At 67.4% G+C, this 113198-nt stretch carries 109 protein-coding genes and 1 pseudogene (2 of these 110 running past the window's edge); 58 read left to right on the top strand and 52 right to left on the bottom strand.

Annotation, left to right across the window (positions count from 1 at the left end):
* Window positions 1-765 carry the end of a trehalose-6-phosphate synthase gene (locus ACFWAY_RS01355; RefSeq protein WP_378509608.1) on the top strand. Its footprint begins 774 nt before the window's first position, so the window shows 765 of its 1539 coding nt (coding positions 775-1539); its start codon lies beyond the left edge, outside the window; its stop codon occupies window positions 763-765.
* Here ACFWAY_RS01355 and ACFWAY_RS01350 read toward each other — a convergent pair.
* From ACFWAY_RS01350 to ACFWAY_RS01290, 13 genes are all read right to left on the bottom strand, one after another.
* Window positions 735-1745, bottom strand: coding sequence for an NAD-dependent epimerase/dehydratase family protein (locus ACFWAY_RS01350; RefSeq protein WP_378509607.1), 1011 nt, complete (start codon window positions 1743-1745; stop codon window positions 735-737). The two genes, ACFWAY_RS01355 and ACFWAY_RS01350, sit on opposite strands and share 31 nt — an antisense overlap.
* A 284-nt stretch (window positions 1746-2029) precedes the next feature.
* Complete coding sequence (locus tag ACFWAY_RS01345) at window positions 2030-2548, bottom strand: h domain protein (RefSeq protein ID WP_378509606.1); 519 nt, start codon at window positions 2546-2548, stop codon at window positions 2030-2032.
* On the bottom strand, window positions 2545-3288 hold the full coding sequence (locus ACFWAY_RS01340; RefSeq protein WP_378509605.1) for a hypothetical protein: 744 nt from the start codon (window positions 3286-3288) through the stop codon (window positions 2545-2547). The genes ACFWAY_RS01345 and ACFWAY_RS01340 overlap by 4 nt, the downstream gene beginning before the upstream one ends.
* On the bottom strand, window positions 3285-4700 hold the full coding sequence (locus ACFWAY_RS01335; protein ID WP_378509604.1) for an MCE family protein: 1416 nt from the start codon (window positions 4698-4700) through the stop codon (window positions 3285-3287). Before ACFWAY_RS01335 ends, ACFWAY_RS01340 begins: the two co-directional genes overlap by 4 nt.
* A complete protein-coding gene (locus tag ACFWAY_RS01330; RefSeq protein ID WP_378509603.1) occupies window positions 4697-5923 on the bottom strand; it encodes an MCE family protein in 1227 nt (408 codons plus the stop codon). The genes ACFWAY_RS01335 and ACFWAY_RS01330 overlap by 4 nt, the downstream gene beginning before the upstream one ends.
* Window positions 5920-7212, bottom strand: a complete 1293-nt coding sequence (locus ACFWAY_RS01325; protein ID WP_378509602.1) for an MCE family protein — start codon at window positions 7210-7212, stop codon at window positions 5920-5922. The genes ACFWAY_RS01330 and ACFWAY_RS01325 overlap by 4 nt, the downstream gene beginning before the upstream one ends.
* Window positions 7209-8264, bottom strand: coding sequence for an MCE family protein (locus ACFWAY_RS01320; protein WP_378450997.1), 1056 nt, complete (start codon window positions 8262-8264; stop codon window positions 7209-7211). The genes ACFWAY_RS01325 and ACFWAY_RS01320 overlap by 4 nt, the downstream gene beginning before the upstream one ends.
* A 2-nt stretch (window positions 8265-8266) precedes the next feature.
* Window positions 8267-9289, bottom strand: a complete 1023-nt coding sequence (locus ACFWAY_RS01315; protein WP_378450996.1) for an MCE family protein — start codon at window positions 9287-9289, stop codon at window positions 8267-8269.
* Window positions 9286-10461 carry an MCE family protein gene (locus ACFWAY_RS01310; protein ID WP_378450995.1) on the bottom strand — a complete coding sequence of 392 codons (1176 nt, stop codon included), beginning with the start codon at window positions 10459-10461 and terminating at the stop codon, window positions 9286-9288. Before ACFWAY_RS01310 ends, ACFWAY_RS01315 begins: the two co-directional genes overlap by 4 nt.
* Window positions 10462-10473: 12 nt before the next feature.
* On the bottom strand, window positions 10474-11325 hold the full coding sequence (locus ACFWAY_RS01305) for an MlaE family ABC transporter permease (RefSeq protein ID WP_378450994.1): 852 nt from the start codon (window positions 11323-11325) through the stop codon (window positions 10474-10476).
* A 20-nt stretch (window positions 11326-11345) separates the two neighbouring features.
* On the bottom strand, window positions 11346-12110 hold the full coding sequence (locus tag ACFWAY_RS01300) for an ABC transporter permease (protein ID WP_009477764.1): 765 nt from the start codon (window positions 12108-12110) through the stop codon (window positions 11346-11348).
* 579 nt (window positions 12111-12689) lie between these two features.
* Entirely contained in the window at window positions 12690-13607 is a 918-nt protein-coding gene (locus ACFWAY_RS01295; RefSeq protein ID WP_378509601.1) for a 3-oxoacyl-ACP reductase, read from the bottom strand.
* A gap of 104 nt (window positions 13608-13711) precedes the next feature.
* Window positions 13712-13903, bottom strand: a complete 192-nt coding sequence (locus tag ACFWAY_RS01290; RefSeq protein WP_378509600.1) for a ferredoxin — start codon at window positions 13901-13903, stop codon at window positions 13712-13714.
* A 247-nt stretch (window positions 13904-14150) separates the two neighbouring features.
* Between ACFWAY_RS01290 and ACFWAY_RS01285 the strand changes: the two genes are divergently transcribed.
* From ACFWAY_RS01285 to ACFWAY_RS01275, 3 genes are read left to right on the top strand one after another with little or no spacing between them, the layout of a single operon-like run.
* Window positions 14151-15332, top strand: coding sequence for an acyl-CoA dehydrogenase family protein (locus ACFWAY_RS01285; protein ID WP_378509599.1), 1182 nt, complete (start codon window positions 14151-14153; stop codon window positions 15330-15332).
* A gap of 10 nt (window positions 15333-15342) precedes the next feature.
* A complete protein-coding gene (locus tag ACFWAY_RS01280; RefSeq protein ID WP_378509598.1) occupies window positions 15343-16464 on the top strand; it encodes an acyl-CoA dehydrogenase family protein in 1122 nt (373 codons plus the stop codon).
* Window positions 16461-18032, top strand: coding sequence for a long-chain-fatty-acid--CoA ligase (locus ACFWAY_RS01275; RefSeq protein WP_378509597.1), 1572 nt, complete (start codon window positions 16461-16463; stop codon window positions 18030-18032). The genes ACFWAY_RS01280 and ACFWAY_RS01275 overlap by 4 nt, the downstream gene beginning before the upstream one ends.
* Window positions 18033-18073: 41 nt before the next feature.
* On the opposite strand, the gene ACFWAY_RS01270 is transcribed toward ACFWAY_RS01275, so the two are convergent.
* Both ACFWAY_RS01270 and ACFWAY_RS01265 read right to left on the bottom strand, forming a co-directional pair.
* Window positions 18074-19189, bottom strand: coding sequence for an NAD(P)H-dependent flavin oxidoreductase (locus tag ACFWAY_RS01270; protein WP_378509596.1), 1116 nt, complete (start codon window positions 19187-19189; stop codon window positions 18074-18076).
* Window positions 19190-20842, bottom strand: coding sequence for an acyl-CoA synthetase (locus ACFWAY_RS01265; protein ID WP_378450987.1), 1653 nt, complete (start codon window positions 20840-20842; stop codon window positions 19190-19192).
* A gap of 79 nt (window positions 20843-20921) precedes the next feature.
* Here ACFWAY_RS01265 and ACFWAY_RS01260 point away from each other — a divergent pair, with 79 nt between their 5' ends.
* Complete coding sequence (locus ACFWAY_RS01260; RefSeq protein WP_378509595.1) at window positions 20922-21776, top strand: crotonase/enoyl-CoA hydratase family protein; 855 nt, start codon at window positions 20922-20924, stop codon at window positions 21774-21776.
* A gap of 172 nt (window positions 21777-21948) precedes the next feature.
* The gene (locus ACFWAY_RS01255) at window positions 21949-22908 is read left to right on the top strand and encodes a hypothetical protein (protein WP_378509735.1); all 960 of its coding nucleotides are present in this window, start codon (window positions 21949-21951) and stop codon (window positions 22906-22908) included.
* Window positions 22909-22980: 72 nt separating this feature from the next.
* On the opposite strand, the gene ACFWAY_RS01250 is transcribed toward ACFWAY_RS01255, so the two are convergent.
* Entirely contained in the window at window positions 22981-24018 is a 1038-nt protein-coding gene (locus ACFWAY_RS01250) for an LLM class F420-dependent oxidoreductase (protein WP_378509594.1), read from the bottom strand.
* Window positions 24019-24097: 79 nt separating this feature from the next.
* On the opposite strand from ACFWAY_RS01250, the gene ACFWAY_RS01245 reads away from it, so the two are divergent.
* From ACFWAY_RS01245 to ACFWAY_RS01225, 5 genes are read left to right on the top strand one after another with little or no spacing between them, the layout of a single operon-like run.
* Window positions 24098-25078 carry a Zn-ribbon domain-containing OB-fold protein gene (locus tag ACFWAY_RS01245; protein ID WP_378450984.1) on the top strand — a complete coding sequence of 327 codons (981 nt, stop codon included), beginning with the start codon at window positions 24098-24100 and terminating at the stop codon, window positions 25076-25078.
* Between the two features lie 12 nt (window positions 25079-25090).
* Window positions 25091-26155 carry a thiolase domain-containing protein gene (locus tag ACFWAY_RS01240; protein ID WP_378450983.1) on the top strand — a complete coding sequence of 355 codons (1065 nt, stop codon included), beginning with the start codon at window positions 25091-25093 and terminating at the stop codon, window positions 26153-26155.
* Window positions 26155-27330, top strand: coding sequence for a thiolase domain-containing protein (locus ACFWAY_RS01235; RefSeq protein ID WP_378450982.1), 1176 nt, complete (start codon window positions 26155-26157; stop codon window positions 27328-27330). The genes ACFWAY_RS01240 and ACFWAY_RS01235 overlap by 1 nt, the downstream gene beginning before the upstream one ends.
* 17 nt (window positions 27331-27347) lie before the next feature.
* Window positions 27348-28211, top strand: coding sequence for a TIGR03619 family F420-dependent LLM class oxidoreductase (locus ACFWAY_RS01230; RefSeq protein ID WP_378509593.1), 864 nt, complete (start codon window positions 27348-27350; stop codon window positions 28209-28211).
* Window positions 28212-28221: 10 nt separating this feature from the next.
* Window positions 28222-28635 (top strand): nuclear transport factor 2 family protein, encoded by a 414-nt coding sequence (locus tag ACFWAY_RS01225; protein WP_378509592.1) that lies wholly within the window; start codon window positions 28222-28224, stop codon window positions 28633-28635.
* 10 nt (window positions 28636-28645) lie between these two features.
* Here ACFWAY_RS01225 and ACFWAY_RS01220 read toward each other — a convergent pair whose 3' ends face one another.
* Together ACFWAY_RS01220 and ACFWAY_RS01215 are read right to left on the bottom strand one after the other, a co-directional pair.
* Window positions 28646-29902, bottom strand: a complete 1257-nt coding sequence (locus tag ACFWAY_RS01220) for an erythromycin esterase family protein (protein WP_378509591.1) — start codon at window positions 29900-29902, stop codon at window positions 28646-28648.
* Between the two features lie 86 nt (window positions 29903-29988).
* A complete protein-coding gene (locus tag ACFWAY_RS01215; protein WP_144285151.1) occupies window positions 29989-31245 on the bottom strand; it encodes a cytochrome P450 in 1257 nt (418 codons plus the stop codon).
* A gap of 160 nt (window positions 31246-31405) precedes the next feature.
* Here ACFWAY_RS01215 and ACFWAY_RS01210 point away from each other — a divergent pair, with 160 nt between their 5' ends.
* From ACFWAY_RS01210 to ACFWAY_RS01200, 3 genes are all read left to right on the top strand, one after another.
* Window positions 31406-32569 (top strand): steroid 3-ketoacyl-CoA thiolase, encoded by a 1164-nt coding sequence (locus ACFWAY_RS01210; RefSeq protein ID WP_378509590.1) that lies wholly within the window; start codon window positions 31406-31408, stop codon window positions 32567-32569.
* A gap of 9 nt (window positions 32570-32578) precedes the next feature.
* Window positions 32579-33064 (top strand): nitroreductase family deazaflavin-dependent oxidoreductase, encoded by a 486-nt coding sequence (locus tag ACFWAY_RS01205; RefSeq protein WP_378509589.1) that lies wholly within the window; start codon window positions 32579-32581, stop codon window positions 33062-33064.
* 102 nt (window positions 33065-33166) lie between these two features.
* The gene (locus tag ACFWAY_RS01200; RefSeq protein ID WP_378509588.1) at window positions 33167-33832 is read left to right on the top strand and encodes a GNAT family N-acetyltransferase; all 666 of its coding nucleotides are present in this window, start codon (window positions 33167-33169) and stop codon (window positions 33830-33832) included.
* Between the two features lie 43 nt (window positions 33833-33875).
* Here ACFWAY_RS01200 and ACFWAY_RS01195 read toward each other — a convergent pair whose 3' ends face one another.
* From ACFWAY_RS01195 to ACFWAY_RS01155, 9 genes are all read right to left on the bottom strand, one after another.
* Window positions 33876-35486: an acyl-CoA synthetase gene (locus tag ACFWAY_RS01195; RefSeq protein ID WP_378509587.1), complete on the bottom strand. Its 1611-nt coding sequence runs from the start codon at window positions 35484-35486 to the stop codon at window positions 33876-33878.
* Between the two features lie 14 nt (window positions 35487-35500).
* Window positions 35501-36757, bottom strand: coding sequence for a hypothetical protein (locus ACFWAY_RS01190; protein ID WP_378509586.1), 1257 nt, complete (start codon window positions 36755-36757; stop codon window positions 35501-35503).
* Window positions 36751-37329 (bottom strand): nuclear transport factor 2 family protein, encoded by a 579-nt coding sequence (locus ACFWAY_RS01185; RefSeq protein ID WP_378509585.1) that lies wholly within the window; start codon window positions 37327-37329, stop codon window positions 36751-36753. Before ACFWAY_RS01185 ends, ACFWAY_RS01190 begins: the two co-directional genes overlap by 7 nt.
* Window positions 37326-37544: a ferredoxin gene (locus ACFWAY_RS01180; protein WP_378509734.1), complete on the bottom strand. Its 219-nt coding sequence runs from the start codon at window positions 37542-37544 to the stop codon at window positions 37326-37328. Before ACFWAY_RS01180 ends, ACFWAY_RS01185 begins: the two co-directional genes overlap by 4 nt.
* Window positions 37544-38896 carry a cytochrome P450 gene (locus ACFWAY_RS01175; RefSeq protein ID WP_378509584.1) on the bottom strand — a complete coding sequence of 451 codons (1353 nt, stop codon included), beginning with the start codon at window positions 38894-38896 and terminating at the stop codon, window positions 37544-37546. Before ACFWAY_RS01175 ends, ACFWAY_RS01180 begins: the two co-directional genes overlap by 1 nt.
* On the bottom strand, window positions 38893-39678 hold the full coding sequence (locus ACFWAY_RS01170; RefSeq protein ID WP_378509583.1) for an SDR family oxidoreductase: 786 nt from the start codon (window positions 39676-39678) through the stop codon (window positions 38893-38895). The genes ACFWAY_RS01175 and ACFWAY_RS01170 overlap by 4 nt, the downstream gene beginning before the upstream one ends.
* A complete protein-coding gene (locus tag ACFWAY_RS01165) occupies window positions 39671-40897 on the bottom strand; it encodes a cytochrome P450 (RefSeq protein WP_378509582.1) in 1227 nt (408 codons plus the stop codon). Before ACFWAY_RS01165 ends, ACFWAY_RS01170 begins: the two co-directional genes overlap by 8 nt.
* Before the next feature lie 5 nt (window positions 40898-40902).
* The gene (locus ACFWAY_RS01160; RefSeq protein WP_378451096.1) at window positions 40903-41463 is read right to left on the bottom strand and encodes a TetR/AcrR family transcriptional regulator; all 561 of its coding nucleotides are present in this window, start codon (window positions 41461-41463) and stop codon (window positions 40903-40905) included.
* Window positions 41464-41526: 63 nt separating this feature from the next.
* Window positions 41527-42744 (bottom strand): cytochrome P450, encoded by a 1218-nt coding sequence (locus ACFWAY_RS01155; protein WP_378509581.1) that lies wholly within the window; start codon window positions 42742-42744, stop codon window positions 41527-41529.
* Window positions 42745-42828: 84 nt separating this feature from the next.
* On the opposite strand from ACFWAY_RS01155, the gene ACFWAY_RS01150 reads away from it, so the two are divergent.
* Window positions 42829-43431, top strand: a complete 603-nt coding sequence (locus ACFWAY_RS01150; RefSeq protein ID WP_378509580.1) for a TetR/AcrR family transcriptional regulator — start codon at window positions 42829-42831, stop codon at window positions 43429-43431.
* A gap of 28 nt (window positions 43432-43459) precedes the next feature.
* Here the strand turns inward: ACFWAY_RS01150 and ACFWAY_RS01145 are convergent, their stop codons facing one another.
* The 3 genes from ACFWAY_RS01145 to ACFWAY_RS01135 form a co-directional block, all read right to left on the bottom strand.
* Entirely contained in the window at window positions 43460-43870 is a 411-nt protein-coding gene (locus ACFWAY_RS01145) for a hypothetical protein (protein WP_378509579.1), read from the bottom strand.
* Between the two features lie 438 nt (window positions 43871-44308).
* On the bottom strand, window positions 44309-44773 hold the full coding sequence (locus ACFWAY_RS01140) for a PAS domain-containing protein (RefSeq protein WP_378509733.1): 465 nt from the start codon (window positions 44771-44773) through the stop codon (window positions 44309-44311).
* Between the two features lie 538 nt (window positions 44774-45311).
* Window positions 45312-46208 (bottom strand): SDR family NAD(P)-dependent oxidoreductase, encoded by an 897-nt coding sequence (locus tag ACFWAY_RS01135; protein ID WP_378509578.1) that lies wholly within the window; start codon window positions 46206-46208, stop codon window positions 45312-45314.
* A gap of 114 nt (window positions 46209-46322) precedes the next feature.
* Here ACFWAY_RS01135 and ACFWAY_RS01130 point away from each other — a divergent pair, with 114 nt between their 5' ends.
* The 5 genes and pseudogenes from ACFWAY_RS01130 (at window position 46323) to ACFWAY_RS01110 (ending at window position 50778) form a co-directional block, all read left to right on the top strand.
* Window positions 46323-47795, top strand: a complete 1473-nt coding sequence (locus ACFWAY_RS01130) for an aldehyde dehydrogenase (RefSeq protein ID WP_378509577.1) — start codon at window positions 46323-46325, stop codon at window positions 47793-47795.
* 15 nt (window positions 47796-47810) lie between these two features.
* The gene (locus ACFWAY_RS01125) at window positions 47811-48563 is read left to right on the top strand and encodes an SDR family oxidoreductase (protein ID WP_007300909.1); all 753 of its coding nucleotides are present in this window, start codon (window positions 47811-47813) and stop codon (window positions 48561-48563) included.
* A gap of 264 nt (window positions 48564-48827) precedes the next feature.
* Window positions 48828-49730: pseudogene (locus tag ACFWAY_RS01120) on the top strand (NAD(P)-dependent oxidoreductase); the annotation flags it as partial.
* On the top strand, window positions 49727-50119 hold the full coding sequence (locus ACFWAY_RS01115; protein ID WP_005244588.1) for a carboxymuconolactone decarboxylase family protein: 393 nt from the start codon (window positions 49727-49729) through the stop codon (window positions 50117-50119). The pseudogene ACFWAY_RS01120 and the gene ACFWAY_RS01115, both read left to right, overlap by 4 nt.
* Window positions 50116-50778: a class I SAM-dependent methyltransferase gene (locus ACFWAY_RS01110; protein WP_378509576.1), complete on the top strand. Its 663-nt coding sequence runs from the start codon at window positions 50116-50118 to the stop codon at window positions 50776-50778. The genes ACFWAY_RS01115 and ACFWAY_RS01110 overlap by 4 nt, the downstream gene beginning before the upstream one ends.
* Here the strand turns inward: ACFWAY_RS01110 and ACFWAY_RS01105 are convergent.
* The 6 genes from ACFWAY_RS01105 to ACFWAY_RS01080 form a co-directional block, all read right to left on the bottom strand.
* On the bottom strand, window positions 50754-51842 hold the full coding sequence (locus ACFWAY_RS01105; RefSeq protein WP_378509575.1) for a prenyltransferase: 1089 nt from the start codon (window positions 51840-51842) through the stop codon (window positions 50754-50756). The genes ACFWAY_RS01110 and ACFWAY_RS01105 overlap by 25 nt on opposite strands.
* Entirely contained in the window at window positions 51839-52579 is a 741-nt protein-coding gene (locus ACFWAY_RS01100) for a class I SAM-dependent methyltransferase (protein ID WP_378509574.1), read from the bottom strand. The genes ACFWAY_RS01105 and ACFWAY_RS01100 overlap by 4 nt, the downstream gene beginning before the upstream one ends.
* Window positions 52573-53820 (bottom strand): glycosyltransferase family 4 protein, encoded by a 1248-nt coding sequence (locus ACFWAY_RS01095; RefSeq protein ID WP_378450961.1) that lies wholly within the window; start codon window positions 53818-53820, stop codon window positions 52573-52575. Before ACFWAY_RS01095 ends, ACFWAY_RS01100 begins: the two co-directional genes overlap by 7 nt.
* A gap of 89 nt (window positions 53821-53909) precedes the next feature.
* A complete protein-coding gene (locus ACFWAY_RS01090; protein ID WP_378509573.1) occupies window positions 53910-54773 on the bottom strand; it encodes an LLM class F420-dependent oxidoreductase in 864 nt (287 codons plus the stop codon).
* A 117-nt stretch (window positions 54774-54890) separates the two neighbouring features.
* A complete protein-coding gene (locus tag ACFWAY_RS01085; RefSeq protein WP_378509572.1) occupies window positions 54891-55805 on the bottom strand; it encodes an SDR family oxidoreductase in 915 nt (304 codons plus the stop codon).
* Window positions 55802-56590, bottom strand: coding sequence for an SDR family oxidoreductase (locus tag ACFWAY_RS01080; protein WP_378509571.1), 789 nt, complete (start codon window positions 56588-56590; stop codon window positions 55802-55804). The genes ACFWAY_RS01085 and ACFWAY_RS01080 overlap by 4 nt, the downstream gene beginning before the upstream one ends.
* A gap of 64 nt (window positions 56591-56654) precedes the next feature.
* Here ACFWAY_RS01080 and echA20 point away from each other — a divergent pair, with 64 nt between their 5' ends.
* Genes echA20 through ipdC form a run of 4 tightly spaced genes read left to right on the top strand, consistent with a single transcriptional unit; the run spans window position 56655 to window position 60143 of the window.
* On the top strand, window positions 56655-57431 hold the full coding sequence (gene echA20 / locus ACFWAY_RS01075; protein WP_378509570.1) for a (7aS)-7a-methyl-1,5-dioxo-2,3,5,6,7,7a-hexahydro-1H-indene-carboxyl-CoA hydrolase: 777 nt from the start codon (window positions 56655-56657) through the stop codon (window positions 57429-57431).
* 5 nt (window positions 57432-57436) lie between these two features.
* Window positions 57437-58327: a cholesterol ring-cleaving hydrolase subunit IpdA gene (ipdA, locus tag ACFWAY_RS01070; protein WP_378509569.1), complete on the top strand. Its 891-nt coding sequence runs from the start codon at window positions 57437-57439 to the stop codon at window positions 58325-58327.
* Window positions 58324-59085 carry a cholesterol ring-cleaving hydrolase subunit IpdB gene (ipdB, locus tag ACFWAY_RS01065; RefSeq protein ID WP_378509568.1) on the top strand — a complete coding sequence of 254 codons (762 nt, stop codon included), beginning with the start codon at window positions 58324-58326 and terminating at the stop codon, window positions 59083-59085. The genes ipdA and ipdB overlap by 4 nt, the downstream gene beginning before the upstream one ends.
* The gene (ipdC, locus tag ACFWAY_RS01060) at window positions 59082-60143 is read left to right on the top strand and encodes a (3aS,4S,5R,7aS)-5-hydroxy-7a-methyl-1-oxo-octahydro-1H-indene-4-carboxyl-CoA dehydrogenase (protein ID WP_378509567.1); all 1062 of its coding nucleotides are present in this window, start codon (window positions 59082-59084) and stop codon (window positions 60141-60143) included. The genes ipdB and ipdC overlap by 4 nt, the downstream gene beginning before the upstream one ends.
* A 77-nt stretch (window positions 60144-60220) precedes the next feature.
* On the opposite strand, the gene ACFWAY_RS01055 is transcribed toward ipdC, so the two are convergent.
* Window positions 60221-60502, bottom strand: coding sequence for a DUF2277 domain-containing protein (locus ACFWAY_RS01055; protein WP_378450953.1), 282 nt, complete (start codon window positions 60500-60502; stop codon window positions 60221-60223).
* Between the two features lie 106 nt (window positions 60503-60608).
* Complete coding sequence (locus ACFWAY_RS01050; protein ID WP_378509566.1) at window positions 60609-61835, bottom strand: glycosyltransferase family 87 protein; 1227 nt, start codon at window positions 61833-61835, stop codon at window positions 60609-60611.
* Between the two features lie 137 nt (window positions 61836-61972).
* Here ACFWAY_RS01050 and ACFWAY_RS01045 point away from each other — a divergent pair, with 137 nt between their 5' ends.
* A complete protein-coding gene (locus ACFWAY_RS01045) occupies window positions 61973-62626 on the top strand; it encodes a helix-turn-helix transcriptional regulator (protein WP_378509565.1) in 654 nt (217 codons plus the stop codon).
* Here ACFWAY_RS01045 and hutC read toward each other — a convergent pair.
* Together hutC and ACFWAY_RS01035 are read right to left on the bottom strand one after the other, a co-directional pair.
* On the bottom strand, window positions 62559-63326 hold the full coding sequence (hutC, locus tag ACFWAY_RS01040; protein ID WP_378450950.1) for a histidine utilization repressor: 768 nt from the start codon (window positions 63324-63326) through the stop codon (window positions 62559-62561). The genes ACFWAY_RS01045 and hutC overlap by 68 nt on opposite strands.
* A 99-nt stretch (window positions 63327-63425) precedes the next feature.
* Window positions 63426-68105 carry an NAD-glutamate dehydrogenase gene (locus tag ACFWAY_RS01035; protein WP_378509564.1) on the bottom strand — a complete coding sequence of 1560 codons (4680 nt, stop codon included), beginning with the start codon at window positions 68103-68105 and terminating at the stop codon, window positions 63426-63428.
* A 227-nt stretch (window positions 68106-68332) separates the two neighbouring features.
* Between ACFWAY_RS01035 and ACFWAY_RS01030 the strand changes: the two genes are divergently transcribed.
* Genes ACFWAY_RS01030 through hutG form a run of 4 tightly spaced genes read left to right on the top strand, consistent with a single transcriptional unit; the run spans window position 68333 to window position 73735 of the window.
* Entirely contained in the window at window positions 68333-69769 is a 1437-nt protein-coding gene (locus ACFWAY_RS01030; protein ID WP_378450948.1) for a purine-cytosine permease family protein, read from the top strand.
* A 59-nt stretch (window positions 69770-69828) separates the two neighbouring features.
* Entirely contained in the window at window positions 69829-71505 is a 1677-nt protein-coding gene (hutU, locus tag ACFWAY_RS01025) for a urocanate hydratase (protein WP_378509563.1), read from the top strand.
* 47 nt (window positions 71506-71552) lie between these two features.
* Window positions 71553-72776 (top strand): imidazolonepropionase, encoded by a 1224-nt coding sequence (hutI, locus tag ACFWAY_RS01020; RefSeq protein WP_378509562.1) that lies wholly within the window; start codon window positions 71553-71555, stop codon window positions 72774-72776.
* On the top strand, window positions 72773-73735 hold the full coding sequence (gene hutG / locus ACFWAY_RS01015) for a formimidoylglutamase (protein WP_378509561.1): 963 nt from the start codon (window positions 72773-72775) through the stop codon (window positions 73733-73735). The genes hutI and hutG overlap by 4 nt, the downstream gene beginning before the upstream one ends.
* Before the next feature lie 21 nt (window positions 73736-73756).
* On the opposite strand, the gene ACFWAY_RS01010 is transcribed toward hutG, so the two are convergent.
* A complete protein-coding gene (locus ACFWAY_RS01010; protein ID WP_378509560.1) occupies window positions 73757-74590 on the bottom strand; it encodes an alpha/beta fold hydrolase in 834 nt (277 codons plus the stop codon).
* A gap of 232 nt (window positions 74591-74822) precedes the next feature.
* Here ACFWAY_RS01010 and ACFWAY_RS01005 point away from each other — a divergent pair, with 232 nt between their 5' ends.
* Complete coding sequence (locus ACFWAY_RS01005; RefSeq protein ID WP_005244612.1) at window positions 74823-75026, top strand: cold-shock protein; 204 nt, start codon at window positions 74823-74825, stop codon at window positions 75024-75026.
* Window positions 75027-75105: 79 nt separating this feature from the next.
* Here ACFWAY_RS01005 and ACFWAY_RS01000 read toward each other — a convergent pair whose 3' ends face one another.
* A complete protein-coding gene (locus ACFWAY_RS01000) occupies window positions 75106-75435 on the bottom strand; it encodes a hypothetical protein (protein ID WP_378509559.1) in 330 nt (109 codons plus the stop codon).
* A 105-nt stretch (window positions 75436-75540) separates the two neighbouring features.
* On the opposite strand from ACFWAY_RS01000, the gene ACFWAY_RS00995 reads away from it, so the two are divergent.
* The 3 genes from ACFWAY_RS00995 to ACFWAY_RS00985 are packed head-to-tail and all read left to right on the top strand — an operon-like array spanning window position 75541 to window position 78553.
* On the top strand, window positions 75541-76692 hold the full coding sequence (locus ACFWAY_RS00995; RefSeq protein ID WP_378509558.1) for an acyl-CoA dehydrogenase family protein: 1152 nt from the start codon (window positions 75541-75543) through the stop codon (window positions 76690-76692).
* Window positions 76693-76704: 12 nt separating this feature from the next.
* Window positions 76705-77853, top strand: coding sequence for a CaiB/BaiF CoA transferase family protein (locus ACFWAY_RS00990; RefSeq protein WP_378509557.1), 1149 nt, complete (start codon window positions 76705-76707; stop codon window positions 77851-77853).
* 37 nt (window positions 77854-77890) lie between these two features.
* Window positions 77891-78553, top strand: a complete 663-nt coding sequence (locus ACFWAY_RS00985; RefSeq protein WP_378509556.1) for an IclR family transcriptional regulator — start codon at window positions 77891-77893, stop codon at window positions 78551-78553.
* 7 nt (window positions 78554-78560) lie between these two features.
* Here ACFWAY_RS00985 and ACFWAY_RS00980 read toward each other — a convergent pair whose 3' ends face one another.
* Complete coding sequence (locus ACFWAY_RS00980) at window positions 78561-79451, bottom strand: LysR family transcriptional regulator (RefSeq protein ID WP_005244617.1); 891 nt, start codon at window positions 79449-79451, stop codon at window positions 78561-78563.
* 205 nt (window positions 79452-79656) lie between these two features.
* Between ACFWAY_RS00980 and ACFWAY_RS00975 the strand changes: the two genes are divergently transcribed.
* Genes ACFWAY_RS00975 through ACFWAY_RS00965 form a run of 3 tightly spaced genes read left to right on the top strand, consistent with a single transcriptional unit; the run spans window position 79657 to window position 82814 of the window.
* On the top strand, window positions 79657-81180 hold the full coding sequence (locus ACFWAY_RS00975; RefSeq protein WP_378450939.1) for a sodium:solute symporter: 1524 nt from the start codon (window positions 79657-79659) through the stop codon (window positions 81178-81180).
* Between the two features lie 48 nt (window positions 81181-81228).
* Window positions 81229-81855 carry a TetR/AcrR family transcriptional regulator gene (locus tag ACFWAY_RS00970; protein ID WP_378509555.1) on the top strand — a complete coding sequence of 209 codons (627 nt, stop codon included), beginning with the start codon at window positions 81229-81231 and terminating at the stop codon, window positions 81853-81855.
* Entirely contained in the window at window positions 81855-82814 is a 960-nt protein-coding gene (locus ACFWAY_RS00965; protein ID WP_378509554.1) for a C-terminal binding protein, read from the top strand. Before ACFWAY_RS00970 ends, ACFWAY_RS00965 begins: the two co-directional genes overlap by 1 nt.
* Window positions 82815-82843: 29 nt before the next feature.
* Here ACFWAY_RS00965 and ACFWAY_RS00960 read toward each other — a convergent pair whose 3' ends face one another.
* Both ACFWAY_RS00960 and ACFWAY_RS00955 read right to left on the bottom strand, forming a co-directional pair.
* A complete protein-coding gene (locus tag ACFWAY_RS00960; RefSeq protein WP_378509553.1) occupies window positions 82844-83626 on the bottom strand; it encodes a class II aldolase/adducin family protein in 783 nt (260 codons plus the stop codon).
* Window positions 83627-83702: 76 nt separating this feature from the next.
* The gene (locus ACFWAY_RS00955) at window positions 83703-84287 is read right to left on the bottom strand and encodes a TetR/AcrR family transcriptional regulator (protein WP_378509552.1); all 585 of its coding nucleotides are present in this window, start codon (window positions 84285-84287) and stop codon (window positions 83703-83705) included.
* A 98-nt stretch (window positions 84288-84385) separates the two neighbouring features.
* Here ACFWAY_RS00955 and ACFWAY_RS00950 point away from each other — a divergent pair, with 98 nt between their 5' ends.
* From ACFWAY_RS00950 to ACFWAY_RS00940, 3 genes are all read left to right on the top strand, one after another.
* Window positions 84386-85783, top strand: coding sequence for a cytochrome P450 (locus ACFWAY_RS00950; RefSeq protein ID WP_378509551.1), 1398 nt, complete (start codon window positions 84386-84388; stop codon window positions 85781-85783).
* A gap of 71 nt (window positions 85784-85854) precedes the next feature.
* On the top strand, window positions 85855-87378 hold the full coding sequence (locus ACFWAY_RS00945) for an MFS transporter (protein WP_378509550.1): 1524 nt from the start codon (window positions 85855-85857) through the stop codon (window positions 87376-87378).
* On the top strand, window positions 87368-87964 hold the full coding sequence (locus ACFWAY_RS00940; RefSeq protein ID WP_378450932.1) for a TetR family transcriptional regulator: 597 nt from the start codon (window positions 87368-87370) through the stop codon (window positions 87962-87964). The genes ACFWAY_RS00945 and ACFWAY_RS00940 overlap by 11 nt, the downstream gene beginning before the upstream one ends.
* A gap of 65 nt (window positions 87965-88029) precedes the next feature.
* On the opposite strand, the gene lhgO is transcribed toward ACFWAY_RS00940, so the two are convergent.
* A complete protein-coding gene (lhgO, locus tag ACFWAY_RS00935) occupies window positions 88030-89235 on the bottom strand; it encodes an L-2-hydroxyglutarate oxidase (protein ID WP_378450931.1) in 1206 nt (401 codons plus the stop codon).
* 42 nt (window positions 89236-89277) lie between these two features.
* Between lhgO and ACFWAY_RS00930 the strand changes: the two genes are divergently transcribed.
* The 10 genes from ACFWAY_RS00930 to ACFWAY_RS00885 all read left to right on the top strand — a co-directional run bounded on the left by ACFWAY_RS00930 (window position 89278) and on the right by ACFWAY_RS00885 (window position 97955).
* A complete protein-coding gene (locus ACFWAY_RS00930) occupies window positions 89278-89550 on the top strand; it encodes a helix-turn-helix transcriptional regulator (RefSeq protein ID WP_061042299.1) in 273 nt (90 codons plus the stop codon).
* Entirely contained in the window at window positions 89547-90200 is a 654-nt protein-coding gene (locus ACFWAY_RS00925) for an ATP-dependent Clp protease proteolytic subunit (protein WP_378509549.1), read from the top strand. Before ACFWAY_RS00930 ends, ACFWAY_RS00925 begins: the two co-directional genes overlap by 4 nt.
* Window positions 90201-90263: 63 nt before the next feature.
* Window positions 90264-92570 carry a carbamoyltransferase HypF gene (gene hypF, locus ACFWAY_RS00920; RefSeq protein ID WP_378509548.1) on the top strand — a complete coding sequence of 769 codons (2307 nt, stop codon included), beginning with the start codon at window positions 90264-90266 and terminating at the stop codon, window positions 92568-92570.
* 44 nt (window positions 92571-92614) lie between these two features.
* Complete coding sequence (locus ACFWAY_RS00915; RefSeq protein WP_378509547.1) at window positions 92615-93364, top strand: hydrogenase assembly protein HupF; 750 nt, start codon at window positions 92615-92617, stop codon at window positions 93362-93364.
* The gene (locus tag ACFWAY_RS00910) at window positions 93361-94053 is read left to right on the top strand and encodes an SIS domain-containing protein (RefSeq protein ID WP_378450927.1); all 693 of its coding nucleotides are present in this window, start codon (window positions 93361-93363) and stop codon (window positions 94051-94053) included. The genes ACFWAY_RS00915 and ACFWAY_RS00910 overlap by 4 nt, the downstream gene beginning before the upstream one ends.
* Entirely contained in the window at window positions 94050-95150 is a 1101-nt protein-coding gene (gene hypE / locus ACFWAY_RS00905) for a hydrogenase expression/formation protein HypE (RefSeq protein ID WP_378450926.1), read from the top strand. The genes ACFWAY_RS00910 and hypE overlap by 4 nt, the downstream gene beginning before the upstream one ends.
* A gap of 26 nt (window positions 95151-95176) precedes the next feature.
* On the top strand, window positions 95177-95449 hold the full coding sequence (locus tag ACFWAY_RS00900; RefSeq protein ID WP_378450925.1) for a HypC/HybG/HupF family hydrogenase formation chaperone: 273 nt from the start codon (window positions 95177-95179) through the stop codon (window positions 95447-95449).
* A gap of 25 nt (window positions 95450-95474) precedes the next feature.
* Window positions 95475-96602, top strand: a complete 1128-nt coding sequence (gene hypD / locus ACFWAY_RS00895) for a hydrogenase formation protein HypD (protein WP_378450924.1) — start codon at window positions 95475-95477, stop codon at window positions 96600-96602.
* A gap of 4 nt (window positions 96603-96606) precedes the next feature.
* The gene (locus tag ACFWAY_RS00890) at window positions 96607-97401 is read left to right on the top strand and encodes a DUF6390 family protein (RefSeq protein ID WP_378509546.1); all 795 of its coding nucleotides are present in this window, start codon (window positions 96607-96609) and stop codon (window positions 97399-97401) included.
* Window positions 97402-97454: 53 nt separating this feature from the next.
* Window positions 97455-97955, top strand: a complete 501-nt coding sequence (locus tag ACFWAY_RS00885; protein WP_378509545.1) for a hypothetical protein — start codon at window positions 97455-97457, stop codon at window positions 97953-97955.
* Between the two features lie 16 nt (window positions 97956-97971).
* On the opposite strand, the gene ACFWAY_RS00880 is transcribed toward ACFWAY_RS00885, so the two are convergent.
* The 5 genes from ACFWAY_RS00880 to ACFWAY_RS00860 form a co-directional block, all read right to left on the bottom strand.
* The gene (locus tag ACFWAY_RS00880) at window positions 97972-98739 is read right to left on the bottom strand and encodes a DeoR/GlpR family DNA-binding transcription regulator (protein ID WP_378450921.1); all 768 of its coding nucleotides are present in this window, start codon (window positions 98737-98739) and stop codon (window positions 97972-97974) included.
* A gap of 11 nt (window positions 98740-98750) precedes the next feature.
* The gene (gene pdxA / locus ACFWAY_RS00875; protein ID WP_378509544.1) at window positions 98751-100979 is read right to left on the bottom strand and encodes a 4-hydroxythreonine-4-phosphate dehydrogenase PdxA; all 2229 of its coding nucleotides are present in this window, start codon (window positions 100977-100979) and stop codon (window positions 98751-98753) included.
* A 76-nt stretch (window positions 100980-101055) separates the two neighbouring features.
* On the bottom strand, window positions 101056-101745 hold the full coding sequence (locus ACFWAY_RS00870) for an SDR family NAD(P)-dependent oxidoreductase (RefSeq protein ID WP_378509543.1): 690 nt from the start codon (window positions 101743-101745) through the stop codon (window positions 101056-101058).
* Window positions 101742-102971 (bottom strand): exo-alpha-sialidase, encoded by a 1230-nt coding sequence (locus tag ACFWAY_RS00865; RefSeq protein WP_378509542.1) that lies wholly within the window; start codon window positions 102969-102971, stop codon window positions 101742-101744. The genes ACFWAY_RS00870 and ACFWAY_RS00865 overlap by 4 nt, the downstream gene beginning before the upstream one ends.
* Before the next feature lie 61 nt (window positions 102972-103032).
* Entirely contained in the window at window positions 103033-104607 is a 1575-nt protein-coding gene (locus ACFWAY_RS00860) for an ABC transporter substrate-binding protein (RefSeq protein ID WP_378509541.1), read from the bottom strand.
* Between the two features lie 289 nt (window positions 104608-104896).
* Between ACFWAY_RS00860 and ACFWAY_RS00855 the strand changes: the two genes are divergently transcribed.
* The 8 genes from ACFWAY_RS00855 to ACFWAY_RS00820 all read left to right on the top strand — a co-directional run bounded on the left by ACFWAY_RS00855 (window position 104897) and on the right by ACFWAY_RS00820 (window position 112008).
* On the top strand, window positions 104897-105943 hold the full coding sequence (locus ACFWAY_RS00855) for an ABC transporter permease (protein WP_378509540.1): 1047 nt from the start codon (window positions 104897-104899) through the stop codon (window positions 105941-105943).
* Window positions 105940-106887, top strand: coding sequence for an ABC transporter permease (locus ACFWAY_RS00850; RefSeq protein WP_378509539.1), 948 nt, complete (start codon window positions 105940-105942; stop codon window positions 106885-106887). The genes ACFWAY_RS00855 and ACFWAY_RS00850 overlap by 4 nt, the downstream gene beginning before the upstream one ends.
* A 1-nt stretch (window position 106888) precedes the next feature.
* Complete coding sequence (locus tag ACFWAY_RS00845; protein ID WP_378509538.1) at window positions 106889-107704, top strand: ABC transporter ATP-binding protein; 816 nt, start codon at window positions 106889-106891, stop codon at window positions 107702-107704.
* Window positions 107701-108558, top strand: a complete 858-nt coding sequence (locus ACFWAY_RS00840) for an ATP-binding cassette domain-containing protein (RefSeq protein WP_378509537.1) — start codon at window positions 107701-107703, stop codon at window positions 108556-108558. The genes ACFWAY_RS00845 and ACFWAY_RS00840 overlap by 4 nt, the downstream gene beginning before the upstream one ends.
* Window positions 108558-109514, top strand: a complete 957-nt coding sequence (locus tag ACFWAY_RS00835; RefSeq protein ID WP_378509536.1) for an aldo/keto reductase — start codon at window positions 108558-108560, stop codon at window positions 109512-109514. The genes ACFWAY_RS00840 and ACFWAY_RS00835 overlap by 1 nt, the downstream gene beginning before the upstream one ends.
* A 14-nt stretch (window positions 109515-109528) precedes the next feature.
* Entirely contained in the window at window positions 109529-110293 is a 765-nt protein-coding gene (locus ACFWAY_RS00830; protein ID WP_378450911.1) for an HpcH/HpaI aldolase/citrate lyase family protein, read from the top strand.
* Between the two features lie 98 nt (window positions 110294-110391).
* Entirely contained in the window at window positions 110392-110964 is a 573-nt protein-coding gene (locus tag ACFWAY_RS00825) for a hemerythrin domain-containing protein (protein ID WP_378450910.1), read from the top strand.
* Between the two features lie 96 nt (window positions 110965-111060).
* Complete coding sequence (locus ACFWAY_RS00820; protein ID WP_378450909.1) at window positions 111061-112008, top strand: ScbA/BarX family gamma-butyrolactone biosynthesis protein; 948 nt, start codon at window positions 111061-111063, stop codon at window positions 112006-112008.
* Here ACFWAY_RS00820 and ACFWAY_RS00815 read toward each other — a convergent pair.
* A complete protein-coding gene (locus ACFWAY_RS00815; protein ID WP_378509535.1) occupies window positions 112005-112652 on the bottom strand; it encodes a ScbR family autoregulator-binding transcription factor in 648 nt (215 codons plus the stop codon). The genes ACFWAY_RS00820 and ACFWAY_RS00815 overlap by 4 nt on opposite strands.
* A 35-nt stretch (window positions 112653-112687) precedes the next feature.
* Here ACFWAY_RS00815 and ACFWAY_RS00810 point away from each other — a divergent pair, with 35 nt between their 5' ends.
* On the top strand, window positions 112688-113198 hold the 5' portion of the coding sequence (locus ACFWAY_RS00810) for an NAD-dependent epimerase/dehydratase family protein (RefSeq protein WP_378509534.1). The gene runs 467 nt beyond the window's last position; the window shows 511 of its 978 coding nt (coding positions 1-511); the start codon lies at window positions 112688-112690; its stop codon lies off the right edge, out of view.

Below are 113198 nucleotides of genomic sequence, written 5' to 3'. Positions count from 1 at the left end.
ATCGACTCGGGGCAGCTGGACGAACAGTCCCGGTCCAAGTCGATCCGGGACCGCGCCAAGAAGATCCGCAAGGAACTGGGCAATCCCAAACACATCATGCTCGGCGTCGACCGCCTCGATTACACGAAGGGCATCGACGTCCGCCTCGCCGCGCTGCACGAACTTCTCGACGAGAAGCGCATCGATCCCGCCGACACGGTGATGGTGCAGCTGGCCACGCCGAGCCGCGAGCGGGTCGACAGCTACGTGCAGATGCGCGACGACATCGAACGCAAGGTGTCGCGGATCAACGGCGAGTACAGCGAGGTCGGCCGGCCCGTGGTGCATTACCTGCACCGGCCGATCCCCCGCGAGGAGCTGATCGCCTTCTTCGTCGCCGCCGACGTGATGCTGGTGACTCCGCTGCGTGACGGCATGAACCTCGTCGCCAAGGAGTACGTGGCCTGCCGCAGTGATCTCGGCGGCGCGCTGCTGCTCAGCGAGTTCACCGGCGCGGCCGCCGAACTGCGTCAGGCGTTCCTCTGCAATCCGCACGATCTCGACAGCGTCAAGGACGCGATGGAGCAGGCCCTCAACCAGCCGAAGGAGGACGGGCGACGCCACATGCGGGCCCTGCGCAGGCAGGTCCTCGCACACGACGTCGACCGGTGGGCCAGGTCATTCCTCGACGCCCTTGCTCACGGCGGCGCCGCCGGCCCAGCGCTGATCGCTCCCGCCGAGGCTTCCGAGTCCGACTACAACGAGGACGCGACCGGGGAGAACTGACCTCTCCGGCTCAGTTGACCGGACGTCACCAGGAAGCCGACGAAGTCGCGGATCGTCTCGTCGGCGGGACGCGGAACGTAGCCGAGTTCGGACCGCGCCTTGCTGCCGTCGATGACGGGCGCCGCGAGCAGCGCCGACATCGCCGACCGCGACAAGACGTCGGAGCCGAACCGGGTCCCGATCGGTTCGGCGATCGGCAGCACGCGTTCGATGACACTGAGTGGGAACGAGTACAGCGGCCCCCGACGACCCGCCGCACGCGCAGCCCTCCTCACGGCATCGTGCATGCCCAGCATGTGCCCCGAGATCAGGTAGTTCTCACCGGTCCGGCCCTTCTCCCCGGCGGCGATCAGTCCGGCGGCGACGTCGCGGACGTCGACGAAGTCGAACCCGCCCTGCACCGCAGCGGGAACGCGGCCGCGAGCGGCGTTGCGCAGCAACGCGTTCACCCGCGACAGTCCGTAGTCGACGGGCCCGTACACCCCGGTGGGATTGCAGATCACCGCATCGAGCCCCGCCTCGACCACTTCGCGAAGTTCGATCTCGCCCGCCCATTTGGACCTGTCGTACACCGGGATCGACGCGTCGACGGACCGGGGCGAGTTCTCGTCGAGCGTTCCGCCGCAACTGCTCTGATCGAAGGAATGCACGGAACTGCAGTGCACCATTCGCCGAACACCCACCGCGAGAGCAGCTTCGGCGACGGTACGAACGCCCTTGGTGTTGACGGTCCAGGCCAGGTCGTCCTTCTGGGCGAGGGTGATCATCGCGACCAGGTGGTAGACCACCTCGGCGCCGTCCAGCGCCCGCTTCATGGATTCGACGTCGAGTACGTCGGCGTTCACCCACGTGACCCCGTATTCTGGTGCGTACCGGGAACGCACGCGGTCGATTGCGGTCACCTCGTGCCCCGCCTCGACCAACAGATTCAGCAGATTGTTGCCCACGAATCCCGCGGCGCCGGTTACTGCAACCATCATCGACGACTCCCCGTTCGGTTGTGGCCCCGCGGCGCAGCATCGTGCGTCGGCAATCGGCCAGGAGATCCCGACAGTACTAGAACTTGTTTCATTTTGTGAAGGGGGTGGCTGCCTCGACGAACATTCGCGCTCGTGAGATCTCGTGGGATCGTGCGCGAAGTCCAGAGGGCCACACCCACGACACCCGACATCCGCACACGACGTGTCGTGCACCGCGACAGCGGACGGTGAACGCCCCACGGCAGCAATCAGTTCCGCCACGGTCGGCGTGGGGTCCGGCACCGCTACACCGGGGTCAGCTGATCGACGAGCCAGCGGTCGTCGACCTTCTGCAGCGACACCCGCACGCGGCTGCCCGACGTTCTGGCGTCGGGGGCGTCGGCGCTCGTCGTCGTCTGGTTGAGGTACAGCAGAACCACCGCCTCGTCGGGTGTGGTCGACACGGGCGCGGCGGCCTGTACCGACACCTGCACGGTGAGTTGCTTCTCCTTGGCGCCCGGCGCGATGGTTTCCTGCACGAGCGTGGTGTAGTCGTCGCGGAACGAGCCGGTGAGTCCGTCTGCGGCAGCCGCCAACTGGCTGTCCACGTCGGCGAAGTCGTACGCCAGCATCGCGACGGCCTGCTTGCCCGCGGCGTCGACTGCCTCGGTGCGCGCCTGCTCCGACAGTTGATCCTGCCGGTGGTCGTACCACAGGAAACCCACCCCGACGGCGAGGGCGACCACCACCACCGCGGCCGCGATCTTCAGCGCTGCCTGCTTGGTGACGGCGAACTTTCGCTTGTCTTCGTTGTTGTCGCTCATGGGACGAACTCCACCTTCGATGCGGTCAACTTGCCGTCGACGTCGCTGACGGTCACTCGCATACGGAAGTCGCGCGGTGAGGGTTCCGGCTGTTCCTTGCTGCTCACCATCGTCCGCGCGGCCACCAGAACGTTCGCCGAGATCGGGGTCTCGCTCCCGTTCTCGACACCGGCCTCGATGACCTGGCCCTCGGTGGTCACATTCGCGTCCCGCACGACGCCGACGAACGGATCCTCTCGGCCCTGGAACTCTTCGAGGAATTGACCCGACGCGCCGGCGATGATCCGGTCGACGTCTTCCTTCGCGGTCTCGGGATGGATGGTTGTCAGGTTGAGCACCGTCTGCCGGGCCGTGTCGACGAAGGCCTGACGGCGATCGTCCCGTTCGCGTGCGGACCGTTGGTCGAGCAACAGGACCACCGCCGCGACGACCAGTGCGACGACGACCACCGCGGTAACGCCCCACGCGAGCAACGACTTCAGTGGACGACGCTGCTTCGGCGCGTCGAGCGCCGGAGCTTCCTGGGCCGGGGCCTTCGTCGTCGAGACCTTCGCTTCCTCGGGCTCGGCTTTCGCGTCCCCAGGCTTGGCGAGGACCACCGGCTTCGGTGCCTCGGTCTCCCCCACCGGCGGGCCAGCGTGCCGGACGGCCCTTCGCCTGCTCCGATCCTTCGCCGCGGGTGACTGTTCGGTCGCCTGCTCCGCGGAGTCGGTTGCGCGCTCGTCTGTGCTGGAACTCAAATCTGCTGACCTGTCATCATCGTCTGCCACGTCGAGTCCTTTCCCTGCACCGCCAGATCCGGTTGGGTGTACATCTTTCCATCCGAACCAATGAAGCTACCGGTGGCCGGGTCGTAGGGCACGGCCGCAACCGGTGCACCCGCGGCGCCTTCGTAGGAACTCGGAACGGCTGTGTACGAGGGTACATCCGGCGGCATGATCGGCCCGTACGGCGGGTTGTTGCCCGACGCCTCCCAGCCCTCGCGGCACCCCTCGACCGTCGGTGCGCGACGTCCCGGGAACTCCATACACGGCAGGTTCCGCGCGCCACGCACCACGGACGGGTCGTCCGGAGCGGCCTTGCAGTACAGGTCGTTCGGTGTCGCAATGGGGTCGGTCTGATCTCCAGACCGGCGTTGCTCCGGGGGCAGGAATCCCGTCGTGCACGCCGGCGGGTCGTGCAATTGCAGGGCGAAGTCGACGATCGCGCCGTCCTCCACCGGCCCGCCCGTCGCCGCCGTCACGAGCGCCGCGGTGAGGGGCGGGTAGATGACCAGAACCTGCTCGATGCTCTTGTTGTAGATCACCCCGACCTGGCCGACGCTCACCAGATTCCGCAGCAGGATCGGCAGCGTCGGCTGCAGGTCCTGGAACAGCTGGGTGGCCTCCTGTGCCGTCCCTGGGCCCTTCTCCAGCACCGACCGCAGGCTCGGGTCGCTCGCCCGCAACTGGTCGGTGAACGTCACCAGGTCCTGGGTCCACGACCGGATGGCGTCGCTGCTGACCGTCTGGGTGTCGAGTAGTGGGCCGACCTGGTCGATCAGGGCCTTCGTCGCGTCGCTGTTCGCGTCGGCCTCCTCGACGAACAACCGGGCCGAGTCGATGAGCCGCTGCAGGTCGGGCCCGGATCCGTTGAATGCCGTGAACGCCTCGTCGATCACCGTCTGCAGCCTGGTGTCCGAAATGCTGGCGAGCAGTTCGTCGGCCTGGTCGAGCATCTCGCCGACGTCCTGCGGAATGGTGGCCCGATCCAACGGGATCACGTCGCCGTTCGCGAGGTACGGTCCGTCGGCCTCGGCGGCGCCGTCCCGGGGAATCAGATCGACGTACTGCTCGCCGACCGCCGACACGCTCTTGACTGCCGCGTCGACGTCGGCCGGTATCTTGTAGTCGCTGTCGAGCGACATCTTCGCTTCCACACCGTCGCCGGTGAGCGTCACGTTCTCGACGACACCGATGTTGGTGCCGCGGTAGGCGACATTGGCGTGGGAGTAGAGCCCACCGGTGGACGGCAACCGGACACTGACCTCGTAGCGCCCGACGCCGAACAGCACCGGCACCTTGACGTACTGGATCGACATCACCAGAAGCCCGATGACGGTGAGAATCGAGAAGATGATCAGCTGAATGCGAACGAATCTCGTCATTCTCATGGTGTCGGCGCCCCTCCCAGTTGCGGCGGAAGGCCCGGTATCTGCGGCAGACCGGGTATCTGTGGAAGGCCCGAAATCACCGGCGGTGCGGGTGCCGGCTTCGGAGCCGGTTGCAGGGGTGCCTGCAGCGGATCGCCGGACTGCCCGGCCACCCCGGCGAGCGATCCCACAGCGCCCTCGACGCCGCCGAGCGATCCCCCGAGGCCGGTTCCGGTCAGGAAGTTGTTGTCGACGCGTGCATTGGTCAGGTCGATCGTCATCATGAGGTTCGCGTAGTCACCCTGAATCGCCTTGTCCATCGTCTTCATCGGGAAGGGGTACGTGAGCATCAGGGTCAGCACCTCGGTCAGTGCGCTACCGGAGTTGGCGAGCTCGCGCAGCACCGGGGTGAGGTTGCGGAGATTCGCCTTCAGCTCTTCGCCACTGCTCTCCACGAGACGGCTCGCGGTGTCGCTGAGCTTGCCCACCTCGACCAGTGCGGTGGTGAGGTTCTGACGCTGGGCGACGAGCACGTCCAGCGCGGGCGGGATGCCGTCCAGTGCCGCGTCGAGGGTGGGCTTCTGCTCGTTCACGGTGCCCGACAACCGGTCGAGCCCCTCCATCGCACCGATGATGTCTCCGCGCTGCTGGTCGAGGCTCGTGACGAGCTGATCGAGCTGCGGGAGAAGGTCCCGGATCGAGTCCTCCCGGCCGCCGAGCGCGGCGTTGAGTTCCTGGGTGATGTCGCGGACCTGGGCGATGCCGCCACCGTTGAGTACCACCGACAACGACGACAGCGTCTGCTCGGTGGTCGGGTAGGCGCCCGCCCGCTCGATGGGGATGACGTCGCCGTCCTCGAGCGTGCCTTCGGGCTCGGCGTCGGCCGGCGGAGCCAGTTCGAGGTGCTGCGAGCCGAGAAGGCTGGTCTGGCCGATCTTGGCAGTCGCGTTGGCAGGCAGCTGGACGTCGCCGTTGATCGAGACGGTGACCAGTGCATGCCAGTCCTGCACCTCGATTCCGGTCACCGATCCCACGGTCACGTCGTTCACCCGGACCGGCGAATTCTGGGAGAGCGTCGTCACATTGGGCATTTGGATCTCCACCGTGTAGGCGTCGTCGCCCTGTCCCTCGGTGCCGGGCAGCGGGAGCGAGTTCAACCCTTCCCACTCGCACCCGGTCAGTGTCAGGGACAGCGTGATCGCCACGGCCGCGATGCCGCCGCGACGCACTGTGCGCTTCGTCATCGCCCACCTCCCGGCTGCAGCAGATCGTTCAGGTTTCTGGGCACGTCCACCGTGGGCATCCCGGCGAGGGTCCCGGTCACGGGAGGCGCGGACCGCGGCGGAACGGAACCCTCGAGACTCGGCGGGGTGTACTCGATCTGGTCCGGGAACGCATTCACACCCGTCGTCGGGTTGGTGAGGATGGGCAGGTAGTTCATCGTCAGCGAGTTCAGGACCGGCGACAGGTACTGGGTGCACAGATCCGCACTTCGGTTCGCCTCGTTGGCCTGCAGGCTCTGGATGGCACCGCACATGAAGTTCACGGGATTGCCGAAGTTCGACATGGCGATGGCACCGACGAGTGAGCCCTGCGCCGGTTTGTAGATGTTGCTGAAGTTGGCCAGCGCGGTGGGCGCCACGTGGAGAACCTGCTCGATCTGCGGCCTCTTGTCGGCGAGCACCTGGGTGGCGTCGGCCAGCCGGCCGACCTGTTCGCTGAGACTGGCCCGGTTCTCCACCACGAACCGGTTGACGTCGCCGAGGGCGAGGTCGAGATCGTTCAGCGCCGTCCCGAGTTCGTCCGAGTTGGTGGCGAGCATGTTCGACACCGACGCGAGCCGGCCCTCGAACTGGACGATCTGCTCGTTACTCGACGACAGTGCCGCCACGAACGTCTGCAGGTTGCGGATTGTCGAGAAAAGGTCGGTCCGGCCGTCGGACAGGGTCCGCATGGTCTCCGACAGTTCCCGCAGCGTGTTCCGCAACGACTCTCCGTTGCCGTCGAGATTGTCGGCGGCGGTGTCGATGAACGTGCCGAGTGAGCCCTGCGGGTCGGCGCCCTGCGGTCCGAGCGCCTCCGACAGCTTGTTCAGCTCGGTCTTGATCTCGTCCCACTCCACCGGCACGGCGGTGCGCGTCACCGGGATGCTCTCGCCGTCGCCCATCGTCGGCCCACCCGCGTACACGGGTGTCAGCTGGACGAACCGTCCCGACACCAGGCTTGGTGCGACGATGACGGCCTTCGCGTCGGCCGGAATCTCGACGCTCTTCCGCACGTTCATCGTGACCCGCGCGAAGTCGGCGCCGGGCTCGATCGAATCGATCGTCCCCACCTTCACACCGAGGACGCGGACGTCGTCGCCCGAATACAGCCCCGTGGTCGCCGGGAAGTAGGCGGTGATCGTGTTCTGGAAGAGTTTGGGCACGAACATCACTGCGGCGCCGACGATCAGCACCACCACGACCGCGGCGACGCCGCCGCGGATCACCCACTTCTTCCGCGTGTTGGTGATTTCCGGGTTCGTCGTCATCGCGGCGGTTCCCTCAGCTCGATGGACGGACCTGTCTGCAGGTAGGCCTGGAGGTCGTTGGGCAGATGCTCCGGCCACGTCACCGCGTCGCTGAGCCCCTGGAACAGGTTGCCGATGCCGATGTTGTAGACGTACGCCATGAAGAACGGGCCGCTACCGACCGACTCGCCGAGCTGAGTGGCGTACGGCGCGAGGCCGTCGAGTGCCTGCGAGATGTTGTCCTTGTTCCGCTGCAGGATGTCGACCACCGAGTTCAGCTTGTCGAGCGTCGGTTTCATCTGCTCCTCGTTGTCCTGGACCAGTCCCGTGAGCTGCCGGGACACCGCGGAGATATTCACGATCAGCTGGCTGATCGCCGTGCGGCGGCGGTCGAGCTCGCCGAACAGCTGGTTCCCGTCGACGATCAGCGAGTTGATCTGCCCGCTGCGCTCGGCGAGGATTCCGGTCACGTTCTCGGCACGCGAAAGCAGCTGTCTCAGCGTCTCGTCCCGCGAATTGATGCTCTCCGACAACCGGGTCAGGCCGTCCAGCGCGGTGCGCAACTCGGGCGGTGTGTTCTCGAGAGCGCCGGACATCGCGTTCAACGCGTTGTTGACCTCGTCGGTGTCGAGTTCGGACACGGTGGTCGACAGATCGCCGAGCGCGTCGTTGAGAGAGTACGGAGAGTTGGTGCGCTCCAACGGAATCGTCGACCCCACCTGCATCGTGTCGTGCCCGAGCGGGGTGACGGCCAGCGATTTGCGCCCGAGAACGGTGTTGGTCTTGATGTTCGCTTCGGTGGCATCGCCCAGGGCGATGCCGTCCTGGATCGTGAACGTGACGAGCACGTGCTGCTCGTCGAGTTCGACCTCGGCGACCTTCCCGACGTCGACGCCGGCGAGGGTCACCGTGTCGCCGGTCATCAAACCGCCCGCGTCCTCGAAGTAGGCGGAGTACTGCGTTCCGCCCGAAAGGAATTGCAGCTGATCGTATTGCAGGGTCGCGATCACGATCATGCTCGCGATGGCGACGCCGATGATTCCCACCTGCACGGGATTACGTTCGCGCTTCATGGCTACGGTGCACACCTCCCTGCCGTCTGACCGCCCGGCATGTTGAGGAGCAGATCCGATCCGTCCGGGCCGGAGAACTTGAACTTGACCGTGCAGACGTACATCTGGAAGAAGCTGCCGTACGTGCCGATGCGGATGAGCCTCCGGTAGGCGTCGGGCAGATTCTGGAACACCCAGTCGAGGTCGTCCTCCCCCGCCTGGAGCTGGGTTGCAGTGCGGTTGGCCTCGGCGATCGTACTCTGCAACGGTGGCCGCGCACCTTCGAGCAGATTCGCGAGATCGCCCGTCGCCCCCGCGATGCGGGGAATGGCGTCACCGATCTGATCGCGGTCCTGGGAGAGCCCGCTGACCAGCTGCTGCAACTGGTCGAGCGTCGACCGGAACTGGTCGCCGCGGTCGTTGATGGTCCCGAGAACCTGGTTGAGGTTCGTGATCACCTCGCCGATCAACTGGTCCCGGTCGGCCAGGGTGTTCGTGAACGAACTCGTGCTGCCGAGGAGAGAGACGAGCGTTCCGCCCTGCCCCTGGAACACCTGGACGAGGGCCTGGGACAGGTCGTTGACCTGCTGCGGGTCCAATGCCCGCAGCAGCGGTTTGAACCCACCCAGCAGAAGGTCGAGATCGAGTGCGGGAGAGGTGTTCTCGACGGGAATGGATCCACCGTCCGGCAGGGGCTCCACCGATCCGGCGCCTTCGAGAAGTTCCATGTACCGGTCGCCGACGAGGTTCTCGTACCGCACCGTGGCCTTGGTCCCGTCGAACAGCGAGTGTTTGGTGTCGACGGTGAAGTCGACGTCGGCGAGGTTGTCGTCGTCGATGCTCACCTTCTCGACGGCGCCGACGGGAACGCCGGCGATGCGCACCTTGTCGCCGGGCTTGAGCCCGGACACGTCGGTGAACGTGGCGTGGTAGCCGTCGGAGCTGCTGAACCGGTACTGGCTGAACACCAGGGCGAGTCCGGCGAAGATCACCGACATCACCGTCGCGAAGATCAGCAGTTTGACCGTGGTCGCTCGCACAGTCACTGCCCACCCTGCCCGGGGTACACACCCGCGAACAGCAGCTGGAACACCTTGGGCAGGTGCACCTGGACTTCCGTCGACGGCACGAACGGCACCGTTCCGGTGTCGGCCACGACGAAGTTCGCATGCTTGCTGAGATCGGGGTTGGGAAGGCCGTGGCAGTTCGGCCCACCTGTCGCGTTCACTTTCGGCAGGTCCTTCGGGTAGGTGTACGGCTCCTGCCCGTACATGAAGCTGGCGCTCAGTGCGATACCCGGCTGATTGCCGCCGATGAGCTGTTCGGCGAGGGGGATCACATTGTTCAGGCCGACGATGAAGCAGGAGATCTCGGGCGAGTACTCGGCCAGCAGATCCGTCGTCGGGAGCAACAGGTCGAGAGCGGAGTCCAGGTTCTGCTCGTTCTCGGTCAGTACGGTGTTCGCCGTGTCGGCCAGCCCGGTGACGTTGAGCAGCACGGCATCCAGGTTGTCCTGTTCGTCGACGACGGTGCCGCTGGTGGCCGTCGCGTTGTCGAGCACCCGCAGCAGATCCGGTGCGGTGTCGGCGTACACGTCGGTGACCTGCGCGGCCTTCGCCAGATCCTCCTGCAGCTGCGGCAGACTCGGATTCATCTTCGCCAGATAGCTGTCGCTCTGCTCGAGCAGGGCGCCGAGTTCGTCGCCGCGCCCCCGCAGCGCCGAGGCGATGGCACCGAGCGTGGCATTGAGCTTCTCCGGCTGCACCTGGGTCAGGACGTCGGACAGGTGCTGGAAGACCGTGTTGAACTCGACGGTGACGTTGTCGGACGCGATGACGTCCCCCGCCTGAAGAGGGGTGGACGACGGGTTGTCCGGCATCACGAAGTTGACGTACTTGGCGCCGAACACGGTGGTGGACTTGATCTCCACGGTGGCGTTGGAGGGAATCAGCGACATCATGTCGGGGTACATCGCCAGTTTCAGCTCGGCGCCGTCCGTCACGTGTTCGATGGAGCCGACGCGGCCGACCTCGACGCCGAGGAGCTTGACCTTGGCGTCGGGTTCCATCACCAGCCCGGAGCGATCCGACGTGACGGTAACGGGCGTGGTCTCGCTGAAGGTTCCGTTGAACATGGCCAGTGACACACCGATGATCGCGAGAAGGCTCACGACGAGAACGAGTGCCGCGAGCTTCTTCTTCCCACCCGAATCAGTCATCTACCGGCACTCCTATCCCGAAAGGTTGAAGTTGCCGGACCCGCCGTAGATGGCGAGCGAGATGAGCAGGGTGACGGTGACGACGGCGATCAGCGAGGAGCGCACCGCGTTGCCGACGGCCACACCGACGCCGACCGGACCGCCCGAGGCGTTGAAACCGTAGTAGGTGTGGATGAGCATGATCGCAACCGCCATGACGATGGCCTGGGCGAACGACCACAGGATGTCCGTGGGTATCAGGAACGTCGAGAAGTAGTGGTCGTACACGCCGGACGACTGGTCGTACAGCACGACCGTTGCGAACCGGCTCGCCATGAAGGACGCGATCACCGCCAGGGCATACAGCGGGATGATGGCGATCATGCCCGCCATCACGCGTGTGCTGACCAGGTACGGGATCGAGGGGATCGCCATCGTCTCGAGCGCGTCGATCTCCTCCGAGACGCGCATGGCGCCGAGCTGCGCGGTGGAGCCGGCGCCGATGGTGGCCGCCAGCCCGATGCCCGCGATGACCGGCGCCGCGATACGCACGTTGATGAAGGCCGCGAAGAAGCCGGTGAGGGCCTCGACGCCGATGTTGCCGAGCGAGCTATACCCCTGCACGGCGATGGTGCCACCCGTGAACAGGGTCAGGAAGCCGACGATGACGACCGTTCCGCCGATCACCGCGAGCGCACCCGTGCCCATGCTGATCTCGGCGATGAGCCGCAGCGTCTCCTTCGGGTAGTGCATCAGAGCGCGGGGCGCCCATCCGATGGCACGCGCGAAGAACAGCGCCTGCTCACCGAGCCGGTCGATCGAGCGGGACGCCGACGCGAATCGTTTGCGAGTTCGGGGAAAGCGCCCGGCCGCCGCTAGTGCCATCTACTCCACCACCATGTCGATCACCCTGCCGTCAGCTTGATGCCGACGGCGGTGACGAGAACGTTGACCACGAACAGGGCCATGAACGAGAACACGACGGTCTGGTTGACGGCGTCACCCACGCTCTTCGCGCCACCCCTGACGTTCAGGCCGAGGTAGGCGGCGACGAGGCCGGCGATCATGCCGAACAGACCGGCTTTGACTTCCGAGATCACGAGCTCCCCGAATCCGGTGAGCAGGGTGATGCCGTTGACGAACGCACCCGGGTTGACGTCCTGGATGTAGACCGAGAAGACGAAGCCGCCGAGGATGCCGATGGTGCAGACCAGCCCGTTGAGCAGGAGCGCCACGACGGTCGAGGCCAGCACACGGGGCACGACCAGGCGGTGGATCGGATTGATACCCAGCACCCGCATCGCGTCAATCTCCTCGCGGATGGTGCGGGCGGAGAGGTCCGCGCAGATGGCGGTGGCGCCTGCACCCGCCACGATGAGCACGGTGACGATGGGGCCGACCTGGGTCACGGTGCCGAGAGCGGCGCCGGCGCCACTGAGGTCGGCCGCGCCGATCTCACGGAGGAGGATGTTGATCGTGAAGCTCACCAGCACCGTGAACGGGATGGCCACCAGCACAGTGGGCACCATCGAGACCCGGGCGACGAACCACGCCTGGTCGACGAACTCGCGACGTTGGAAGGGCCTCGAAAAGACTGCCCTCAACGTTTCGCCCGACATCGTGAAGAACCCGCCGACCGCACGCAACGGCACCTCGAGGAGGTCTACCATCCGTCCTCCTCGTCCATGATCTCGCCCAGCACCGACTGTCAGTTCGAGCCCAGCCCCCCAACGGTCTGTGACTCAGGTCATATTAACTAGAACGTGTTCACCTGTCAAAGGTGGTCGCTCATCAGCATGAATCGTCCCACATCCAGCACGACCCGAGGGCTGAATTCGACCGAAATGCCGGGCGTGTCCCCGTCCGATCGGACCCGTCGATTCGCGCCGAGCGGGAATACCGAGTCGTGGACCTAAAATGTTATAGCACAAGAACTTTGAGCGAAATTCACCAACTGTCGACGAACGCCGGGATCGTCGTCGACTCCGGTTCTCGGCGACCGCACACGGAGGCCGGCCTCGGGAGCCCCCAGGCCGGACGGGCAGGCTCGATCGAACTGGTCGACGACGGCAGAACTAGAACACGATCTAGTCATATCCGGCACACCTCTCGAACACCCCACCACGGTCACCCGGCACCCGCTCCGCCGCTCTTCAGTTGCCTTCAGTATCGCCCATCGCGGGGGCATTACCTGCGGAAACGATACGGAAACCACCTTCGTGTCGGTTCTTCGGCCCCGGAGACGCAGATCAGCCCAGTTCGCGTAGCGCCGCGGAGGCCGAGAACATGGCGGCAGGATCCCGATCCGCGAAGTAGTTCCCGAGCTCCGCCGCGAGCGCACCGGGCGTCCACCCACCGTCCGCGGCGTCGAAGCGCCGCTCCACGACTGGTGCCGCCATCAACGCCACCATCGGGCCGTAGACGACGAAGACCTGGCCGTTCACGGAGTCGGCGGCGGGCGATGCGAGGTACGCGACCAGCGCGGCCACGTGCTCGGGCGACAACGGGTCGACCCCCTCGTCCGGTGCCTCGCCGAAGACGTTCTCCGTCATCGACGTGCGGGCCCGAGGGCAGATCGCGTTGGCCCGGACGCCGTACCGGGACAGCCCCCGGGCCGCCGACAGCGTGAGCGCCGTGATGCCCGCCTTGGCGGCGCCGTAGTTCGCCTGCCCCTCGGGGCCGAGCAGTCCCGCCTCCGAGGACGTGTTGACGATGCGCCCGTACACCGGCGCCCCGGCCTCCTTCGACTTCCCCCGCCAATACGACGCGGCGGCGCGGCACAGCAGGAAGTGGCCGCGCAGATGAACCTTCAGCACGAGGTCCCAGTCTTCGTCGGACATGTTGAACAGCATGCGATCCCGTGTGATGCCCGCGTTGTTCACCAGGATGTCGAGGCTGCCGAGCCGGCTCTGCGCAGCCTCCATGATCGCGTCGGCGGTGGCCCGTTCCCCGATGTCGCCCGCCACGAACTCGACCTTCGCGCCAAGGCCCCTGATCTCCTCGAGAGTTGCCTCCACGGCGTCGTTCGCGACCAGGTCGTTGACCACGACGGACGCGCCCGCGCGGGCCAGTGCGATCGCCTCGAACTTTCCGAGACCGGATCCGGCGCCGGTCACGACGGCGACCTTGCCGTCCACGTTCACATCGCGGTCAGCCACAGCATTCATGAACACGCTCTCCTGGTTCTGTGCACTCGCCGGAGGTCGCGAACCACGACACGGCGGTAGGTCGACGTCACTGTAGAACGTGTTCTCATTCCGGGCAACAATCCTCAGGGATGCTCGGTGAGCGCGGCCCTCGGGCACTGGGCGATCGCCGTACGCACGTCGTCCTCCCGGTCAGCGGGAGGAACGGCAATCGAAATGTGCAGCTGATCGTCGTCGTCGAGCTCGAAGATGTCGGGTGCGATCCCCACGCACACACCATTGGCCTCACAACGGTCGAAATCGACTCTGACCTCCATGGCAACCCTCACTTCTCCTCGTCTCGTCACTCGCGGATCCGGGTGCCGCCGGGCTGTGGCGCACTCCGTTCCTGCGATAACACTAGAACCTGTTCCAGTCGTGTGCAATGATTCGTTCCACGACTGCGAGCACGCCTACCGGGCACGCTTCGGGGCCGGCCGGGGCCGACTCCGCGAATGCACCGCAGAGACTGGAACCTGTGCCAGATTTCAGCTGATTCCGCTCTCGGACTGGAGAGGTATTTCGATGCACATCACCTACACACCGCAGCAGCAGCAGCTGCGGGAAGAGCTGCGCGCGTACTTCGCGAAGCTGATGACGCCGGAGCGTCGAGAGGCACTGGCCGCCACCACCGGCGAGTACGGCGAGGGCAACGTCTACCGCGACGTCGTCGCCCAGATGGGCAAGGACGGCTGGCTGACGCTCGGGTGGCCAAAGGAGTACGGCGGCCAGGAACGGTCGGCCATGGAGCAGCTGATCTTCACGGACGAGGCCGCCATCGCCGGCGCCCCGGTCCCCTTCCTCACCATCAACTCGGTGGCGCCCACGATCATGCACTTCGGCACCCCCGAGCAGAAGTCGTTCTTCCTGCCCAAGATCTCGGCAGGCGAACTGCACTTCTCGATCGGCTACTCCGAGCCCGAAGCGGGCACCGACCTCGCCAGCCTCCGCACCACCGCCGTCAAGGACGGCGACGACTACGTCATCAACGGCCAGAAGATGTGGACGAGCCTGATCGCGTACGCCGACTACGTGTGGCTGGCGTGCCGCACCGATCCCGAAGCCAAGAAGCACAAGGGCATCAGCATGCTGATCGTCCCGACCACCGCCGAAGGCTTCTCGTACACGCCGGTCCACACGATGGCGGGTCCGGACACGAGCGCCACCTATTACCAGGGCGTTCGGGTACCGTCGTCCGCGCTGGTCGGCCCGGAACACGGCGGGTGGGCACTGATCACCAATCAGCTCAACCACGAGCGCGTCGCCCTGACCTCCGCCGGGCCGGTCCTCACCGCCCAGCGTGAAGTGCGCGAATGGGCGCAGAACACCAAGTTGCCGGACGGCCGCCGGGTCATCGACCAGGAATGGGTGCAGATCAATCTGGCCCGGGTCCACGCCAAGGCCGAGTACCTCAAGTTGATGAACTGGGAGATCGCCTCCTCTACCGACCACGCGCCGGGCCCGGAGGCGGCGTCGGCCAACAAGGTCTACGGCACGGAGTTCGCCACGGAGGCGTACCGGCTGCTGATGGAGATCCTCGGCCCTTCGGCCACGCTGCGGCAGAACTCCCCCGGTGTCCTGCTGCGCGGGCGACTCGAACGGATGCACCGGTCGTCCCTGATCCTCACGTTCGGCGGCGGAACCAACGAGGTGCAGCGCGACATCATCGCCATGACCGCCCTCGGCCTGCCCCCAGCGAAGCGTTAGGACCACGACAATGGACTTCACCCCCACCGAGGCCCAGCACGACCTGGCCGGCCTCACCCGAGGAATCGTCTCGGACCTCGTCACCAACGACCGGCTGCGCGAACTCGACAACGCGGAGGACCGCCTCGATCGCCGGCTCTGGTCCGCCCTCGCGTCGTCCGGCGTGCTGAGCGCCGCGCTGCCGGAGTCGGTGGGCGGCGACGGTTTCGGCGTCCTCGAGCAGTGCAGCATCCTCGTCGAACTGGGGCGCGCCGTCGCGCCGGTGCCCTATCTGTCGTCGATCGTGATGGCGGCAGGCGCGATCGCGAAATACGGGACCGAACAGCAGCGTTCCGACTGGGGCACTCCGGCCGCGAGTGGAGAGAAGATCCTCACCGTCGCCCTCGACGAGGAACTCAATGACAATCCGGGTGCGCCCGTCACGCGTGCCGAACCCGGCGCGGGCGGGTGGACACTCGACGGCACCAAGATCGTGGTCGACGCGGCACCGTCCGCCGACCTCTTCCTGGTCCCGGCGACCACCCCGGACGGTGTGGCCGTCTTCCTCGTCCGTCCCGACGACGCCGGAGTTACCGTCACCCGCCAGCAGACCGTCGACCTGGCCAGTACCGGTGAGGTGACCCTCCACGGAGTGTCGCTGACCGACGACCGCGTGCTCGGCGCCATCGACCAGGGCGGCGAGATCGTGGACTGGCTCGTCGAGCGCGGCTCGCTCGGAGCCTGCGCATACCAGTACGGCGTCCTCGACGAAGCCCTGAAACTCACGGCGGCTTACGCCCGCGAGCGGGTGCAGTTCGGGCGGCCCATCGGCAGTTTCCAGGCCGTGGCCCAGCGACTCGCCGACGGCTACATCGACGTGAAGGGCGTCCGGCTCACGCTGTGGCAGGCGGCGTGGCGGCTCAGTGAGGGCCTACCCAGTGAAGGCGACATCCAGACCGCCAACTTCTGGGCGTCCGACGCCGGACACCGGGTGGCCCACACCCTCGTCCACGTCCACGGCGGCGTCGGACTCGACGAGGACCACCCCGTGCACCGGTACTTCCTCGCAGCCAAGGCCCTCGAGTTCCGGCTCGGTTCGGCCACCCAGCAGTTGCGGATCCTCGGCGCCGAACTGGCCACCGTCCCGGTATGACCGCCACGCTCGCCCGCACGGTATCGGACCTGCTCCTGGGCGTCTCGAAGTCCGACGCCCAGGGCCTGTACTTCGAGGACCGGTTCCTGTCGTGGTCCGAACACGTGCAGGCGAGCCTGCGGCGCGCCGCGATCCTCGAGGACCTGCTCGATGCACAGCGGCCCCGGCATTTCGGTGTCCTGATGGACAACGTCCCCGAGTTCTCGCTCCTCGCCGGGGCGGCGGCGCTGTCCGGCGCCGTGCTCGTGGGGCTCAACACCACTCGACGCGGAGAAGCGCTTGCCCGCGACATCGCGCTGGCCGACTGCCAGGTGGTCTTTACCGAATCCGGGCGGTCCGCGCTGCTGGACGGTCTCGACCCTTGTGTCCCCGTCGTCGACGTGGATTCGCCGGCATGGTCCGCCCTGCTCGCCGAGGCGCGGCCCGAATTCACGCCGAGGGCCGCCGCGGCCGAAGACCTGTTCATGCTCATCTTCACGTCAGGCACGAGCGGCGATCCGAAGGCGGTGCGCTGCACCCACGCGAAGATCACCGGCCCCGGCATCATGCTCGCCGAACGCTTCGGACTGACCCCGGACGACGTCGTGTACATGTCGATGCCCATGTTCCATTCCAACGCCATGATGGCGGCGTGGTCCGTGGCGCTCGCGGGACACAGCTCGATCGCACTGCGGCGCAAGTTCTCCGCATCGAACTTCCTGTCCGATGTGCGGAAGTTCGGCGTCACGTATGCCAACTACGTCGGAAAGCCGCTGTCGTATGTACTGGTTACCCCCGAGATGCCCGACGACGCCGACAACACGCTGCGGGTGATGTACGGCAACGAGGGGTCCGCGCCCGCGGTCGCGGCGTTCTCCCGGCGCTTCGGCACCGCTGTCGTCGACGGATTCGGCTCCACCGAGGGCGGTGTCGCCATCTCCGCAACACCCGGGGCTCCCCCCGGTTCGCTGGGCAAGCTCCCCGAAGGGATAGCCATCCTCGATCCCGAGACCGGAAACGCCTGTCCGCCCGCCGTGTTCGATTCCGCCGGCCGGGTGGTCAACGCCGAGGCCGCGACCGGTGAACTCGTCAACCTGGCAGGGGCGGGGGCCTTCGCGGGCTACTACAACAACCCCGAGGCCGACGCCGAACGGATCCGCGACGGCAAGTACTGGAGCGGCGACCTCGCCTACCGGGACGCGGCCGGCTTCGTGTACTTCGCGGGACGCAGTTCCGGATGGTTGCGCGTGGACGGCGAGAACATCGGTTCGGCGCCCATCGAACGCATCCTGCTGCGTTACGACGGGTTCGCGCAGGTGTCGGTGTATGCGGTGCCCGACGTCGAGGTCGGGGACCGTGTGATGGCGGCCGTCGTCCCGACTCGCGACTTCGATCCCGTCGCGTTCACCCAATTCCTCGACGCGCAATCCGATCTGGGGCCGAAGCAGCGCCCCAGCCTGATCCGGGTGTGCGCCGACTTCCCGCGGACCGCCACGTTCAAGGTCCTCACCCGGGTACTGAGCGCCGAGGCGGCGAACTGTACCGATCCGGTGTGGGTCCGCGACAGTACCAGCTACTCCCCCATGTGAGTGGCAAAGTGTGCTGGCGCACGCTTTGCCACTCACATGGGCTACCGGAAGCTGTCGAGGCGGGACACCGCCGAGTCGAAGCCCTTGACGAGTTCGTCCATCACCTCGGCCACCGGACGGATCTCGTTCATCCGGCCGACGATCTGGCCCACCGGCATCGCGACGACGTCCGGATTCTCGGAGGCGGCGATCCGCTGATGCGCCTCGCTGACCAGCAGATTCTGCAGCGGCATCGGCAGCGGCGCCGGCGCGTCCGGCTTCGACCAGGCGTCCGTCCACTTGGTCTTGAGCAGTCGCGCGGGCTTACCCGAATAGATCCGGGACCGCACCGTGTCGGCTGACGTCGCACCGAGCAGGGCGCGCTGGATCGCGGACGGACCCTCGGACGAGGCGCCGCCGAGTTTGTACTCGGAGGTGGTGAGCCAGTACGACCCCATCCACACCCCCGCCGCACCCAGCGACAGCGCAGCGGCGACCTGACGTCCACTACCGATCCCACCGGCCGCGAGGACCGCGACGGAATCACCGATGGCATCGACGATCTCGGGAACCAGCACCATCGACGCGATTTCACCGGTGTGCCCACCGGCCTCGTACCCCTGCGCGATGACGATGTCGACACCGTTCGCGACGTGTCTGCGCGCGTGCTCGACGGCGCCGGCCAGCGCGGCCACCGGAACACCTTTCTCGTGTGCCTGGTCGATGACGTCCTTGGGGGGCGAACCGAGGGCGTTGGCGATCAAGGCAATTCGATGGTTCAGGGCAACGTCCACGTGTGAGCGCGCCACCGAGTGCAACCAGCCGAGCACACCGGTCGCGTGTTCGACACCCGAATCCAGTGGCGGCACCCCCAGCTCCGCCAGGGTCCGGTCGACGAACGCGCGATGTTCCGCGGGGATCAGCGACTCGAGGTCCACCGACGTGCCCTCGGTGGGAACCTTGGCGGGCATCACGATGTCGACGCCGTACGGCTTTCCGTCGGTGTTCTCGTCCATCCACGACAGGACGGCCTCGAGCTCCTCGGGGTCGTTGAACCGAACGCAGCCGAGCACACCCAGACCGCCGGCCCGGGAGATCGCCGCGGCCACGTGTTCCGAGGGAGTGAACCCGAAGACCGGGTACTCGATGCCGAACTTCTCGCTCAAACTCGTGTGCATTTACGCGCCTTTGCTTTCGGGCGAACCGTTGCCGTTGTGATCGTCGGCCGGACGGGTCTCGGTCTGTTCCTTGGCCCAGCGGTAGTCGGGCTTACCCGCCGGCGAGCGCTTGATTTCGTCGACGAACCAGAGGCTGCGCGGAACCTTGTATCCCGCAATCTCCTTGCGTGCCGCGTCGGCGATCTCGTGCAGGCCCGGACGCGCCCCACCCCGGGTCTGGATGACGGCGGCGACACGCTGGCCGAAGCGTTCGTCGGGAATGCCGACCACGAGGGCGTCGAAGACGTCGGGATGCGACTTGAGTGCGCCCTCGACCTCCTCGGGGAAGATCTTCTCGCCGCCGCTGTTGATGGACACCGAGCCGCGGCCGAGCATCGTCACCGTGCCGTCCGCCTCCACCTGTGCGAAATCGCCGGGGATGGAGTATCGGATGCCGTTGATCTCCTTGAACGTCGCCTTGGTCTTCTCTTCGTCCTTGTAATAGCCGATCGGGATGTGCCCCCTGCGCGCCAGGATGCCGACCACGCCGGAGCCTGGTTCGACCGGGTTGCCGTCCTCGCCGAGGACGGAGGTGGACGCGTCGATCTTCACCGTCGGGCCGCCGCCGTGCGAGTCGCCCTTCGCGACCACACTGAGGCCACCGAAACCCGTCTCGGACGAACCGATGGAGTCGGTGATCATCCGGTTGGGCAGCAGCTCGAGGTATTTCTCCTTGATGCTGGGCGAGAACAGCGCCGCCGAACTCGCCATCAGGAACAGCGACGACAGGTCGTAGGGTTCGCCGCTCGCCTCGTTGCCCTCCACCAGTGCGTCGAGCATCGGGCGCGCCATCGCGTCGCCGGTGATGAAGATGAGGTTGACCTTGTGCTGATCGACGATCCGCCACACGTCGTGGCCGTCGAATTCGGGGTGCATCACGCACTTTCCGCCGCCGAACAGACTCTGGAACACCGCCCACTGACTGCCGCCGTGGATCATCGGCGGGATAGGGAAGCGGGTCATGCCGGGGCTCTCGGCGCCCAGCTTCGCGAGGTCCCACTCGTCCTCGACGTATTCACCGGTCATGAAGTTGATGCCACCGCCGAGCACCCGCCAGACATCCTCGTGACGCCACATGACGCCCTTGGGTTTTCCGGTGGTGCCACCGGTGTAGAGCATGTACAGGTCGTCGCCAGTGCGCTCGCCGAAGTCGCGGTCGGGTGAACCCTGCGCCAGTGCGGCCTCGTATTCGATGCCCTCGTAGTCGAGATCGCTGCCGTCCTCGACCACGACGGTGGTATTCAGGAGCGGCGTCTCGGGGAGCACGTTCGCCACCTTGTCGGAGTAGCGGCGCTCGTGAACGAGCGCAACCATGTCCGAATTGTCGAAGATGTATTGCAACTCGTTCTCGATGTACCGGTAGTTGACGTTCACCATCACGGCACGGATCTTGAAGACCGCCACCATGGCCTCGATTGCCTCGATGGTGTTCCGGCAGTAGATACCCACCTTGTCGCCGGGCTGAACACCCTGTTCGCGCAGGTAGTGGCCGAGGCGATTGGCCCTCTCCTCCATCTGCGCGTACGTCACTTCCCGGTCGTCGGACACCAACGCGACACGGTCCGGAACGAGGTCGATTGCGTGCTCTACGAGGTCTGCGATATTAAGGGCCACGTCAACAAAGTAGAACGTGTTACCGTTTCTGGCAAGACCCAATTTGAGAGCCAGCTCACACACCCTTCGGGAGACTTCAGTGTCCTCTACAACGACCGAGAAATCCGACATTTCGGCACAGTCGCCGCACTGCCTCGTGGAGAAGCGCGGGCACGTCCTGATCGTCACGATGAACCGTCCCGAGGCGAAGAACACGCTGTCCGGCGAAATGATGGCGATCATGCGGGACGCGTGGGATCAGGTCGACTCCGACCCGGACATCCGGGTCGCCATCCTCACCGGCGCGGGCGGCGCATTCTGCGCGGGCGCCGACCTCAAGGCCATGGTGTCGCAGCACCCCGGCGACTCGTTCTCCGGCGCGGGCGAGCGCAGCGAGGGGAAGAATTCGTCGGGCTGGGACCTGTCGAAGATCGAGGCGCTGCTCAAGGGACGGCGTCTCACGAAGCCCCTCATCGCCGCAGTCGAGGGTCCCGCCATCGCCGGCGGCACCGAGATCCTGCAGGGCACCGACATCCGCGTCGCCGGGGAGAGTGCCAAATTCGGTGTCTCCGAAGCAAAATGGGGCCTCTTCCCCCTCGGCGGCTCCGCCGTGCGCCTCGTCCGGCAGATTCCGTACACCGTCGCGGCCGACATCCTGCTGACCGGACGTCACATCAAGGCCCCCGAGGCCAAGGAGATCGGCCTCATCGGACACGTCGTCCCCGACGGTCAGGCCCTCGACAAGGCCCTCGAACTCGCCGACCTCATCTCCGCCAACGGCCCCCTCGCCGTCCAGGCGATCCTCAAGACCATCCGCGACACCGAAGGCATGCACGAGGAAGAGGCATTCCAGATCGACGCCGCCCTCGGCACCGAGGTCTTCAAGAGCGCCGACGCGAAAGAAGGCCCACGCGCCTTCTCCGAAAAGCGCGCGCCGAAGTTCGAGGGCCGCTGACCCCGCGTGCACTGATCCCGGGCGAATGTACCTTTCGGCGCGTCTGAGGCGCCGAGAGGTACATTCGCCCAGGGTGCGAGGGTTATCCACAGCCCCTACTTATCCACAGGCCTCACCAAATCGCCTCGTGACCAGACCTGCCGCCGACATCGGGTGCGTCATCATCGACTCCATGCGACGGGGAGAGTGGGGGCATCGCCTCGAAGACCTGTACGGAGTGAGCCGGTCCGGAATCATCCGCACCGCCGAGTTGAGGCAGTGGGGTGTGTCGAATTCGGCGATCGACGCCCGCTGCCGTCCGGGCGGGCCGTGGCAACGCATCCTTCCGGGTGTCGTGATGCTCGGCAACGGCCGACCGACCGCGCGTCAGCGTGCGGTGGCCGCGATCGTGCTCAGCGGCGAGAAGGCAGTCCTCACGGGGCGTGCAGCGCTGCACGAATACGGTTACGGCACGTCGTACTCCGGGGATGCCCATGTTCTGATCGCCACGCATCGGCGCGTGCAGTCCACGGGCTTCGTTCTCGTCGAACGTACGACGCGGTTGCCGGTGCCGGTGACGCGCAACGGTCTTCCGTGCGCTCCGCTTCCGCGCGCGTTGCTCGATGCGGCGCGACGGTGCCGCACCCTGGACAGCACTCGATCCCTCATCGCCGAGGTGGTCCAGCGAGGCGAGGTGAGCGTCGCCGAGCTGATCGCGGAGTTGGACTCGGGTAGCGGGCGGGGCGCAGCACTCCCCCGGACGGTGCTGCGCGAAGTGAGCGCCGACGTCCACTCGGTGTCCGAGGCCGAAGCCCGCCGACTGTGGTTGCGCAGCGGACTGCCCCGAATGGTCTTCAACCGCAAGATCGTCGACGCCGCCGGGCAGTTCATCGCCATGCCGGACGGCTGGATCGACGAGGTCGCGTTCGCCTGGGACATCGACTCACTCGACTGGCATCTGGCACCGGCGGCGTACAAATCGACCGTCGAGCGCCGCACCCGGATGCAGAACCACGGCATCATCGTGCTGCCGACGCTACCGAGCGCTATCCGCGACGACCCCGACCGCGTGATCGCCGACCTCCGGTCGCACCACCAACTGGCGTCGTCGCGGCCCCGGCCGGAGGTCCGGATGCTCGGAGCGCCCGGGTGAATGGACCGTTCAACGCCTCAGGTACGCCGAAAGGTACATTCGCCCGCTGCAGGGGTCAGCCTAGATCGGGGGTCAGCCGAGGACCGCCGCGGACAGTTCGCGGACGTGGTCGGCGTCGCGGCAGGAGACGAGGAGCATGGTGACGCCGGCGTCGGCCCAGCGTTTGACGTCGGCGCGGACTTCGTCGACGTTGCCGATGATCATGGTCTCGGTGACCATCTCGTCGGGGACGACGGCGGCGGCCTCGTCCTTGCGGCCTGCGCGGAAGAGGCGCCCGATTTCCTCGACCTGCGAGCCGTAGCCCATGCGGGTGTAGACCTGGGCGTGGAAGTTGAGTTCGGGGGCGCCCATGCCGCCGACGTACAGAGCGGTGATGGGCTTGAGGCCGGCGATGGCGGCGGCGCGGTCGTCGGTGACGATCACCTGACAGGTGGCCGCGACTTCGAAGTCTTCGCGGCTGCGACGGGCGCCGGGGCGGGCGAAGCCCTCGTCGAGCCATTCGTTGTACAGGGGGGCGAGGCGGGGTGAGTAGTAGATGGCGAGCCAGCCGTCGGCGATTTCGGCGGTGAGCGCGACGTTCTTCGGACCTTCGGCGCCGAGCCAGATGGGGATGTCGGCGCGCAGCGGATGGGTGATCGGCTTGAGCGGCTTCCCGAGACCGGTGCTGCCCGGCCCGGTGTAGGGCAGCGGGAAGTGCGGTCCGTCGCTGGTGACGGGTTCCTCCCGCGACAGCACCTTCCGGACGATGGAGACGTACTCGCGGGTGCGGGCGAGCGGTTTCGTGAACGGCTGCCCGTACCACCCCTCGACGACCTGCGGCCCGGAGACGCCGAGCCCGAGGATCGCCCGGCCGCCGCTGAGGTGGTCGAGGGTGAGTGCGTGCATGGCGGTGCTGGTGGGTGTGCGCGCGGAGATCTGTACGACGGACGTGCCCAGACGGACGCGTTCGGTGCTCGAACCCCACCAGGCGAGGGGGGTGAAGGCGTCGGAGCCCCACGATTCGGCGGCGAAGACGGCGTCGAATCCCTCGGCTTCTGCCGCGGCGATCAACTCCGGGACATTCGCCGGCGGCTGTGCGCCCCAGTATCCCAGTTGCAACCCGAGCTTCATCGTGTGCCTCCGCATCGACCGTCGTCAGAAGTGACCCTTGCCACAAACACTAGAACCTGTTCTACTCGAAGTTGTGAGCATGGGAAAGAGCGCGGTGGCCGAAAAATTCTCGAACGAACCGTTGAGCGCCCCGCTGAAACTTCAATTCGACTACACCCGATCGGTGGGTCCGACCATCGGAGCCTTCGTGACCGCGCTGCGCGACCGCAAGGTCATCGGCGCCCGCGGCTCGGACGGACGCGTCTACGTCCCACCGCCCGAATTCGACCCGAACACCGCCGAACCTCTCACCGACTTCGTCGGGGTTTCCGACGCCGGGACCGTGGTGAGCTGGACGTGGATGCCGGAACCGATTGCCGGACAGCCACTCAGCACGCCCTTCGCGTGGGCGCTGATCAAGCTCGACGGCGCCGACACGTCCCTGGTGCACGCCGTGGACGTCGGCTCCCCCGCCGCAATGAGCACGGGTATGCGGGTCCGGGCGAGATGGGCGCAGGAGCGCGTCGGGCGCATCCAGGACATCGTGTGCTTCGAGCCCGGGGAGTCGACGGGCGAACCCGAACCGACCACGGAGTCGGAACCGGTCACGATGGTCACGACGCCGATCGATCTCGACTACATGCACTCCGCCTCCGCAGAGGAGAGCTACTACCTCCGAGGGCTGAAGGCGGGCAAGCTGATCGGTGGCCGCACCGGACCGGACGGCAAGGTGTACATCCCGCCGCGCAGCGCCAACCCCACCGACGGCATCCCGACGAAGGAGCAGGTGGAACTGCCCGACAGGGGCATCGTCACCACGTTCTGCATCGTGAACGTCCCGTTCCTCGGACAGCGGATCAAGCCGCCGTACGTCGCCGCCTACGTGCTGCTCGACGGCGCGGACATCGCGTTCCTGCACCTGATCCTCGACTGCGACGCCGCCGACGTGCGGATGGGCATGCGCGTGGAGGCCAAGTGGAAGCCGCGCGAGGAGTGGGGCTACACCCTCGAGAACATCGAGTACTTCAGGCCGACGGGCGAGCCCGACGCCGAGTACGACACCTACAAACACCACCTGTAAGGGCGCGGCACAATGACAGATATCGCAGTCGTCGGGTTCGCGCACGCACCGCACGTGCGCGAGACCACCGGCACCACCAACGGCGTCGAGATGCTGGTCCCCTGCTTCCAGCAGCTGTACGAGGAGCTCGGAATCACGAAGTCCGACATCGGTTTCTGGTGTTCGGGGTCGTCGGACTACCTGGCCGGACGTTCGTTCTCGTTCATCTCCGCCGTCGACTCGATCGGGGCGGTACCGCCGATCAACGAGTCGCACGTCGAGATGGATGCGGCGTGGGCGTTCTACGAGGCCTGGATCAAGATCATGACCGGCGAGGTCGACACCGCCCTCGTCTACGGCTTCGGGAAGTCGTCGGCGGGCAACCTCCGCAAGATCCTGTCGATGCAACTCGACCCCTACCTCGTCGCACCACTCGCCCTCGACTCCGTGTCGCTCGCCGGACTGCAGGCCCGCCTCGGACTCGATGCCGGGAAGTGGACCTCCGAGGAGATGGCGGCCGTGGCCGCGCGCAGCCGGGCCGCGGCCGAGAGCAACCCGAACACCCAGCTGGCGGGGCACGTCGACATCAACGCGCTGCTCGCCAGCCCGTTCGTCGCGGATCCGTTGCGCGCCCACGACTGCGCACCGATCACGGACGGAGCCGCCGCTGTCGTGCTCGCCGCCGGCGATCGTGCCCGCGAGCTGTGCGAGCGGCCGGCGTGGATCACCGGGATCGAGCATCGGATCGATTCCCCGAACTTCGGCGCCCGCGACCTGACGGTCTCGCCGTCGACGACGGCCTCCGCCCGCGCTGCCACCGGAGGGGACGTCGGCGGAATCGACGTGGCCGAACTGCACGGACCGTTCACCCATCAGGAACTGATCCTCCGCGAGGCGATCGGACTGTCCGACGCGACGGTGATCAACCCGTCGGGTGGCCCGCTGAGCGGGAACCCGATGTTCTCCGCCGGTCTGGAACGCATAGGTTACGCAGCCAAGGCCATCATGGACGGCAACGCCGGGCGCACGCTGGCGCACGCTACGAGTGGTGCTGTGCTGCAACAGAATCTGGTCGCAGTCTTGGAGGGACGCAACTGATGGCGAATCAAGTGGCCGCGGTGCTCGGCACCGGTCAGACGCACTACGTGGCGAAGCGGCACGACGTGTCCATGGCGGGGCTGGTTCGCGAGGCGATCGACCGCGCGATGGAAGACGCGCGGGTGGGCTGGGACGACATCGACGCGGTCGTGATCGGGAAGGCCCCCGACCTGTTTGAGGGCTCGATGATGCCGGAACTCGCGATGTCGGACGCGCTCGGCGCGAACGGCAAACCACTCCTGCGCGTGCACACCGCGGGCTCGGTCGGTGGCTCGACCGCGGTGGTCGCGTCGAGCCTCGTGAAGTCGGGAGTGCACAAGCGGGTGCTGACGGTGGCGTGGGAAAAGCAGTCCGAGTCGAACGCAATGTGGGCGCTGTCCACCCCCATTCCGTTCCACATGCCGGTCGGCGCGGGCGCGGGCGGATACTTCGCCCCGCACGTCCGCTCGTACATCCGGCGGTCGGGCGCACCCGATCACATCGGCGCGATGGTGGCGGTGAAGGACCGGTTGAACGGCAGCCTGAACCCGTACGCCCACCTCAAGCAACCCGACATCACGCTCGAATCCGTGCAGGCCTCGCAGATGCTGTGGGATCCCATCCGTTACGACGAGACCTGTCCGTCCTCGGACGGCGCCTGCGCGATGGTGATCGGCAACGAGGAAGCCGCCGAGCAGGTCACGGCTGACGGGCGTGAGGTGGCCTGGATTCACGCCACCGCGATGCGCACCGAGCCCACCACGTTCGCGGGACGCGACCAGGTGAATCCGCAGGCCGGCCGGGACGCCGCGGCCGCACTGTGGAAGGCCGCGGGCATCAAGGATCCGCTCGACGAGATCGACGTGGCCGAAATCTACGTCCCCTTCTCCTGGTTCGAACCGATGTGGCTCGAGAATCTGGGCTTCGTCTCCGAGGGTGAGGGCTGGAAGCTCACCGAGGCGGGCGAGACCGCGATCGGGGGCAGGCTGCCCCTCAACGCGTCCGGCGGCGTTCTGTCGTCCAACCCCATCGGCGCCTCGGGCATGATCCGGTTCGCCGAGTCGGCGATGCAGGTGATGCACCGCGCCGGCGATCATCAGGTGAAGGACGCACGCAAGGCACTCGGCCACGCCTACGGCGGCGGTTCGCAGTACTTCTCGATGTGGGTGGTCGGTTCCGACCGGCCGAACAACTAGTAGTAGGGACATCACCGATGAAGTTCACCGTCGGCATCGCCATGAATCCCCTCGACCAACTGCCGGCTCTCGCGAAAACAGCCGAGGAGTGCGGATTCTCGTCCATTGCACTTCCCGACTCACTGTTCTTCATGGAGAAGCAGAGCGCCGACTACCCGTACACGCCGGACGGCTCGCGGATGTGGAACGAGGAAACCCCGTGGGTGGATCCGCTGATCGCGGCGGCCGCGATGGGTGCGGTGACGTCGAAGATCGAGTTCTACACCCAGGTCCTCAAACTGGGCTCCCGCAACCCGGTACTCCTCGCCCGCCAGGTGGGTTCGGTCGCCAACCTCATCGGCAACCGGTTCGGATTCGGCGTCGGGATCGGCTGGGCACCCGAGGAATTCGAATGGTGCGGAGCGCCGTACGAGAAGCGCGGTGCACGCGTCGACGAGATGATCGACGTCATCAAGCTGATCCTCGGCGGCGGGATGGTGGAATACCACGGCGAGTTCTTCGACTTCGACCGCCTGCAGATGAGCCCGGCGCCGACGAAGCCGGTGCCGTTCTACGTCGGCGGACACACCGACGTCGCGCTTCGACGCGCCGCCCGGGTGGGCGACGGCTGGACGTCCGCGATGATCAAGTTCGACGATCTCGTCCAGGTCATCGCACGATTGCGGGAACTCCGGCAGGAGTACGGCCGAGCCGATCTGCCCTACGAGATCCAGACCGTGTGCATCGACCGTTTCGGCAAGGACGGCTACGCCGAATTGGCGGATGCCGGAGTGACCGACACGATCGTCGTCCCGTGGGTCTTCGACGGCATCGGCTTCGACGGACCACTCGAGGCCAAGCAGGATTCGCTGCGCAAGTTCGCCGACCAGTACATCGGATAGGGGTGTGGACATGACGATGACCGACCATCCCGCCCGCCTCGCCGGGCAGGCTTCCCGTGAGGCGGCCAGCGGCAGGCGCAAGGACGAGTGGCTGGCCCTGTTCGCCGACGACGCGGTTGTCGAAGACCCGGTCGGCCCTTCGGGTTTCGACCCCGAAGGCAAGGGTCACCGCGGGCTCGACGCGATCTCCCGGTTCTACGACATGACGATCGCGACCACCGAATCGCTCGAGTTCCTCATCACCGATTCACTGGTGTGCGGGAACGAGAACGTGAACATCGGGACCATCCGGTCCACGGTGGCGGGATCTCGGATCGACGCCGAGGGCGTGTTCATCTACCGCGTGAACGAGGACGGCAAGATCACGTCCCTGCGGGCCTTCTGGGAGGTCGAGCGGGCGATGAAGACACTGCGCAAGGCCTGAACGCCCCAAATCACGTGTCGGCGTCGTCGATGTGCCGGAGGAACAGGATCGCGTCGAGTTCGCCGAGGCCGGCGGGATCCAGCGGGAAGTACGTGGAGTTGCCCCACGGGTCGGCACGCTTCTCCACGTCTCCGATCCTGCGGGCCACCGGCGCGGCCGGTACGAGACAGCTCTCCCCCACGGCAAAGAGTCGGCCCTCGACGGTGTCGGGTGGCGGCGTTCCGATGCCGTGGCCGGGCACCTCCCCGACGGCCCCACCGATGACCGTGTAGGCGTCCGCGAGCCGCAGGCGCAGGTGGGCGCCGGCGCACCACCAGTGCAGATGCAGTCCGGCGAGATTCCAATGGGTTTGCCCTTTCGACAGATGGCCGTTGTGAGCGAAGACGAACGTCGGGCCTCGGTCGGCCTCCCTCTGCACCAGCGCGGACAGGTTGTCCGCCATGAGGGTGTCGCGGATTCCCAGGAGCCTCGTGATTCGGCGTGGAGAGTTCTCTGCCATTCCCGCGTGATAGCTGAGCAGGCGGGTGGCGACGCGACCGTGAAGCTCGGCCTCCCACAATTCGTCTCGCGTGCCTTCGTCGACGAGGCGAGGCGCCTGCGACGCGAGCAGCGACATCAGGTCGTCCGCGATGAGACGCAACTCGACGGCCTCGGGAGTGGCACCGACGGCCTGGGCCGGGTCCATGGCGACGGCCGGGTTGCTCCAGCGGTCGTCGTCGCCGATCAGTGCGGAGATCCTGTCCGGAGTGCAGGGCAGATCCTGCTCGTCGAGGTGGGTCCGCAGGTAGGTGTCGAGGAAGGTCAGGGCCTGCCTCGGGCTGTCCGCGGACGTCATCTCGATGGGGGCGTCGAATCCGAAGAATCGGAGCTGCTCGTCCGGTTCGCGTCGACGGTTGTATTCGGCCATCCACTCGATCAGGTCGCGGTTCGCCCGGGACTCACCGAAGCCGTGGCTGAAACCGTGCTCCATGACGTCGTCGAGCGGCCGGCGGTCCGCACCCCGCACGAAGGCGTCGACGAGTATCCCTTTCAGGCAACTGCTTTCGATCGCGATGGATCGATAGCCCTCGTGTTCGACGAGGAACCGGAACATCTGATTGCGGAGCAGCAGGAAGCTCTCTTCCCCGTGCATGGGCTCGCCGAACCCGAGGAGGCGGGGCGCGGGGTCCAGTCGGCGGAGGAATGCGCCGAGGGCAGCGGTGACGGCCGGGTCTCCCGCCGCCGAGAACCTGCCACCCAGGTCGTGGACGATGGACCGCACAGTCACGACCTACTCCCACCTTCCTCGGACAGAAAGAGAACAGCGGCGTCGGAGAGGATGAGGGTGCCCTCCGACGCCGCTGAATCAGGGGGTCAGTGTCTGACCGGGCAACCGCCTGACGCAGTCTTGTAATCGACCTGAAATTCCTTGATACCGTTGAGCCAGCCCGAGCGCAAGCGCCGCGGATCTCCCAGCTTACTGATATCGGGCAGGTGATCCGCAATCGCATTGAAGATCAGGTCGATCTCGAGTCGCGCGAGGTTGGCCCCGAGGCAGAAGTGGGCACCGGTGCCGCCGAAGCCGACGTGCGGGTTGTTCTCCCGCATGATGTCGAACTTCTCCGGGTTCTCGAACGCGTCCTCGTCGAAATTGGCGGAGCCGTACAACATTACGACTCGTTGCCCCTTCTTGATCTGCACTCCGCCGAGTTCGGTGTCTTCCAGTGCGGTGCGCTGGAACGAGTTGACCGGGGTCGCCCACCGGACGATCTCGTCCGCTGCCGTCTTGGGGCGCTCCTTCTTGTAGAGCTCCCACTGATCGGGATGGTCCAGGAACGCCATCATGCCGTGTGTGATGGCATTGCGAGTGGTCTCGTTGCCGGCGACCGCCAGCAGGATCACGAAGAAGCCGAATTCCTCGGGAGAAAGCTCATTTCCATCGATATCCGCTTCGATCAGCGTCGTGACGATGTCGTCGGCGGGGCACTTCTTGCGCTCGTCCGCCATCTGGTACGCGTAGCCGAGGATCTCCATCGACGCGGCCTGCGGGTCGATGTCCAGTTCGGGGTCGTCGTAGCCCGTCATCTGATTCGACCAGTCGAAGACCTTCAGGCGATCCTCCTGCGGCACACCGAGCAGTTCGGCGATCGCCTGCAGCGGAAGCTCACACGCCACCTGGGTGACGAAGTCGCCGGCCCCCGATTCGGCGGCCTCCTTCACGATCTTCTCGGCGCGCTCGGTGAGTTCTTCGCGCAGGCTGTTGATCGCGCGGGGCGTGAAACCGCGGGAGACGAGCTTGCGGAGCTTGGTGTGCTCGGGAGCGTCCTTGTTGATGAGGATGAAACGCTGCATCTCGATGTTCTCGCGCGGAATGTCGTCGGCGAAGCGCACGATCGCGGTGTTCTCGTGTGTGGAGAAGACGTCGCTGCGCCGCGACACCTCCTTGACGTCCTCGAGCTTGCTGACGACCCAGTAGCCGTCGTCGTGGAAGCCACCGATCTCCGGCGGCTGCGGGTTCCACCAGATCGGGGCAGTCTTCCGCAGTTCGGCGAACTCCTGGTAGGGGATGCGCTCTGCGTAGATGTCCGGGTCGGTGAAGTCGAAACCCTCTGGAAGATTGGGCTGCGCCACTGCTGTCTCCTGCCCTAAGCCATACACCACTCCGTGATGTGGAACACGTTCTACTAGCATTGAAGCACAAGCCGGGCGACTAGCAAAGGAAAGCTCATTCAGACCTTGCCCGGACAGCAGAACCTGTTCTATTTTCTGAGGACAAGGAAAGGAGCCCACCGTGGGCACACCAGTAATCGTCGAGGCAGTACGCACCCCGATCGGAAAGCGCGGTGGCTGGCTGTCCGGATTGCACGCCGCCGAGGTCCTTGGCGCCGCTCAGCGGGGCATCCTCGACCGCTCCGGCATCGACCCCGAACTGGTGGAGCAGGTGATCGGCGGTTGCGTCACCCAGGCCGGTGCGCAGTCGAACAACATCACCCGGACCGCGTGGCTGCATGCCGGCTTGCCCTGGCAGGTCGGCGCCACCACGATCGACTGCCAGTGCGGCTCCGCCCAGCAGGCCAACCACCTGATCGCAGGCCTGATCGCCATCGGCGCGATCGACGTCGGAATCGCCTGCGGCATCGAAGCGATGAGCCAGGTGCCGCTCGGTGCGAACGTCGGCGAGAACGCCGGGCCGCGCAGGCCCGCCGACTGGGACATCGACATGCCCAACCAGTTCGAGGCCGCCGAGCGCATCGCCCGTCGCCGCGGAATCACCCGGGCCGACGTCGAGGCCCTCGGAGTCCGTTCACAGGCACGAGCCAAGCAGGCCTGGGACGAAGGGCGTTTCGACCGGGAAGTGTTGCAGGTGACCGCACCCGTCGTGGACAAGGAAGGCAACCTCACCGGCGAAACCCGGGTCGTGACGCGCGATCAGGGTCTGCGCGACACCACCGCGGAGTCGCTCGCCAAGCTGAAGCCCGTTCTCGAGGGCGGCATCCACACGGCGGGCACGTCCTCGCAGATCTCCGACGGCGCCGCCGCCGTCATGCTGATGGACGAGGCCAGGGCACGCGCGCTCGGCCTGAAGCCCCGGGCCCGCATCATCTCCCAGGCGCTCGTCGGCTCCGAACCCGAATTCCACCTCGACGGGCCCGTCCAGGCCACGGCGCGCGTCCTCGAACGCAGCGGCATGAAGATCGGCGACCTCGACCTGTTCGAGGTCAACGAGGCGTTCGCCTCGGTGCTGCTGTCGTGGGCGTCGGTGCACGAGCCCGACATGGACAGGGTCAACGTCAACGGCGGTGCGCTTGCACTCGGACATCCCGTGGGCAGCACCGGGTCTCGACTCATCACCACCGCGCTGCACGAACTCGAGCGCACCGACGGGTCGACGGCACTGATCACGATGTGCGCCGGCGGCGCGCTGGCCACCGGCACCATCATCGAGCGGATCTAGGATCTGCCGATGAACGCACCCGCCCCCGCCCGACCGCCCGGCCTCGACTCGAAGTGGACGGTCTCCTTCATCAAGTGGATGTCGAAGATCAACGTCGTGCTGTACCGGCGGACTGGCGGGCGACTGGGCAGCAAGTGGCGGGTGGGCAGCGCCTTCCCCCGCGGGTTGCCCGTCTGCCTGCTCACCACCACCGGACGGAAGAGCGGCGAGCCGCGGATCAGCCCGCTGCTGTTCCTCGAGGACGGCGACCGCATCATCCTCGTCGCCTCGCAGGGCGGCCTCCCGAAGCACCCGATGTGGTACCTCAACCTGCGCGCGAACCCCGACGTGACCGTCCAGGTGAAGTCGCGGGTTCGGCCGATGACCGCCCACGTGGCGGATCCCGAGGAACGCGCGCGCCTGTGGCCGCGGCTCGTCGACATGTATCCGGATTTCGACAATTACCAGGCCTGGACCGACCGCACGATCCCCGTCGTCGTCTGCGACCGTCGATAGCACTTGTATGTACCGTCGGGTAACGGGTGCCTTGTCGGAGGACATCTTGCAGTATTGACGCGTACGGACTTGTACGACGGCCGAGGGCGAGGAATTGCAGACATGAGTACACAGGTTCAAGATCGGATACACGACCGTCGAGAGCTCACCGCGGTCCTGCTGCGTGCACTCGAGCAGCGCCACGAGGTTCTCGACGCCATCGTCGACAGCGAGGACCACGCCGAGGCCCTCACCACCGTCGCCGGACTCCTCGAGACCTCCGAGGCGTACGCGGAAGCCGTCCTCAACCTGACGTTCCGCCGTCTCACCAAGGTCGAACGGCTCCGCATCCAGACGGAACTGGAGGACCTCGACGCCACGCTGGAGTGGACGTCGACGGACCGGCCAGCGAGCACCGGGCGGAACTTCCGCCTCCGTCCGTTCACCGAAACCGAGGAAGACGCCGACCTGTTCCGGCGCCGCTGCGTCGAGCAGATCGACGATGCGGGCACGCAGTGGTCCGAGGAGCGGGTCGAGAAGGAACGCACGGAAGGCCTGAGCCGTGTCGACGACGAGTCCGCCGCATGGTTCGTGTGTGAGGACACCACGGAGAACACGCCCGTCGGCATGGTGTTCGGTGAACTGTCGGGACGCGAGGTCGACGTGGCCATCTGGATCTCCCCCGACGCCCGGAAGAAGGGCTACGGCACCGCGGCCGTGAAGCACAGCCGTCAGGAACTCGCCGCGGAATTCCCGGGAACGGTCCTGGTCGTCCGCGCTCCCGCCTGACCCGCACGTGAGTGGCGATGCGTGCGGGAGCACGCTTCGCCACTCACGTGCGGTGGTCGGGGTCGCGCTGCTTGGTGACGCCCTGGGCCCAGCGGTAGTCGGGCTTGCCGCTCGGTGTCCGCTGGACGGTGTCTTCCACCCACACGAGGCGTGGAATCTTGTAGCCGGCCAGGCTCTGCCGCACGTGTTCCTCGAGCCCGGCGAAGTCGACGCCCCGACCGTCGCGCGCCTGCACGACCGCGGAGACCCGGTGCCCCCACCGTTCGTCGGGGACGCCGACCACGATGGCGTCGTACACGTCGCGGTACGCCTTCACCGCGCTCTCGACCTCCTCGGCGAACACCTTCTCGCCGCCGGTGTTGATCACCATGTTGCCGCGGCCGAGCAGGGTGATCGATCCGTCGGCCTCGATCCGTGCGCGGTCGCCGGTGACGACGACGGGTCGCCCGTCGACATCCCGGAAGATCTCGCGGGTCTTCTCCGGGTCGTTGTAGTAGCCGAGGGGAACGTACCCGCCCTTCGCGAACCAACCGTCCTTCCCCGACCCCGGCTCGACGGGAACGTCGTCCTCGTCGATCACCAGGGCGTACCGTCCGGCAGGCACCCGGGGCCCACCCACCTGCTTTTCCCCTTTGGTCGCGAAACCGATTCCGCCGAAGCCCGTTTCCGACGCGCCGATCGAATCGGAAACCAGTAGTCCCGGGAACGCCTCGAGGAAGGCGTCCTTGATCACCGGTGAGAACAGCGCGGCCCCGGATGCCACCACACCCAGGCTCGACGTGTCGGTGCGCGACGGCTGATGCGCCTCGATCAGCGGCCGCCCCATCGCGTCGCCGGTGATGATGAGGATCTGCACCCTGTGCCGCTCGACGAGCTCCCACGTCCGGTCGGCATCGAACTTCGATTCGAGCAGCACGGTGTTTCCGCTGAACAGCGCGGTGAACGTCGGCATCATCGCGGCCGCGTGGATCAACGGCGGCAACGCGAACCACAGGGTCGGCTCACCCTGCGACCCGACCCGCGACTGCTGGTACTCGTCGTCGATCGCCTCACCGGTGTAGAAGTCGAGACCGCCCGCGAGGACGCGCCAGATTGCCTCGTGCGTCCACACCACACCCTTGGGACGACCGGTTGTGCCGCCGGTGTACATGATGAACAGGTCTTCGGGGCTGCGTTCGCCGAAGTCCCGGTCGCCACTGCCGGACAGCGCCTCCTCGTACGGCACCGAATCGCTGGGCACACCGGCGCCGCCGAGATCGTCCTCGACGACGACGGTGTGCCGGATCCTCGGCAGCGAGGGCAGGACCTCCGCGATGCGCGGCGAGTAGATCCGATGGTGGACCACGGCGTCGAGTTCCGCGTTGCCGTAGACGTAGGCGAGTTCGTCGCTGGTGTAGCGGTAGTTGATGTTGATCGGGACCGCGCGAATCTTGTACGCCGCCAGCAACGTCTCCATGGTCTCGATGGAGTTGTGCAGGTGCACGCCGATGTGCGAATCGACGGTCAGCCCGGCACCGCGGAAGTGGTGGGCAAGCCTGTTGGCGCTGTCCTCCAGTTCCCGGTAGGTGACGCGACGGGCGCCGCAGATCAGCGCGACCCGTTCCGGCATCGCATCGACGGAATGCTCGAAGAGGTCTGCAAGGTTGTAGGCCACGGAGGCGTCCTCTCTCAGACGACTGTGAGTGGTAGGGGTATTCCTCGATCGGTGAACGCGAAGTCGGCTCCTGTGCTGAACCGGGTGAGCGCGACCTCGGGCGCCTCCTTCGCGGGCGGCTCACCGATCACGACCTCCACGGTGAGCGCCGCATCAGTCTCCTCGACCACCTGCACCGCGAAGCGCGGCGATACCCCGCGCACGAGCGCAGTCAACGGCCCGAGGTGCTCGGCGTCGATCATGGACGGCCACGCCCCGTCCTCCCCGGCTCCGCAGTCCCGGCCGAGGGTCAGCAGCATGCGGTCGCCGAGGGTGACCGTGACGTCCACGTACTGACGGGGATTGAGCGCCGGATGCACGGCGAGGACGACGGCGAGACCCTCGAGATCCGCGGGCAGCCCGAGCGCGTTCCGGATCCGCTCCGACGTGAGGCCGGCGATGCCCGTGAGTTGCTTGCGGGCGATGTCGAGCGCGGCCGCGGCATCGGTGCGGGCCCGCACCGCGAGCAGGAAACCGAGGGTCAGCAGGTGCTGCTGCACGCACACCTCCTCCGCCGTCCGGGTCAGAGCCGAATGGGAGAAGTCCCGGAACCGCAGATCATTCAGGAGCGCGCCCGCGTAGTCGGGCCGTCCCGGCCCGCCGCTGTCGATCGGCGACAACTCGACCGTCGCCGCCCTCGACTTCCCCACCGTCACCAGCCCGTCCGGAATCGGCGGTGGCACGTGGGCGTCGTCGATGGTGACCGTCCAGAGGCAGTGCGGTGTCCGGTCCGCAGGTCTGCGGGGCGGACGGTGCACGGGACGCACCCGCGCGTGCGGGTTGGTGGCCAGGGCGGTGGCGTCGAACGTCGGGTCCTCGATGTCGTGGCACATCGCCGTGACGTACTCGTCGCCCATCGGTTCGACGTCCATCAGCGCCCCGCAGTGATCCAGCCAGAATTCGCCGTGATCGTGATCGGTGACGCGGTACCGGAAGTCCATGAACTGGGGCGGCGCCCCGATGTCGAGTTGCAGGCCCTTGAAGATCGTCACGACGCCGTCCCCCTCGAATCCCAGCGCGCGTTGCATCCGTCGCGTGTAGAGGGGACTCGACGCCATCCACTCCTCGATCGCGACCTGCGTCATGCCCTCGCGACCGAACGCCCCGATCAGATGCGGCATACCGGAGCGGTCGATGAGATGACCGCACAGGAGCAGTTCCGGAACGAGAATCGCGAGATCCTCGCGGGACAGATCGGCGAACGACGCCGGAACCTTCACTGTACTCACCACAGCGGGACCGGGGCCGTGCCGACCGGATACCACCCCGGCAGCCGACCGGACGTCGCGCGCTGGATCCGCACGTTCATGCCGTCGGACATCGCGTTGTTCGTGATCATCTCGAGGAACAGACTCGAGACGTTGCCGAAGTCGAAAAAGTCACGCTGCCAGGACCATTGGAAGTTGCCGCCGTACCGGAACCAGCTGCCGCCGATTCCGGTGACCTGATAGTGCGTGCCGTCGCCGCGGGTGCGTTCGGACACCTGCTTCCAGAATCCGATGACGTCGCCGCTGCGATCATCGACGACGAACTGCTGGTACGGGTACTGCCAGCCCTCGAGCCCGTCCATTTCCTGCCCGAGCGCCAGGTCGCGGATCTCGTCCCGGCCGACGGCCATGAAGTCGTCCTTCGGCCCGTAGTTCCATCCGTACGTGGCGTCGTCGGTGTACATCTCGGCGAGCGGCTTCCAGTCGCCGAGCGATTCGCACCGCTTGTTCTCGTCCACCCAGCGCTGCACCATCTCGTCGAGCTCCGCACGATCGAACTGTGCCACCGGGCCGATCCTTCGATCGAACTGTGTCATCGGGTATCTCCTTCAGAGTCGTCGTCCGCGAGGATCCGCAGGGCCTGGGTCGGGCAGAAACGCACGGCGCTCTCGACTTCGGCACGCAGGTTCTCGGGTGGGTCGGTGTCGAGGATCCCGACCTTGCCGTGCTTCGGGACGGCGAAGACGTCGGGTGCCTCCATCTCGCACACGGCATGACCCTGACACAGGTCGAGATCGGCTTCGACCTTCATCACGTGCTTCGCTTCCGGTACCTCACCGTGCACGGCTGCTGCAGCTGCACCACCATCTTGCTGTGATCGTTGCGGTACGACTCGGAAGGTTGCGCCATCTCGAACTCCCAGTTCTGCAGGAGAATCGAGAAAATCGCCTTCAACTGCATCAGCGCGAACGCCGCCCCGACGCAGCGGTGCCGACCGGCGCCGAACGGAATCCACGTCCAGCGGTTGACGATGTCTTCCTGGTTGGGGTCGATGTAGCGCTCGGGGTCGAACGTGTCCGGGTTCGGGAAGTCCTCCGCGATCCGGTTGGAGATCGCCGGCGTGGCCGCCACCAGATCGTTCTCGGCGATCCGGTAGCCGCCGACCTCGAACTCGCCCCGCGCGACGCGCAGCAGAATGATCAGGGGCGGGTGCAACCGCAGCGTCTCCTTCAGCACCGCTTCGAGTTTCGGGATCTGCCGAAGCGCCCCGAAACTGATGTCGGAGCCGTCCGAATAGAGGTCGTCGAGTTCGGCGACCACCTGCTTCGCGTAGTCCGGGTGCCGCAGCAGCTCGATCAGGGTCCAGGCCGCGGTGCCGGACGTGGTGTGGTGCCCGGCGAACATCATCGAGATGAACATGCCGGTGATCTCGTCCGCCGTGAAGCGCTCGTTGCCGTCCTCGTCCTTGATCGAGACGAGCACGTCGAGCATGTCCCGATCCTCCTTGCCCTGAGGAGGGTTCTCGACGCGCCCGTTCATGATCTCCTGGACGAGAGCCACCAACTGCACTCTCGCCTCGTCCCGTCGGCGGAAGCTCTCGATCGGGGCGCAGGCGTCGACGTACGCGATGGGGTCGGTGCCCTGCTCGAGCTCGTGGTACAGGTGCGCGAACCGGCCGTCGAGCTGCTCCCGGAACTTCGTACCGATCAGGCAGGCCGAGGACGTGTAGATGGTCAGCTCCGCGAAGAATTCGAGGAGATCGATCTCTCCCTCGTCGCCCCACTGCGCCACCATGCGGTCGACCTCGTGGGCGATCGTCGCGGCATGGCCCTTCATCTGCTCGCCGCGTAACGCCTGGTTGTGCAGCATCTCCTTGCGACGCTCGGGGCTCGCGTCGAACACGACTCCCTCACCGAAGATCGGCTTCATGAACGGGTAGGCCGCCTGCTGGTCGAGATCCTCGTCGGTGGAGCGGAAGAAGAATTCGTTGGCCTCGGCGCCCGACAGCAGCACCACTTTCTTGTCGGCGAGCTGGAACACGCCGACGTTGCCGCACTCCTCCCGGACACGGCGCATCAGCGCAATCGGGTCGGTACGCAATTCTTCGAGATGTCCGTGCTCGTGCTCACCGCCGGACACACGTTGCGGGGTAGCCAGGTTCATTCTCCATCCTTTCGCAGGGGCGCCTCGGGCTGCACCTCGATCAGCACCATGTGTGCGCCACGGGGCGCACTGACGGCGGCGACCACGGCGTCCGCGATCGCAGAGGCGCGCAGGAAGTACGAGTGCCGGGCGAATCCCCATTTCGCCCAGTCTTCGAGGACGGGCCCGATGACCTCCTCGGTGGTGTTCATCCCCATGGATGTCTGGGTGGGACCCGGGCGCACGACCGACGCCCGGACGCCAGTGCCTTCCAGTTCCATTCGCATCTGCCGGCCCATCATTTCGACGCCGGCCTTCGCGACGTTGTAGGCGCCCATCCGGGGCCGGGGGGAGTCGGCGCAATCGGATCCGATCAGGACGAAGTCTCCGCGCCTGCGTTCGATCATTCCGGGAACGATGCGGTGCGCGAGACGCTGCGCACCGATCAGGTGAACGTTGACCTGGCCCAGGAACTGGTCGGGGTCCATCTCGTGTGCGACGGAGAACTCCAGGTCGCCGGCCCCCGACAACGCGATCTCGGTGGGGCCCAGCGCTTTCTCCGCCGCGGTGACGAAGTCGTCGACGGATGCGGTGTCGGTGACGTCGAGGTAGTGCGCGACCGCTTCTCCCCCGTTGCTGCGGATCTTTTCCGCGATCTCCTCGCATTCGGCCACCCGGCGGGCACCGAGCGCGACGGGGTGACCGGCCTCGGCCAGCGCATAGGCCGTCGCCGTGCCGATTCCCGAAGAGGCCCCGGCGACGATCGACGGGCGTCGCTGCGGGTTGGGCTCGAACCTAGGCATCGCGAACCTGCACTTTCATGGGAAGTGTGGCGAAACCGCGCACGTTCGTCGAGTGGACGCGCACACTGTTCGCCTCGTCGATGTCGTAGTCGTCGATGCGGGAGACGAGTTCGGTGAGCGCGATCCGCGCTTCGAGCCGCGCCATGTGGGCGCCCAGGCAGAAGTGGGTGCCGCCGCCGAAGCTCGCGAGCTTGTTGGATGTGTCCCTGCCGATCCGATACTCGTCGGCGTCCTCGAACACCGCCGAGTCGCGGTTCGCGGAGCCGATGAGGATCAGCACCTTGTCGCCGGCGGGAATCGTCCGGTCGTGGAAGTCCAGGTCCACGGACGCCGTCCGCGCGACTACCTGGGTGGACGAGTCGAAACGTAGGGTCTCCTCCACCCACTCCGGCACCCGGCTCGCATCGTCGAACACGTGCCGAGCCTGGCCCGGATAGCGGAAACCCCAGTACAGCGCGTTGCCGAGCAGTTTTGTGGTGGTCTCGTTGCCCGCCACCACCATCAGGAACATGAAGGCGATGATCTCGTCGTCGGTGAGCCTGTCGCCGTCGATCTCCGCCTCGAGCAGGGCGGACGTGAGGTCCTCGGTCGGTTTTCTGCGCCGCTCGGCCAGCATGTCGGCGTAGTAGCCGAAGAGATAGAGGGACGCCTCCATCGCGGCGTGGGGCACGTCGAGGACGCCCTCCTCGCGGTGCACCAACAGGTCGGCGAGCCGCCGGAGTTCGACGCGGTCGGCCTCCGGCACCCCCATCAGCTCCGAGATCACGTCCATCGGGAGCTTGCCGGCGAACTCGCCGATCCAGTCGAACTCGCCCGTCGCGAGCGCCGGGTCGAGGTATTGCCGGGTCAGATCCAGGATCCGCCCCTCGAGTTCGTTTACCCGTCTCGGGGTGAAGCCGCGAGAGACCAACTGCCGCATCCGCATGTGCCGCGGATCATCCAGCGCGAGAAAGGACATTGTCTTGTGGGCGTGCGGGCCGTAGGCCGCCGGGTCGAGCGACACCCCGTTCGCGCTCGACAGGCGCTGGTTGTCGCGGAACGCCGCGACGACGTCCTCGTGCCGGGACAACGCCCAGAAGTCGAGTTCCTCGTTGTAGTAGAGGGGCGCTTCTTCCCGCAGTCTTCGATACGTGACGTACGGATCTTCGTGGAAGCCATAGTCGTACGGGTTGAACGTCACCGGATTGTGTGACATCCCGGGCATCGAGGCTGCGGTCATGGCATCTACTCCAGAATCAGCTTGGCGGAAGTTTCGAGTCGATCGGCGAATTGGGCGTAGGACCCGTATCCCATCCCCGCGCGGACCAGGCCGCCGGCGTACAGCAGCTCCAGCGCCTCGAGGACGTCGGGACTATGGCCGTCACCCAGTGCGGCGGCCAGGCGGTCGCGGATCTCCAGCCCGATGCGGGCGCGGAGGTGCTCCACGTCGGGGTCGCGGCCGAGCAGCGCGTTGGTGACGGCTCCGGCGAGTTCGGGTTCGTCCGCCACCAGGAGAGCGATGTGGCGGAGCACGGCGACCACGCGTCCGGTGCGATCGAGTCCCTCGTCCACCGGCTGCGGTGAGGCGGCGAGGCGCCGCCAGAAGACCTCGGCGACGAGGTGCTCCTTGGACGAGAAGTACGTGTAGGCCGTCGCGGGCGCGACCCCGGCGATGCCGGCCACCGAGCGGACGGTGAGTCCCGCGAATCCCTCTTCGCGCAGTACTTCGACTGCCGCTTTGGTGAGGCGGTCGACGGTGTCGGCCTGCTTCTCGGTCAGACGGCGGCGGGTGGACTCGAAATTCATACTACTGGACACGTGTCTGGACGCTACTACAGTTGCCGACGGCTGGCAACGAAAATCGGGCTCTCACACCGGACTGCGCGGGTGGATTCGCACGGGCATCGTCTTGATGCCGCTGATGAAATTCGACCGCAGCCGCGCCACCGGCCCGGTGGGTTCCGCACGGTCGATCCGCGCGGCGAGGGTCTCGAACAGGATCTTCAATTCGAGCCGCGCCAGGTGGGCGCCGAGGCAGAAGTGCACTCCGCTGCCGCCGAACGCGATCTGCGGGTTGGGGCTCCGGCCGATGTCGAAGCGGTACGGCTCGTCGAAGACGTCCTCGTCCCGGTTCGCGCTCGGGTAGTAGATCACCACCTTGTCGCCGGCCCTGACCAACTGATCGCCGATGTAGGCGTCCCGGGTGGCGGTGCGACGGAAGTCCATCACCGGCGTCACCCACCGCAGAATCTCCTCCACCGCACTCGCCGCCAGTTCCGGCTCGGACTGCAGCCGCCGCCACTGGTCGGGATGATCGATGAAGGCCTGCATCCCACCGGCGGTCGCGTTGCGCGTCGTCTCGTTCCCCGCCACCACGAGCAGGACGAAGAACATGTCGAATTCCATCTCGGTGAGCGTGTCGCCGTTCTCGTCCGGCTGCACGAGCTTGGTGACGATGTCGTCGCGAGGCTCGATGCGGCGTTGCGCCGCAAGCTCGTTGGCGTACAGGAAGATCTCCGCCGCAGCCATCTCGCCGTCGGCCTGGGTGGTGCCGTACTCGGGATCGTCGAAGCCGATCATCCGGTTGGACCAGTCGTAGAGCCTGTCGACGTCCCCGGCGGGCGCACCCAGCAGCGCCGCGATGACCTCGAGCGGCAACGGCGCCGCCGCCTCGGGAACGAAGTCGACGTCGCGTGCCTCGAGCAGCCGATCGACGATCCGGGCACAGATGTCGCGGATGTGACCCTCGAGCACTTTGACTGTGCGCGGGGTGAATCCGCGGCTGACGAGTTGCCGCAGCCGCGTGTGACCGGGTGGGTCGAGGTTGACGAGCATGGCAGCCTGCTTCGCGCGGGTCTGCTCGTCGAAATCGTCGATCTGGGTGGTACCCACCGCCGACGAGAACGTCGCGCTGTCGCGGGACACGGCGACGACGTCGGCATGCTTGGTCACCGCCCAGAATCCGGTGCCGTTCTCCTCGGGCTGCCAATAGACGGGTTCGCTCGCCCGCAGGTGGTCGAAGAACGCGTAGGGGACCCCTTCCGCGTAGACGTCGGGGGATTTGAGATCAATCCGAGACGCGGTCATACTCTGCTCCTCGATCGATAAACGAATGGGATGTGTCTTAAACTACACACTTTCATTTCTAATGGAAGCCCTTATGCTGGGCTCATGGCGAAAGGGCAGAGCGGACCGATCCGACGGCGCACACTCACTCGAGACAAGGTCGTGGATGCCGCGATCGAGATCATCGACGAACTCGGCTGGGAGCAACTGTCGATGACGAGCCTCTCCGCCCGGCTGACCGTGGTCACCGCGTCGCTCTACAACCACGTCCGCAACCTCGACGACATTCGCGGCGCCGTCCAGGTGCGCACCATGGCGGAACTCGGTGCCCACCTGCGCGAGATCGCCATGGGCCGAAGCGGTCCCGACGGCCTCTGCGCGCTCGTCGACGCACACCGCGCGTGGGCCACCGACCATCCGCACCGGTACCAGACGCTCACCACCGCACCCGTCGACCGGGATGCCTTCATCTCCGCCGCATTGGACGCCAACACGGCACTGCGCACGATGCTGGCCTCGTGCGGACTGCCGCCCGAGGACACCCTCGACGCGGCCGTGAGCATCTTCGCCGCCATGCACGGCTTCGTGATGCTCGTGAACACCGACTTCCTCGGCGACGAGCTCGACCTGGACTCGATCTACGAGTCGGTGCTGCGCGGAGCACTGTCCAGCGTCGGGTGGCCGGAGCGAACGCACACCCCGTCCTGAAAGGCCATTACCCCTATTGTTGCCGTTCTCAGGCCCAGGCGTCGGAAGGGTTCGGCCGCCACGTCGAGATCGCCCAGATCACCACCACGTCGAGCGCGATGATGAGCACCGACCACCACGGGTAGTGCGGCAGCCATAGGAAATTGGCCACGATCGAGATCGCGGCGATCACGATCGCCGACACCCGGGCCCACGCGGCGCCGGTGAACAACGCGAGGCCGGTCACCGCGACCAACGCACCCAGCACGAGATGGATCCAGCCCCAGACCGTGAAGTCGAACTTGTAGAGGTACTCCACCCCCACCACGAACTCCTCGTTCTCATAGACCGCGGCGAGCCCTTGGAAGAACTGCAGGAGTCCGACGGTGACCATGATGACCGCTGCCCCCATCGCGGTCCCCGCCGCGACGCCCTGTTTGACCGACGAACCTTCGGACATGACGCCCCTTCCTCGCCGCAACCCACTGCCGGGTGCATTCATTGTCCGCCGGTTCGATGTGCGTTTGCGTCGAAACCGCGGGGTTTCCCACCTACCTGGAATTCGGATTGCTCCGGCCGAGGAGTCCACCCGACACAGCCGGCGAGACCGTTCGGTTGCCGCGAATCCCTCGCGCGCCCTGGTGCTCGGCACGTCGGAGGAGATGACCTTGTCCCCTATCCCGCCGTCGCGTGGTCAGGCGACACTGGCGGTGACCGGGAGGGGTGCCCGTGCCCCGGCCGCTCCGCTCGGTCCACAACTGCGCACCGAAAGTAAACGAACCGAATCGAGGCGATGTTCGCCAACCCCGGCTCGGACGGCACCGACTCGGAGTCGTCGCCCACCTGAACTGGCCACGCATGCTCACCCTCGGTACTGCGAGGAAACCGGGCGACGACATCACTCGAATTCGGGGGCCCGCCCACCGCCCCACAACTGCTCTGTGAGGTCCTGGAAGCACACGAACGTGACGGGGTCATCCTTCCGGCGCAACACCGACCTGCTCACCGCTGCACGCACAACGAAACCTTCGCGATGGGCGAGTTCGATTACCTTTCCCGCAAAGTCCCGCAGCAACGCCACCGATGCGGGGCCGCCCGGCGACGACGCCGGAACGACCACGTCCGCGACCGAGCACCCGGCGAACCAGTGCTCGGGGTACCCCAGCATCCGCTCGAGTGCCGGGTTGGCATGCACAATCACCCCCTCTTCATCGACAGCGAGGGCGGGAACCGGAAGCCGCTCGAGCAACCTCAGCGCCGGAAGCTGCTCCACATAGCCCAGCGGGGTGTTCGGGGCCGACCGTCGCCTGTCCCTACCCGGCCCTGCCGACGCCCACCTCCGTCTCCCCCAGCGGACCAACACATCGAACCGTGCCAGACCGAACAGTGGAGGCAACGTCGATGGTCGGCCAGATCGTCGAATTATTGTTGCCCGCGATCGTCCGGCACCAGCACATTCACCGGGAGGACACTGTCGAACAATTTTGGTGCAAAACAACATACATTCTCTCCGTGCGTAATTCCGACACAGAGTGCTCGGTTATCCGCGGGCCTCTGCGTCAGCTTCATTGGGCCGCTTTCGCCCAGGCACAAGTCGATTCCACGAGCCGCTATCCGCCGCCAGAGCGACGTGATTACCGAAAGTCGTTGCGCTCGTGTAATTTTCGACCTTGATTCGTACGCGGCGTCGCCCGCCGCGTACGGCGGGACGATTTCACTCGCCCGTGCGGGACGCGGGTTCTGCCGATGTAGGCGTCGAGTTCCCGCGGCGTGATGCATTCCATAGTAGCGGCACGGAATCCGAAAGACTTATCCCTACGGGACGTAGGGCTGATCTTTCCGGGACACGTCGCCGGCCGCCTACGACGAAGTCGTGGCCCATGTGATGCCGGACAATTCAATCACCGCTCACCGTGAGCGGAACCCACCAACTTCGCCAGCTCGTCGAGCGACCACGGCGGCTCGGTCTCGTGGTCGCGGTAGGCCAGCACAGTCGGAGCCGGCCGGTCGAATCTGCCGACGAAGCACCCTGATCCGGCGAAGATCCCGCCGGTGATTCCGGCGGCGAGGTCGGTGGCCAGGAAAACGTACAGCCGGGCGACGTAGTCGGCGGGTGCTGGATGCAGCGAGCCGTAGCGCGTTGCGTCGTCGAGCATCCCTCGTCTGTGCAGTTCCTCGATGTGCTGCTCGTACTCCGCGCCCACGGACAGGCGGGTCCTCGCACCAGGGCACACCACGTTGGCGCGGACGCCGGACTCGGCCAGTTCGGCCGCGATGGCGAGTGTCAGGCTGTTGACCGCCCCCTTGCCGGCGGGATATCCGGTTCCGCCGTAGCCGCCGAGGAACGCGAACGAACTCGTGTTCACGATCGCTCCGCGCCGCCGTTCCGCCATCAGGGGCGCCGCGGCCCGGCACGTGCGGAACGTCGCCGTCAGGTGCGCATCGACGAGTTCACGCCACTGCTCGTCGGTGACGGTGAGGATGGACGACCCGGCAGGCTCCGCGACACCGGCGCAGTTGATCAGCACGTCCACCTGGCCGAACGCACATTCCGCGGCGTCGACCAGCGCTTCGGCGACGCCGTCGGCAGCCGCCGAACCTGCCACCGCGATCGCCCGGCCACCGCCGAGCACGATCTCGTCGGCCACCTTCTCCGCCGCGCCCGGATCACGGCCGTTGACCACCACGCCGGCCCCCTCTGCCGCGAGCGCGTGCGCGACGGACCGGCCGATCCCCCGGCTCGAGCCGGTCACGACGGCGCCTCGCCCGTCCAGCCGTCTGTCGTCGCGTGAATTCATCACACCTCCGCCGAACTCGTCATTGCGGCATCCAGTTGTTCAAACTATAGTCCAGACACATGTCCAGTTTTCGGAGATCGCTGTGACACTCACCCGATTCGGAAGCGAAAACCCATGACTCTGCGCCCCACCGACAGCTCTGCTCTCCTGATCGACGGCAAACTGATTCCCGGTTCCGGCGGCACGTTCGAGGTGATCAACCCGGCCACCGAGGAGGTACTCGGGAGAGCCGCCGACGCCACCGCGTCCGACATGGACGCCGCGATCGCCGCGGCCCGGCGGGCCTTCGACGACACCACGTGGTCCCGCGACCACGCCTTCCGCGCCCGCTGCCTGCGGCAGCTGCGCGACGTGCTGCAGTCCCACGTCGAGGAACTGCGCGACATCACCATCGCCGAGGTGGGCGCCCCCGCCTTCCTCACCAGCGGACCGCAACTCGAAGGCCCGGTCGCCGACCTCGGGTATTTCGCGGACCTCGCCGAAAGCTATTCCTGGGAACAGGATCTGGGCATCGCCGAGCCGATGGGCATCAAGACCCGCCGACGCGTCCTCAAGGAGGCCGTCGGCGTCGTCGGGGCCATCACACCGTGGAACTTCCCGCACCAGATCAACTTCGCCAAGATCGGCCCCGCACTGGCGGCCGGCAACACGGTGGTCCTCAAACCCGCGCCCGACACTCCGTGGTGCGCCGCCCTCGTCGGGCACCTGATCGCCGAGGAGACCGACCTCCCGGCCGGTGTCGTCAACGTCGTCACGTCGAGCGACCACTCCCTCGGCGCTCAGCTCTCCACCGACCCCCGCGTGGACCTCGTGTCGTTCACCGGTTCGACCGCCACAGGCAAGGCCGTGATGGCGGCGGCGTCCGAGTCGCTGAAGAAGGTGTTCCTCGAACTCGGCGGCAAATCGGCGTTCATCGTGCTCGACGACGCCGATCTCGCCGGTGCGTGTGGGGTCGCCGCGTTCACGGTGTCCACCCACGCGGGGCAGGGCTGCGCCATCACCACCCGGCTGCTCGTTCCCCGCGAGAAGTACGACGAGGCGGTCGAGGCCACGGCCCGGACTCTCGGCGGCTTGCACGCGGGCGATCCTGCGAAACCCGGCACCATCTGCGGTCCCCTCATCTCCGCGGGGCAACGCGCCCGCGTCGAGGACTACCTGCGGCTCGCGCGGGAGGAAGGCGGCACGATCGTGGTCGGTGGCGGCCGCCCGGCCGATCGGGACCGTGGATTCTTCGTCGAACCCGCCCTGATCACCGGCCTCGACAACACCGCCCGGGTGGCTCGGGAAGAGATCTTCGGACCCGTGCTGGTGATCATTCCCCACGACGGCGACGACGACGCGATCAGCATCGCCAACGACTCGCCGTACGGGCTGTCCGGGTCGGTGTGGGGCACGGACCCCGCACGCCTGAAGCGAGTGGTCGACGGCGTGCGCACCGGAACGCTCAGCGTCAACGGCGGCGTCTGGTATTCCGCCGACGCCCCGTTCGGCGGTTACAAGCAGTCCGGAATCGGCCGCGAGATGGGTGTGGCCGGGTTCGAGGAATACCTGGAAACCAAGCTGGTCGCGGAACCGGCCCAATACTAGAGGGAGTCAATCGATATGGGACGTTTCGACGGAAAGACCGCCATCGTCACCGGCGCCGCGCAGGGCATCGGCGAGGGCTACGCGCGCGCCCTCGCCCGCGAGGGCGCCAACGTGGTGGTGGCCGATCTCAATGCAGAGCTCGGTGAGACCGTGGCCAAGCAGATCAGCGCGGACGGCGGAACTGCGGTGTTCAAGGACGTCGACGTCGCCGACGAGGATTCGGCGAAGCAACTCGCCGAGTTCACGGTCGAGAAGTTCGGCGGCATCGACCATCTCGTGAACAACGCCGCGATCTACGGCGGTATGAAGCTCGATCTCCTCATCACCGTGCCGTGGGACTACTACAAGAAGTTCATGGCCGTGAACTTCGACGGCGCCCTCAACGTGACCCGGGCCGTGTGGCCGCACATGAACAGCGGCGGTGGCGGCTCCATCGTCAACCAGTCGTCCACGGCCGCCTGGCTGTACTCCGGCTTCTACGGCCTCGCGAAGGTCGGGATCAACGGCCTCACCCAGCAACTCGCCCACGAGGTGGGCGGCATGAACATCCGGGTCAACGCCATCGCGCCCGGACCGATCGACACCGAAGCCACCCGTACCGTCACGCCGGGAAATATGGTGGCAGACATGGTCAAGACGTTGCCGCTGAAGCGGATGGGCACCCCCGACGACCTCGTCGGCGCCTGCCTGTTCCTGTTGTCCGACGAGGCGAGCTGGATTACCGGGCAGATCTTCAACGTCGACGGCGGACAGATCTTCCGCTCTTAGCGGCTCCCGTGTGTGGCGGCTGGGATTCCTAGCTCAGACTGCACCAGCGACCACCCCGAAGGAGGGGTTGTGCAAGTGACCGACGTCGTCAACGCTAGTGTGGCCCCGTTCTGCCACAGCCAGTATCACTCCGCCTGCGCACCGGGGCGCAGACGATAGTTGTAGCGCACGGTCTCGACCATCGCTCAAATCTAGCGAAAGGCACCGACAAGTGAGTCCCACAATTTTCCACCCACACCTCCGCGCGAACGAAGCCGGTGGACTTTCAGCAGGTCGACGATGACCACGACCGAGCAGGTATCCGTCGGCTACATCGGCCTCGGCAACATGGGTGCGCCGATGGCCAAGCGGCTGCTGAACCGGCCCGGCGGACTCATCGTGTGCGACACCCGTCCGGAGGCGCTGGAACCGTTCGGCAAGGCGGGCGCGAGGGTGACGTCGAGTCCACGGGAGGTGGCGGAGAACGCGGACGTCATCTCCGTGACCGTGCTGAACGACGAGCAGGTGCGCGCGGTCGTCACACAGATCCTCGACACCGCGCGGCCGGGCACCGTCGTGGCAGTGCACTCCACCATCAGCGACCTCACCGCCGTCGAACTCGCCGACCGCTGCCGCGCACAGGGCGTCGACCTGATCGACGCACCCGTCAGCGGCGGCGCACCCGGCGCGCACAAGGGGAAGCTGGCGGTGATGGTCGGGGCGAGCGACGACGCGTTCGAGAAAGTGCGGGAGCCGTTCGGGCACTGGGCCGAACTCGTCGTCCACGCCGGAGACGTGGGCGCGGGTACGCGGATGAAGCTGGCCCGCAACCTGCTGCACTTCGTCTCGTTCACGGCTGCCGCCGAGGCGCAGCGGCTCGCCGAGGCCGCCGGTCTCGACATCACCGAACTCGGAAAGGTGGTGCGGCACACCGACGCGATCACCGGTGGCGCCGGCGCGATCATGCTCCGCGACACCACCGACGCTCTCGACGAGAACGACAACTGGTACCCGATCATGACTCACGTCCGGGACCTCGGGGAGAAGGACCTGTCGCTGGCGATCGGGCTCGGCGAACGACTCGACGTCGCGCTGCCGCTCGCCCGACTCGCGCTCACGGGTCTGGGTCCGGGGCTCGGCGTCGACAGCACCGTGGACAAGATCGTGGACAAGGAGGAGCAACCATGACCGACGACACCCGCACCCGTGGCCTGGCCATGATGGAGAAGGTCTACGGGTTCGAGATGCAGGACGGACCCGGCGCACATTTCGCCGTCACCGCCGACCATCTGTTCGCCGACATCTGGTCGCGGCCCGGGCTGAGCATCCGCGACCGCCGGCTTCTCCTCCTCGGTGCGCTCACCGCGCAGGGACTCGTCGACGTCGCCGAGATCCAGGTGGGGGCGGCCCTGCACAACGAGGAACTGGACGAGGACCAACTCCGGGAGATCGCCCTGTTCCTGTGCCATTACGTGGGCTGGCCGTTGGGGACGAAACTCGACTCGATGATCGGTGGGGTGCTACACAAGCGGAAGAAAGCGGCCAGAGCGGCCGCCCCGGATGCAGAGGCCACATGAGCACCGAACACCTGACACCTGAGCTTCTCCGACTCGCCGACTCCACCCCCGGCTTCATGCCGGAGGACGAGGGGACGGCCCTGCACGAGGCCGCGTTGCAGTACCTGATCCCCGGCGGGGTGGGCGTCGAGATCGGCACGTACTGCGGTCGCTCGACGATCTACCTCGGAGCGGCGGCGAAGGCGCGGGGCGCCCGCATCGTCACGATCGATCACCATCACGGTTCCGAGGAACATCAGCCCGGCTGGGAGTATCACGAACCGGCGTTCGTCGACCCGCACACCGGTCTGCTCGACACGGTCGGCCGGTTCCGGCACACGATGGCCGACTCGGGACTCGAGGAGTACGTCGTGGGTGTGCTGGGCCGGTCGTCGACGGTGGCAACGTTCTGGCGCACTCCCGTGAACTTCGTGTTCATCGACGGCGGCCACACGTCGGAAGCGGCGTCGGCGGATCTCGAGGGGTGGGCGCCGTGGGTGAACGTCGGCGGCGCCCTGGTGATCCACGACGTGTTCCCGGACCCGGCGGACGGTGGTCGACCGCCGTTCGAGATCTACGAACGGGCGCTGGCGACAGGACAATTCAAGGAGACGTCCGTCACCGGGTCACTGCGTGTTCTCGAGCGGGTGGGCGGTCAGACGGGCGAACCGCTGGCCTGACAGTAGTCGCCGCACCGGTCGAGGCCGATCGGTAGTCCCACGGGCAGCGCCGCGTCCCGGAAGATTCCGTGTCCGGGCGTGGTGCGGGACAGCGCGTCCGCGGCGAGGATCATCGCCCCGCCCGTCCACGTGGTCTGCTCGACCGGCCACCGTTTGCCGTCGCTGTACACGAGGCCCGTCCAGTACGAGCCGTCCGGATCCCGCAGGTGCTGCATGGCGGCGAACTGCGCCAGCGCGCGGCTGTGCTCCCCCATCGCATCGAGGGCCAGTACCAATTCACACGTTTCGGCGCCCGTCACCCACGGCCGATGGTCCACGCAGCGGATGCCGAGTCCCTCGACCACGAAGTCGTCCCACCGCGACGCGATGCGGTCCGACGCGACCTCACCGCGGACGGCGCCCCCGAGGATCGGGTAGTACCAGTCCATGGAGTATTCGTCCTTGATGGCGAACGCCTCCGGGTGCTGCCTGATCGCGTGGCCCAGCGTGTATTTCGCGAACTCCCATTCCGGCTGCGGATCGTCGACCAGCCGGGCGAGGAGCAGCCCGCAGTGCAGGCTGTGATGAATGCTGGAGTTCCCCGTCAGCAGCGCCTCGGGGCAGTCCTGCCCGTTCTCACCGCGGGCCCACCAGATTTCGCCGCTCGACGACTGCATGTCGACGACGAAGTCGAGACCGCCCTGCACGGACGGCCACAGAGCGTCGACGAAATTCCGGTCACCGGTGATCAGGTAGTGGTGCCACACCCCCACCGCGAGGTAGGCGCAGAAATTGCTGTCGGAATCGTGATTCTCCACGGCCCCGTCGCGGAACTTCGTCGGCCACGAACCGTCCGGTCGTTGCGTGCGCCGCGACCACGCGTACGCGCCCTCCGCCTCCCCGATCAGTCCGGCGGCGGTGAGGGCCATGGCGGATTCGACGTGATCCCACGGGTCGGCGTGCCCGCCGGGAAACCACGGCAGCGCCCCCGACGACTCCTGCGCTGCCGCGATCGACCGTGCTGTCTGCCTGACCTGGCTCTCCGACAGCACGTTCGGCACCGACGGGACGCCGGCGGCTCTCACCGCGGCGCCTTCACCACGCTCGGTTCCCTCGGCTTCTCGAGGTAGAACACGACGCTCTTGCCGACCACGGGGTTGAGGACCTTCTCGGCGGTCCGCGTGAGCCAGGGGGCTTTCATCATGTCCCACACCAGAACCTGGTGGTAGGCCTTCGCGAGCGGGTTGTCGTTGTTCTCCACCCCGACCGCGCACTTGAGCCACCAGTACGGCGAATGCAGGGCGTGGGCGTGATCCCGGCCCCGGACCTCCAGCCCGGCGGCCGTCAGCTTCTCCGCCAGTTCGTCGGCGCGGTAGATGCGGACGTGGCCACCCTCCACCTCGTGGTACGCGTCGGACAGCGCCCAGCAGATCTTCTCCGGCAGCCACCGCGGAACCGTCACCGCCGCAACACCACCCGGCTTGAGGATGCGGGTCAGCTCGGCGATGGCCCGGCCGTCGCGGGGCACGTGTTCGAGGACCTCGGAGATGAGGACGACGTCGAACGTCGCATCCTCGTACGGCAGATTCAGGGCGTTGCCGACCTCGACCCGAGCCGACGCGCCCGCCGGGACCTCACCGACCTCGGCCATCGCCACGAACATCTTTTCGACGTCCGCGAGTTCGTCGACGTTCTGGTCGAAGGCGATGACGTCGGCGCCGCGTCGATACAGCTCGAACGAGTGCCGTCCGGCGCCCGCCCCGATGTCGATCACCTTGTCGCCGGGCTTCACACCCAGCCGGTCGAAGTCCACGGTCAGCACGGTCGGCCTCCTTCACGGGTCTGCGCTATCGCTTCGGCATAGGTCTGCGCGGTTCTCGCGGCCACGGCGGCCCAGCTGTAGCGCTCGAGCACGCGTCGACGGCCACCGTCGCCGAGCCTGGCCCGGCGCTGCGGATCGTCGAGCAACGCGCCCAGCACGTCCGCGAGTTCCTGTGGGTCACCGGGCGTCACCAGCACACATGCCTCCTCGTCCGTTCCCACGACCTCGGGAATGGCGCCGGCTCGGCTCGCCACCAGCGGGGTGCCGCACGCCATCGCCTCGACGGCGGGCAGCGAGAAACCCTCGTACAGCGACGGGACGCACGCGACGTCGGCCGACGCCAGCAGCGACGCCAGCTCGGCGTCGTCGATACCCGACACCGTCCGGACGACGTCGCCGATGGCCAGCTCCTCGATGAGCTTCTCCGTCACTCCCCCCCGTGCGAGCTTGGTGACCAGCACCAGTTCGACGACTCGCTCGGTGTGCACCTTCGCGACCGCCTCGAGAAGCGTCGACACCCCCTTGAGGGGCATGTCGGCGCTGGCGACGCACACGACGCGACCCGGGATCCGCGCGGCGGCCGGGGGCCGGAACACCTCGGTATCCACGCCCAGCGGGATGGTCTGCAGGTTCCCGGCGGGAACGTCGAAGGCCGCGCTGATGTCGTCGGCAGAGGACTGCGACACCGTCAACAGCGTGGGGATGGCACGCGCCACGCGCTTCTGCATGCGCAGGAATCCGTACCAGCGTCGGACCGTCACCTTGCGCCACCACTTCGCCGACGCCAGGTCCAGCTCGCGGTCGCGGGTGATCGGATGATGAATGGTGGCGACGACGGGGAGTCCGGCCTTCTGGAGTTGCAGCAGCCCGTAGCCGAGGCACTGGTTGTCGTGCACCACGTCGAACTCGTCGGCGCGCTCCTTCAGCAGTCGCGCGGCGCGGAGGCTGAACGTGAGCGGTTCCGGGAAACCGGCCGTCCACATGGTCGCGACCTCGAGCACGTCGACGCCGTCGCGGAACTCGCGTGGGTGCGGCGTTCTGAACGGATCCGGCTCGCGATACAGGTCGAGGCTGGGGACCTTCGTCAGCGTCACCCGCGGGTCGACGTCCGGGTACGGCTGCCCCGAGAACACCTCGACCTGATGGCCCAGTTCGACCAGCTCACGGCTGAGATGGCGTACGTACACACCCTGCCCACCACAGTGGGGCTTGCTTCGATACGACAAGAGTGCGATGCGCACGGACTTCGGCCTCTCCTCGAGCAGTTGGCAAGCAATACTAGAACACGTTCTTACTCGAGTGTGCCCTCATCCCATCCAACCGCACTCACTCACCCCACCGCGGTCGACTCGCGCAATCCCTCGAGTTTTCCGGACAGACGCCCGAGGTACGCCAGGACGTCCTCCTCGCTGCGGTCGGGCAGTCCGTACACGACTTCGGTGACGCCGAGATCCTTCCACCGCCGCAACTTGTCCACGTCCGGCTTGCCGTCGAGCACGACGATCCGCGGTTCGCCATCCCTGCCCGCCTCACGCCACATCCGTCGTAGCGTGGCGACGCGGTCGTCGATGTCCTGCTCGATCGGAGTGGTCATCCACCCGTCGGACGATTTCACGATCCACCGGAAGTTCTTGTCGTTGCCGGCGGCGCCGACGATCACGGGAGGTACCCGGGCCGGCTTGGGCCACGCCCAGCTCGGACCGAAGCTCACGAACTCGCCGTCGTAGGACGCCTCGTCCTGCGTCCACAGCGCACGCATCGCCTCGAGGTATTCGCGCAGCATCGTCCGGCGCCGTCCGGGCGGGACGTTGTGATCGGTGAGCTCGTCCAGGTTCCATCCGTACCCCACGCCGAGGATCACCCGCCCGCCGCTGAGATGGTCGAGCGAGGCGATCGTCTTGGCCAGCGTGATCGGGTCGTGCTCGACCGGCAGCGCCACCGACGTCCCCAGTTCGATCCGCTCCGTGACCGCCGACGCCGAGGCCAGCGCCACCCACGGGTCGAGGGTGCGCATGTAGCGATCGTCGGGCAGCGACGCGTCGCCCGTCTGAGGATGCGCCGCATCGCGTTTCACCGGAATGTGCGTGTGCTCGGGCACGTAGAACGAGTCGAATCCGTTGGCCTCTGCACCCCTCGCAGCCGAGGCCGGCCCGATCCCGCGGTCACTCGTAAACAACGTAATGCCGAATTTCACGAATTCTCCTTGGCCGAGAGCCTTTTCCTTCTTGCACACTAACTACTGGACACCTGTTTAGCCACCTCTCCATGTGAGTGGCGAAGCGTGCCCCGGCACACTTCGCCACTCACATGCTCAGGCGCCGTAGACCGGGACCGGGGTTTCGGCCTTGGCGAGCAGGTCGGAAACGACGGGTCCGATCTCCTTCGGTTCCCAGCGCGCGCCCTTGTCCTGGGTGGGGCCGTGCCGCCAACCCTCGGCGACGGTGATCTTGCCGCCCTCGACCTCGAACACGCGTCCGGTGACGTCCTTCGAGTCCGTGCTGCCCAGCCACACGACGAGCGGGGAGATGTTCTCCGGCGCCATCGCGTCGAACCCCTCCTCGGGCGCGGCCATCGCCTCCGCCATCGCGCCGCCCGCGCCGACCGTCATCCGGGTGCGGGCGGCCGGAGCGATCGCGTTGACGGTGACGCCGTAGTTCCTCAATTCCGCGGCCGCCTGAATGGTCATCTCCGCGATACCCGCCTTCGCGGCGGCGTAATTGCCCTGCCCGATCGAACCCTGCAGTCCGGCACCGGAACTGGTGTTGACGATCCGAGCGTCGACGACATTGCCCGCCTTCGCCTCGGCCCGCCAGTACGCGGCGGCGTGCCGCAGCGTCGCGAAATGCCCCTTCAGATGCACCCGCACGACGGCGTCCCACTCCTGCTCGCTCATCCCGACGAGCATGCGGTCGCGCAGGAACCCGGCATTGTTGACCAGCACGTCCAGGCGTCCGAACGTGTCGATGGCGGTGTTGATCAGATGCTCGGCGCCGGCCCAGTCCGCGACGTCGTCGCCGTTGACGACGGCCTCACCACCCGCGGCGACGATCTCCGCGACCACCTGCTCGGCTGGACTCTCCCCGGTGGCGGAACCGTCGATGCCGGCTCCGATGTCGTTGACCACGACCTTCGCGCCCTCGGCGGCGAACGCCAGTGCATGCGCGCGTCCGATTCCGCGTCCGGCGCCCGTCACGATGACGACGCGACCGTCGACCACTCCACTCATGCCTTCTCCTCTGTAGATGCTGTAGCTGCCGCCAGGAAGGCGGGACGTTCTCCGCCGCCGTGGACGGTCAGTGTCGAACCGCTGACGTACGCCGCCAGCGGTGAAGCCAAAAACACGGCGCAGTTGCCGATGTCCTCCGGGCACGCCATCCGGCCCAGCGGGACCGTCGCCCCGACCGCCGCGATCCCCGCCTCGTCTCCGTAGTGCAGATGCGCCAGTTCGGTGCGGACCAGGCCGACGACCACCGAGTTGACCCGCACCTTGGGCGCCCACTCGACCGCGAGACTGCCGGTGAGACTGTCGACGCCCGCCTTCGCCGCACCGTACGCCGCGGTGCCGGGCGACGGCCGCGATCCGCTGACGCTGGAGATGTTCACGATCGCGCCGCCCGAATCCTGCTTCTGCATCACCGCATTCGCGATCTGCGACACCACGAGCGGCGCGAGCAGGTTCAGCTCGACGATCTTGGAGTGGAACTTCGGGCTCGCCTCCGCGGCGAGCGCGAAGGGCGCCCCGCCGGCATTGTTGACCAGCACATCGAGCCGGCCGTGCCGCTCGACGATCCGATCGACGAGACCCTGTACCTGCTCCGGATCGCGGATGTCGCAGGGCAGGAATTCGATGCCCCGGCCGTCCACCTCCACCGGTTCCTCCCCCGGCCGGCGGGCGCAGGCCACCACCGTCGCGCCCGCCCGCAGGAAGGTGCGGCTGATGCCCGCACCCACCCCGCGCACACCACCGGTCACCAGCACGACCGCTCCGTCCAGATTGAAACGCGTTTCCATCGTGCTACCCTACCAAGCAATTGCTTGGTGAGTGAAGTTGTGCGGATGACGAGGGAGAAGAACAGTGGGAATTCGGAGTGCTAGCGAACCGGGGGGCATCACCACAGTCACCGTCGACTACCCGCCCGTGAACGCCATCCCGTCCCGGGGCTGGTTCGAGTTGGCCGACGCCATCCTCGACGCAGGGCGGAACCCGGACACCCACGTGGTGATCCTGCGAGCGGAGGGACGCGGGTTCAACGCCGGCGTCGACATCAAGGAAATGCAGGCCACCGACGGTTACGGCGCGCTGGTCGACGCCAACCGCGGCTGCGCGGCCGCGTTCGCCGCGGTCTACGACTGCGCCGTGCCCGTAGTGGTTGCGGTCAACGGATTCTGCGTCGGCGGCGGCATCGGCCTGGTCGGGAACGCCGACGTGATCGTCGCGTCCGACGACGCCGTCTTCGGACTGCCCGAGGTCGACCGCGGCGCACTCGGCGCCGCTACCCACCTCGCCCGGCTCGTCCCCCAGCACATGATGCGCACTCTGTACTACACGGCGCAGAACGTCACCGCCCAGCAACTCCAGCACTTCGGATCCGTGTACGAGGTGGTGCCGCGGGAGAAACTCGACGACACCGCCCGCGACATCGCCGCCAAGATCGCGGCCAAGGACACCCGGGTCATCCGGTGCGCCAAGGAAGCCATCAACGGCATCGATCCCGTCGACGTGAAGACCAGCTACCGCCTCGAGCAGGGCTACACGTTCGAACTCAACCTGGCCGGCGTCTCGGACGAGCACCGCGACGAGTTCGTCGAAACCGGAAAGCCCCGCTCCAACTCGAACAACAGGAAAGGCTGACATCGATGGCGAGCAAGCGCGACAAGAGGATGTCGCTCGACGACGCGGTCGGGGAACTGCGCAGCGGAATGACCATCGGCATCGGCGGCTGGGGTTCGCGCCGCAAGCCGATGGCGCTGGTCCGGGCGCTGCTCCGCTCGGATGTCACCGACCTCACCGTCGTCACCTACGGCGGCCCCGACCTGGGGTTGCTGTGCTCGGCGGGCAAGGTCAAGAAGGCGTACTACGGTTTCGTGTCCCTGGATTCGGCCCCGTTCTACGACCCGTGGTTCGCGAAGGTGCGCACCGCGGGTGAGATCGAGGTCCGCGAAATGGACGAGGGCATGGTCAAGTGCGGCCTCGAGGCCGCCGCCGCCCGGCTGCCGTTCCTACCGATCCGTGCCGGGCTCGGCTCCGACGTCCGGGGTTTCTGGGGCGACGAACTGCGCACCGTCACCTCCCCCTACCCGGACGCGTCCGGCAAATCGGAGACGCTGATCGCGATGCCCGCCCTGAATCTCGATGCCGCACTGGTCCATCTGAACCTCGGCGACAAGCACGGCAACGCCGCCTACACCGGAGTCGACCCCTACTTCGACGACCTGTACTGCGCGGCCGCCGAGAAGCGGTTCGTCTCCGTCGAGCGGGTGGTGGAGACCGAGGAACTGGTGAAAACCGTTCCACTGCAGAATCTCATCCTCAACCGCATGATGGTGGACGGCGTGGTGGAGGCCCCGAACGGCGCCCACTTCACCCTCGCCGGAGACAGCTACGGCCGCGACGAGAAGTTCCAGCGTCACTACGCGGAATCGGCGAAGACCCCCGAGGCGTGGCAGCAGTTCGTCGCCACCTACCTGTCCGGCAGCGAGGACGACTACCAGGCCGCCGTGAAGAAGTTTGCAGAGGAGCAGGCATGAGTGAGACGATCACCGAAGTCACCCGCGCGGAGTACTGCGCGATCGCGTGCGCCGAAATCTTCTCCGGGGCAGGCGAGATCATGGCCAGCCCGATGGCGACCCTGCCCCTGATCGGCGCCCGGCTCGCGCGACTGACCACCGAACCCGACCTGCTGATCACCGACGGCGAGGCCCTGATCTTCGCGGACACCCCCGCCGTCGGCGCGAAGGCCCCGATCGAGGGCTGGATGCCGTTCCGGAAGGTGTTCGACGTCGTCGCCTCGGGCCGGCGCCACGTGGTGATGGGCGCCAACCAGATCGACCGGCACGGCAACCAGAACCTCTCGGCGTTCGGTGCGCTGCAGCAGCCGACGCGTCAGATGTTCGGCGTCCGCGGTGCGCCCGGCAACACGATCAACCACCCCACCAGCTACTGGGTGGGCAAGCACTCGGCGCGGGTGTTCTGCGACAAGGTCGACATCGTCTCGGGCGTCGGCTACGACCAGATCGACCCGGAGAACCCCGCATACCGCTTCCACCACCTGCACCGGGTGGTGAGCAACCTCGGGGTGTTCGACTTCGGCGGTCGCGACCACACGTTCCGAGCGCTGTCGCTGCACCCCGGCGTCACCGCCGAACAGGTCGCCGGGAACACCTCGTTCGAGGTGGCAGGGCTGGCCGACGCCGGCGTGACCCGCGAACCCACCGACGAAGAACTGCGGCTGATCCGCGAGGTCCTCGACCCCCGCAGCCTGCGCGACCGGGAGGTGTCGGTATGAGCAGCCTCAGAACAGCGCTGACCGAGCTGGTCGGTGTCCAGCACCCGGTGGTCCAGACCGGGATGGGCTGGGTGGCCGGACCGCGGCTCGTCGCCGGCACCGCCAACGCCGGCGGTCTCGGCATCCTGGCGTCGGCGACGATGACGTACGCAGAACTCGAAGCGGCGATCGCGAAGACGAAGACCCTCACCGACAAACCGTTCGGGGTGAACATCCGCGCCGACGCCTCCGACGCCCCGCAACGCATCGACCTGCTCATCCGGGAGAACGTGCGCGTCGCGTCGTTCGCGCTGGCACCGAAGCAGGACCTGATCGCGAAGCTGAAAGCCGCCGGGGTGGTGGTCATTCCGTCGATCGGCGCCGCCAAACACGCCAAGAAGGTGGCGTCGTGGGGCGCCGACGCGGTGATCGTGCAGGGCGGCGAGGGCGGCGGGCACACCGGCCCGGTGGCCACCACACTGCTGCTGCCGTCGGTGCTCGACGCCGTCGACATTCCCGTCGTCGCGGCGGGCGGCTTCTACGACGGACGCGGACTCGCCGCCGCCCTCGCCTACGGCGCCGCCGGCGTCGCGATGGGCACCCGCTTCCTGCTCACCCAGGAATCGACGGTCCCCGACTCCGTCAAACAGGAATACCTCGCCCGGGGACTGCAGGACACCACCGTCTCCCGCAAGGTCGACGGCATGCCCCACCGGGTCCTCAACACCGACCTCGTCAACAGCCTCGAACACTCCGGCAACGTCCGCGGCCTGGTCGCGGCCGCCCGCAACGCGTCGAAGTTCAAATCCATGACCGGCATGAAATGGTCGACGCTCGTCAAGGACGGCCTCGCCATGAAGAAGTCCAGCGACCGCACCTGGCAGCAGATCATCATGGCAGCCAACACCCCGATGCTGCTCAAGGCCGGGCTCGTCGAAGGCAACACCCACGCCGGCGTCCTCGCCTCCGGGCAGGTCGTGGGACTGCTCGACGACCTGCCGACGTGCAAGAACCTCATCGACGGCATCGTCGCCGACGCGATCAAACGCATCGACGCACTCGGCGCCCTGCGCGTCTGAACCAACGGGACGCTCGTTCGATCTGACGCAACGAGCGTCCCGTTCGTCCGGCTAGGAGCTGGCGGCCTTCGCCGCGCTCAGCTGGATGACGCGGCCTTCGCCGCGATGCGCGCCCGGACCTCCGGCCGCCGCAGCGGGGGCACCGTCTGCGGCGGCTGCTTCCGCGGCGGCAGTGCCGCGAGCAGCTTCGTGGTGGCCTCGGTGACGACGGCTACCGCCTCCTCGAAGGGCTCACGGTTGGCGTCCGTCAGCTTCTGGATTCCGCTGACCTTCCGGACGTACTGACGCGCCGCCGCCTCGATCTCCTCCGCGGTGGCCGCCGGTTCGAGTCCGCGCAGCTCGGTGATGTTTCGGCACATGACTCGACGATAGCGCCGCCCGGTCCTCCGCGCGGCTCCTCGGCGCCGAACGAATGTACCCTTCGGCGCACCTGAGGCGATCGAAGGTACATTCGCCCGGCGCGTATCAGCTGCGGGCGGGCTCCAGCGCGTCGTCGTCCGCGGGCACGGCGTCCGCCTCGACGTCCGGGAGCGGGGTGCGGGATCGCGCGGCCACGACTGCCGCGCCGAGCAGGACCAGCGCGATGAGGCACTGCGAGCTTCCGATCACCTCACGCACGGCCGCCTCCACCCAGCCGGACGACGAGGACTGCAGGACGAAGTTCGGGCCGATCAGGAAGATCAGGGTGGCGGCGCCGATCAGGGGTCGCCAGCTGCGGTACTGCGGTGCGATCAGGATCGGAATCAACAGGATGCTGTATGCCCAGTGATGGGTGACGGCGAACGGCGCGGCGAGCAGGGATGCCAGGGCCACGATCGACAGCGCGATCAGGTGCTCACCGGACCGGGTGAAGCGATACGCCGACCACGCCGCCGCGGATACGATGACGGCCGCGCTGAGCACCCACAGGACGCTGGCCAGCCGGCCCTCCGCCCCGAGCCGCGCGATGACGCCGGTCACGGCCTGGTTCCGGAAGAAGTCGGGCGCGCCCGCACGGCCGGTGGCGAAGAACTCGCTGGTCCAGAACCACACCGACGACTGCGGCAGGAGCCAGAAGCCGAGGCCGACGGTGACCAGGATCGTGGCGAGGGATCGTCCGAACGAGCGGAAGTCGCGGCGGACGAGCAGGACCAGGAGAAAGGCTGCCGGGGTGATCTTGACCGCCGCGGCGAGGCCGATCGCGACTCCGCGGAACCGCTTCGGGATCACACCGGTGCAGTCGGCGACCACGAGCGCCATCAGAATGATGTTGATCTGACCGAAGTCGAAGTTCGAGCGCATCGGCTCGAGGAAAAGCACCGGCCCCATCGACAGCAGAGCGAGAAGTTCGGGGCGTGCGACGTCGAGCTTCGACAGCGCCACCTTGACCATCCACCACACGAGCCCGAGGTTGAGGGCGCACCACAGCGCCTGCAGGACCGCGGGGTCGATCTCCGCCATCGGCGCGAAGAGGATCGCCGCGAAGGGTGCGTAGATGAACCTGAACCCGGAACTGCTCGGGAAGTCCGCGGAGTAGAGCGGCAGCCCATTGACGACGGCGTAGCCGGCGTCGCGGAACACGGAGAGGTCCATCAGGTAGCCCATCGCCGCATCGAACTCTCGGTAGGCCACCGCCCCCAGGGAAAGGACGCCCACGAGGAGCGCGACGGCGTGGAGACGATAAGCCCTGAACTTCGATTCACTCTGTAACAAGAATTTGTTCTTTCATGATCGGCGTCGTGGTCAACCATCCACCGTAGCGGGCCGTGACCCAATCGTGACAAAGGCGAGGTCGCGGTGTCCGAACCGCGCATTTCGTCATAGTTCATTTAGACCGATATATTTCGACTATGCCCGCACGCGCCCTCGACAATCCCCTCGTCCTGCCGGTGCTCGGCCTACTCCTCGAATCGCCGATGCACCCCTACCAGCTGGAGGCCACGCTGAGCGAGCGCAGCGAGGAGGGCCAGTGGCCGCTCAACCGCGGCTCGCTGAACAATGTGGTCGCGGCTCTCGCTGCGGAGGGCTGGATCGAGGAACACGAACGTGCGCAACGGGAAGGGCGGCCCGCCCGCACCGTCTATGCCCTCACCGACACCGGGCACGCGGAACTCGTGAACCGACTCGACCTCCAGATCCGCAGCGCCGCACGAGAGTTCTCACCGTTTTTCGCGGCGATCAGCTACCTCGGCGCACTGGGACGCGAGGGCGCCGTCGACGCACTCACCGATCGCGCCGAACGACTCACCGCGAGAATCGAATCCGACCAGGCACGGCTCACCCGAGCGCTCGACGACGGAGTGCCTGCGCTGTTCGTCGTCGAAGCGGACTACGCACTCCACGCGGCGCGGGGCGAACTCTCCTGGATCGCGTCGACGATCTCCGACATCCACGCAGGCCGCCTCACCTGGCCCGCCCCGCAGACAGCTACCCCGGTCAGCCCGTCCCGAACGTCCCTTCGAGCCGATTCCGCGACCCGGGATGGACGAGACGTGCGGCACTGACGAGCCCCCGCGAGGACCACGTGCGACGCCGGATCATCAGGCACGGTTCGGCGCGCTCGATGTGGAGGAGCCTGCATTCCTCGGGTGACGCGAGGACCGCTTCGACGACGTGCTCGCCCCTCGTCAGAGGAGCCTCCACGCTCAGATAGTGATTGGGAGTCTGCTGGGTGAAGTCCTGATCGAGGTACCCGGGCGCCTCGGCGGGATTGACGAACCGGTCTTCGAGCTGGATCGGTGTGTCGTCCTCGTAGTGGATCATCAGCGAGTGGAACACCTTGCCGCGGATCGAATCCCGGATGAAGGCGTTCGCCGGATCGGCGTCTTCCTCCCGCACGTACACCACTTCGGTGCGGTGGCGGTGTCCGCGTTGCTGGATCTCGTCCGCGATGTTCTTGACCTCGAACAGGGGCGACGCCGTTTTCGTGGCCGCCACGAACGTCCCCACACCCATCAGGCGCACCACGAGACCCTCGGCGCTGAGTTCGCGCAGCGCGCGGTTGATGGTCATGCGGGACAGGCCCAGAGCGCCCACGAGCTGATTCTCCGAGGGCAACTGATCGCCCTCCTGCCAGCGGCCGGCATTGATCTGCGACACGATCAGCTGCTTGACGCGTTCGTACGCCGGGGCCGACTCCGTCCCCGGTCCGTTGTACAACGCGGCAAGCTCCGCGTCGACTACTGCGATCTCCACCACTGACACCCATCCCTCTGCAACACCGATGAACTTCCCGTGCAGTCGGCCGTTGCAGTCTATCGGCCGACTGCACGGGTAAGCCCTCATCGCGCGGTGCGCCCCGTGTCACCTCACCATGCTGCGCAGTTGCCTGGTCGCGACGGAGAGTGCGGCCAGGTCGTGTTCCCCCGATTCGGTGACGGCGTCGAGTGTGTGCCGGGCGCGCGCCAGCCGGGCGGCGTTGCGGTCCTCCCACTCGCCGATCTTCTGTTCCGCCGTGTCGACCGCTTCACTGCCCGAGATCACGTCGAGGCACAGTGCCCGGACCGTGTCGTACAACTCGTCGCGCAACGACAACCGGGCCAGCGCGTTCCACCTGGTTCCCCGTCCCAGCTGCGAGACACCCACCAGGAGGTGCACCAACCCGAGGCACTCGCCGAGCCGGTAGTACACCTCGGCCACCTCGCGGGGATCGCGCTGGGTGATGTCGGCGATCTCGACGATGTCCAGCAGCGCGAACCGATCCAGGAGCAGTTGCACCCGCCCGGCCAGGTCCGCGGGGACACCGCGGGCCACCAGCGCAGCCGTGCGGCTCCGCAGATTCTCCGCGTCCTCACCACAGAGCCAGCCCGCGACGTGTGGTGTCAGGTCCGCGACGCGGTCACGGAATCGGCTGATCTCCGCCCCGACCGCGAGCGGCTGGGGCCTGCGGGTCAGCATCCATCGCGACGCCCGGTCGAGCAGCCGCCGGGTGAACAGCGTGAGGTCGTCCGAGAGCGCGGCGTCGAGGTCGGCGTCCCGGATGTCGCGCCGAAGCGACGGCAGGCCGAACACGGCCGACACGACCGCGAAGGCCCGCACGGCGTCGGCGCTGCTCGCCCCGGCCTCCTCCCCCAGCCGGAAGGCGTAGGTGATGCCGCCGTTGTCGACGACGTCGTTGGTGAGGACCGTCGCGACGATCTCCCGCCGCAGCGGATGGTCGCCGATGGCGTCGCCGAAGCACTCACGGAGCCGGTGCGGGAAGTACCCGGCGAGGGCGTCCGAGAATGCCGGGCTGTCGGGCAGGTCGCCGGCCAGCAGGTCCGACTTCAGCGCCAGCTTGACGTGCGCCATGAGGGTCGCGAGTTCCGGCGAGGTGAGTCCGGTCTCCGCGCGCTCCCGGACGGAGACCTCCTTCCGGGACGGCAGCACCTCGATGGCACGGTCCAGACCGTAGCGGCCCTCCAGATGGCCGATGAGCCGTCCGTGCACCGTGAGGGACGCGGCGGCGTCGGCCCGGCTCGTGCCCAGCACGTCGTTCTGGGCGACGTTGTCGGAGAGCACGAGACGCGACACCTCCCCGGACATCTCGGCGAGCAGACCCGCACGGTCGTCCGCGGCGAGACGGCCACCGCTGACCAGGGCGTCGAGCAGGACCTTGATGTTGACCTCGTGGTCGGAGCAGTCCACGCCCGCCGAGTTGTCGAGAGCGTCCGTGTTGATTCGCCCGCCGGAGCGGGAGAATTCGATGCGTCCCAGCTGGGTCAAGCCGAGGTTGCCGCCCTCACCGACCACCCGGGCCCGGACGTCGGCACCGTCGACGCGGACGCCGTCGTTGCCTTTGTCCCCCACGTCGAGATGGGTTTCGGTGCCCGACTTCACGTATGTCCCGATGCCGCCGTTCCACAGCAGGTCCACCGGCGCCCGCAGGATGGCGCGGACCAGGTCGGGCGGGGACAGTTCGGTGGTCCCGGGACTCAGTCCGAGCGCGCGCCGCGCCTCCTCGCTGATCGGAACACTCTTCCTCGACCGTTCCCACACTCCGCCGCCGGCGCTGATCAGGCCGGGCGCGTAGTCCGCCCACGACGACCTCGGCAGCGCGAACAGCCGTTCCCGCTCCGCGAAGGACGCGGCCGCGTCGGGATTCGGGTCGAGGAACACATGCCGGTGATCGAACGCGGCGACGAGCCGGATGTGCGGGCTCGCGAGCATTCCGTTGCCGAACACGTCGCCGCTCATGTCGCCGATCCCGACGGCCGTGAACTCCTGCGACTGGGTGTCGACACCCATCTCCCGGAAGTGCCGCTTCACGCTCTCCCACGCGCCCCGGGCGGTGATGCCGAGCGCCTTGTGGTCGTACCCGACGGATCCGCCCGACGCGAATGCGTCACCCAGCCAGAACCCGTACTGCGTCGCAACGTCATTGGCGATGTCGGAGAACGTCGCGGTGCCCTTGTCCGCGGCGACGACGAGGTACGTGTCGTCGCCGTCGTGCCGCACCACCCGCGGCGCCGGGATCACGGCACCGGTCGCTAGGTCCACGTTGTCGGTGACGTCCAGCAGTCCGCTGATGAAGCTGCAGTAGCAGCGAACACCCTCGGCGCGTTGGGCGTCCCGATCGCGCAGCGGGTCGCCGGTGGGAGCGGGCGGGCGCGCGACGACGAACCCGCCCTTCGCGCCGACGGGCACGATCACCGAGTTCTTGACCGCCTGCGCCTTCACCAGGCCGAGCACCTCGGTGCGGAAGTCCTCCTTGCGGTCGGACCACCGCAGCCCTCCGCGCGCCACGGCGCCGAACCGCATGTGCACGCCCTCGACCCACGGCGAGTAGACGTAGATCTCGAAGCGGGGCCGCGGCTGCGGCAGTTCCGGGATCCGCTGCGGATCGAATTTGAACGCCAGGACCTGACGTTCCCGGCCCGGGCGGGCGTAGCGGTTGGTGCGCAGCGTCGCCAGGACCACGTTCAGGTAGGCGCGCAGGATGCGGTCCGCGTCGAGGCCGAGGACGTCGCCGATCGCCGTTTCCAGCGACGCGATCAGTTCGCCGCACTCCGCCGTGCCGTCCGGATCGAACCTCGCGGCGAACAGCCGGATCAGTGCCTGCGAGATCTCCGGATGATCACCGAGGACCGTCGCGATGTGGTTCTGGCTGTACGGGAATCCGCCCTGCCGGAGGTACCGCGCGTATGCCCGCAGCACCTCCACCTCACGCCAGTCCAGGCCCGCGCGGAGTACGAGTTCGTTGAAGCTGTCCGTCTCGGCCCGGGACTCCCAGGCCGCGGCGAACGTCTCCGTGAAGCGACGCGGCAGCAGATCGCCCACCGGCCCCGGCGACGCGTAGCGGATCCCGAACTCGTACATCCAGCACACCGTTCCGCGACTGTTCGCGACCGTGTACGGGCGCTCGTCGAGGACCGCGACCCCCATGCTCTGCAGGATCGGGAGAACATCGCTGAGGGAGGCGGGTGCACCGCCGACGAAGAAGGTGAAGCGCCACTCCGCCGCGTTCGCGTCGAGCCGCGTTTCGATCGCACCGTCCGTCAGCCTCTCGAACACCGCCAGATCGGCATGGGCCCGCCGGCCGTCGAAATCGTGCTTGTACACCTCCGGGAAGTGCTCCGAATAGTGTGCGAGGAGATCACGTTCGGCTGTGTCGAGCTCGTCGTGGAACCGGTCGTCCCAGGTCCGGCAGGCCCGGGAGATCCGGCGCTGAATCTCCAGTCGCCGCGTGTCCGTCACCTCCGTGTCCGCCGGGACCCGCATTGTGAAATGCACCATCGCCAGCGGGTACTCGGACACGTTCGTGGTGTATTCGACTGCGGTGCCGCCCAGTTCGTCCAGCAGGACGCGCTGCGTCGCCAGGCGCGTGCGCGTGTTGTACCGATCGCGGGGAATGAACACCAGCGCCGACATGCTGTCGCCCGGGACGTCCGTGCGCAGGAAGAGGTGAATCTGCTCGCGCGCGGTGATGCCGGCGACCTCGGTGAGGGCCGAATGCAGCGAGTCCGGGCTCGCCGCGAACAACTCGGTCAGCGGCAGCGCCTGCACGACCTGCAGCACGGCCTGCCCGGAGAAGGACTCGATGTCGAAACCGGCACGGTCGAGCAGGGCCCGCACCCGGCGTCCCGCACCCGGAATGTCCAGGACGTTCTCGTGCCTGCCCGCCGGGGTGAACGCGCCGACGAAGCGGTGCTCCACTCCTCCCGCCCGGACTCCGACCACCGACGGGTACGACGAACGGTGCACGGACACCGGAAGCGCCGCCTGCCCGATCGCCAGGACGGGTCCGGATTCCGTGGCCGGCGCACGATCGCCCTCCCGGTCGTGGAGCACGCCGAGACTCTCCTCGGGTGCGCCGTCGTCGCCGTAGCGCGCGTACCCGAGGACGGTGAAGTTGCCTGCTTCGCACCAGCGCAGGAAATCGGCGGCCTCCCGGAGCTCTTCGGACAGCGAGTCCTGCCCGGTCTGCGAGTCGAGTTGTTCGGAGACCTGAATCTGCAGTTCGCGCATGCGCGACAGATCCCGGTCCACCCGGCGCACGTCGGCGAGGACGGTGTTCAACGCCTCGACCAATGCGGCGACGACGGTGCCCGGCGTGTCGGAGCGCAGACCCACGTGAATCCACGACTCCGCCGTCCCCGAGTCGGTGGCAGGCAGAAGGTCGGTGAGGGTGCCCGACTCCGAGCGACGGGCGACGAGGACCGGATGCAGCGCCTCCTCGATCGGGGCGCCGACCCTGGCCGCGGTCAGGAGTACCGATTCGACGAGCAGGGCCATGTCGTCGGTGATGATCTGCACCGCCGGCCCGATCCCGCTGGGGTCTGCGGCGTCGATTCCGCGCACCACCGCGGTCCCGGGGTTTCGGTTCGACCCGGTCTCGAGATGCGCGTTCGCGATGCGATCACGCGCCTGCGGATCTGCGCCGTCGGCGGAGGGATGGCCGGCGGTGCGGAGGTAGAGGTCGCGGAAGCGCTCGGGCGCTTCCGGAGCGGAAAACTGCTGTTCATCGTCCTCGAGCGAATGTGGGGACGTCGAAATTACTCTCATGTCAGTACCTTCCGTCGGAAGCATCGACACTTCCGACTGGTGCAGTGGCGGGCCGGCACGCCTCTCGGCTGGGTCCTTGGAGAACGCTTGACAGGGGGTTGTCTATACAGGACTATACATCTAAGGCGATAAAAAACGTGAGTCAGAGCACACTGGATTCAGGACATGGGACAGAGCACCCGGGACCGACCCAGCTGCCGGACTCGTCACAGAGAGACATCAGGCCAATGACACACGAGGGACCTCCCGAGATCAGCCTCGCGCCGGAGCGTCGCACCATCGACGTCGTCCCGGACGACGAGCGCCACGGCTCTCCACGCAGCCAGTTCACGCTCTGGTTCGGCGCCAACATGCAGATCACCGCGATCGTCGACGGCGCCCTCGCGGTCGTCTTCGGCGCCGACGCCCTGTGGGCCATCGTGGGTCTGCTGATCGGCAATGTCTTCGGCGGTGCCGTGATGGCGCTGCACTCCGCCCAGGGACCGCGCCTCGGCCTGCCCCAGATGATCTCGAGCCGGGCCCAGTTCGGTGTTCTGGGCGCCGTGCTCCCGCTGGTCCTCGTCGTCCTGATGTACCTCGGTTTCGCCGCGACCGGCAGCGTCCTCGCAGGTCAGGCCGTGAACGAGATCCTCCACATCGACAGCCCGACGGTCGGCATCCTCATCTTCGGCGCGATGACCGCGTTCGTGGCGGTGACCGGCTACAAACTCATCCACGTGGTCGGCAAGATCGCGACGGTCGTGGGCATCGTCGGATTCAGCTACCTCGCGATCCGCTTGTTCGCCGAGTACGACGTGGCCGCGTTCGTCGGGAACAAGGGTTTCGACATCGTCACGTTCCTCCTCGCGATCTCGCTCGGTGCCGGCTGGCAGCTGACGTTCGGACCGTACGTCGCGGACTACTCCCGCTACCTCCCGCGCTCGACCAGCGAGCGGACGACGTTCTGGTCGACGTTCGCGGGCAGCGTGATCGGCTCGCAGTGGTCGATGACGCTGGGCGCACTCGTCGCCGCCGTGGCCGGGGATGCCTTCCTCAGCGACCAGGTCGGCTTCATCGGCGAACTCGCCGGACCCGCCGCGATCGCCCTGATGATCTACCTGGTGATCCTGGTCGGCAAGCTCACCGTCAACTGCCTCAACGCCTACGGCGGATTCATGTCGATCCTCACCACGGTGACCGCCTTCAACGGACAGTCGCGTATCTCGTCCCGGGCCCGCAGCCTGTACATCATCGGTTTCGTCGCCGTGTCGATGCTGATCGCGATCGGTGCCAGCGCAGACTTCCTCAACAATTTCAAGAACTTCGTCCTCGTGCTGCTGATGGTCTTCACCCCCTGGAGCGCCATCAACCTGATCGACTACTACCTCATCTCCAAGGAGCGCGTGGACATCCCGGCGCTGTACGACCCGGCGGGCCGCTACGGCCGCTGGAACAAGACGGCGATGACCTGTTACGCCGTCGGCGTTCTCGCGCAGATCCCGTTCCTCGCCCAGAAGCTCTACACCGGACCCGTCACGGAAATGCTGGGCGGCGCGGACATCTCGTGGATCGTCGGCATCGTCTTCACGGCCGCCATCTACTACCCGCTCGCGCGGCGCAGCAGCAACCCACCCCCGTCGATGATCTATCCGGCCAATACCGCGATGGCGGATTCGCGACTGTGAATCACGCTGACACCCAGACTCTTCCCACTCTCTCGTTCGACCATCAAGGAGTACACGACATGACCACCACGACGCCTCCGGTTTCCGGACCCCGCCACGTGTCGGCGCCCCGCGGCACCGAACTGACGACACTCGGCTGGCAGCAAGAAGGCGCCCTGCGCATGCTGATGAACAACCTCGACCCCGAGGTCGCCGAGCATCCCGACTCCCTCGTCGTCTACGGCGGCACCGGCAAGGCCGCGCGCAGCTGGGAGGCGTTCGACGCGATGGTCCGGACGTTGAAGACCCTGAAGTCCGACGAGACGATGCTGGTGCAGTCCGGAAAGCCGGTCGGCGTGTTCCGCACCAGCGAATGGGCTCCCCGCGTCCTCCTCGCGAACTCGAACCTGGTGGGCGACTGGGCCAACTGGGAGGAGTTCCGCAAGCTCGACGCCCTCGGCCTGATCATGTACGGGCAGATGACGGCCGGGTCGTGGATCTACATCGGCACCCAGGGCATCCTGCAGGGCACGTACGAGACGTTCGGCGCGGTCGGCCGGAAGCGCTTCGGCGGCTCGCTCGCCGGCACCATCACGTTGACCGCGGGACTCGGCGGCATGGGCGGCGCCCAGCCCCTCGCCGTGACGATGAACGACGGCGTCGCGATCTGCGTCGACTGCGACGTCACCCGCATCGACCGCCGGATCGCGCACAAGTACCTCGACACCAAGGCCACCGACATCCACGACGCCCTGCGTCTCGCGATCGAGGCCCGCGACGCGAAGCGCCCACTGTCTATCGGCCTCGAAGGCAACGCCGCGGAGATCTTCCCCGAACTGCTCGCCATGAACGCCCCCATCGACATCGTCACCGACCAGACGTCGGCGCACGACCCGCTGTCGTACCTGCCGCTCGGGATCGATTTCGCCGACATGAAGGCGATGGCCGACAAGGACCCGGCGAAGTTCACCGAGGACTCCCGGGCGTCGATGGCACGGCACGTCGCGGCGATGGTCGGCTTCCTCGACAAGGGCGCCGAGGTGTTCGACTACGGCAACTCCATCCGTGACGAGGCCCGCAAGGCCGGCTACTACCGCGCGTTCGACTTTCCCGGATTCGTGCCCGCCTACATCCGTCCGCTGTTCGAGGAGGGCCTCGGCCCGTTCCGCTGGGCCGCGCTGTCGGGCGATCCGAAGGACATCGCCGCCACCGACAAGGCGATCCTCGAACTGTTCCCCGAGAACGAGCACCTGAAGCGCTGGATCACGATGGCGGGCGAGAAGGTGGCGTTCGAGGGTCTGCCCGCACGCATCTGCTGGCTCGGCTACGGCGAACGGCACAAGGCCGGCCTGAAGTTCAACGAAATGGTGGCGTCCGGCGAGCTGTCCGCGCCCGTCGCCATCGGCCGCGACCACCTCGATTCCGGATCCGTGGCCTCCCCGTACCGCGAGACCGAGTCGATGCTCGACGGCTCCGACGCGATCGCCGACTGGCCGCTGCTCAACGCACTCGTCAACACCGCGTCGGGAGCGTCGTGGGTGTCCATCCACCAGGGCGGCGGCGTCGGCATGGGACGGTCCATCCACGCCGGTCAGGTGTGCATCGCAGACGGCACCGACCTGGCCGCCGAGAAGCTGGAGCGGGTCCTGACCAACGATCCCGGCATGGGCGTCATCCGGCACGTCGACGCCGGATACGACCACGCGATCGATGTCGCCAAGGAGCGCGGCGTGCGCGTGCCGATGTCCGAAGGATGACCGCAGGCCCGAGCGACCGTATTTTCGAACCACTGGAAGGAACAGCAGTGACAGCGAACACCTCCCGCTCCACAGTGCTGACCGGCATCGGCACCCTGGTGACCAACGACCCGACAGTGGGGGAAGGTCCGCTCGGGCTGATCCGCGACGCCGCCGTCGTCTTCGACGGCGGCGTGGTGGCCTGGGTCGGCAGCGCCGACTCGGCGCCGGCCGGGGATATCGGGCACGATCTCGACGGCCGGGCGGTGCTGCCTGGCTTCGTGGAGAGCCACTCGCACCTCGTGTTCGGCGGGGAGCGCGCGGAGGAATTCGCGGCGCGCATGGCGGGCCAGCCGTACGCGGCGGGTGGCATCCGCAACACGATCGAGGCGACACGGAACGCGACCGACGAGGAACTCGAGGCGAACACGCGGCGACTGCTGGACGAGTCCCTGCGGTCGGGCAGCACTACCGTGGAGTGCAAGACCGGGTACGGGCAGACGGTCGCGCACGAACTGCGCAGCACGAAGATCGCGGCGTCCCTCACCGACGAGGTGACGCTGCTCGCCGCTCACGTTCCGCCGCCGGAATACGCGGGGCGGGCCGACGACTACGTCGCCATGGTGTGCTCGGAGATGATCGATGCCTGTGCACCGCAGGCGAAATGGATCGACGTGTTCTGTGAGACCGGCGCGTTCGACCGCGATCAGGCACACGCCGTTCTCACCGCCGGGATGGCGAAGGGGCTCATCCCCCGCGTCCACGGCAACCAGCTCCGTGAGGGCCCCGGAGTCCAGCTCGCCGTCGAACTGGGGGCCGCGTCCGTCGACCACGTCTGCTACACCACGCAGGCCGACATCGACGCGCTCGCGCAGAGTTCGACGGTGGCCACTCTCCTGCCCGGCGCGGATTTCTCGACCCGGAACAAGTACCCGGACGCCCGGGCCCTGCTCGACGCGGGTGTCACGGTGGCGCTCGGTGCCGATTGCAACCCCGGCACCAGCTACACCACCAGCCTGCCGTTCTGCATCTCGATCGCGGTGCGGGACATGCACATGACCCCGGACGAAGCCATCTGGGCGGCGACCGCGGGCGGTGCCCGCGCGCTGCAACGTGCCGACGTCGGGGTCCTGCGTCCCGGAGCGCGGGCCGACGCCCTCGCCCTGGACGCGCCGTCGTACCTACACTTGGCCTACCGGCCCGGCGTCCCCCTGGTCAGCGATGTGTGGCGGGGCGGTGAACTCGCCTGGTCCGCGCACACCGGTCACGAGAAAGCGAGGGCCCTGCGATGATGGAGAACCTGCTGATTCCCCCACCCCCCTGGATCGGCAGAGTGGACGGCACGTCGAGTCACCACCTCCGCTGGCACCAGGCGGTGACGCCTCTTCACGACGGCTCCGAGCCCGGCGCCTGCGTGCTCGTCGGCTTCTCGAGCGACGAGGGCGTCGAGCGGAACAAGGGACGTCGCGGGGCGGCCCGCGGCCCGGACGCGCTGCGGGGCGCGCTGTCGTCGATGGCGCTCGCCGAGCCGCTCCGCGTGTACGACGCCGGCACCGTCGCGGTCACCGACAATCGTCTCGAAGCCGGGCAGGAGGCGCTCGGCGCCGTGGTCGCAGCGACCCTCGACGCCGGCCAGTTCCCGTTGGTCCTCGGCGGCGGCCACGAGGTGGCCTTCGGGACGTACCTCGGTCTGGCGCAGGCATCGGTCCGGACCCCGGCCAGACGGATCGGGATCCTGAACCTGGACGCCCACTTCGACCTGCGGTCCGATCCGGTCCCGAGTTCGGGCACCCCGTTCCGGCAGATCCTCGAGCGGGAGCATGCAGCGGGCACCACCCTGCAGTACTCCGTGCTCGGCATCAGCCAGCCGAGCAACACCACCGCACTGTTCGACACCGCACGCGGGTACGGGGTCCGGTACCTCCTGGACGACGACTGCTCGGTCTCCGACCGGCACCGGGTGGCCGTCTTCGTCAGCGAGTTCCTGTCGGACGTCGATCTCGTCTACCTCACCATCGACCTCGACGTCCTTCCCGCCGCGGTCGCACCGGGAGTGAGCGCTCCCGCCGCGTACGGTGTTCCGGCGGAGACGATCCAATTCGTGTGCGATGCGGTCGCCGCCAGCGGAAAACTCGCGGTGTGCGATGTGGCCGAGCTCAATCCGTCGTTCGACGTCGACAACCGCACTGCCCGTACCGCCGCCCGGTTGATCCATCGGATCGTCACGAAACGCATTCCGATCGCGGGCTGAGGTCACCCGGGGAGCGTCCGCTCAGCCCTCCGGCAGCACTGCGCGCAGACGGGTGACGAACGCGGCGGGGTCGTGGGCGAAGCCGATGTGGTCGCCGGGGAACAGGGTGGGCTCGACGCCCAGTTCGGTGGCGAGCGCCCGCGATGTTCGGTCGCAGAGTTGGCCACCCGACTCCTCGCCGATACCAACCACGACGCGGGTGGGCGCCGAGCGCAGGGCGGTGATGTCGGGGCACCAGCGGGTGGTCGGTCGCAGCATGTGCGCGTGCTGGAAGTAGTCGTCCGCTTCGGTCCGCGCATCCCGTTCGCCCGCGAACATCTGCTGGAACGCCTCCTCGGGCAGGTGGATGTTCGCCAGAGCCAGGAACTTCCTCCACGCCCCCACGACGTCCCCGGCGAGGTGGGTGTCGATGATCTCGTCGGTTTTCACACGCAGCTGCTCACGGTCGTCGAGCAATTCGTCCAGCGGCGGCTCGTGGGCGATCACGGTGTGGACCAGCTCGGGATGCGCCTGCACGAGCGCGAGCGCGCTGACGGCGCCGCCGCTGGAGCCGAACACCACGGCAGGGCCTGCATCGAGGTGCATCAGGAGCCGGGCGAGGTCGTCGGCGCGCATCTCGGGGGTCGAATCCCGGTCGCGATCGTCGACCGGGCTGCGGTGGATGCCCCGCGGATCCGTCGTAAGCACGGTGTATTCGGATGAGAGCAGATCGGCCGCGGGCGCGAAGGAGTCGGCGTCCATCGGGGCGCCGACGAGCACCACAACGGGGCCCGTGCCCCGTACCTCGTAGTACAGCCTGGCACCGGGGACGTCGAGGGTCCGGGCATGGGCGGTGGCGGTCGATGTGGGTTTCATCGAGTTCTCCTCGTTCGGGGCGGTGATTCTCGGTCACAGGTAGGACCGCCGCCGACGGGCAGAATCATCGGTCGTCGAGGAAAATTTCTTCCCCAGACCTGGTACGGCGTCCAGGATCCGCAGGAATCGTGGGCGTACCACTGGAAGCACGCGCGCCTTGATGACAGGATATATCCACGCGAACGGGATCTCGATGTGAGGTCCCGGGCGGCAACTGCAGGGAGTGAACGGTATGGCGCAGGGTGTTGTGAAGTGGTTCAACAGCGAGAAGGGCTTCGGATTCATAGCGCCGGACGACGGCAGCGCGGATGTGTTCGTTCACTACTCCGAGATCTCGGGCAGCGGCTACAAGTCGCTCGAGGAGAACCAGCGGGTGGAATTCGAGGTCGGACAGGGCCAGAAGGGCCCGCAGGCCCAGAATGTCCGGGCCGTCTGACCGACGCCCCGATGACACTGTGACGACGAGGTCGCACCCGAGCGGTGCGGCCTCGTTGTCGTAGTCGGCCCCGGGACAGTTATCTCGAGAGGCCGAAGCTTCCCACCTGGTTGCCGTTGACATACACGGCCCCGGTGTAGGTCCCGTCTGCGTTGGGGGAAATCCTGTCGGTCAGGAACCCCAGACCTGATGGGCTGTGATCGATGACGGTGTCTCCGTTCCCGTCCTGCGAGGTTGTGCCCGCGAGTCCGGTCAGGCCGAACGCGAAGTTGTTGACGACCGTGCCGCCCTGGAACGTCTTGCCCTTCCAGATCAACCCACCCACCGGCGCGGTGGTCGTTCCCTGATAGTGCCGGACGGTGTGCGCTGCCCGTCCGTGGTCGAGTACCCGGTCCCGTGCCGTGAACACCGGCACCCCTGGACAAATTCGGCGTTCTCCTTCATAGTCGATATGCCACCAAGTGGCATTGCTATTTCACTAGATGGCAATCTCGATCTTCCGACAGGAGTTCCCGTGACCGATCAGCTGCTCGATGCCGCCGAGTTTCGCTCCACCGTGCGCGCGTTCGCCAACCGTGAGATCCACCCCGGCGCGGCTTTCCGTGACGAGACGCGGGAGTTTCCGGCGGAGTTGGTGAAGCGACTGGGCGAACAGGACCTGATGGGCATCTCGGTGCCCGAGGAGTTCGGCGGACTGGGCCTGTCCACCAAGACACAGCTGATCGCCATCGAGGAGGTGGCCCGCACCGATGCCGCCCTCGCCTCGATCTACACCGCGCACTACCTGGGGCTCGAGCCGATCCTCGTCGGTGGAACCGAGGAACAGAAGCGCCGGTGGCTGCCCCGGCTCGCGTCCGGCGAACTGCTCGCCGGGTTCGCCCTCACCGAACCGGACGCCGGCTCCGACATCGCCTCGATGCGCACGACGGCGCGGCGCGAGGACGACGGGTGGCACCTGTCCGGTTCGAAGACGTACATCTCCAATGCCAAGGAGGCCGACCTGGTCGTCCTCTTCGCCAAGACCGATCCGTCCGCGGGCTTCCGCGGCATCACCGCGTTCGTCCTCCCCCAGGGCACTCCCGGCGTGAGTTACTCCGAGCCCCAGGACAAGCTGGGCATCCGGTCTGCTCCCACGTACACCGTCTACCTCGACGACGTGGCGCTCCCCCACGACGCCATGGTGGGAACGGAGGGCCGCGGCGGCAACATCGCGCTCACCGCCCTCAACCGGGCCCGCATCGACGTGGCCGCGATGGCCAACGGAATTGCCCTGCGTGCTTGGGAACTGGGCCGCTCCTATGCGGCGGAGCGCAAGCAGTTCGGACACCCCATCGCCGAGTTCCAGGCGATTCAGCTGCTGCTGGGTGCGTGCGACGCGCAGCTCGTCGCGTCCCGCGTCACCGCGGACTGGGCGGCGGACGTGAAGGATGCCGGGGCCGATCTGCGCCGCGCCGCGTCCGTGTCGAAGTACGTGGCCACGGAGGCCTGCTTCTCGATCGTCGACCAGACCGTGCAGATTCACGGCGGCGCCGGTTTCATGCGCGAATCCGAGATCGAACGCCTCTACCGCGACTGCCGGATCCTCCGGATCTTCGAGGGCACCTCGCAGATCCAGCTGCTCACCATCGCCTCCAACGCGCCCTCCCCGCGCTCGACCGAATTCTGAGAAGGGTCCCTCATGCCTACCCTGCCTCCCCTCGACGGCATCCGCGTCGTCGATCTCTCCCGCGTCCTGGCCGGACCGTACTGCACGGCGCTGCTCGCGGACGCCGGCGCCGACGTCGTCAAGATCGAGCCCGCCACCGGCGAGGACTCGCGGCACCTGGGCCCGTTCCGCGATGGCGAGAGCATCTATTTCAACGTGCTGAACCGCGGAAAACGTTCGCTGGCACTCAATCTCAAGGACGAAGCGGAACGGAAGGTGCTGTTCGACCTCCTCGACACGGCGGACGTTCTCGTCGAGAATTTCCGGCCCGGCGTGACCGCCCGGCTCGGCATCGACTACGACACCGTCCACGCCCGCAACCCCCGGCTCGTCTACGCGTCCATCTCCGGTTTCGGGCAGGACGGGCCGCTCGCGGGTTCGGCCGCGTACGACCTCGTCGTGCAGGCGATGTCGGGGATCATGAGCATCACCGGTTCCCCAGAATCCGGTCCGACCCGGCTCGGCGAATCGTTCGGCGACCTCGTCGCGGGACTGTTCGCGGCGTGGGGCATCAGCTCCGCCCTGGTCGGCACCCGGGCATCGGGTGTGGGGCAGCACCTCGACGTCGCCATGTTCGACAGCATGCTGGCCATGCTCCCCACCGCGCACAGCCAGTTGCAGGCGTCGGGGGTTGCGCCGGCAGGCGTGGGCAATCGCCATCCCGTCTCCACCCCGTTCGACACGTACCGGGCGTCGGACGGCCTGTTCGTCCTCGCCGTCGCCAGCCAGTCCGGATTCGAGAAGCTCGCACACACCATGGACCGTGCAGATCTTCTCGGCGACGACCGTTTCGCGGACGACACCTCGCGCACCGATCACGAACCCGCCCTGCGCGCAGAGATCGAGATCTGGGCGAAGGACAAGACGGTCGCCGAGGTGGTCGCAGTCCTCGGCGCGGCCGGACTGGCGAGCTCGGAGATCTGGAACGTGGAACAGGCGTTGTCGTCCGAGCAGAGCCGGCACCGGGGACTCGTGGAGTCGTTCGATCATCCGGTCGCGGGAACCATCGACTACGTCCGGCAGCCGGTCGTGTTCGGCGACAGCGCGCGCCCCGGGGTCTGCCGCAGCCCGCTGCTCGACGAACACCGGCAGCCCCTGCTGTCCGAGATCGCGTCGCGGTAGATTCACGCCGACACCCGCGACCGTCAGGAGACGACCCATGGCCCCCGGAGATGTGACCCGCAGCGCGAGCCGCACCTTCGAACTGCTCGGCGCGATCACCGAGCAGGGCGGGTTGACGCTCGGCGACGCCGCCAAAGCCGCCGGTCTCGCCACGAGTACCGCGCTGCGCCTGATCCGCAGTATGGAGCAGAGCGAGTTCCTGGTCCGCGGCGACGACAACGTCTACCGGGCCGGACCGCGACTTCTCCAGATCGGCGCCCGGGCGATCAGCGACAACCAGCTGCTGTCCCGGGCCCGGCCCGCGATGGTCGCGATCGCGGAGGGAACCCGCGAATCCACCTACCTGTCGACCCACGGCCCGAAGGGCACCGCCCTATATCTCGCGCAAATCGAGGGCACCCACGCGATCCGGCACATGGGATGGGTGGGACAGACGGTGCCGCTCGAGGGCACGGCCGTCGGCGCCGCGCTGCGGGGCGACCTGCAGAGCGAGGGATACGCGATCGCCCACGAGACCATCGAGAACCAGTCGACGGGTGTCGCGGCCCCCATCTACGACGCGGTGGGGCGGATCGTGGGCGCGCTCAGCGTCATCGGGCCGACGTTCCGCCTCGACGACGCACTCTGCGCGCAGCACGGCCTCGTTCTCGTCGAGCGTTGCCGTGCGCTGTCGGCCGAACTGGGCTCCCCGGCCCCCTGAGCAGCGGTCAGCTACCCATGCTGGTCCGCACGAACTCACGGAACGTGAGGACCATCGGTTCGCGGGCCCGGCCCCGCCGGTAGATCAGCGAGAACGGCGCCTGATAACCGAACGACGCCGGCAGGATCGGGCGCAGCCGGTTCCGGTCGACCCAGTACTCCGCGTAGTGCTCGGGCAGGTAGCCGATGTAGGCGCCGGACAGCACGAGGATGAGCTGCGCCTCCATGTTCTCCACCGTCGCCGACGGCTGGGGAAACCCCTGGCGTGCGAGTTCCTGCTCGGACCAGTAGCCGCGGGTCACCATCCTCTGTTGCGTGATGACCTCCGGCGGCACTCGCTTCCTGCCGAACAGCGGATGCTTGTCGCTGCAGTACAGCCAGTGCTGCTCCCGGTGCAGCGCCTGGGAGACGAGGCCGTTCATCGGCGAGGCGAACGCGCCGACCGCGACGTCGATCCGATCGTCGAGCACGCCGACCTGCAGCTCGTGCGGGGTCTGGATCTTCAGGTCGAGGTAGACGGCGGGGTGGTCCTTGCTGAACACGCCGATCACGTCGGCGAGCGGCAGGGTGGCGTCGGTGACGGTGGAATCGAGAACGCCGATGGTGAGGGTGCCCCGGAGCTCCCCCTGCAGCGCGGCGCCGTAGCGTTCGAAGCCCTCGAGTTCGCCGAGGATGCGCAGGCATTCCTTGTGGTAGAGCTCGCCCTTGCTGGTGAGGCCGAATCCGCCCCGGCCGCGATGGCACAGCACGATGCCGAGGTGGCGTTCGAGCTGGCTCATGTAGGTGCTGATCGCGGAGGCGGACAGTCCGAGTTCCTGCTGCGCGGGCGCGAACCCCTGGTGGCGGACGACGGCCGCGAAGATCTGAAGGAGCTTCAGATCGGGCAGCGAGCTGCGCATCGCACTCCTCCGGCGGGGTCGAAAACAGGGTGTGAGCTGGCTCGCACCATTACTTCACGATTTTCTGAAGTGATTATTTGTATCAAGTGATTTATTTCACGTCAATGTTCTCCTACCGTCTAGGGCAACGGTCTGACGAGACCGGCACCGACGGGACCACCGCGCCCGTCATCACCGATCCGCTAGGACACGTGAAGGACGCATCATGGACATCACCATCATCCTGATCTACCTGGGCGCAATGCTCGCGTTCGGCTGGTGGGGCAAACGCCGGGCGAGCAACTCCAGCGAATACCTCGTCGCCGGCCGCCGCCTCGGCGGATTCCTCTACACCAGCACGATGGCGGCGGTCGTCATCGGCGGCGCCTCCACCGTCGGTGGCGTCGGCCTCGGCTACAAGTACGGCATCTCCGGAATGTGGCTGGTCGTGTCGATCGCCGCCGGCGTACTCCTGCTCAGCCTGCTCTTCGCCGCACGGATCCAGCGCCTCAAGGTCTATACCGTCTCCGGGATGCTCAAACTCCGGTACGGCATCGACGCCACCGGTGCGTCCGGCCTCGTCATGATGGCGTACACCCTCATGCTCACCGTCACCTCCACGATCGCCTACGCCACCATCTTCAACGTGCTGTTCGGCTTCGACCGGACCCTGTCGGTGGTCCTCGGCGGCCTCATCGTCGTGGCCTACTCCGCGATGGGCGGCATGTGGTCGATCACGCTCACCGACGTCGTCCAGTTCGTCATCAAGACCATCGGCGTCTTCGTCCTGCTTCTCCCGTTCACGTGGAGCAAGGCGGGCGGCTACGCCGGTATCAAGGAGCGCGTGGGCGAACAGGCACTCGGGCTCGGCACCATCGGCACCGGCACCATCGTCACGTTCTTCGTCGTCTACACCCTCGGCATCCTCATCGGACAGGACATCTGGCAGCGCGTGTTCACCGCGAAGTCGCCCGAGGTCGCACGGTGGGGCGGCGTCACCGCCGGCGTCTACTGCCTGCTGTACGGCGTCGCGGGCGCTCTGATCGGGCTGGCCGCGTCGGCCCTCATGCCCGACATCGGATCGTCCGACGACGTGTACGCCGACGTCGCCGTCCACGTCCTGCCCGTCGGCCTCAGCGGCATCGTCCTCGCCGCCGCGGTGGCCGCGATGATGTCGACCGCGTCCGGCGCGCTGATCGCCACCGCCACGGTCGCCCGGCAGGACGTCCTTCCGCTGGTCGCCCAGATCTTCGGCCGCACACGGCCCGAACTCGACACGTCCGACCCGGAAGCCGACGTGCGCGGCAACCGCCTCTACGTGATCGTGATCGGCCTCGTCAGCATCGTGGTCGCCGCACTCATCAACGACATCGTCTCCGCGCTGACGATCGCCTACGACATCCTGGTCGGCGGACTCCTCGTCCCCATCCTCGGTGGACTGGTCTGGAAGCGCGCCACGGGAACCGCGGCCATGGCAGCCATGGCGGTGGGCACCGTGGCGACCATCGCGACAATGTTCGTCGTCGGCGACGTCATGGCGAACGAGCCGGTGTACGTCGGGCTCGTCAGCGCTCTCGTGGTGTTCGTGGCCACCAGCCTGTTCACCGAACCCACCCCGGCGAACGTGATGTCCGTATGGAACGCACGAGTGTCGGGAAAGGACGAGGAAGATCCGGTTCCGGTCCCGGCACCGAGCGTCGCGAGCACATCGACACCGAGCGTTGCGAGCACCTCGACACCGATAGCCTGAGTGACACCGGCGCACGAGGGTGAGTGCGCATGAGCGGGAGGAAAGATCGTGCCGAAGATCGTCGACCACGACGAGCGGAGACTGGCGCTCGCCGACGCCGTTCTCGCGTTGATCGCCCGGGAGGGGATCTCCGCCGTCACCACACGAGCGGTGGCGGAGGAGAGCGGGTGGTCGACCGGAGTGTTGAACCACTACTTCGGGTCCCGGCACGAACTGCTCCTCGCGGCGCTTCGCCGGGCCGGCGACATCCAGGGCGACCTGTACCGCACGATTCTCGACGAGGAGGGCGCCGGCCCGATCGAGAAGCTGCGGAACATCACCGCCAGCATCCTGCCGCTCGACGAACGCCGACTGGCGATGACCCGGGTGTTCCTGTTCTTCTACGCGGAGGGTGCGGCCGAGGAAACGGCGCGCGGTGAGATCGCGGCCTTCCTCGCCCGCTGGCGGGGCGTCGTGCGCGAGTCGGTCGTCGCCGCGCAGCGGGAGGGCACCGTCTCCGCCGACCTCGACGCGGACGCCGTCACCGTCGCGCTGGTGGCACTGACCGACGGTCTTGCATTGCAGGCCATCCTGGATCCCGTCGTCATGGAGGCGATCAGCGCGGAGGACGCGGCCGCCCGCTGCGTCGACGCCGCCGTACGACGGACCACCGAAGAAGCGGGGGCAGTAGGCTGATGACCGACCGCGTCGTCGTCGTCGACGACTTCATTCCGGCCGAAGCACTGTCCGATTCGCTTGCCGCCGCAGGTATTTCCGCGGACGTCGTGCACCAGTCCGAGTTCCCGTCCGGCCCGGGCGTCATCGCCCTGCTCGTGGGCCCGGAGAACACCGGACTCGAGCCCCGTCACCTGTCGGACCTCCCGGACCTGCGACTGCTCTCGGCCACGTCCGCCGGGTACGACCACCTGCCGGTGTCGGCGGCCCACGAACGCGGCCTGTGGGTCACGCGGGCAGTGGACTACTGCACCGAGGAGGTCGCGGACCACGCGCTCGCGCTCACCCTCGGACTGCTCCGATCCACCCACGCACTCGACCGCTCCGTGCATGCGGGCGGGTGGGACGTCAGCGCCGCGCCGCCGCGGCGCATCGCGGGAACCGTGCTGGGCCTCTACGGTTTCGGCCGGATCGCCGGCGCTTTCGCGCTGCGCGCCCGAGCCGTGGGGATGACCGTGCTCGTCAGCGGCCGCGGGTTGGGCGACCGCGCCGGGGAACTCGCTGCCGAGGGCATCGAGGTGGTCGGGTTCGAGGAACTGCTGCGCCGCTCCGACGTGCTGAGCCTGCACGTTCCCCTGACTCCCGAGACGCGGGGTCTGATCGACGAGCGCGCGCTGTCGACGATGAAGCGCGGCGGGTATCTGGTGAACGTCTCCCGCGGCGGACTCGTCGACCACGACGCGCTCGGAGCCGCACTGCGCAGGGGACACCTCGCCGGCGCGGCCGTCGATGTTCTTCCGAACGAACCTCCCGCACAGGATGATCCGATCCTGCAGATACCGAACCTCGTGATCACCCCGCACGCCGCGTGGTACTCACCGCAGGTCGCGCAGACGCTGGCGCAGCAGTCGGCGCGCAATGTCGCGGCGGTCCTGACGGGCACATCCCCGGTGGGAGTCGTTGCCGCACCGAGGATGTGATCGCCTCTGCCAGTTCTTGTAAGCCTCTGTCAGTCCTTGTAATCGGGGGCGGTGCGGTCCAGCATCCGCAGCAGCGCCGCCCACGCCATCTCGTAGGCCTGATCGTCGGTGTAGTCGTCCGTGGCCTCGCCGGCGAACTGCCGCGCGGTGTGCTCGGCGATCTCGGGCGACGGAACGCGCAGTTCACCCGATGCCTGGGCGGCGATCTGGATGTCACACGCCTTCTCCAGATAGAACATTCGCAGAAAAGCCTCGGCGGCGGATTCGCCCACGGTGAGCAGTCCGTGATTGCGCAGGATCATCGCCGGGTGGTCGCGGAGATCCTCGACCAACCGCACGCGTTCGGCGGTGTTGAGGGCGATGCCCTCGTAGTCGTGGTAGCCGACCCGGTTGTAGAACTCCATCGAGATCTGGTTCAGCGGCAGCAGTCCGTGCTCCTGCGCGGCCACCGCGCACCCGGCCTTCGTGTGGGTGTGCAGCACGCACTGCGCGTCCGTCCGGGCCTCGTGAATCGCGCCGTGGATCACGAATCCCGCAGGGTTGACGTGATATTCGGATGGTTCGACGAGTTCGCCGTCGAGTCCGATCTTCACCAGGTTGGACGCGGTGATCTCTTCGAAGAGCAGACCGTACGGGTTGATGAGGAAGTGATGTTCGGGTCCGGGAAGCCGGACCGAGACGTGCGTGAAGATGAGGTCGGTCATCTTGAAATGCGCGAGCAGGCGGTACACCGCCGCGAGTTCACGACGCAGTTCCGCCTCGGTCTTCGCCGGGCTCGTTCGGCCCTGCGACGTAACGGTGGGTGCACTCATGCGGGATCTCCTTGATCACCGAAGGGATTTCGGCTTAAATATATCAACTGATTTATTTAAGTGCCAGCCCTTTGGCTCAGTCGAGCCGCCCACCCAGCATGCCCCGCAGCGAGCGCAGGCAGAGTTCACGTAGCTCACCCTCGGCGATCGACGGGTGGTCGAGCCAGTCCATGCAGACGGCGCGGACGAAAGCGATCCATCCGCGCACCGCGACACCGACGAGTTCCCGCTCGCTGCCGGGGGGATCGAGCGCGTCGACGATGCGGCGCTGCTGGGCGTCGAGTTCCCGGTCGACGATGGCCCGGATGTCGGCGTCGGCCGACAGCGCGCCGCGGTTGATGGCCCGGACTCCGTGCCGGTGGCTCGCGACGTGCTCGAAGTACGCGTCGAGGCCGGCCGCGACCTGTTCCTCGACGGGGAGTGTGGAGTCGGGGGCCGTCACGTCGAGCAGTCGTTCGGATTCGCGTTCGACGATCGCGGCGAAGAAATCCCGCTTCGTCGGGAAGTAGTGGTACATCAATCCGCGCGACACCTCGGCGAGTTCCGCGACCTCCTCGATCCACACGTCCTCGTACGGGCGGTCCGCGAACAGCCGCGCGCCGATGTCGAGCAACTGCGCGCGCCGCTGCTCCGGGGCGAGTCGTCGGCGGGCGCTGGTCATGCCAGTCACCGTACTGCTTGACACCGGTTCAGTAAGGCGTACCTTGCGTACTAGACATCAATTCAGTAACGCGGGCCACATCGACACGGGGGTCGACAATGAGCGTCGAATCACTGCACACCACGGCGGAGGCGACCATCCCGCATCCTCGATGGCGGCTTCCCGTCGTCGGCGACGTCTTCGGGATCAGCATCCGCACCCCCGTGCAGAATTCGATGGAGATCGGCAGAAGACTCGGGCCGATCTTCGAGCGCAACGTTCTCGGCAATCGGTTCGTGTTCGCGTCCGGTGCAGACATGGTCGCGGAGCTCTCCGACGAATCCCGGTTCGCGAAGCACCTGGCGCCCGGCGTCGCGTCCCTGCGCGAGGTCGGCGGCGACGGGTTGTTCACCGCCTACAACCACGAGCCGAACTGGAGCAAGGCGCACAACCTCCTCGCCCCGGCATTCGCGAAATCGGCGATGCGGTCGTATCACCGCACGATGCTGGATGTCGCCGGCGAACTGACGGAGCACTGGGACGAACGCGTGGACGGCACCCCCGTCGACGTCTCCTCCGACATGACGAAGCTGACGCTCGAGACCATCGGCCGCACCGGTTTCAGCTATTCCTTCGACTCGTTCAGACGCGAGCGGCCGCACCCGTTCGTGCAGGCAATGGTCGGCGCGCTGAGCCATTCGCAGCGCACCACGTTCGTGAAGTCCAGCGCGCTCGGACGCCTGCTGACGCGACGGTCGGATCGACGCAACGTCGCCAACCTGGAACACATGGCCGAGGTCGTCGACGAGGTGATCCGTGCCCGCCGCGACAGCGCCGAGGCCGGCCCCGAGGACCTGCTCGAACTCATGCTGCGGGCAGCGCGCGAGGACGACCCCGATCGGATCGACGAATTGAATATTCGCCATCAGGTGGTGACGTTCCTGGTCGCGGGGCACGAAACCACGTCCGGTGCGCTGTCGTTCGCCCTGTACTACCTGTCGCGGCACCCCGACGTCCTCGCGAAGGCGCAGGCGGAGGTCGATGCGATCTGGGGCGACGAGGAGCCTGCGTTCGAGCAGATCGCGAAGCTCCGCTACGTGCGCCGCGTGCTCGACGAATCGTTGCGACTGTGGCCGACGGCCCCCGCGTACGGCAGGGAGGCGACCGTCGACACGACCCTCGTCGGCAAGTACCCGATGAAGGTCGGCGACTGGGTTCTCGTCCTCATCCCCGCCCTGCACCGCGACCCCGTATGGGGCGACGATCCCGAGGCGTTCGATCCCGACCATTTCCTGCCCGAGCGCATCAGGTCCCGCCCCGCCCACGTGTACAAGCCGTTCGGGACCGGCGAGCGCGCCTGCATCGGACGACAGTTCGCACTCCACGAGGCGGTCCTGGTTCTCGGCACGATCCTGCGTCGATACGACATCGTGGGCGACCCCGGCTACCGGCTGAAGGTCGCCGAGCGGCTCACCCTCATGCCCGAGGGCTTCACGCTGCAGCTCCGCCGACGCTGACCGGCCCCTTGACAGGCACAAAGTGAGAGTTACTATCAAAATATAGTAACTTCCTTTCGAGTGGAGCTGTCATGAGTGAAACGACGGTCATCGAAGTCGCCCCCCGCCGCTGGTGGGCGCTCGGAGCCCTGTCCGTGGCCATGCTGACCATCGGTCTCGACATCACGGTCCTGACGGTGGCGCTGCCGACGCTGGCGGTCGATCTCGGAGCGGACAACTCGCAACTGCAGTGGTTCAGTTCCGCATACACCCTGGTCCTCGCCGCCGCGTTGCTTCCAGCGGGCGCGCTCGGTGATCGGTACGGCCGCAAGAAGCTCCTGCTCGGCGCCCTCGTCCTGTTCGGCGTCGCGTCGCTGCTCTGCAGTTATGCGAGCACGTCGGGTCAGCTGATCGCCGGACGCACCCTGCTGGGGCTGGGGGCCGCGGTGATGATGCCGCTGTCGATGGCGGTGCTGCCCGTGCTGTTCCCTTACGCCGACGAACGGTCGCGGGCATTGACGATCTGGGTGACGTCCACCGCGATCGGCCTGCCCCTCGGCCCGATTCTCGGCGGGTGGTTGCTCGAGAACTTCTGGTGGGGGTCGGTGTTCCTGATCAACGTGCCACTGGTCGTCGTCGGCGCGATCGCCGTCGCGACCCTGGTTCCGGAATCGCGCAGCGAAGAGCAGTCGCCAACCGACTATCTCGGCGCCGCACTATCGTCATTCGGATTACTCTGCCTCACCTACGGTTTCATCAAGTCCGGCCAGGACGGCTGGGGCGACACACTGGCGTTGGCGTCGATCGCGGCGGCCGTGGTCGTGCTCGGACTGTTCGCGATGTGGGAGCGCCGGTCGCGTCATCCCCTGATCGACACGTCGTTGTTCGCCAGCCCCGGATTCCGCTGGGGCACGATCTTCACGACGCTCGTCAACTTCGGGATGTTCGGACTGTTCTTCACGGTGCCGCAGTACTTCCAGGCCGTGCTCGGCGTGGACGCGCTGGGCAGCGGCCTCCGACTGCTGCCGTTGATCGGCGGACTACTGGTCGGCACCCGGCTCTGCGACCAACTGCTCCGGCGGGCCGGCGCCCGGCCGGTCATCGTCATCGGGTTCGCCCTCCTCACGGCGGGACTCGCGACCGGCGCCCTGACCTCCGTCGATTCCGCGTACTGGTTCACCGCGACGTGGATCGCACTCGTCGGCGCGGGAATGGGTTTCGTGATGCCGGCGGCGATGGGTGCGGCCCTCGGCGCGTTGTCGGCCGAACGTGCCGGTTCCGGCTCCGCACTGATCCAAGCGCTGCGCCAAGCCGGCGGAACGATCGGGGTCGCAGTGCTGGGCACCGTGCTCGCCACCCGCTACCGGACCGAACTGGGCGCGCTCGACGCGGATCCGGTCCGCGACGGTGTCAACGCCGGCGTCGCGGTGGCCAAGGCGACCGGCGACCCGTCGATGCTCGCGCACGTCCAGGCGTCGTTCCTGTCGGGGATGAGCATCATGCTGTGGGTGTGCGCGGGCATCTGCGCCGTCGCGATGGTGCTCGCAGCGCGCTTCACGCCCCGCGATACCCCGGCCCGGGAGCAGGATGAGTCAGAATCGATACATGTCCATTGACGCTCGACCAGGCCTGCGGGAGCGGAAGAAGGCGCGCACCCGGCTGACCATCCGCTCCGAGGCGTTTCGGTTGTTCCGTGAACAGGGCTACGCCGAGACGACGATCGAGCAGATCGCGGAGGCCGCGGACGTGTCGCCGAGCACGTTCTTCCGGTACTTCCCCACCAAGGAACAACTGGTCCTCGCCGACGACCTCGATCCGCTCATGATCGAGGCCATCGAGGCGCAACCGGCGGACGTCCCACTGATCACCGCGTTCCGGAAGGCCGCCGAATCCGTGTTCGCCGGTCTGTCCGAGGCAGACGTGGACTTCGAGCGGAGGCGTCAGGAACTGCTGTATTCGGTCCCGGAACTGCGCGGGGCCGTCATGCAGGAAATGGTGCGCAGCATCGACATGATCGCGGGCGTCATGGCCCGCAGGATCGGGCGCACCGCCGACGACTTCGAGGTCCGCGCGCTCGCCGGGGCGATCGTCGGCGTCGTCCTCGGTGTCGTCGGTCAGCTTCCGGGGGATCTGCCCCTCGCCCTGCGCGCGCTCGAATTCCTCGAGGACGGACTCACACTCGGGCGGAGCGCGACGCCGTAGACCCGGCGCCCGATGTCACCGTGGTTCACTTCGACTGCACCGGTGCGACATTGGGCGACGCAGTGTCAGGCTGAGGCGCGGGCGAGAACCTCCGTCACGACATGTTCGGCGATGGCGAGGGACGACGTCGCACCCGGTGAGGGCGCGTTCCGGACGTGAATGACGCGTCCCGACCCGGTGATGACGAAGTCGTCCTCGAGGCTGCCGTCGGCGTTCATCGCCTGAGCGCGGATGCCCCGGGGTCCACGGGTGACGTCGGAGCGGCGCACGTCGGGGACGTACTTCTGCGCCTCCTTCACGAACTGGCCCGTGCTGAGGACGGTGCGGGCCTCGCGGACCGCCGCCGCGGTGTTGTGGGCGGCGAACCGCCAGAATCCGGGAAACCCGACCGCCGACATCATGTCCGACGCCGACCACCCCCGACGGTCGTACGCCTCCCGCCCGAAGGACAGAAAGGCGTTCGGTCCGAGCATGATTCGCCCGTCGATCCTCTTGGTGAGATGGACGCCGAGGAACGGGTACCGCGGGTCCGGAACGGGGTAGATCAGTCCCTTCACGAGCGAGGACCGCCCGGGCTCGAGCAGGAAGTAGTCGCCGAAGAAGGGCACCACCCGAGGCGATCGCGGTTCACCCGACATCAGGGCCACCCGGTCGGACTGCAGTCCCGCGCACGTGACCACCAGGTCGAAGGCCTCACTGCCGTTCCGGGTGGTGACCACTGTTTCCGCGGGCCGGCTGTCCAGGCCCACGACTTCCCGGCCGAGGAGCACGCGCCCACCCGCGGCGGCGATGTCCGCGGCGAGAGCCTCCGAGATCGCCACGTAGTCGATGATCGCGGTGTGCGGCGAGTGCACGGCGGCGACTCCGCGTGCGTGCGGTTCGATCTCGGGGATCTCCTCCCCGGGGACCTTGCGGACGCCGGGGACCCCATTGGCCACCGCCCTGTCGAAGATGGCGTCCATCCGAGCCACTTCGGACGAGTCGTGGGCGACCACCACCTTGCCGCATTCCTCGTAGGCCACGCCCTTGTCCTCCGCGTACTGCTGCAGGAGGGTGACACCACGGCGGCACAGGCGCGCTTTCAGGCTGCCCGGCGGGTAGTACAGGCCGGCGTGGACGACGCCGCTGTTATGGCCGGTCTGGTGGGCCGCGACCCGGGTTTCCTTCTCGAACAGCGTCACCTCGACGGCGTCCATCCGGTGCAGAAGTTCCCGGGCGACCGCCAGACCGATGATGCCGCCGCCGATGACGGCCGCACGAATCTTCGCCATGAGCACCCCTCCGTATACCGTTTTCGAGATATCATCGATGGTATGTCGACCACCCCTCGACGCACGTCTTTTCCCGGACTGGAGCACCTGTCCGATCGGCGTCGAGCGCTGCTGGACGAGCTTGTCACCACTCGCCGCGAGCGCGGTCTGACGCAGACGGAGATCGCCGCCCACATGGGCACGTCGCAGTCGGCCGTGGCACGGCTCGAACGCGGCGACGTCGACCCCCGCCTGTCGACACTCGAACGGTACGCGGAGGCCGTGGGCCGGACGGTCGACTGGACGATCTCAGCGCACCGGGAGTCATCACCATGATCTGGCCACCACCCACCCCACCACCGGTCCCGCCGTTTCACACGCCCTGGCAGCCGGACCCCCGGCAGCCGCCCGCGCCGACGCACGTCACGTCGGTCTCCGCTCCCGGTCCCGACTGGCTGGCCGAGCGCCTGTTCGACAAACGGATCGTGTCGCTGACCGGCCGACTCGACGCCGAGGCCACCAACCGCGCGGCGGCGTCACTCGCGTTGCTCGACGCCTCGGACGACGACGAGGTCCAGTTGTGGCTACACGGCGTCGACGCCGACGTCGACGCGGCCGCCACGCTCCTCGACACCCTCGACCTGATGGGGGTGCCGCTTCACGTCCACTGCCGCGGGGACGTCCACGGAATGGCGATCGCCCTCCTCGCGCCCGCCGACCGCCGGACGGCGGCGGCGCATGCCACGTTCCACCTTCGCGAACCGCAGACGTCCTGCGCCGGTCCGGCGTCGGACATCGCGACGGCCGCCGAACACCACGAGCAGCAGTTGCGGAGGCTCCAGCAGCGCATCGCCGACTCTTGCGGGCAGCCCGTAAACACGGTGATCGGCGACATGCGGGACCACCGGATCCTCACCGCCGACGAGGCGCGCGACTACGGGTTGATCGACGCCGTCACCGGCGCACGCTCCGTCGAAGGGGAGTAATCCGGCAGGACCTCCACCGGACGACTCTTGCGCCCCGCACCTCGACGGGGGAATCATCCGAGGATGACGGTCGAACGATCGCGCATCACGGTCCACGGGGTCGTGCAGGGGGTCGGCTTCCGCCCGTTCATCGCGCGGCTGGCCGACGACCTGGGGTTGCACGGCCACTGCGGCAACGACGACGTCAGCGTGTTCATCGAGATCGAGGGCAAGTCCGCGTCGGTGTCCGAGTTCGTGCGCCGGCTCAGCACGGATGCGCCGCCGATGGCCGTGATCGTCGACACGACGGTCCAGCCCGTTCCGGTGCGCGGGGACGAGTCGTTCCGGATCATCGACAGCCGGCACGTCCCCGGCGCGCGGACGCTGGTGTCGCCGGACGTGGCGACGTGCGCGGATTGTCTTCGTGAACTGGCCGATCCGCACGATCGGCGGTATCGCCACCCGTTCGTCAACTGCACCAATTGCGGGCCGCGGTTCACGGTGATCACCGACCTGCCCTATGACCGGCCCAACACCACGATGGCCGAGTTCCCGCTGTGCGCGGCGTGCCTCGCCGAGTACCGCGACCCCACGGATCGGCGGTTCCACGCCCAGCCGGTGTGCTGCCCCGACTGCGGTCCGCACGTGTTCGCCGAGATCGACGGTCGGCGGATCGACGGGGACGACGCCGTCCTCACCGCGGTGCAGGGGGCGTTGCGGGACGGCCGGATCGTGGCGGTCAAGGGCCTCGGCGGATTCCACCTCGTCTGCGATGCCGCCGACCGCACCGCCGTCGGGACTCTGCGGGCGCGCAAACACCGCCCCGACAAACCGTTCGCGGTGATGACCGCGAACCTGTCCGTCGCCGCCGAGCTGTGCGAGATCTCCGAGCCCGAGAGCGCACTGCTGCGACACGCGGCGCGGCCGATCCTGTTGCTGCGCAAGCAGAATACCGCGGAGGTCGCCGACGGAATCGCGCCCGGGATCGACGACCTCGGCGTGATGCTCCCCTACACCCCGCTGCACCATCTCCTGTTCACCCCGACACCCGGCAGCGACGCCGAACCACCGCGGGTGCTGGTGATGACGTCCGGAAACCTGAGCGGCGAACCCCTCTGCTTCGACAACGACGACGCCCGCACCCGGTTGCGGGACATCGCCGACGTGTTCCTGATGCACGACCGCCGCATCGCGGTGCCCTGTGAGGATTCGGTGCTCGCGGTGGAGGGCGGGGCGGTGCTGCCGATCCGCCGCTCCCGTGGGTTCGCGCCCCTGCCGGTCGTGCTCCCCGCGCACGGCCCCGAGATCCTCGCGGTGGGCGCGGAGATCAAGAACACCTTCTGCCTGACCCGGCAGGACTACGCGTTCTGCTCGGCGCACCTCGGCGACATGGGCAGCCTGGAGAGCCAGCGCGCCTTCGAGACGTCGGTGCGGCAGTTGACGCATCTGCACGGGATCACCCCGGAGGCCGTGGTCGCCGACCGGCATCCCGGGTATTCGACGCACCACTGGGCCCACAGGTACAGCGAGAGGACCGGCGTCCCCCTGCTCACCGTGCAGCACCACCACGCGCACGTCGCGTCTCTGATGGCCGAACACGGACTGGTCGGGACGACGGTGCTCGGGGTCGCGTTCGACGGGACCGGGTACGGCTGCGACACCACCGTGTGGGGCGGCGAACTCCTCCTGGTCGGCCCGAACATTCTCGACACGCGGCGGGTGGGACACATCCAGCCTTTCTCGCTGCCGGGCGGTGACGCCGCCGTCCGCAATCCGGTGCGGGTGGCGCTGGCTCTGCTGCACGAGTGCGGGATCACCGACGTCGACGGACTGCCGTGCGTGGAGGCGATCCCCACCGCGGAACGCGCGGCCGTGGAATCGCAACTTCTGTCGGGTCTCGGCTGCGTCAGGACGACGAGCGCGGGCCGCCTGTTCGACGGCGTCGCGTCGCTGCTCGGGGTCCGGCACCGGGTCACCTACGAGGCGCAGGCGGCCATCGAACTCGAGGCCCTCGCCCGGACCGCCCCGGATCCGGCTCCCCTGGCCATGGACGTGGAGAACGACCAGCTCACACTGGCCGTCCTGATGTCCGGACTGGTTGCCGGACTCCGCGACGGGACCCCGCCCGCGGCGCTCGCACTGGGCTTCCACCATGCCCTCGCCGCCGCCACCGCCGACCTCGTCGACCGGGCCGCCACCGCGACTGGCGCGTCGACGATCGGACTCACCGGAGGAGTCTTTCAAAACCGTTTATTCCTCGCACTGGTGAGAGCACACTGGGAGAGCAGCGGTTATCGAGTCCTCACCCACCACCGGGTGCCTCCCAACGACGGAGGACTCTCCCTCGGCCAGGCGGTGATCGGTGCCGCGGCGACCATGCGCGGACCGTGACGTCGGCAGCCCCCGACCGGCCGGTCCGGGACGGGAGCTAGTGAATGACCACCACCGCAGAGGCGGGCGGGCACCTTGTCGACACCGACCTGTCTGCGGATCTCGCCGCCGCAGCATTGTCACTCGCCCGCAGATTCCATGACGGCGCGACGCTCTGGGTGATCTCACCCCAGTGGGAACCGCACGCCCATCACGTCGCCGTCGAATTCGTCCATCCCGTGATCATGGGCAAACGGGCGCTGCCGTCGGTGGCACTCGTCGAGCCCGATCCGGTCGCGCAGGCCCGGGTGGCGAGCAGGCCCGGCGACATCCTGCTCGCCGTGGCGTCGGCGAACGAGCCCGCCGTGATCGACGCGATGCGCCGCGCACCGGCATGGGGCGCGATGACATTGTGGATCGGGGCGGGCCCCCGACCACCGGCCGGTGCGGCGAACCACATCCTCTGGGTCGATTCGGACGACCCGATGGTGCCGGCCACCGGGCGATTCGTCCTCATGTATCACCTGCTGTGGGAACTCACCCACGTCTGCTTCGAGCACTCGGGACTGCTGAAGCCCGACGCCGAGGAGTGCGACGAGACGGTCTGCGTCACGTGCAGCGACGAGGGTCGTCTGGGCGAGGTCGTGATCGAGCCGGCCGAACCGCTCGGGCCCGCCCTGGTCCGCACCGCCGCGGGCGAGGAGTGGGTGGACGTCAGCGTTCTCGGCGACGTCCGGCCCGACGACCTCGTGCTGGTGCATGCGGGTGCCGCGATCACGCGCCTCGACGACACGGGTCCGGAGGCGAACCGATGACCACACACGACTCGGAAAGCACCAGCTTCCTGTACCCGTTCATCGATGCGGAGGAGACCGACGCGCAGAGCCTCCTGGACGACCTCGCCGCGTCCGCCCGCGGGAAGGCCACCGAGAGCGCGCGCCTGCAGAAGGAGTCCCTCGACGAATACGGGGACGGCCTGACCGCGGCCGGGATCGACATGGCCGACAGGTTCCGTCGCGGCGGCCGGCTCTACACGTTCGGCAACGGCGGCAGCTCCACCGACGCCGCCACCCTGGCTTCGCTGTTCAGCCGTCCCGCCCGCGGGCGTCCGGTGGCGGCGTGGTCACTCGCCGCCGATCAGGCCGTGGTGACGGCACTGGGCAACGACGTCGGCTTCGATCTGATCTTCAAGCGGCAGATCATCGCCCACGCCCGCGACCGCGACGTCGCGATCGCCCTGTCGACGTCCGGCAACTCGGACGATCTGATGACCGCGCTCACCGAGGCGAAGCAGAGAGGCCTGTTGACCATCGGTTTCGCCGGGCACGAGGGCGGCCGGATGGCGGCGATGGCGTCCGCCGGCGAACTCGATTTCTGCTACACCGTCCACTCGCAGAGCATCCACCGGATCCAGGAGAGCCACGCGATGCTCGGGTACCGACTGTGGTCGGTGGCCCAGGAACACATGACGCGGCCCGCTCCCCACTCCGTGGAGGCTTCATGAGCACAACCGAACCGGCGACCTCGGCGGAACGCGAAGACCGGGTCCTCGAGCGGATCGACAAGTTCCGGCAACGCCGGCCCCGGCTACTCGACGAGGTGGTGACACTCGCTCACGGTGCGGGCGGAAAGTCGTCGGCGGCCCTCGTCGATGCGGTGTTCGTCGAGGCGTTCCGCAACGAGGAACTCGAGCAACTCGGTGACGCGGCCGCGCTCACCATGCCCTCGGGTGAGCGGCTCGCGTTCTCCACCGACTCGTACGTGGTTCAGCCGCTGCGGTTTCCCGGCGGTTCCATCGGGCATCTCGCGGTGCACGGGACCGTGAACGATCTCGCCGTGTCCGGTGCGCGTCCGCGGTGGTTGTCGGCGGCATTCGTCATCGAGGAGGGATTCCCGATCGCCGAACTGCGGGAGATCGTCGCCGACATGAGCGAGGCGGCTGTCCTGTCGGGAGTGCAGATCGTCACCGGCGACACCAAGGTCGTCGGCAAGGGTGCCGCCGATGGTGTCTACATCTCCACCGCCGGTGTCGGTGTCATCCCGGAGGGCAGACGGCTGTCGCCCGACCTCGTCCGCGCCGGCGACAAGGTTCTGTTGTCGGGCACCATCGGCGAGCACGGCATGGCCGTCATGCTCGCCCGCGGTGACCTCGCGATCGAGGCTGACATCGCCTCCGACACGGCCCCGGTGAACTCGCTCGTGGAGACCCTGCTGGACGCGGCCCCGTCGACGCGGTGGATGCGGGACGCCACCCGCGGCGGCGTCGGCACCGTGTGCAATGAACTGGCCCACGCCTGCCAGCTCGCCGTGATCATCGACGAGCAGTTCCTGCCCATCGAGCCGCAGGTGCTGGGTGCCTGCGACATGCTCGGCATCGACCCGCTGTACGTCGCGAACGAGGGGAAGTTCGTCGCCGTCGTCGCGGCGGACGAGGCGGATGCGGCCGTCGCGGCGATGCGAGCCCACCCGCGGGGAGCCAATGCCACCGTGGTGGGCGAGATCCTGGCCGAACCGCCGGGCATCGTCGCACTGCGAACCTCGTTCGGCGGCAGCCGGATCGTCGACATGCTCGTCGGTGACCCGCTCCCCCGAATCTGCTGAAGAACAGCCCGAGAAGGAGAACCACGATGTGTCTGGGGATACCCGGTCAGGTGGTCGACATCGTCGACGCCGAACAACATCTGGCCAAGGTGGACGTGAACGGCGTCCAGAGAACGATCAGTGTGCGACTGCTCGCCGAAGATGGTCTCGTCGTCGGTGACTGGGTGCTCGTGCACGTCGGTTTCGCGATGGCGAAGATCGACGAGATCGAGGCGCAGCTGACGTTGGATCAGGTGCAGAAGATGGGCGCCGACTACGTGAACGAGATCGACGCGTTCAACTCGTCCGAAATCGCGTGACTACAGCAAGAACGAGGTAACAGGGATGAAGTTCGTCGACGAATTCCGCGACCCGGCGGCGGCCCGCGCCCTGGTCAAATCCATCACCGAACTGGCCCGCGGCGACGAGTTCAAATTCATGGAGGTGTGCGGCGGGCACACCCACACCATCTACCGTCACGGCATCGAGCATCTCCTGCCGGAATCGGTCGAACTGGTGCACGGCCCGGGATGTCCGGTGTGCGTCATCCCCATGGGTCGCGTCGACGATGCCATGTGGCTGGCCGAACAACCCGGCGTCATCTTCACGACGTTCGGCGACATGATGCGGGTGCCCGGATCCAAGGGCAATCTCATCGAGGCCAAGGCCCGCGGCGCGGACGTCCGCTTCGTGTACTCGCCGCTGGACGCGCTCAAGGTCGCCCTCGACAACCCCGACCGCCAGGTGGTGTTCTTCGCCGTCGGCTTCGAGACCACCGCGCCGTCGACCGCGGTGACGCTGGTGCGCGCGCGGGCGCTGGGCGTGACGAACTTCAGTGTGTTCTGCAACCACGTCACGATCGTTCCGCCGATCAAGGCGATCCTCGAATCCCCCGACCTGCGGTTGTCGGGTTTCCTCGGCCCGGGCCACGTGTCCACCGTGGTGGGGCTTCGGCCGTACCGGTTCGTGTCCGAGGTGTACGGGAAACCGATGGTGGTCGCGGGCTTCGAGCCACTCGACATCCTCGCGTCGGTGCACATGCTGCTCCAGCAGATTCGTGAGGGACGCTGCGAGATCGAGAACCAGTACAAGCGGGTGGTGCGCGCGGAGGGCAACGTGCAGGCGCTGAAGCTGATGGCCGAGACGTTCGAACTGCGGCCACACTTCGAGTGGCGCGGACTCGGTTTCATCTCGCAGAGCGCGCTCAAGGTTCACCGGAACTACGCCGAGTTCGACGCCGAGGAGAAGTTCTCGATGCCGGGTGTGCGCGTCGCTGATCCGAAGGCCTGCCAGTGCGGCGAGGTTCTCAAGGGCGTCATCAAACCGTGGGAATGCAAGGTCTTCGGAACGGCCTGCACACCGGAGACCCCGATCGGCACGTGCATGGTGTCCCCCGAGGGTGCGTGCGCCGCGTACTACAACTTCGGCCGGCTCCACCGCGAGACGGCCCAATTGCTGGGTCAGCGAGGCTGACCAGGTGACCCCTCCCGGGCACCGCGTGTTCGCGCAGTATGCGCACGCCCCGAATGCCCTGGGCTACTGCGGTCCTCCCGGTTCGGAGCGACTGCAGGCGGTCGCGTGCGGTGGGGCGCCGGACACCGATGTGGTGGCGCTGGCGAAGCAGTTCAGCGGCGCCTGGCCGTACCAGGAGGTGATCGCCCGGCTCGCCGGAATCCCGGACCCCTTGGACGAGAGGGTTGTTCGAGCCTACTGGACGTCGGACGAACTCTCCGACCACATCGACCTCGCCGAGTTCGGGGCCGCCTTGCTGGCCCGCCTGGCGCCGCAGGCCGGCCACTACTGGAAGCACCTCACCGAGGACCTGCTCGAGGAGGCGGCGCCGACCCACAACTTTCACGTGTTCGGCGTGTATCCGTGGTCGCGACTGCTGGGTACCGGAATGCCACAGCCGCTGCAGGTTCTCGACTCGTGCCGCATCCGCTGGGGTCAGGTGGTCGGCATCGACGCCGATCGTGCCGTCGTCCGATCCCACCGCTTGTCGTGGGACGGCACCCGGCTGTCCCTCGGGCGCGAGCAGGACGACCCGGCCGACTACCGCGTGCCCGAGGGGGCTTTCGTGAACGACCTCACCGTGGGCGACCAGGTGGCGGTGCACTGGGACTTCGTGTGCGACCGCCTCGACGCGGAGCAGGTCGGCAGGTTACGCGGGCAGACGGAATGGCAACTTGCACAGACCAATCAGCGGCTCGCCCGGGAGGTGTCCCCGACCTCACCGAAACGGACCGATGCACACGTTTCCCAGCTACCATGACTACAACTCACGGCCTGTGGCCGGATCGGAGCCGACATGAAGAAGATGCCGATATGAAGAAGATTATGAACTCCCTGTCCGAGGACGAGTTCGTGCTGATCCGCGAGACCAAGAAGGCACAGATGGCCGGCTTGGACGAGGACAAGCTGATCAAACTGCACACCCGTGTTCGCCGCGCCCGCAACAAGCACGTCAAGCTGTACCGCCAGGAAGGCGCAGCGAAGGTCGAGGACAAGGGTGCGCGTGGGGCCGGTAAGGCGGCCAACGTACGCAACGCCGACAAGGCAGAAGTCTTCGAAGCAGCACTCAGCCGGGTGAGCCGCCAGTTGGCGACGGCGGCACGCGCCAGCGCTCAGGACTTGAAGGACGAACGACTCGCCCGCGCCCGCAGCGACTCCCCCTCCTTCAGCGAACTCGGCGACAGTGACGGCAAGGTCGCCTCGTCCGGCAAGGCGCGCGTCGACGCCACCCGGAAATCCTCCGGCCGCAAGAAGTTCGAAGCATCCACCATCGCCGCAGGCGCACGACAGCAAGCGAAGAAGGACAAGCGGTAAGCCACGTCGTCCTGCGTCAGACGCGCACGACGCGCATCCCCGCGGCTTCGAAAGACGCCGTCTCCCCGGGGTCGGCCGAGTCGTCGGTGACGATCGTGGTTCCCGGGGGGATCGGCGCCCAGGCATGGAAGGGGCGTTGCCCGAGCTTCGCCGCGTGCGCGAGCACGTACACCTCGTCGGCGCGGGCGATCATGATCTCCTTGAGGCGCGTCTGCTCCAGTTCTGCCTCACAGATCCCCAGGTCCGCGGTGACGGCGTCCGCGCCGAGAAACGCGCGATCGAACGTGACGCGTTGGAGCGTGGCCTCGGCCAACGGTCCGACGAACCCCTGACTGAGGTGGCGGAGTGTTCCGCCGATGCACTCGACCCGCACGGAGTCCGCGTCGGCGAGCGATTCGAGGGCGGTCAGGCCGGCCGCGATGACGGTGATGTCGTCGATCTCGCGCAGAAACTCCCCCATCGCACCCACGGTCGTGCCCGCGTCGAGGAGGATGGTCTCGCCCGGCCGGACCTGGTTCGCGGCCCACTCCGCGATCGCACGCTTCGCGTCGAACCCCTCGAGAGCGCGCTGACGGAGTGACGATTCCTGCTGGGGGTCGAGCGCGATCGCGCCACCGTAGGTCCGGGCGATCAGACCCTGGGACGTGAGCTGGCTCAGGTCCCGCCGGATGGTGGAGGCGGTGACACCGAACTGCGCCGACAGGTCGTCGACACTGGCCAACCCGCTCGATCGGGCCAGTCGCACGATCTCGGATCGGCGTGCTTCCGACTCGCGAACCGCCATGTTTCGTCCCCCTACTTCACAACCGCTGTGCTGGTTGCCAATTCGGCAGCCTGACGAAGAGCTTCGACCATACTACCGGCCTCCGCAATACCCTTACCTGCAATGTCGAAGGCGGTGCCGTGGTCGACGGAGGTCCGGATGACGGGCAGTCCCACCGTGATGTTGACCCCCGCCTCGATGCCGAGGACCTTCACCGGCCCGTGCCCCTGGTCGTGATACATCGCCACGATGAGGTCGTAGTCGCCGCGTCCCGCGAGGAAGAATGCGGTATCCGCAGGCAAGGGACCGTGCACGTCGATACCGTCCGCCTTCAGCACCTCGACCGCGGGGATGATCTTCTGCTCTTCTTCTCCGTAGCCGAACAGCCCGTGTTCGCCGGCGTGCGGGTTGATGCCACACACCCCGATCTTCGGTTCCGGGATTCCGGAGCGCACCAGCGCCTCGTGCCCACGCCGGATCGTCCGCTCGACGAGTCCGGGTTCGATTTTCGCGACGGCGTCGAGCAGGCCGATGTGGGTGGTCACGTGGATCACCTTCAGCTTCGGCGTCGACAGCATCATGGACACTTCCTCGGTGCCGGTGAGGTGCGCGAGAAGTTCCGTGTGCCCCGGGAAGATGTGGCCGGCGGCGTGCAGGGCCTCCTTGTTGAGCGGGGCCGTGCAGATGGCCTGCACCTCCCCGCGCACGGCGAGCTCGCTAGCGACGCGGATGTACTCGTACGCGGCGTGACCGGCGACCGGGGACAGTTCGCCCCACGCCAGGTCGTCGGGCAGGAGGTCGAGATCGATGACGTTGACGCGCCCGGGCACCGACTGCGCGTCCGCGATCGATTCGACGGTCACGATGTCGACGTCGATGCCGAGCACACTCGCCGCGAGACGCAGCCGCTTCGCGTCGCCGATGACGACGGGCTTGCACCAGGACCGGGTGGCCTCGTCCAGCAGGGCGGGGACGATCACCTCGGGGCCGATTCCGGCGCCGTCGCCCATGGTGACGGCGACGATGGGCAGGTTCGCGGTATCAGTTGACGCACTCATGTGAGGTCCTCGCTGTGTGGGAGTATGGGTGGGCGGCTGGTCGCCGCGCAGGTAGGCCGCGATCGCGGAGAGACTGCTCGTGTCGCCGAAGCTGCCGGGCCTCGTGACGACTCTCCGTCCGTCGGACGCCAGGGAGACGACGGCGCCGTGGTGCACTTCGTGGACCGGCCGGAGCGACGTGATTCCCAGTGCGTCGACGACGGCCCGCGCCGTCTCCCCGCCGGTGAGCACGAGGTCGGGTCTGCGGTCGTTCTGCGGGGCGGCGACCAGTCGGCCGAGTGCCGCCGACAACGTCCGCGCGTTCGACGGATCCACGTCCCCGGTGACAGTCACGACAGCGTGGCCGTCGTCGAGAGCGAGCCGGAGTCGTGTCGTGTCCACCTGGCCTCGGAGAAGGTCCGTCGCGTCGACCGGAACGTGCCGGACACCGTCTGCGACCAGCGACGCGACCTGTTGTACGGCAACGGGTTCTGCGGTCCCGACGACGATCAGGACGGATTCCGCCTGCCCGGCCTCAGTGGTGGGGGCGTGCCGGAGTGGCAGCGTCCGCGCAACCGCCGCCGCGAGAGCGGACGTCCCGATCAGTCGCACTCCGGGGATTGCCCGGCAGGCGTGGACGATCGAGTCGAGATCCTCGTCGGTCTCGACGTCGCAGATCGCGATGGCGCCGGCTGACGCCGCGCCGGCGAGCGCCTGCTCGATACCGGGACCGCGGTGCACGCATCGAGTGGGGATGCCCGGAAAGAGTTCGGCGATCGACGCCGGCGGCGCCGCGTATTCCGCCGACCACACCCCGGCCTCGTGCAGCGGCGTCGCTCCGATGTGCACCACGCCGCCCCGCACCGTCCGGTCGAGTGCGGGCAGGCCTGCTGCGACGACCACCGGACCGCCGTCGGCGAGGATTCCCACCTCGGCGCCGATGTTGCCGCGCAGGAGTGAGTCGATCTTCTTCACCACGAGTGCGTCGGACGGAACGCGCGCGATCGCGTGTCGCACCGTGCGGGCTGCGTCGCCTGGAGTCATCGATCGGGTGTCGAGATCCGCGATGACGACTGCGCCCGGTTCGTGCGTTTCGGCGGCACCGAGAAGGAGCGACACGGGTGCGCTCCGACCGAGGAACGCGCTCGCCACTTCGGCCGCTCCGGACAGGTCGTCGGCGAAGACCGCGACGGTCGGATGGGATCCGATCGGTTTCGGTCTCATGATGCCGCCTTTGCCCGAATGTCTGCGTGTTTCGTGCACTTTATGCTAGCAGTAATGCGCATTTCGCGCAGAGTGTTCACAGCGAGGCCCCCGCGCACTGCACGATCGCCTGACCCGTGATGCTCCCGCCGTACGGGCCAAGCAGGAATCCGATCAGCCCCGCCACCTCGTCCGGGGTGATGAAGCGCCCGAGCGGCGGAACTAGCGGAGGCGTCGACGTGCGTGCCGGATCGTTCAGCATCGGAGTGTCCGTCGGACCCGGGGCGACCACGTTGACCGTGATCGCCCGGTCCACCAACTCCGCGGCCCAGGACCGCGACATCCCCACGAGCGCCGACTTGGTGGCGACGTACTGACTCTTGCCCGCCGCTCCCGACATCGTGCGGCTGCCGACCAGGACCACCCGGCCGCCGTCGCGCATCGACGGAGCGAGTGCATTGACGAGAACCTCCGCGGCCGCGACGTGAATCCGCCACATCGTCAGGCCGTCGTCGACCTGTAGCTTCCCGAGGGGCGCGGAGGATTGCAGGCCGGCGGCGTGCACGACGGCGTCCACCGAACCGGCCGCGGCCGCGTGCTCCGACAGTGCGTCGAGGTCGCCAAGGTCGACGGCCGTCCAGGAGAATCGGTCGTCGTCGATGCCGGGGTCGCGTCGGCTGAATCCTGTGACCGACCACCCGTCGCTCAGAAGCTGCCGGGCGGTGGCAGCGCCGATGCCGGAGCTGACCCCGGTCACGACGGCCCGCTTCGAGTCGCCGTGCGTCACGACCGGCTCCCGTCGGCAACCCAGCCCTGATCGAGCTCGACGTACTCGATCGCCTGCCGGAACCGGGTGAACGCGACGTGCAGGACGCCGTCGCTCCCGGCGGCGATGCTCGGGTACGAGTATTCGCGGTTCAGTCCGTCGCGAGAATTGTTGGACAGGCAGTACCCGTCGCCGATCTCGATGTCGCGGCGAACCGGCCACGTCCGGCCACCGTCCTCGGACATCGCCAGCGTCATCGGTGCGCGGGGCGCACCCCAGAACGCGCTGCGGCTGTCGCCGTCGTCGAGCGGCTCCGGCCCAGCAACTGCCGGTTCGGGCACTCCGTCGGCCAGGCCGTCGTCGTCGATCTCGTCGTACAGGGACGTCCGCCGCGCGGTGGCATTCGCTGCGCTGGACTCGTTGAACACCAGGGCGAGACGGTCGTCCGGAAGCACGACGAACTGGATGGACGAGTTGTTGTTGGGAAGCTCGGTGGCCTCCGGCTCGGTCCAGGTATCGCCGTCGTCGCCCGAGGTGCTGCGGTAGATCGAGTCCGCCCAGCGGCTGCGGTAGAGGGCCACGAGGGTGCCGTCGGCGAGGCGGCCGATGTTCATGTGCACGCAGCCGACGCTGCCCGGTACGACCACCTCACGCCAGGAATCGCCGTGATCGTCGGAGATCATCACGCTGCTGTAGTCGCGATCGCCGACCCACTTGCGGCCCTCGATACGGACACAGTGGAACACGGGGAGCAGGAGCCGCCCGGTCGGGAGTGCGACCACCGGCTGTCGGACGAACACACCTCCGGCGTCGGTCTCCGGCAGGAGGGTGTGCGCCTCGCCCCACGTTCGGCCGCCATCGGCGGAGATGCGTCGCATGACACGCGCGGTGTCCTGGTTGCCGGCGTGCTGGGACGTCCACAACAACCACACGCTTCCCGTGTTCGTCACGTAGAGAACAGGATTCTGCTCCGACCGCGTCGGATCGTCGGACAACTGCACCGGCTCGGACCACGCGTCCGCCGCCGGGGCGAGCCGGGAGAACCAGACGCTGATGTCCGGCACGCCCTCCTGGGTGCCCGCGAACCACACGCAACCGAGGGATCCGTCCGGCAGGACGGTGAGATTCGCTGCGTGGTTCTGCACCTGCGGTGCGGGAAGCAGAGCGTCGCGTCGACCCGCCTCGGCGACGTCACGTACGACGCCGTCGGTGGGTCGGGTATCGGTTGCGGAACTCGGTGTTGTCATCTGCGTCTCCAGTGCGTGGATAGTGGCGGGCGAGTTGTCGATGGCGGCGGTCGCATCCCGTCTAGGCACGCAGCGCCGCGACACCGAGGTCGTAGGAGTTCGTGGGGCGCAGCGCGACACCGTCGATCCGCGAGCGGCGCGCGAGGACCGCCTTCGGAACGAACGCCCACAGGCACGGGCACGTGTCCCAGATCCGGCGTTGCGCGTCCGCGAGGAGTTCGGCGCGCCGGACGGCGTCGGCCTCCTCGGAAGCCTGGGTGATGGTCCGGGTGATGTCGGGAAAGATGTACCCGTGGTAGGTGTCCCGGGTCGCTTCCTTCTCCGCGGTGCCGGCGTACATGCCCTGCATGATGGTGAGGGCCAGACCGGTCGGGCTCGGGAAGCCGTTGCCCAGCACGTCCCAGTCACCGACCTTGCCCTGCCGCCACTGTGAGATGTCGCCGCCGGGTTCGAACTGCTGGAGCGTGGTTCGCACGCCGACCGCGGACAGCATCTGCAGCACCGACTCCATGATGTCGGTGTCGGCCGCGAACTCGCCTGTCTCCCAAATGATCTTCAACTCCAGATCGCGAACACCGAGAGCGTCGAGTTCGCCGCGGGCGCGGGCCGGGTCGTAGGTGTACTCGCCGGTCTCGACGGCACCGTCGAGGGTGAGGGGTATGACGCCGCGCGATTGGGTGGCGGAGCCCTGCAGGACCTGGTCGACAAGGGCCCGTCCGTCGATCGCGTACGTCAGCGCCCGGCGTACCCGCGCGTCGGCCAGCGGGTGACCCTGCGGTTTCCGGAAATTGAAGAAGAGCTGATTGAGCCGGACGCCGTCGATCCGGTCGATCGAGACGCCCGACAGTCCGGCGAGCTGGTCGGCCGCATCCGGGGTGATGGAGTCGATCACGTCGACCTCGCCGCTCCGCAACGTCACGACGCGGTTCGACTCGTCCGGGACGAAGCGGACACGCACCGATTCGATCAGTGCCGATGTTCCCCAGTAGTTCTCGTTGCGGACCAGGGTGTAGTTTCCGGTGCCACGGTCGCTTTCCGTCACGACGTACGGTCCGGTCCCCACGCCGGACTGCAGTTCCTCCGGCACGTTTGCGGCCGCCGGGGTGATGAGGATGTTCGACATGAGGTAGTCGAGGACCGGGACGGGTCGCTCGGTGTTCAGGGTGAAGCTGGTGTCGTCGATCTGCTCGACCGTGGGCCACTCGGGGAAGAAGCCGCCGACGAAGGAGCCGTCGACCTGGCTGTACATCTGCAGGGCCGTCGCGACGTCCTGCACCTGCACCGGGGTGCCGTCCGAATAGCGGATGCCGGGCCGCAGGTGCACGTACCACTGGGTGGGTGCGACGAGTTCGAACCGGTCGGCCAGAACCAGCTGGGGTCGCAGGTCCCGGTCGATCTCGGTGAGCGCCTGACGCACTCCCCGCTGCACCGTCAGCGCGGCATCGAACTGGTTCAGCTTGTTGTCGAGGCTCACGAGCGAACGGTTGAGGGCCAGGCTCACGGTCTTCGGTCCGGGCGTTCCGGTCGGTGTCGCGCATCCTGCCGCGGATCCGAGCGTGAGGCCGGCGCCGAGCAGAAGACCCGACCTGAGCAGCGTTCTCCTCGAAAAACGCTGTTCGAAAAGAGAATTGGTCATCGTCGACCTCTCGGGACTATGGGTGTGGGGCGCAGCGATCAGGCACGGCGCGAGGTGGTTGCCCACCAGGCGGTGTGATCGCCAGCACATCCGAACTCTACTCAGAGTTGCTTGAGATGCGCAAGATGGCAACAAAGACTTGCGCACAACGCGCATTAGTGCGATTGTGAGCTGAGTTACAAACGAAGCTGCTGTACCCGACACGCCGCGGTGTCGACACCTCCATCGCCGGCGTTATCGAAAGGTCGACGATGACCCCTCACGCAGACCCCGAACGGCCGGTGACCCCATGACGCAGCACGCCGCCGACACGGCATTTGCGGCCCAGCCCACCGGCTCGGCATCACCGGCTCCCCGCCGGACCCCGACCTCCCGTGTCCCGAGGGTGCTGACGGCGGCCATGCCCCGCTACGTCGCAAAACGCCTCGGACAGAGCGCGCTGGCCGTCTTCCTGACCCTGACCACCGTGTTCGTCCTCATCCGGATGGCGCCCGGCGACCCCGCCTACTCGATGGCCGGGCCGCTGGCCAGCACCGAGGACCTCGCCCGGATCAGAGCGGACATGGGCCTCGACCAGTCCGTGTTCACCCAGTACCTGCTGTACCTCCGGGGCCTGATCCACCTCGACCTCGGCACCTCGTACTCGTTCCAGGCACCCGCCTTCGACGTCGTCCTCGCCCGGCTGCCCTACACGATCACCCTGTCCGTCGCGGCGATCGTGCTCACCACGCTGGTAGCCATCCCGCTGGGCGTGTGGATGGCGCGCCGCGCCGACACGAGGCGCGAACTCGGGGCCAACGTCGTCACGATCGCCGGCCAGTCCATGCCCGACTTCTGGACCGGACTGATGCTCATCACCGTGTTCGCGGTCCTGATCCCGATTTTCCCCGCGGCCGGATTCACGACCTGGTCCAGCCTGGTGCTGCCCACCGTGACCGTGGCCGTCCTGCAGATCGCCCTGATCTCCCGCATGGTCCGCCGCGAGATGGTCGGCGCGTTCTCCTCGCCGTACATGACCGTGGCCCGCTCGCGGGGCGTCCCGGAGCGTGAACTCATCTGGCGGTACGCCCTGCGGAATTCCGCGATCCCGGTGCTGACCGCTCTCGGTACCCGGTTCGCGTCCATGCTCAACGGCGTCGTCGTGGTCGAGGTCGTCTTCGCGTGGCCCGGCGTGGGATCGCTGGTCGTGCGGGCACTCGAGACGAGGGACTACCCCCTCATCCAGGCCACCGTCCTGGTGACCGCGGTGCTCGCCGTCCTCGTCCAGCTTCTCGTCGACCTCTGTTATCCGCTCCTCGACCCGCGCGTCCGACTCGGAAAGGGAACGAGTAAATGACCACCGTCATCGATCCCCCGGCACAGGAGCGGCCGAGCGCCGTCACCACCCGGGACATCACCCGGGCCGGTGCCACCCGACGCGCCCGCGACAGCCGCGTGAAGATCTGGGTGGGCACCATCTGCGCCCTCGCCGTCATCGCGCCCGTCGCACTGGCGCAACTGCTTCCCCTGCCCTCTCCGGACGCCACCGACCTCGCCCAGCGACGCCTGCCACCGCTGACCGACGGTCACCTCTTCGGGACCGACCAACTCGGCCGCGACCTCCTCTCCCGCGTCCTCTACGGCGGACAGGTGTCGCTGACGATCGGAATACTCGCGGTCGTCGTGTCCGGGCTGATCGGCCTGTGTCTCGGCGCACTCGCCGGATACCTCGGCGGCTGGACGGACACGGTCGTGAGCCGGCTGATCGAGGCGCAGCTGTCGCTGCCACTCCTCATGATGCTGCTGCTCGTCGTCGCCCTGTTCGGCCCGTCGATCCCGGTCATCACGTTCGTCATCGCCATCGCCCAATGGCCGGAAATCGCCCGGCTGACCCGCTCACTCGTCCTCGTCGAACGCGAGAAGCCGTATGTGGCGGCTTCCCGAGTACTCGGACTCGGACGCACCGCCATCCTGTTGCGCCACGTCGTCCCCAACATCATCAAGCAGGCTTCCCTCGTCGTCCTGCTGCTGCTCGCGCAGGCCGTGCTCCTCGAGAGCGCACTGAGCTACCTCGGCGCCGGACCGCAACGCCCCTTCGCCACCTGGGGCCGGATCATCTCAGACGGCCAGGACTACATCACCACCTCATGGTGGCTCGTGACCCTCCCCGGCCTCGTCATCGTGCTGCTCGTGATCGGCGTGAACCTGCTCGGCGACGGGCTCCGCGACCGCCCGGCGAGGTCGCCGGAGAAGCGCCGCGGGCTCCTGCACCGGATCTCGTTGCGAAAGGAAGAGGCCTGACATGGGGAATCTCCTCAGAGTCGACGAACTGCAGATCGAACTCATCACCGCCCGGGGCGTCATCCGCGCCGTGGACGGAGTGTCGTTCTGCATCGACCCCGGCGAAACCGTGACCATCATCGGCGAGTCGGGGTCCGGTAAATCGACCACCGCGATGGGCATCCTCGGCCTGCTGCCCGACGACCTCGCCGTCCTCTCGGGTGCGGTGCGGTTCAAGGACTGCGACATCCTCGGACAGAAGAAGGCGCTCGCAAAGGTCCGGGGACGGCACATCGCCCTGATCCCGCAGGATCCGATGACCGCACTGAGCCCGGTGCACACCATCGGATCCCAGCTTCGGGAGGCGGTGCGCCACAGCGGCATCACCGGAAAATCGAAGGAAACCGCGCGGGCCGTGGAACTGCTCGAGCAGGTACGGATCCAAAATCCGGCGGGACAACTCGGGAAGTATCCGCACCAGCTGTCCGGCGGAATGCTGCAGCGTGTGCTGATCGCCTGCTCGCTCGCGTCGGGTCCCGAACTGATCGTCGCCGACGAACCCACCAGCGCCCTCGACGTGACCGTGCAGGCGAGCATCCTCGACCTGCTGCTCGAACTGCAGGAGCGCACCGGCGTCGGAATGCTCGTCATCACCCACGATCTCGGCGTCGCCCGCTTGATGTCGGACCGGATCTACGTCATGAAGGACGGCCGGTTCGTCGAGAACGGCGGAGCCGAAGATCTCGTTCTCCATCCTCGCAGCGCCTACACCCAGAAGCTGCTCGACGCCGTGCCGCGGCTCGGCGACTACACCACGACCGTAGGAGCGTCGACATGAGTGCACCGCTGCTGTCCGTCGAAGATCTCGTCGTCGAATACCCGGTCCCCGACGGTGTGTTCCGCGCGGTCGACACCGTCAGCTTCTCGGTGGACAAGGGTGCGACGCTCGCCGTCGTCGGTGAGTCGGGGTGCGGAAAATCGACCATCGCGAAGGCGATCGTCCGACTGCTCACCCCGACGTCCGGCCGCATCCTGGTGGACGATGTCGACATCGCACAGCTGTCGGAGAAGGCGCTGCGCCCCTTCCGGTCTCGCGTGCAGATGGTCTTCCAGGACCCGTACGGATCGCTGGATCCGCACCTGACCGCCGTCGACATCGTCGGCGAACCGCTCCGCCTGCAGGGCGTCCGGAGCAAGTCCGAGCGGGCGCGCAGGGCCGCGGCGCTGATCGATCAGGTCGGCCTGCCCACCACGGCGCTCCACCGTCGGCCCGCCGAGTTCTCCGGCGGTCAGCGGCAACGCATCGGCATCGCCCGGGCCCTGGCGAGCGAGCCGGAACTCCTCGTGTGCGACGAGGCCACCAGCGCACTGGACGTGTCGGTGCAGGCTCAGGTGCTGGATCTCCTCCGCGAGATCCAGCACGACACGGGTCTGACGTATGTCTTCATCTCCCACAACCTGGGCGTCGTCCGCGAGATCAGCGACACCGTGATCGTCATGTCGCGCGGACGGGTGGTCGAAAGCGGTTCCACCACCGACGTTCTCGAACATCCCGCCGAGCCGTACACGCAGGCCCTCCGCGCCGCCGCGCTCGATCCCACCACCATGGTCGGGATCAAACCCCGTCACATCGTCTCGCGCCCGCCCGGCGCAACCGAGGTTCCCCGAACCGCATCCCGAGGAGTAGCTTGATGCCCGAACTCGACCTGACCTCACTCGTTCTCGGCACGATGACGTTCGGTGACACCGTCGACATCGATGGTGCCGCCGCAATGGTCGACGCCGCACTCGACGCCGGCATCACCCACATCGACACCGCCAACGGCTACGCCGGCGGAGAGTCCGAACGCATCCTCGCCCGACTGCTCGGCACGCGCCGCGACCGCATCACCCTCGCCACCAAGGCGGGGATGCCGCACCCTGACGCGGGCGACAACTCTCCGCTGTCCCCCGCCGGCCTCCGGGCGAGCGTCGAGGCGAGCCTGAAGAGACTGGACACCGACTACGTCGATCTGTTCTATCTCCATCAGCCCGACCGGGCCACACCCCTCACCGACACCCTCTCCGCCGTCGCCGAACTCGTGTCGGAGGGAAAGATCCGCGCCCTCGGTGTCTCCAACTTCGCAGCCTGGCAGATCGCCGAACTGAACCACACCGCCGACGCCGTCGGCGCACCCCGCCCGATCGTGGCCCAGCAGCTCTACAACCTGCTGGCCCGGCGGATCGAGGAGGAGTACGTCGAATTCGCCGCGGTCACCGGACTGATCACGATGGTCTACAACCCGCTCGGTGGCGGTCTCCTCACCGGACGGCACTCGTACGACGCCCAGCCGGCCGACGGCCGCTTCGGTGATTCGCGGTTGGCGCAGATGTACAAGGAGCGGTACTGGAACACCGCGATCTTCGATGCGATCACCCAGTTGTCCGTGATCGCCGACAAGGCCGGGATCCCGCTCACCGAACTCGCTCTGCGCTGGCTCGTGTCCAAGCCGGCGGCGGGGCCGATCCTCCTCGGGGGATCCAAGGTCGCGCACCTGCAGTCGAACATCGCCGCTGTCGCGAAGGGCACACTCGACGACGAACTGATCGACGCGTGCGACGAAGTGGGCAGCGCCCTGCGCGGACCCATGCCCAACTACAACCGCTAGGAGAAATCGCCCTCATGAGCGCCCAGGAATTCGCCGCCCGACTCCGCGGCCGGGAACGGATCGTCGGCTATTGGTCCGTGATCGACAGCCCGGTGTCGACGGAGTGGCTCGCCCACGTCGGCTGGGACTACATCGCCCTCGACCTCCAGCACGGCCTGATCGGATACTCCGGCATGGTCGCGGGGCTCACCGCCATCGATGCCTCCGGTTCCACGGTCGGCATGATCCGGGTCGAGTCGAACGATCCGACGCCGATCGGCCGGGCACTCGACGCCGGCGCGGCGGGAGTGATCGTTCCGCTGGTGAACACGGCAGAGGAAGCTGCCCGCGCCGTGGCTGCCGCGACGTACCCGCCTGCCGGCGTTCGCTCGTACGGGCCGATGCGCTCACAACTGCGGATCGGTCCGACCCCGGCGGATGCCAACCGCGACACGGTCGTCGTCGTGATGATCGAGACGCCGCAGGGGCTGGCGAACGTGGAAGAGATCTGCGCCGTCCCCGGACTCGACGGGGTCTACGTCGGGCCGTCGGACCTGCGCCTCGCCGTGGGTGGTGCGCACCCGAGCGATCCGAGCGTCGACGACGAGTTCGAGGCAGCCCTGGTCCGCGTCCGTGAAGCTGCCGCAGCGGCAGGCATCGCGGCGGGCATCCACACCCCCGACGGTGCAGTAGCGGCTCGCCGACTCGAGGAGGGATACACGTTCGCGACCGTCGCGTCCGACCTCACCCATCTCAAGGCGGCCTCTGCCGCACATCTCGAGGCCGCGACCGGGGAATGATAGGCCCTCCGGGCTCGTGCGTCTTTTTGGTTGTTCGCGCTACCAAAAAGGCGCACGGGCGGCGAAGCCGCCTGATTGATGCAACGAAGGATCGAATCATGCCTGACATCATCGAGTTGATCTTCGCCGACCACGAGTGGTTCCGACGACAGTTCGCCGCACTGGACGAATTGAAGGCTCACCGCCGGGTGGATATCACTGCCGTCGAGGCGGTGTGGACACCGTTGGCGAAACGCCTGGATCTGCACGCTGCAGCCGAAGAGGAAATCTTCTATCCCCAGCTTCTCCGCGTCGGCGAGGAGGACGCCGAGGAGGAAACCCTCGACGCGATCGGGGACCACAACGACATCCGCTACGGCGTGCGAGCCGCGGCGGGATACCCCATCCTCTCCGAGGAGTGGTGGGCGGAAGTCGACCGAACGCGCCGGGCCAACGACGAGCACATGGCCGAAGAGGAACGCGAGGGCCTCGCTGACTTCCGGAGCGCATCGGGGGATCTTCGCGAGTCGCTCGGGCGGCGCTTCGCCGAATACTTCCTCGTTCACCGTTCCACGAGGGATGTGGACACGTCGGACAAAGATCCGGAGGAGTACGTCCGGGAGGTCGAGGAGGAACTCGACGAGGGCAGCAGCGCGGGGTCGCTTCGGATCGGAAGTTTGAAGGGCCGGTAACGACGCACTCCCCACATCACAGACCGCGCGGTCTGTGTTCTATAGTTCGGCGGGTCCGCGGCATCGGGCCGACCGGTTCTGTGGGGAGATGGGGTTGTGGCGCGAGTTTCCCGTGCGATGCCCGATGCGCTTCCCCCGATGTCGTTCGAGCGGACCGTGCCGCGCAGGTACGTCCATCGCCAATCCGTGGCCGAGGTCTTCCTCACCGACTGTGTGTCGCTACCGGGGCCGGATCGGTTCGTGGTCGCCGCGCAGTGGCCCCGCCTGCACGGCTTCTACCGCTCCCGGGATGGGCGCTACGACAGCATGCTGCTGGCGGAAACGCTCCGGCAGACGGCGATCTACCTGGGACACACCCGCTTCTCGGTCCCGCTGCCGAACCGGTTCGTCATGCAGCATCTCCGGGTGCAGGCGGTGCCCGGCGCGCTCGTGGTGGGTGCGGCGGCCGCCGACGTGATCGTCGAGGTCACCGTGTCCGATTACGTGTACCGCGGCGGGGCGCTGTCCGCCTTCCGCGTGGACCTGCGGTTCCGGCTCGGCGGACAGGACGTGGGCACCGCGACGGGTCACGCGGCAGTGTTTCCTCCGGCCGCGTACTCACGGGCCCGGTGGGGTGAGCGCGGACCGCGAATGGTCGGGACGCCCCGGTGCTCCGACCCTGTCCTCTCCGGGCTGGTCGGTCATCTCGACGACGCGCACGTGGTCCTGGGCCCGCAGGTCGCGCGCAACGAGTGGGAATTGCGGGTCGACACCGCGCACCCCGTCCTGTTCGACCATCCGTGCGATCACGTTCCGGGGATGCTGCTCCTCGAGGCGCTGCGGCAGGGTGCCTGCGCCCGGCTCGGTCTGCCCGACGCGCACCTCGAATCGCTCGGCGCCACCTTCCACCGGTTCGCCGAACTCGACGAGCGAGCGACGATCCGGCTGGACCTGGTCGACGACGACGCGTTGTCGGTCCGGGGGTCGATACGACAGGACGGCGTGGCGGTCGTCCGGGGAACCGCGGCGCTGGCCCCTACCGCGGTGAGCGCATGCGCGCGCTAGTCGGCGTCCTCGGGTGTCCAGCGGGCCCGGCGGATCCGGGCGATGTCCTGATGCCGGGTCGCGGGCATGATCCCGGGGAGCAGGAAGCCCCACATGTCGTCGACGCGCTGCTCGAGGTCTGTGCGCTGCGTCAAGACCTGAGAAACGGTCTGGACACCGGTGAAGGCGCCGATGACGAACCGCGCCAGCCTCGGCGGGTCGATGTCGCCGAGGAGATCCCCCTGCTCGACTGCCCGCGTGGCGAGCATCTCGCAACTGTTGATCCAGTCGAGATAAGGATCGGCAGGGCCCTGGTCGTCGGCACTGAGTTCGAGGGTGATCCGGATACCGGCTCGCACGATCGGGTCGTTCACGATCTGCCGGGCCATCTCGTGACAGAGCATCACGATCTGCTCGATCGCCGAAACCTGCTCGCGGCCGATCGCTTCGACCGACGCGATGGAGATCCGGTGTTGCTCACCGATGATGAATCGTGCCAGATCCTCTTTCGAACGGAAATGGAAGTACAAGGCCCCCTTCGTGATTCCGGCGTTCTCGACGATGTTGCCGAGTCTGGCTCCTTCGAACCCCGACTTCTCGAACATCTCCGCCGCCCCGCGGACGATCTGCTGTCGGGTCGCCGCAGCACGCGCCTGCTGAACCACGTTCACACCTTTCCCTGCCGCACGAGAGAAGAACGATGACGATGAAAGCACGGACCACGCGCCCATTGCCCGGAGAGACGGTACCAGCGTCGACCTCACCGGACCGCGGTCGAACACCGTCCGCGCCGGTCCGTGTCGCGGTGGTGGGAGCCACGGGCTTCGTCGGATCGGCCACCGTGACGGCACTGGCGGCGACCGGAATCCACTGCACCGCGGTCGCACGCACACCTTCACACGTGGACGTTCCCGGCGTCGTGCTCGCCCGGGCGGATCTGACCGATCCGGCGAGCCTCGAAATGGCACTCACCGGCGTCGATGTCGTGATCCACGCCGCCTCCTACACCGGGAACGACCCGGCGCACTGCGTCACCATGAACGTCGCGGGCACCGAGAATCTGCTTGCCGCCGCGGCCCGGAACGGCATCAGCCGGGTGATCTACGTCAGCACCATCGGCGTGTATGGGTCCGGGCCGCACAGCGGAATCGGTGAGTTCGAGGCCACGCCCGCACCCGTCTCGGCGCTGAGCGCGAGCAGGCTGGCCGCCG

This window comes from Rhodococcus sp. NPDC059968 (assembly GCF_042738615.1).
Taxonomy (GTDB): Bacteria; Actinomycetota; Actinomycetes; order Mycobacteriales; family Mycobacteriaceae; genus Rhodococcus_F.
The sequence above is the reverse complement of the archived record's forward strand: the minus strand, read 5'-3'. Positions and strand labels throughout refer to the sequence as shown.

Bases quoted from the DNA above. Each gene is read 5' to 3' on its own strand.
- ACFWAY_RS01280 (WP_378509598.1), top strand. From the start codon at position 15,343: ATGGACTTCACCCCCACCGAGGCCCAGCACGACCTGGCCGGCCTCACC.
- ACFWAY_RS01285 (WP_378509599.1), top strand. From the start codon at position 14,151: ATGCACATCACCTACACACCGCAGCAGCAGCAGCTGCGGGAAGAGCTG.
- ACFWAY_RS00945 (WP_378509550.1), top strand. From the start codon at position 85,855: ATGAGTGAAACGACGGTCATCGAAGTCGCCCCCCGCCGCTGGTGGGCG.
- ACFWAY_RS00955 (WP_378509552.1), bottom strand. From the start codon at position 84,287: ATGACCAGCGCCCGCCGACGACTCGCCCCGGAGCAGCGGCGCGCGCAG.
- ACFWAY_RS01165 (WP_378509582.1), bottom strand. From the start codon at position 40,897: ATGACCGCAGCCTCGATGCCCGGGATGTCACACAATCCGGTGACGTTC.
- hutU (WP_378509563.1), top strand. From the start codon at position 69,829: ATGACCACCACGACGCCTCCGGTTTCCGGACCCCGCCACGTGTCGGCG.
- ACFWAY_RS01350 (WP_378509607.1), bottom strand. From the start codon at position 1,745: ATGATGGTTGCAGTAACCGGCGCCGCGGGATTCGTGGGCAACAATCTG.
- ACFWAY_RS00915 (WP_378509547.1), top strand. From the start codon at position 92,615: ATGACCACCACCGCAGAGGCGGGCGGGCACCTTGTCGACACCGACCTG.
- ACFWAY_RS01045 (WP_378509565.1), top strand. From the start codon at position 61,973: ATGCCCGCACGCGCCCTCGACAATCCCCTCGTCCTGCCGGTGCTCGGC.
- ACFWAY_RS01145 (WP_378509579.1), bottom strand. From the start codon at position 43,870: ATGTCCGAAGGTTCGTCGGTCAAACAGGGCGTCGCGGCGGGGACCGCG.
- lhgO (WP_378450931.1), bottom strand. From the start codon at position 89,235: ATGGCGAAGATTCGTGCGGCCGTCATCGGCGGCGGCATCATCGGTCTG.
- ACFWAY_RS00975 (WP_378450939.1), top strand. From the start codon at position 79,657: ATGGACATCACCATCATCCTGATCTACCTGGGCGCAATGCTCGCGTTC.
- ACFWAY_RS01200 (WP_378509588.1), top strand. From the start codon at position 33,167: ATGAGTACACAGGTTCAAGATCGGATACACGACCGTCGAGAGCTCACC.
- ACFWAY_RS00985 (WP_378509556.1), top strand. From the start codon at position 77,891: ATGGCCCCCGGAGATGTGACCCGCAGCGCGAGCCGCACCTTCGAACTG.
- ACFWAY_RS01275 (WP_378509597.1), top strand. From the start codon at position 16,461: ATGACCGCCACGCTCGCCCGCACGGTATCGGACCTGCTCCTGGGCGTC.
- ACFWAY_RS01130 (WP_378509577.1), top strand. From the start codon at position 46,323: ATGACTCTGCGCCCCACCGACAGCTCTGCTCTCCTGATCGACGGCAAA.
- ACFWAY_RS01335 (WP_378509604.1), bottom strand. From the start codon at position 4,700: ATGAGAATGACGAGATTCGTTCGCATTCAGCTGATCATCTTCTCGATT.
- hypD (WP_378450924.1), top strand. From the start codon at position 95,475: ATGAAGTTCGTCGACGAATTCCGCGACCCGGCGGCGGCCCGCGCCCTG.
- ACFWAY_RS00840 (WP_378509537.1), top strand. From the start codon at position 107,701: ATGAGTGCACCGCTGCTGTCCGTCGAAGATCTCGTCGTCGAATACCCG.
- ACFWAY_RS01240 (WP_378450983.1), top strand. From the start codon at position 25,091: ATGACAGATATCGCAGTCGTCGGGTTCGCGCACGCACCGCACGTGCGC.
- ACFWAY_RS00825 (WP_378450910.1), top strand. From the start codon at position 110,392: ATGCCTGACATCATCGAGTTGATCTTCGCCGACCACGAGTGGTTCCGA.
- ACFWAY_RS01160 (WP_378451096.1), bottom strand. From the start codon at position 41,463: ATGAATTTCGAGTCCACCCGCCGCCGTCTGACCGAGAAGCAGGCCGAC.
- ACFWAY_RS01135 (WP_378509578.1), bottom strand. From the start codon at position 46,208: ATGAATTCACGCGACGACAGACGGCTGGACGGGCGAGGCGCCGTCGTG.
- pdxA (WP_378509544.1), bottom strand. From the start codon at position 100,979: ATGAGACCGAAACCGATCGGATCCCATCCGACCGTCGCGGTCTTCGCC.
- ACFWAY_RS00965 (WP_378509554.1), top strand. From the start codon at position 81,855: ATGACCGACCGCGTCGTCGTCGTCGACGACTTCATTCCGGCCGAAGCA.
- ACFWAY_RS00900 (WP_378450925.1), top strand. From the start codon at position 95,177: ATGTGTCTGGGGATACCCGGTCAGGTGGTCGACATCGTCGACGCCGAA.
- ACFWAY_RS00940 (WP_378450932.1), top strand. From the start codon at position 87,368: ATGTCCATTGACGCTCGACCAGGCCTGCGGGAGCGGAAGAAGGCGCGC.
- ACFWAY_RS00850 (WP_378509539.1), top strand. From the start codon at position 105,940: ATGACCACCGTCATCGATCCCCCGGCACAGGAGCGGCCGAGCGCCGTC.
- ACFWAY_RS01330 (WP_378509603.1), bottom strand. From the start codon at position 5,923: ATGACGAAGCGCACAGTGCGTCGCGGCGGCATCGCGGCCGTGGCGATC.
- ACFWAY_RS00835 (WP_378509536.1), top strand. From the start codon at position 108,558: ATGCCCGAACTCGACCTGACCTCACTCGTTCTCGGCACGATGACGTTC.
- ACFWAY_RS01170 (WP_378509583.1), bottom strand. From the start codon at position 39,678: ATGCCTAGGTTCGAGCCCAACCCGCAGCGACGCCCGTCGATCGTCGCC.
- ACFWAY_RS01055 (WP_378450953.1), bottom strand. From the start codon at position 60,502: ATGTGCCGAAACATCACCGAGCTGCGCGGACTCGAACCGGCGGCCACC.
- ACFWAY_RS00930 (WP_061042299.1), top strand. From the start codon at position 89,278: ATGTCGACCACCCCTCGACGCACGTCTTTTCCCGGACTGGAGCACCTG.
- ACFWAY_RS01300 (WP_009477764.1), bottom strand. From the start codon at position 12,110: ATGGTAGACCTCCTCGAGGTGCCGTTGCGTGCGGTCGGCGGGTTCTTC.
- ACFWAY_RS01305 (WP_378450994.1), bottom strand. From the start codon at position 11,325: ATGGCACTAGCGGCGGCCGGGCGCTTTCCCCGAACTCGCAAACGATTC.
- ACFWAY_RS00880 (WP_378450921.1), bottom strand. From the start codon at position 98,739: ATGGCGGTTCGCGAGTCGGAAGCACGCCGATCCGAGATCGTGCGACTG.
- ACFWAY_RS01035 (WP_378509564.1), bottom strand. From the start codon at position 68,105: ATGAGAGTAATTTCGACGTCCCCACATTCGCTCGAGGACGATGAACAG.
- ACFWAY_RS01010 (WP_378509560.1), bottom strand. From the start codon at position 74,590: ATGAAACCCACATCGACCGCCACCGCCCATGCCCGGACCCTCGACGTC.
- ACFWAY_RS01175 (WP_378509584.1), bottom strand. From the start codon at position 38,896: ATGAACCTGGCTACCCCGCAACGTGTGTCCGGCGGTGAGCACGAGCAC.
- ACFWAY_RS01085 (WP_378509572.1), bottom strand. From the start codon at position 55,805: ATGAGTGGAGTGGTCGACGGTCGCGTCGTCATCGTGACGGGCGCCGGA.
- ACFWAY_RS00910 (WP_378450927.1), top strand. From the start codon at position 93,361: ATGACCACACACGACTCGGAAAGCACCAGCTTCCTGTACCCGTTCATC.
- ACFWAY_RS01250 (WP_378509594.1), bottom strand. From the start codon at position 24,018: ATGAAGCTCGGGTTGCAACTGGGATACTGGGGCGCACAGCCGCCGGCG.
- ACFWAY_RS01270 (WP_378509596.1), bottom strand. From the start codon at position 19,189: ATGCACACGAGTTTGAGCGAGAAGTTCGGCATCGAGTACCCGGTCTTC.
- ACFWAY_RS01235 (WP_378450982.1), top strand. From the start codon at position 26,155: ATGGCGAATCAAGTGGCCGCGGTGCTCGGCACCGGTCAGACGCACTAC.
- ACFWAY_RS01310 (WP_378450995.1), bottom strand. From the start codon at position 10,461: ATGACTGATTCGGGTGGGAAGAAGAAGCTCGCGGCACTCGTTCTCGTC.
- hypE (WP_378450926.1), top strand. From the start codon at position 94,050: ATGAGCACAACCGAACCGGCGACCTCGGCGGAACGCGAAGACCGGGTC.
- ACFWAY_RS00980 (WP_005244617.1), bottom strand. From the start codon at position 79,451: ATGCGCAGCTCGCTGCCCGATCTGAAGCTCCTTCAGATCTTCGCGGCC.
- ACFWAY_RS01030 (WP_378450948.1), top strand. From the start codon at position 68,333: ATGACACACGAGGGACCTCCCGAGATCAGCCTCGCGCCGGAGCGTCGC.
- ACFWAY_RS01345 (WP_378509606.1), bottom strand. From the start codon at position 2,548: ATGAGCGACAACAACGAAGACAAGCGAAAGTTCGCCGTCACCAAGCAG.
- ACFWAY_RS01115 (WP_005244588.1), top strand. From the start codon at position 49,727: ATGACCGACGACACCCGCACCCGTGGCCTGGCCATGATGGAGAAGGTC.
- ACFWAY_RS01005 (WP_005244612.1), top strand. From the start codon at position 74,823: ATGGCGCAGGGTGTTGTGAAGTGGTTCAACAGCGAGAAGGGCTTCGGA.
- ACFWAY_RS01255 (WP_378509735.1), top strand. From the start codon at position 21,949: ATGCGACGGGGAGAGTGGGGGCATCGCCTCGAAGACCTGTACGGAGTG.
- ACFWAY_RS00860 (WP_378509541.1), bottom strand. From the start codon at position 104,607: ATGACCAATTCTCTTTTCGAACAGCGTTTTTCGAGGAGAACGCTGCTC.
- ACFWAY_RS00960 (WP_378509553.1), bottom strand. From the start codon at position 83,626: ATGAGTGCACCCACCGTTACGTCGCAGGGCCGAACGAGCCCGGCGAAG.
- hutG (WP_378509561.1), top strand. From the start codon at position 72,773: ATGATGGAGAACCTGCTGATTCCCCCACCCCCCTGGATCGGCAGAGTG.
- ACFWAY_RS00950 (WP_378509551.1), top strand. From the start codon at position 84,386: ATGAGCGTCGAATCACTGCACACCACGGCGGAGGCGACCATCCCGCAT.
- ACFWAY_RS00990 (WP_378509557.1), top strand. From the start codon at position 76,705: ATGCCTACCCTGCCTCCCCTCGACGGCATCCGCGTCGTCGATCTCTCC.
- ACFWAY_RS00925 (WP_378509549.1), top strand. From the start codon at position 89,547: ATGATCTGGCCACCACCCACCCCACCACCGGTCCCGCCGTTTCACACG.
- ACFWAY_RS00865 (WP_378509542.1), bottom strand. From the start codon at position 102,971: ATGACAACACCGAGTTCCGCAACCGATACCCGACCCACCGACGGCGTC.
- ACFWAY_RS01110 (WP_378509576.1), top strand. From the start codon at position 50,116: ATGAGCACCGAACACCTGACACCTGAGCTTCTCCGACTCGCCGACTCC.
- ACFWAY_RS01295 (WP_378509601.1), bottom strand. From the start codon at position 13,607: ATGAATGCTGTGGCTGACCGCGATGTGAACGTGGACGGCAAGGTCGCC.
- ACFWAY_RS00885 (WP_378509545.1), top strand. From the start codon at position 97,455: ATGAAGAAGATTATGAACTCCCTGTCCGAGGACGAGTTCGTGCTGATC.
- ACFWAY_RS00845 (WP_378509538.1), top strand. From the start codon at position 106,889: ATGGGGAATCTCCTCAGAGTCGACGAACTGCAGATCGAACTCATCACC.
- ipdA (WP_378509569.1), top strand. From the start codon at position 57,437: ATGGCGAGCAAGCGCGACAAGAGGATGTCGCTCGACGACGCGGTCGGG.
- ipdB (WP_378509568.1), top strand. From the start codon at position 58,324: ATGAGTGAGACGATCACCGAAGTCACCCGCGCGGAGTACTGCGCGATC.
- hypF (WP_378509548.1), top strand. From the start codon at position 90,264: ATGACGGTCGAACGATCGCGCATCACGGTCCACGGGGTCGTGCAGGGG.
- ACFWAY_RS01245 (WP_378450984.1), top strand. From the start codon at position 24,098: ATGGGAAAGAGCGCGGTGGCCGAAAAATTCTCGAACGAACCGTTGAGC.
- ACFWAY_RS01185 (WP_378509585.1), bottom strand. From the start codon at position 37,329: ATGACACAGTTCGATCGAAGGATCGGCCCGGTGGCACAGTTCGATCGT.
- ACFWAY_RS00855 (WP_378509540.1), top strand. From the start codon at position 104,897: ATGACGCAGCACGCCGCCGACACGGCATTTGCGGCCCAGCCCACCGGC.
- ACFWAY_RS01325 (WP_378509602.1), bottom strand. From the start codon at position 7,212: ATGACGACGAACCCGGAAATCACCAACACGCGGAAGAAGTGGGTGATC.
- ACFWAY_RS01320 (WP_378450997.1), bottom strand. From the start codon at position 8,264: ATGAAGCGCGAACGTAATCCCGTGCAGGTGGGAATCATCGGCGTCGCC.
- ACFWAY_RS01230 (WP_378509593.1), top strand. From the start codon at position 27,348: ATGAAGTTCACCGTCGGCATCGCCATGAATCCCCTCGACCAACTGCCG.
- ACFWAY_RS01080 (WP_378509571.1), bottom strand. From the start codon at position 56,590: ATGGAAACGCGTTTCAATCTGGACGGAGCGGTCGTGCTGGTGACCGGT.
- ACFWAY_RS01205 (WP_378509589.1), top strand. From the start codon at position 32,579: ATGAACGCACCCGCCCCCGCCCGACCGCCCGGCCTCGACTCGAAGTGG.
- ACFWAY_RS01180 (WP_378509734.1), bottom strand. From the start codon at position 37,544: ATGAAGGTCGAAGCCGATCTCGACCTGTGTCAGGGTCATGCCGTGTGC.
- ACFWAY_RS01150 (WP_378509580.1), top strand. From the start codon at position 42,829: ATGGCGAAAGGGCAGAGCGGACCGATCCGACGGCGCACACTCACTCGA.
- ipdC (WP_378509567.1), top strand. From the start codon at position 59,082: ATGAGCAGCCTCAGAACAGCGCTGACCGAGCTGGTCGGTGTCCAGCAC.
- ACFWAY_RS01225 (WP_378509592.1), top strand. From the start codon at position 28,222: ATGACGATGACCGACCATCCCGCCCGCCTCGCCGGGCAGGCTTCCCGT.
- ACFWAY_RS01125 (WP_007300909.1), top strand. From the start codon at position 47,811: ATGGGACGTTTCGACGGAAAGACCGCCATCGTCACCGGCGCCGCGCAG.
- ACFWAY_RS00830 (WP_378450911.1), top strand. From the start codon at position 109,529: ATGAGCGCCCAGGAATTCGCCGCCCGACTCCGCGGCCGGGAACGGATC.
- ACFWAY_RS01155 (WP_378509581.1), bottom strand. From the start codon at position 42,744: ATGACCGCGTCTCGGATTGATCTCAAATCCCCCGACGTCTACGCGGAA.
- ACFWAY_RS01290 (WP_378509600.1), bottom strand. From the start codon at position 13,903: ATGGAGGTCAGAGTCGATTTCGACCGTTGTGAGGCCAATGGTGTGTGC.